We start from the raw sequence: 112,211 nt of genomic DNA, 5'->3' as shown, positions 1-112,211 counted from the left end.
GTACGGGAGCTCCTCCAGGTGGCGCAGGACGGCGCGGGTGCGCGCGGTGGCGCGCTCCTCCGCGTCGATGTGGATGTCGCTGACGTGGGCGATGACGATCACGCGTAGGCCTCCGACGGTCGGGGTGAACGGTGGTTCACCCGACCGACCGTACGGTGATCACGACGGGGACGTAAGGGCCGCTAGGGGTGAGGCGGCCTTTCCGCCTTCCGCTTCCGCCTTCCGCTTCCGCTTTCCGCTCACTCGAAGCGGGTGGGGTCCCCGGCGCCGACGCGGAGGACCTCGGGGTCGCCCTCGGAGAAGTCGACGACGGTGGTGGGGACGGTGCCGCAGTCCCCGGAGTCGAGGACGGCGTCGACCTGGTGGTCGAGCCGCTCCTTGATCTCCCAGCCCTGGGTGAGCGGCTCCTCCTCGTCGGGCAGCAGGAGGGTGCTGGAGAGCAGGGGTTCGCCGAGTGACGCGAGCAGCGCCTGGGTGACGACGTGGTCGGGGATCCGGACGCCGACGGTCTTCTTCTTGGGGTGGAGGAGCTGGCGGGGCACCTCCTTGGTGGCGGGCAGGATGAAGGTGTACGCGCCGGGGACGGCGGACTTGACGGCGCGGAAGACCCGGTTGTCGATGTGCACGAGCTGCCCCAGCTGGGCGAAGTCCGCGCACATGAGGGTGAAGTGGTGCCGGTCGTCGAGGCGGCGGATCTCCCGGATGCGGGTGAGGCCCTCGTGGTTGCCGATCCGGCTGCCGAGGGCGTAGCAGGAGTCGGTGGGGTAGGCGATGAGCCCGCCCTTGCGGATCGAGTCTGCCACGCCGTCGATGATGCGCGGCTGCGGGTTCTGGGGGTGCACGTCGATGTACTTCGCCATGGAGCGAGTCTAGGTTCCCTGGCCGTCGAGGGATCTGAGGTGGCGCCAGACGGCTTTGGCGGCGTTGTGCCCGGACATGCCGTGGACGCCGGGGCCCGGCGGGGTGGCGGCGGAGCAGAGGAAGACCGACGGGTGGGGGGTGCGGTACGGCCACGGGGAGAGGGTGGGGCGCAGCACGAGTTGGAGGCCGCGGGCGGCGCCGCAGGCGATGTCGCCGCCGATGTAGTTGGCGTTGCGCGCGGCGAGTTCGGGCGGTCCGGCGGTGGCGCGGGCGAGGATCCGGTCGCGGAAGCCGGGGGCGAAGCGCTCGATCTGCCGCTCCATGGCGTCGGTGAGGTCGCCGCGCCAGCCGTTGGGCACATGGCCGTACGCCCAGAAGACGTGCTTGCCCTCGGGGGCGCGGGAGGGGTCGACGAGGCTGGGCTGGGCGGTGATGAGGAACGGCGCCTCGGGGGCGGAGCCGGAGGAGGCCTGGCGCAGGGCGGTGTCGATGGCGCGGGCGGTGGGCCCGACCTGGACGGTGCCGGCCCGGCGGGCGGCCTCGGCGGTCCAGGGCACGGGCCCGTCGAGGGCGTAGTCGATCTTGAAGGCAGAGGCACCGTACTTGTAGTGGGCGTAGTGGTGGGCGCCGAAGCCGGTGATGCGGGCGAGGGCGGTGGGCGAGGTGTCGAAGAGGTAGGCGCGGGCGGGCGGCAGGTCGTCGAGGCGCTTGACCTCGTAGCCGGTGTGGACGGTGCCGCCGAGCTCGGCGAGGTACGCGGTGAGGGCGTCCGGGATCGCCTGGGAGCCGCCGCGGGGCACGGGCCAGCCGACGGCGTGCGCGGCGAGCGCGAAGACCAGGCCGACGGCGGAGGTGGCGAAGCCGTCGAGCGGAGCGATGACGTGGCCGACCATCCCGGCGAAGAGGGCGCGGGCCTTCTCGTCGCGGAAGCGGCGCAGCAGCCAGGTGGACGGCGGCAGTCCGGCGAGGCCGAAGCGGGCGAGGCCGGCCGGGTCGCGGGGCAGCGCGGTGAGCGGCAGCTGCATGAAGTCCCGGAAGAGCGTCTCCCACCGGGCGAGGAAGGGGGTGACGAGCCGTCGGTAGGCGCCGGCGTCGCGCGGTCCGAGGGAGGCGGCGGTCTCGGCGACGGAGTGGGAGAGGACGGCGGCGGTGCCGTCGTCCCACGGGTGGGCCATGGGCAGTTCGGGGTGGAGCCACTCCAGGCCGTACCGGTCGAGCGGCATGGTCCGGAAGACGGGCGAGGCGGCACCCAGCGGGTGGACGGCGGAGCAGGGGTCGTGGCGGAAGCCGGGGAGGGTCAGCTCCTCGGTGCGGGCTCCGCCGCCGACGGTCTCCTTCGCCTCGAACACGGCCACGGAGTGGCCGCGGCGGGCCAGCTCCACGGCGGCAGTCAGTCCGTTGGGCCCCGCCCCCACGACGACGGCGTCGAGCAGTGACGTCACCTCGGGCTCCTCACGTCGGCCGGCGCTTCGGCAGGGCCAGGATAGGCCCGCCCGCCCGGGCGGCGCGGCGGCCCCTCGGGACCCATGGGACCGGTGTGGCGCCCCGGGTGCGGGAAGGACCGGTTCCGCAACCGTCCGACGTGGCCCGGGTGCGGGAAGGACCGGTTCCGCGGCCGGCCGAAGCGGCGGCCGGGATTCGGAGACGGCCGGCTCCCCTGCCGGGCGGCCCTCGTGAGCATCCGTCAGTCCTCGGCCGGGGCGCCGGCGAGGAGGACGCGGATCCGCTCGGCGGTGGCGGCGTCCCGTGCGGCCGTGAACGGCAGCGCGTTGCCCCCGGTGATCCGGAACGGCTCGCCGGCGACGGTCGTCTGCGCGCCGCCCGCCTCCGCCACGAGCAGCAGCCCGGCCGCGTGGTCCCAGGCGTACTCCCAGTTGAAGGCGGTGGCGTCGAGCGCGCCCCGGGCGATCGACAGGTACTCCAGGCCGGCCGAGCCGCACGGCCGGGTCCTGACGCCCTCGGCGACGAGCCCGAGGAGGGCCCGCTTCTGCTCGGGCGTGGTGTAGTCGGGGTGCGAGGTGGCCACCTCCAGGACGGCGCCGGGGGCGGGCGAACCGGACCGGATCCGCTCCCCGTTGAGCACCGCTCCGCGCCCCCGCACGGCGACGGCCAGCTCGCCGAGCGCGGGCGCGTAGGTCCAGGAGGCGAGGAGCTCGCCGCGGTGGGCGAGGGCGACCAGGGTGCAGAAGGCCGGGTCGCCCTGGACGAACTGGCGGGTGCCGTCCACCGGGTCGACGATCCAGACCGGCGCGTCGCCGCGCAGCGCGTCGTACAGCCCGGGGTCGGCGTGGACGGCCTCCTCGCCGACCACGGCGGAGCCCGGCAGCAGCGCGGTCAGTGCCTCGGTCAGACGCTCCTCGGCCGCCCGGTCGGCGACCGTCACCAGGTCGTACGGCCCCTTCTTCTCGACGATCTCGTGGTCGGCGAGCTGCCGGAACCGCGGCATGACCTCCGCCGCGACCGCCTTGCGGACCGCCTCCTCCACCTCCGTCGTACCACCGTCGAGGACGTGCTCAAGGAAGGACTCGATCATGCGTCCAGCTAAGCACGCGGGTCCGACAACCGGTACGGGGCCTGCCCCGCAGCCGAGGTTCACGGGGGGACGCGGTGGCGACTCGCGGTCCGGGCCCGTACGGCCGACTGCCGGGCGGTCCTCGCAACCGGGGCAGGTCTCGGCCTCCATGAGGACGACCCACCGACAGGTCGAGTGCGCGCTAGGTTCTCGTCAGGTCGCGGACGAGGCGGGTCAGCCGGGGGGACGGGGCGACCTTCAACTCCGCCTGGAGCAGGCGGCGGTAGTCCTGGTAGCGCTTGACGGCGCAGGCGAGGTTGCCCTCCGCCAGGTGGACCTCGACGGCGATGCGCTGCGGGGTCTCGCGGTACGGGTCGATGGCGGCGGCGGTCAGCGAGGCCTGCAGGGCGGGCAGGTGGCGGCCTTCCGCCTGGAAGTGCTGGGCGAGGGCCTCCAGGGCGTACAGCCGCGACTGGTCCCAGCGTTCGCGTTCGAGGTGGAGCCATTCGTCGTCCCAGCCCGGCAGCAGGACCTGGCCGAGGGCGAGGACGAGCCGGTCGGTGTCGGACGGCGGTTCGCCGCCGGAGACGACCAGACGCGCGGCGTCCCAGGCCTCGTGGAAGTCGACGGCGAGGGAGGGCGCGAGGGCGAGGGTGTGGTCGACGCTGTCGATGGCGGGTGTCGTCGCGAGTCTTCTGCCCTGGCAGAGCGCGGACCGCAGGTTCGCGGCCGCCCGGCAGGGGGTGCAGTCGGGCCACAGCTGTTCGGCCGCGTCGCGCCGGTGGACGCCGTCGCGGTGCAGGGCCAGGAAGGCCAGCAGCCGCTGCGCCGCGGCGGAGACGGTGACGCGCCGCCCCCCGCAGGTGATTTGGAGGGGGCGCAGGAGTTCCAGTCGTGCTCGTTGCGACACGCCTTTCACTGTGCGCGAGGGCCTGGGGGGCTGCAACCGGTGCGCGTGCGGGCCCGTTGCGTCCCACGGTGCGTCCGAACCGGCCCCGTCGGCCGTGCCGAACGGCGCGCTCACGACGCAGAAACGTTTCTCCTACGCGTGGCGCGACACGGGCCGCACGTTGCGGGAACGCTCCGCCGCACGCGCCCCGCCGGAGAGGGCGACGCCGCCGCAACAGGCGTGTGGGACAACGTCCGTTGTGGCACGGAATGCCGCGTACGGCGGTACGGGACGCGTACGGCGCTACGGGAGCGGACCGGGCCACGAGGGAACCATCCCGGCCCCACGCCGGGATGCCCCGGATCGCGGAGGTTCAGGATGGACATCCGGTCGGTGGTACGCGGAGTCGCCGGACGAGGCGAGCTCCTGGGAAGCCCCGAGGTGCGCGTGGCGGTGCTCGACGGTCCCGTGGACCTGGCCCACCCCTGCCTCGCGGGCGCGGACCTGACCCGTCTGCCCACGCTGGTGTCCGAACCGGCCGGGACCGGGCCGATGTCGCTGCACGGCACCCACGTCACGAGCCTGCTCTTCGGGCAGCCGGCCTCGGGCATGACGGGCCTCGTGCCCCGCTGCACCGGGCTGCTGCTGCCGGTCTTCCGGGAGTCCCCGGACGGGCGGGTGACCCGTGTGCCCCAGTTGGACCTGGCCCGGGCCGTCGAGCAGGCCGTGGAGGCCGGAGCCCACGTCGTCAACGTCAGCGGTGGGGAACGGACCCCCGCGGGCACGCCGAACAGCATGCTCGAACGGGCCCTCCGCCTCTGCGCGGACCGAGGCGTCCTGGTGGTCGCCGCCGTCGGGAACGACGGGTGCGACTGCCTGCAGGCGCCCGCCGCCACGCCGTCCGTCCTCGCCGTGGGAGCCGCCGACGCCACCGGCGCGCCGCTCGGCATCAACAACTGGGGCGGCGCCTACCGGCTGAACGGCGTAGTGGCGCCGGGCCGGGACATCCGGGGGGCCGCCCCCGGCGGCGGGTTCGCCTCGCTCACCGGCAGCAGCTTCGCCGCCCCGGCGGTCACCGGAGTCGTGGCCCTGCTGGTGGCGAGGCAGCTGGCCACCGGACACGCGGCCGACCCCATCGCGGCCGGCCGGGCCGTCCTGGAGTCGGCGCTCCGGCCGCCCTGCGACCCCGACGACGCCCCCGAGTGCCGCAGGCTGCTCCGCGGCCTGCTGAACGCCCCCGGCGCCTTCGCCCTGGTCGACGGGGACGGCGCACCCGCCCCGGTCGCCGCCGGGGCCTCCCCCGCCGGACCGAGAGAAAGAGTCATCGTCATGGACACGAACGCCGTACACCCGCAGGTCGCCCAGCCTCCCGACCCCCTGCCCGCGGACGCCCGTACCGCTCCCGCGGCCGTACCCCAGGAGGCGCCCGCCGCACCCGTCGGCGCCGAGGCGGTGGCCGCTCCCTGGGGGGAGGAGCCGGCCGCGGCGTGGCCGGCTCCGGTGTCCCCGGCGCCGGAGGCACCCGCGCCCCCGCCCCCGCCCCCGTCGTACCCGCCGGCCGGGTACGGCCCGCCGCAGGGCGCGTCCCCGGCCGGAGCCGTACCGACCGCCATGCCCGCCGCACCCGTTACACCCGCCGCACCTGTCGCACCTGTCGCACCCGTCGCACCCGCCACGGTCGTCTCTCCTCCCCCCGCCCCGGCCGCCCCGGGCGTGTGCCCGTCGTGCGCCGGATGCGGCGGTACGTGCGGGGGCGCGGGCGGACATCCCAGCGGGAGCGTCGGTCATGCCCCGTCCGCGGTGCCGGCGCCGGGGAAGCCGCTGATCTACGCGATCGGCACCATCGGGTTCGACTTCCAGACCGAGGCCCGCCGCGACAGCTTCCGCCAGCTGATGCCGTACGTCCCCACCGACGCCGCGTCGGGGCAGCCGGAGCGGGAGACGCAGCCGAACATCTACGACCCCCAGCAGCTGCACGCCTACCTGAGCAAGAACCCGTGGGCCTCCGACAAGCTGACCTGGACGCTCAACATGGACGCCACCCCGATCTACGCCCTGGAGGCGGAGATGCCGGTGGGCATGGACTGGACCCGGCCCATCATCTCCGACCCCAAGGCGACCCCCGAGACCGTGGAGAAGCTCGCGGTGGGGGCGGCGCAGCAGAGCGGCGAGAAGAGCGATGACGGCGGCACTCCGGGGCTGCTGGCCCAGATCCTGGAGACGCTCGCCTACCCGCCGGTCTCCCGCGTCTACCGCACCTTCCGTGACGCCCTGCTGGGCCAGGCCAAGAACAAGTCGGACGACGGCTACATCTCGCGGGTCTCGATACCCGGGATCCTCACGGACCGCACCGTCCGGCTGTTCTCGGGCGAGGTGCTGCCCGTGGTGGAGGTCAAGAGCCGCGGACTGTACACCTGGAACGAGACGCTGCTGGTCAACGCGGTATACGCGGCTGTGGTCGCCCGGCGCGTACGGGACGCGCGCCGGCAGGCGGCGGAGGACTCCAAGAAGCAGAACCTGACGCAGGACGCGTCCGATGCGGCCGAGAGGGCGGCCGAGGCGAGGGTCCGCGACGAGTTCGCGGACCGGAAGGGCGAGTGGCTCAAGACCACCATCCGGGCCCTGCTGGACAAGATCTACTGGAAGTTCCGCAACCTCGGGCGCAGTTCCGCCGACCGTGCGCTCAACGCCGCCGGCACCAACGCGTTCATGGTCGGCGCCGAGATCCAGGACGGCATCCTCTCCGCCGGTCAGGTCCCCGGCGTCAGCGACAACTTCTACTCGCTCGACACCGTCAGTGTCGCCCCGAGCCCCTTCTGCCGCACCGGGTCCGACTGCCAGGACGTCGTCCTGACCTTCTTCGACCCCGAGAACGACCGGCGCGCTCCGGTCTCGTACCTGTTCACGTACGACGTGAGCGACGAGGTGCCGGTCAGCCTCGCTCCGGTCCACACCTTCATCGGCGGCATGTGAGCGCCGCCCCCACCGAGGAGCTCCTCATGGACACGACCACCTCCCCCACCCCCTCCCTCCCTCCGCAGGCCCTGCCGGTCGTCCGTGACCCGTGGCGGCAGCCGCGGCAGGGGCCGGACCAGGGCGCCGAGGGCGCCGAGGGCGTTCAGGCGGCCCGCTCGGGCTGCGCGGACCTGTGGGGACCCGCCCGGCAGATGTGCTACGCGCAGCGGTCCTACGCCCTGTGACACGCGCGCGGCGGCACGGACCGGCCGGGCAGCACCAGCCTCCGGCGGCAACCGCTCGCCGGACCGTCACCCGATGAAAGGTGAGAACGATGAACGAGCCGTTCACGCGGTACGAGGAGCGGCCGGCTCCGGCCGGCGCTCCGCAGACGCCGTTCCAGACTCCCGCCATCGACCGCAGCCCCGCCGGCCCGGCGAACGCCGGTGAGGCGGCGGACGGCGTCCAGGCCAACTTCGGCCTGGGCGACATCTGGAACATCGCCAAGAAGGTCCTCTTCTAGAAGGGCCGCTCGCAGCACCCTCCGCGGCAGCGGTGGCCCGCGTCCAGGCGCCCGGCCACCGCTGTGCGGACCTCTTCGAAAGGACACCGGGATGAACAGCGAATTCCCGGACACGGCGGCGCCCCGGCCTCCCCTCCAGACGCCCGCCGTCGACCGGTCCCCCTCGGCACCGGCACGGGCCGGCGCGGGCTCGCAGGGCGCCGAGGCGAACTGGGAGGTGCCCTGGCAGCTGATCGGTCACGGAGCCAAGGGAATGCTGGACGCCTGGCTCTCCCGCCAGGCCTAGCGCCCCACGGCTCCCCGATCCGAGAACACGGACTCACCGGTCCGAGAGCACAGACTCACCGGTCCGAGAGCACGGAAAGGACACGGACATGAACAAGGACTTCCCCGCACGGGCGGCCCCGGCGGCCGTCGTGCGCGCACCGGTCCAGGCACCGGCCGTCGACCGCACCCGGCCGGCCCCCCTCGCCGCCGGCACCGGGCACGGGGGCGGCGTCGAGGCGGACTTCGCCTGGCTGCTGCCCCTGGCGACGAAGGCGATCGGCGCCTTCTTCAAGTGAGGCCGTACGCCGGCCGCACGCGGCGGTGCCGCGGCCCCGGCCGGGCCTGAAAGGACGGCAGCATGAACGACACGCACCAGGCGGTGCCCCCGCCCGCCGGCACCGGGCCGAATCTGCCGGTGCTCGGCGCGGTGGAGCGCCGCTGGGACACGTACCGGCCCTTCCTGAAGGACGTGCGCGTCTACTACTACCGCACCGATGAGGAGGACCCGGACACAGAGGTGGCGGGGTACGTGAGCGAAGAGCCCCCGCCCAAGTCCAACTTCGGCTCCGACGTCAACGACCCGCCCTGGGCGGGCGCGGCGGACCGGGGATGGAACTGCCCCTCGGGTGAAGGGGCCGACGCGTGCACCTGGCTCGGCCCCCTCTAGGAGGAAACCCTGATGCTCCCCGGCCGTCTCCCGACAGGGCGACGGCCGGGGAGACGCGTTCGCCCCGGGACGTCCCTGGCTAGGATCGTCACCACCTGTGGAAAGGGGACGAAACGGTGCACGGTGAGTACAAGGCGCCCGGGGGCAAGCTCGTCGTCGTCGATCTGGACGTCGAGGACGGGGCACTCCGTCGCGTCCGGGTGGCCGGGGACTTCTTCCTCGAACCCGACGAGGCGATCCTCTCCATCGACCGCGCTCTGGAGGGCGCGCCCGCCGACACCGACGCCGCCGGGCTCGCGGCCCGTATCGACGCGGCCCTGCCGCCCGGCACGCAGATGTACGGCCTCACCAGCGAGGGGGTCGGCGTCGCCGTCCGCCGGGCGCTCGCCCACGCCACCGACTGGACCGACTACGACTGGCAGCTGATCCACGAGCCGCCGCAGTCCCCCGCCCTGCACATGGCGCTCGACGAGGTGATCACCGCAGAGGTCGCGGACGGCCGCCGGCCGCCGACCCTGCGGGTCTGGGAGTGGGGCGCGCCCGCCGTCGTCATCGGCAGCTTCCAGTCGCTGCGCAACGAGGTGGACCCGGAGGCCGCCGAGCGGCACGGCATCCGGGTGGTGCGCCGGATCAGCGGCGGCGGCGCCATGTTCATCGAGCCCGGCAACACCATCACGTACTCCCTGTCGGTGCCCGACGCCCTGGTGCAGGGCCTGTCCTTCGCCGACAGCTACGCCTACCTCGACGACTGGGTCCTCGGCGCGCTCGGCGACATGGGCGTGAAGGCCTGGTACCAGCCGCTCAACGACATCGCCACCGAGGCCGGGAAGATCGCGGGCGCGGCGCAGAAGCGGATGGTGACGGGCGCGGGCGCGGTGCTGCACCACGTGACGATGGCGTACGACATCGACGCCGACAAGATGACCGAGGTGCTGCGGATCGGCCGCGAGAAGCTCTCCGACAAGGGCACCAGGAGCGCGAAGAAGCGCGTCGACCCGCTGCGCCGCCAGACGGGTCTGTCGCGCGAGGCGGTGATCGAGAGGATGATCGCCTCCTTCCGGCAGCGCTACGGCCTGACGGAGGGCCGGGTGACGGAGGAGGAGCTGGCCGCCGCCAAGGAGCTGGCGGAGGGCAAGTTCTCGTCCCCGGAGTGGACCGCGCGGGTGCCGTAGCGTCTCTCCCACGCGTGTGGGATCCCCGGTGCGCCCCGGGCTGCGGATGGAGTGCGCCCGACGGGCGGCGGCGAACGCGGCCCGCGCGCTCGCCCGCGAGCCGGCCTCGGTCGCCGACATCGCCGCCCCCGAGCCGCGCCTGGCCCTTCCCGGGCGGTGTCCGGGCCTGGGAGGCGGCGGCCGCCGCGTACCTCCCCGGCCGGCGGCCCGACGCGGAGCGGTGACCTGCCCGTCGTCGGCTCGTTGACGTCATGGACACGCTGGGTCGACGTCATGGAGGGCACCTTGGGACGGGTGAGGACGGTAGCGGCGGCGCTCGCGGGGCTGGTCCTGGGGGTGATGCCGGGCGCGCCTCGCGAGGCGGCGGCCGTGGTCGGCGGGCAGGAGGCGGCCCCGGGGGCGTACCCCTACGTGGCGGCGCTGGTCGACGTGGAGCGGCACCGCCAGTTCTGCGGCGGCGCGCTGATCGGCACCCGGCACGTCCTGACGGCCGCGCACTGCCTGAGCGGCTCGTACGCGGACACCCGCCGGGTCGCGGTGCTCCTCGGCGACCACGACCTGCGCACGGCGACGGAGTCCCGGCACGCGCGCGTGGCCCGTCCCGTCCGCTTCACCGTCCACCCCGGCTACGACTCCCGCACCCAGCACGACGACCTCGCCGTGATCACCCTGTCGGATCCGGTCCGCCCGGACGCCGGCGTGCGCCCGATCGCGCTCCCCACACCTGCCGAAACGTTCGACCACACGCGTCTGGAAGCCGTCGGCTGGGGCGCGACCGCCTTCGGCGAGGGCCCCTCCCCCGTCCTGCGCACGGTCACCCTCGACACCGTCCCCCACGCCGCGTGCGCCCGCCGGGACGTGGGCCCCCTCACCCCGGCCCAGCTCTGCACCTGGACCCCCGGCCGCGACACCTGCGTCTACGACTCCGGCGGCCCCCTGTCGCACCGCACCGGAACGGGCCGCCCCGTCCTGGCTGCTCTCGTCTCCTACGGCCGCGGCTGCGCCACGGACACCCCTGCGGTGAACACCAGGATCACCTCCCACCTGGCGTGGATCGCCCGCACGACGGGCGTCCGCCCGCCGGCGGCCTGAGGACGTCCGGGCGTACGAGAACGAGCCGTGCGGTCCGGTTTCCACCGGCCCGCACGGCTCGTCGTCGATCGTGTCCGAGGGGGGACTTGAACCCCCACGCCCGATAAAGGGCACTAGCACCTCAAGCTAGCGCGTCTGCCATTCCGCCACCCGGACAAGGTGTTGGTCTCCGCTGGTTTCCCTCGCGGCGACGAACATCAATCTACCAGGTGTTCGAGGTGCTTCTCACCCACGTTTCCGGTGGTCAGACCGGTCAGGAGGGTTCGGCGGTGATGTCCACCATCCAGACGACGCCGAACTCGTCGGTGCACATGCCGAAGACGTCGCCCCACATCTGCTTCTCCAGGGGGACGGAGACCGTGCCGCGCGCGGAGAGCTTCTCCCAGTAGCCGCGGAGTTCGGCCTCGTCGTCGCCGCTGACGCTGATGCTGATGGTGGAGCCGGGGGTGTGGTCCATGCCGGGCGGGGTGTCCGAGACCATCAGCGTGAAGCCCGCCGGGGTCTCCAGCATGCCGTGCATGATCTTGTCCGCGAAGCCGGGGGGCGCCTCGCCGAACTGGGAGTAGGTGTTGACGACGGGCTCGCCGCCGAAGACGTCCTGGTAGAAGTCGAGGGCCTGCTTCGCCGAGCCGGTGAAGCTGAGGTAGGGGTTGAGCCGTGAGGCCACGGGGGCTCCTCTCCGAGCCGAGGGGGTCCAGACGTGCGACCGACCCTAGGCAGCCGGCCCCGCCCCGCCGCCCTGCCGCGCCGGGGCGTCACTCCGACGACGGCGTCCCATGAGGCCCGTGCAGAGGAGGAGGGCGGTGCCGGGGACGGCAGGGGCAGCCGCAGCGCCCGTGGGCTGCCGGAGCTCCCGTGGGCTGCTGGGATGATCGGCTCATGACGCTCACCAGCAGACGTACGCTCCTGACCTCCGTCGCCGCGGCGGCGGCCTCCCTGCCCCTGCTCAACGACCTCGCCGGGAACGGCGGCACCGCCGCCGCGGCGACCACCGCGACCGAGTTCCCGACGAACGCGGCGCTGTACAGCAGCACCGAGTACCGGGAGGGCGTCCACTGGATGCGGCGCTTCCGCACCCACGCCCAGGGCCTCCTCCTCGACAACGCGAGCGCGAGCAGCAGCGTCATACGCAGCACGGCGGTCATCGCGCCGCACGGCGGCGGCATCGAGCCGGGTACCAGCGAGCTCTGCCTCACCCTCGCCGGATACTCGCGCGTCGGCGCCGGGACCGACCCGGTGGCGGACAGCGCCGTGCCGCAGCGCGACTACTGGATGTTCGAGGGCATCGCGTCCTCCAGCTCCCTCCACGTCACGTCGACCCACTGCGACGACCCCGCCGCCCTGGCGGTCTGCGCCGCCAACCTGTACGCCGTCTCCCTGCACGGCTTCGCGCCGGACGCGGGCACGCCGGCCAAGCAGATCCTCATCGGCGGCCGGGACACGCGCCTGATGCGGAACCTCGCCGCGGCCTTCGCCGGCCACGGGCTCACCACCGGCAACGCCGACCCGGCGCTCGACGTGACGGTCACCGTCGCGGGTGTGAACAGCCCCCTGAACGGCGACGACCCGGACAACATCGTCAACCGCACCCGCACCGGCGCCGGCGCGCAGCTGGAGATCTCCACCGAGCTCCGCAGGGCGATGTTCGGCGACTTCTCCGGCGCCTCCGGCCGCCGGACGAGCGCCGGCGTGGGCACGGCCCACGAGGCCCACTTCTGGAACGGCTTCGTCGACGCCGTCCGCGAGGCCGTGGACCGCCACGAACGCGGACTCGACTCGCTCTAGTCGCACCAGGCCGCACCTGGCCGCACCTGGTCGCCCCTGGTCGCCTCTGCGTCGATGGTGCCCTCAAGGGTTCCGGCCACTCGGCGGGGGTCCTCCCGACGATCGCCGGATAGCCCGAGAGGTCTCCGGGCTTCCACGCTGGTGGCATCACACGCCGCACACCCGGCAGGAGCGCGCCGCTTCGGCGCGTCCCCTGGCGCAGCGGCGGACCACCGAGGGAAGGAATCCTGTGAACACCGCATCCGCCCCGGAGACGACGGGTGCCGAGTCCCTGCGCGTCCGCGAGACGCTCAAGGCGCTGTACGGGTACGTCCGCCCGCACCGGTGGGCGGTCGTGCTCGGTCTGCTGCTGGCGCTGGTGGGCGCCGCCGGCGGGCTGCTGCAGCCGCTGGCCACGAAGGAGCTGGTCGACCGGCTCTCGTCCGGCGGCACGCTCGCCGCCGTCCTGCTGGCGCTGACCGTACTGGTGCTGCTGAGCACGGTGGCCGAGGCGTTCGGCGCGTATGTGCTGGAGCGGACGGCGGAGTCGGTGGTCCTGGCCGCTCGCCGCAGCCTGATCGGCCGGATGCTGCGGCTGCGGCTCTCGGCGGTGGACCGGACGCAGCCGGGCGACCTGATGGCCCGGGTGACCTCCGACACCACGCTGCTGCGGGCGGTCAGCACCCAGGCGGTGGTCAACGCCGCGACCGGGGCGCTGACGCTGATCGCGGCGGTCGTGGTGATGGCCTTCCTCGACGTCGTCCTGCTCGGCGTCACGCTCGGTGTGGTCGTGGTCGTCGGCGCGGGCGCCGCCCTGGTGATGCCGAGGATCGGGCGGGCCGCCGAGCGCTCCCAGGCCGCCGTCGGGGAGATGTCCACCGGCCTGGAGCGGGTCTTCGGCGCGTTCCGCACGGTGAAGGCGTCCGGTGCCGAGGAGCGGGAGACCGCCCGCGTCGAGGCGTCGGCCCGGCGGGCGTGGCGCCACGGCGTGCGCGGCGCGAAGTGGGAGGCCCTGCTGGGGACGGCGGACAACCTCGCCGTCGAGCTGGCGTTCCTCGCGGTGCTCGCGGTCGGCGGAGCGAGGGTGGCGTCCGGGGACATCCCCGTCTCCACGCTCATCGCCTTCCTGCTGTACCTGTTCTACCTGATGGAGCCGGTGTACAAGCTGGTCGAGGCCGCCTCCGCGTACCAGGAGGGCGCGGCCGCGATCTCCCGGATCAAGGAGGTCGACCGCCTGGCGGCGGAGCCGCCGGCCACGTACGAGCCGGTGCGGACCGAGGCGCGTCCGGCGTCCGTCCGCTTCGAGGACGTGTCCTTCCGGTACGGGCCCGGGCTGCCGTACATCCACCAGCGGGTGGACTTCGAGGTGCCGGGCGCCGGGCTGACCGCCTTCGTCGGGCCTTCGGGCGCGGGCAAGTCGACGGTCTTCTCGCTCATCGAGCGGTTCTACGAGACGACCGGCGGGCGCGTCCTGGTCGACGGTACGGACATCCGGCAGTGGCCGCTGTCCGCGTTGCGGTCCGCCATCGGGTACGTCGAGCAGGACGCACCGGTTCTGGCCGGCACGCTGCGGGAGAACCTGGTCTTCAGCGCGCCCGGCGCGACGGACGACGACATCCGCGCCGTCCTCGCCCGGACCAGGCTCGACACCCTCGTCGAGCGTCTCCCGCACGGCCTGGACACCCCGGTCGGGCACCGCGGCTCGAAGCTGTCCGGCGGCGAGCGCCAGCGCGTCGCGATCGCCCGCGCACTGCTGCGCAAGCCCCGGCTGCTGCTCCTCGACGAGGCGACCTCGCAGCTCGACGCGGTGAACGAGCTGGCGCTGCGGGACGTCATCGGCGAGACGGCGCGCGAGACCACCGTCCTGGTGGTGGCGCACCGCCTGTCCACGGTGACGGACGCCGACCGCATCGTCGTCATGGACGCCGGCACGGTCCGCGCGATCGGCACCCACGAGGAGCTGGTGGCCGAGGACGAGCTGTACGCACAGCTCGCCGCGACCCAGTTCCTGACCCCGGCGGGGCGCCCCGTCGGGTGAGAAGCGTGGCCGCCCACGTGCTCAGCGGACCTTCTCCGGGCCGGCCGGGGAGGCGGGGACGGGGGCGGGAGTGGGGGCGGGGGCAGGGGCGGTGAGCAGGCGGGCGAGGGGCGTCGAGCCGAGGCCATGGAGCAGGGCACTGCCGAGCACGGTGACGGTCATGGCGTACAGGGCGGTGTCCGCGGAGGGGCCGTCGGGGAGGGCGTTGAAGGCGAGCAGGCCGAACACGATCGATGTGGTGCCGCGTGGGCCGAGGGTCCCGATCATGAGCCGTTCACGCCCGGTGAAGGCCGAGCCGAGGAAGGCGAACAGGATCGGACCGACGCGTACGACGGTGAGCGCGGCGAGGCAGAGCAGCACGGTCGGCACGTCGATGCCCTCGCTCAGGGCGAGCACGGTGGCGTTGCCGAAGAAGAACCACATGCACATGGCCATGATCGAGCCGGTGTCCTCGACGAGGCGGAAGTCCGAAGCGTCGGGGACGTAGGACTCGTGTCGCCGGGCCGGGGTCTGCCGGACGTACCGGAAGGCGATGCCGCAGACGAACGCGGCGACGAAGCCGTTGCCGCCGGCCGCCACCGTCACGGTGTGGACGAGCAGCGGTGTGACCAGGACGAGGACGCGGCGGGATTGTCCGGTCATCCACTGCCTGCGGTCGGCCGTGGTCATCAGCCATGCGAGCAGGGAACCGAGGGCGACGCCCACGGCCAGGGCCTTCGCGGCGAACGGAACGGCCGTGGCCAGTGCCTGCACGGGAGTGTGCGCCTGTGAGGTGGAGCCCGCCAGGATGAGTGCGAAGAGGAAGACGGGCGAGATGATGCCGTCGGTGTAGCCGCTCTCCACGTTGAGGACGTCGCGGACGCGCGCCGCGATGCGGGTGTCCCGTACGAGGGTCTCGGCCGGGGCGAAGTCGGTCGGGACGATGATGCCCGCGATGATCAGGAGGATCACCGCGGGCAGGCCGGGGAGCAGCAGCGTGCCGAGCAGGACGACGGCGGCCAGGCTCAGGGGCAGCGCCACGAGCAGGGTGCGGGCGGCCTCGCCGGGGTCGTTGCCGAACAGCCGGCCACCCGGCAGTTCCGTCGCGTCGACGAACAGCAGGACCGCCAGGATGACCTCGGCCACGTGCTGGGCGATCTCGGAGTTGAGCGTGACCGCGATCCGGCTGTGCGTGAACACCCCGGTGACGACGCCCGCGAGGACCAGCACCACGGGGGCTCTGACATGCCCCCGCTCAAGCCTCCGGGCGACGAGCGCCCACCCGGCCGTCACTGCGGTGATCACGATCAGGACGAAGGTCATGTGGATTCCGGTTCCGGAGCGACGACACGTACCTGTCCGAGCCGCTCGGGGCCTGCTTCAGCCGTTCGGGCGGGGTGCCGGACGGACGGTCGATGTGAGCGGGCCGCGAGGGCCGTCGGAGCCGGGGCGGGCCAGGAGAGGCCGCCCGCCCCGGTCCCGTCATCGCACGTACTTCGCCGGCTCGGTGGCGGCGTTGAGCAGCGCCTCCAGCGGTCCGCGGCGGAAGAAGCGGGACCACACCGCGGCGAACACGATCGCGCACAGGATGTACGTGAGCACGGGCACCCAGGACTTCGTGGTGCCGGAGCCGGAAGCGGGCCACGCGGACTGTGCGAGGAAGTGACCGACATAGGCCGTCAGGGACATGGTGCCCACGGCGATGACCGGCTTCGCCAGACGGCGCAGGCGCGCCGCCCGGTCCATCAGCACCGTCGCGCCCACGATCACGAGGATGGCGACGCCCGCGCTGCCGATGATGTCGAACGTGGTGCCGGTGTGCGGGCCGGCACCCAGGAGGTCCGCGGCAGACGACACGAGCTGCTCGCTGGAGCCGCTGCCGCCGGACCCCGACCCGGAACCGCTGAAAGCGGCCCCGGAGCCGCCGGACCAGGACCCGGAGCCGGCGGACGACCCACCGGTTCCCCCGAACACCGCGTCCTTGCCCGCCAGCAGCAGCGACAGACCGTACGCGGCCACGGTCAGGGCGGCGCCGAGGGCGGCCAGGCGCCGCTGGACGGAGACGGCCGACAGGTCGAGGCGGGCCAATGCCATACCGGCGATCACGAACGGCATCCACGTGATCGTCGGATAGAGGCCCGTGAGCAGCAGATCGATCACTCCCACGCCGTTGAGCTTCTCGAGCGGATCGTAGGCGTTGATGCTCTGCTGGACCGATTCGCCCAGCCACGTGCGCAGGACGAACGCCAACTGGGGTGCGACGAGCGCGAGGCCCGCGGCGGTGATCGCCAGTGTCCTGGCGGACAGCCGCAGCAGGGGCAGGGCGAGGAGGAAGTAGACGCCGTAGAAGCCGAGGATGATGACGTCCCCGTATTCGATCGCCAGCACGCTGCCCAGGGCCAGCAGTACCACGGCGCGGATCGCGATCCGGGCCTTCGCCTGCCGGCCGGCCAGGCCGGTCTTCGGCTCACGACGGCCGGCGATCAGCATCAGCGAGAACCCGGCGAGGGTGGCGAACAGGACCGACGAGTGGCCGTCGGCCAGGAACCGCACCCAGGTGCCCACCCCGGTCGTGGCTTCGAGCGGCGGGCCGATGTGCACGACGTACATACCGAACACCGCGAGCGCGCGGGCCAGATCCACCCCGACCAGGCGCCCCATCGAGGGCTTTCCGGCGGACTCGGACGAGGTGGGGAGGCGTGGAGGCGCGTTCTCCTGCGGAGCCGACATCGCCTGCGGCGGCTGTATCTGTGTCATACGAGGAATCTCCCGGTGGGGTAGGGAGGCGGACCATCCGGCAGGCTTCGGTGACACCCCCGCCGACCGGCCGGGACCACCCCGTCGACCGGCGGGCCGGGGCGGACGGATCAGAGGTGGCGGTCGATGGCGGGCAGGAGGTCTTGGAAGGTGGCCCCCGAGGCGGGTTCGCCGATGGCGGCCAGCTGCCACGCCCCGTTGACGCGGGAGATCTTGGCCATGATCTGGGCGGTGTGGGGGCCGCCGCCGGACAGGGTGTAGCGGGCGAGTTCGGCCCCCGTCGAGTCGTCCACCAGGCGGCAGTAGGCGTTCTCGACCTCGCCGAAGGTCGCGCCGGTGAAGGAGTTCACGGTGAAGACGATCTGGTCCACTTCCGCCAGCATTCGCGTGAAGTCGACCGTGATGGCCTCGTCGTCCCCCGGCCCGTCGCCGCCGGTGCGGTTGTCGCCGGAGTGCTTCACGGCACCGAAGATGCCGGTCAGGTGCTGGAAGTAGACGACCTCCACGACCCTCCGGCCCGCGTACAGGACCGCTGAAGCGTCGAGGTCGATCGCCGCGGGGCCCATCAGTCTGCCGAGGAAGCCCGTGCGCGTCCTCGCCTGCCAGCCCAGCCCCATCCGTACGTGGCTGAGGGGGGTCGTGTCGGGCTTGGTCAGGCCGATCCTTTGGCCTTTGGCGAGGTTGATGGACATGAGTACTCCCGGGTGGGTCGAATCGAAGTGTGTGGCCGGGGCCGAACGGCGGCCGGCGGCCGGCGGGGAGGGCTCGCCCCACGCACGCGGAGGGATGTCCACGCGAGGACAGGCGAGGGCAGGCGTGGACAGGCGTGGGCAGGCGTGGGCAGGCGAGGCGGCTGGAGTGGCGTCCGGGGTCAGAGGCTGACGCCGAAGTCCTGGGCGATGCCGGCGAGCCGCCCGGAGGCATGGCCTTGGCCGACGGCCCGGAACTTCCACTCCGCGCCGCTGCGGTAGAGCTCGCCGAAGACCATCGCGGTCTCGGTGGCGGCGTCCTCGCTGAGGTCGTAGCGGGCGATCTCGACCCCGTCGGCCTGGTTCACCACCCGGATGTACGCGTGGCGCACCTGACCGAAGTCCTGGGCGCGGGCCGCGGCATCGTGGAGGGAGACCGAAAAGACGATCTTCGCCACGTCGGCGGGTACGGTGGCGCGGTTCACCTTGATGACCTCGTCGTCGCCGCCGCCTTCCCCGGTGGGGTTGTCGCCGGTGTGCTCGACCGAACCGTCCGGGCTCGTGAGGTTGTCGTAGAAGACGAAGCACGCGTGGGAGGCGACCTTCCCGCTCTCGCTGCACAGCAGCGCGCTCGCGTCCAGGTCGTGGTCGGCGCCCGTGGTGGTGCGTACGTCCCAGCCCAGGCCGACCTGGACCGCGGTGAGGCCCGGGGCCTCCTTGCTCAGCGAGACGTTGCCGCCCTTGGACAGCGAAACACTCATGAGGATTTCTCCTGACTTGGCGCAGGGGGCTAGTTGCCGACGGCCGTGGCCAGAACAGTGATCAGTACGGCGACGACCGCTGCGACGGCACCGGCGAGCAGGGTCCGGCTGGTGGCCGACATGGGGGGCTCCTTGCTTTCTGCTCCTGGCCGACACACGGCCACGGGGAGCGGACACGGCGGGCGGACACGGGATCATCCGTCCGTCGGACAGGGCCGACGCTCACGGCGTCCCGGCTTGCATGTCCCCAACCTCGTCGATGCTTCGGACCGGCGGTATCCGACGGGTGACCGGTCGCCCCCCGCCATACGGCGGGAGGATCATCCGCCGCTCGGCCGCGGTCACAGACCGGGACCGTCGGGTAGCTGTGTGGCATGGCTCTGCTCAATGTGCTGGCGGTGCCGGCGGTTCCCCTGCGCGACAGGGTGCGGGAACACAACGAGGGCGAGCACTTCACCCCGTACCTGCTCACCGCCGGCCTGGTGTCCGCGATCCTCAGCACTGGATGAACTGGGCCTCAGCACTGGATGAACTGGGCCTCCGCCGCGCTCGTCACCCTGGCCGGCGGTATGGTCCTCGGCAGCGCGCTCGGGGTGTCACTGCTGCGGGCGACCGGCAGCGGTGCGGGAGCGGTCCTGTCCGATCGTCTCGGCTACGTCCTGTCCCGCTTCGTCACGCTGGACCCGTCCGAGAAGGCCGCCCGCCTCATCCAGGTGCCCGGCTGGGTCGACGGGACGCTCGACGTGACGGCGGCGCTCGTGTTCCTGAGCGTGCTGTACGTGGCGTTCCGCAGCCCCCGGGACCGGTTGATGCCGACCGAGGACGACGAGGCCCGGCTGCGCACCCTCCTGGACCGGCACGGCGAGCGGGACTCCCTGGGCTACTTCGCCCTGCTCCGCGGCAAGGCGGCCGTGATGGGGGCGTCCGAGGAAGCGCGGGAGTGATCTACGGACGCCACGGGCTGAGCGCCCTCGAACGGGGCGACGAAGCCGTCGTGGAGGTCGCGGACTTCACCCTGGAGGGACGCGCGATGCGCGGGGTCCGACAGGCGCACAACCGGGTCCGGCGCGCCGGCTACCGCGTGCGGGTACACCGCCACGAGGACATACCCGAGCCGGAGACGGCCCGTCTGGTGGCCGACGCCGACCGCCTGCGCGACGGGGCGACCGAACGCGGCTTCTCGAAGGCGCTCGGCAGGCTCGGTTCGCCGGACGACGGGCGCTGCGTGACGGTCGAGTGCCACGACGCCCACGGCGAACTGCGCGCACTGCTCGGCTTCGTTCCCTGGGGGAGCAAGGGGCTCTCGCTCGACCTGATGCGCCGGGACGGCCACATCGACAACGCGGCCTGGTGCAGTTCATGGTGATCGAACTGCTGCGGCGGGCGGACGACGTGGGACTGGCCCGGATCTCGCTGAACTTCGCGATGTTCCGCCCTGGGGTTCCGCTCCCGCTGGTGGCAGATCGAATCGCTGTACCGGGCGAACGCCAAGTACCGACCGGCCTGGGAGCCCCGCTTCGTCCTCTTCCGGAAGAGCGGAGAACTGCTGCGGATCGCCCTGGCCGCCGGCCGGGCGGAGGGCTTCGTCACGACATCGCGCCTGCCCGCCCTCTTCCGGCGGCGATCGCGGTCCGCCTGACGTGCGGTACCTCGCTCACGGACGGACTGACGCAGGTATGCGCCGGGCATGGCGGGACGGTCCTCGAAACGGTACGGACATCGGCTGCGGGCCTCGGACTCGGCGCGGGGCCGCGGACCGGTCCCGCGGTACGAGCACGGCGGGCGCCATCCGCCGGGTCTCGCCCGCCGTCCCGCCGACCCGCCGGCCCGCCGTCCCGCCGACCGGCCGGAGCGCACCCCCCGAACGGCTGGAGCCGACCCGCCGGGTGTCCACCGTCGGCGGGTGATCACGTCACCGCGTACCCTGCCCGGCGTACGGTCGACGTCAGGCGAACCCCTGCGAGCACGCGGGACCCCCGAATGCGCGGGTCGCCGAGCAGCGGGACAGCGCGGACGAGAGTGTGAGGCGGGACGCCGGTGATCCGGGTAGTGGTGGTGGACGACGAGGCCCTGGTGCGGTCCGGTTTCCGGATGATCCTGAACGCGTCCGACGGCATCGAGGTCGTGGCGACCGCGGAAGGGGCGCAGGCTGCCGACGTGGTCCGGCGCGAGCTGCCGGACGTCGTGCTCCTCGACATCCGCATGCCGGACGTGGACGGCCTGACCGTGCTGCGGCAGATCCGGGAACTGCCCGCACCACCGCACGTCGCCATGCTGACCACCTTCGACACCGACGAGTACATCCTGACCGCACTGCGCTCGGGAGCCTCCGGCTTCCTCCTCAAGGACACCGAGCCCGAGCAGCTCGCCCAGCTGGTACGCACCCTGGCCGCGGGCGGCGTCGTCATGTCCCCGAAGGCATCACGCGCGCTGCTCCGCGGCCACCCGGGGGCCGGAGCGCCCCAGGACGCGGACGTCGCACGCGTCGGCCTGCTCAGCGACCGGGAACGCGACGTCCTCGTCCTGGTCGCGGAAGGACTCTCCAACGCCGACATCGGCACCCGCATCCATCTGAGCGCGGGCACCGTCAAGGACCACGTCAGCTCGATCCTGACCAAGCTGCGGGTCTCCAGCCGCGTCCAGGCCGCGCTCCTCGCCGAGCGCGCCGGACTGCTCACCCACAACGACGACGACAACACGGCACGGGACAACGGCCGATGAGCCCGGGCCGGGCACTGTGGCGGCGCGTACCGCCCTGGGCCGTCGACACGGGGCTCGTGGTGCTGGCCGCGCTCGACGCCTGGATCAACCTCCTGGGCGAGGGCACCCCTGTGATGTGGGCCTGCGCCGCCGCGGGCTCCGCCGGCCTGTTCCTGCGCCGGCGCTTCCCGCTGGCCGTCTTCCTGCTGACCCTGCCCATGACCCTGTTCATGGACGTCGCGGTCGCGCCGATCGCCGCCCTGTACACACTCGCCGCGTCCACCCGCAACCGCCCGCTGCTCGCCGGCTGCGCCCTCCTGAACGCCACTGCGGCGACCCTCTTGTGGCCGCTGTCCGACGCGTTCGACGGCGACCGGACCTGGACGCTCGTCCAGTTCGTCTACACGCTGGCCACGGCCTTCGCCCCCGTCCTGTTCGGCCAGCTCGTGCAGGCCAGGCACGAGCTGGCCGGCCGGCTCGAAGAGGTCAAGGAGGCCCGGGAGCACGAACGCGCCCTCTACGCCCAGACCGTCCTCGCCCGGGAACGCGCCCAACTGGCCCGCGAGATGCACGACGTCGTCTCCCACCAGGTCAGCCTCATCGCCGTCCAGGCCGGAGCCCTGCAGATGGCCGCCAAGGACCCCGACGCCCGCGAGGCCGCCCGCACCATCCGCACCCTGAGCGCCGACACCCTCGACGAACTCCGCCACATGGTCACCCTGCTCCGCGCCTCGGGCGGCAGGGCGACCGAACTCACCCCCCAGCCCACCCTCGCCGACCTCCGGCAGCTCATCGCCAACAGCGGCATCGAGACCACCCTGACCGGCGAGCTTCCTCCCGGCATCAGCACCACCGCCCAGCGCACCGTCTACCGCACGGTCCAGGAAGCCCTCACCAACGTGCGCAAGCACGCCCCCGGAGCCCGTGCCGACGTACGCCTCTGGCACGACGCGCACCACTTCGGCGTCACCGTCACCAACACCGCCCCCACCCGCCCGACCGTCGCCCTCCCCAGCGCCCGCCACGGCCTCATCGGCCTGAAGGAACGCGCCGAACTCCTCGACGGCACCCTCACCGCCGGACCCACCCCGGACGGCGGCCACAAGATCGAACTACGAGCTCCCGCCCGGCCCGACTGACCGCTTCGGCGTGCTGTCACCACGATCACGAGGGGACGGCTCCTCGCCGTCCCCGCATGAGTGCGGTGTAGAGCAGCAGGGAGGCGGCAAGGCCGACCGCCCAGCCGTAGTCGGCGAGCGGCCTGAGGAAGGGGATCAGGCCGTCCTCGGGGAAGGGTCCGGTACCGGGTGCCGAGTGGGAGCCGCCGACGGCGAGGACGCCTCCGACGGCGAAGGCGAGGACGGCGACCGGGTTCCAGCCGCCCCGGTACCAGTAGGGGCCGTCGGCGCGGTACAGCCCCGCGAGGTCGAGGACGGTGCGGCGGACGAGCCAGTAGTCGGCGATGAGGATGCCGGCGACGGTGCCGAGCAGTCCGCCGACGAGTCCGAGCCAGGTGAAGATGTACAGCTCGGGGGTCTCGGTCAGCTTCCACGGCATGATCACCACGCCCACGACGCCCGTGATCAGTGCGCCGGTGCGGAAGTCGACGAGCTTGGGCGCGAGGTTGGCGAGGTCGTAGGCGGGCGAGACGACGTTCGCCGCGATGTTCACCGAGATGGTGGCGACGAGCACGGTCACCAGGGCGAAGAGCAGCCCGAAGACGTTGTCCGTCCTCGCGGCCAGCGCGACCGGGTCCCAGACGGGTGCCCCGTACACGGCCTGCGAGCCGGAGGTGACGAGGACCGAGAGCAGCGCGAAGAGCGTCATCGTGGTGGGGAGCCCGAGGGTCTGGCCCCAGACCTGGGCGCGCTGTCCGGCGCCGAAGCGGGTGAAGTCCGGGATGTTGAGGCTGAGCGTCGCCCAGAAGGCGATCATGCCCATGAGGGCGGGGAAGAAGACCGGCCAGAAGTCCGGGCCCCAGCCCAGCCGCGAGGGCTGGTCGAGAAGGGGACCGAAGCCGCCGGCCTTGACCGCGATCCACACCAGCAGGACGAACGCGCCGACGATGACGAAGGGCGCGGCCCAGTTCTCGAAGCGGCGCAGCGTTTCCATCCCCCGGTGGATGATGGCGAGTTCGAGCATCCAGAAGAGGACGAAGCACAGCCAGAGCGTCCACGGCTGACCGCCGACCCTGGCCGCCTCGGCCCAGCCGCCGAAGACCTTGTCGAGCAGGACGAAGATGCCCTGCCCGCCGATCCAGGTCTGGATGCCGAACCAGGCGCAGGCGACCCCGGCCCGGATGAGCGCGGGCAGGTTGGCCCCGCGCAGTCCGAAGGAGGCGCGGGCGAGGACGGGGAACGGGATGCCGTACTTGGGTCCCGCGTGCCCGGTCAGGAGCATCGGCAGGAGCACGATCACGTTGGCCAGCGCGATGGTGAGGACGGCCTGCTTCCAGTCCATGCCGAGGGCGACGAGGCCGGACGCGAGGAGCCAGGAGGGGATGTTGTGGGCCATGCCGACCCAGAGGGCGGCGAAGTTGTACGTGGTCCAGCGGCGTGCGGCGACGGGCACCGGGAGCAGGTCGTCGTTGACGAAGCGCGGGTCGCCGCCGGCCGCGCCGGGCGGGAGCTCGACGCGGCCGGCGGGTATCGCGGGTCTGTCCGAGGGGGTGGTGGCGGTCATGTCTGCGGAACCCTTCGGTCGGGGACGGGTCGGAAGGGCCGTGCGGGAGCGCGGGGGTGCGGGAGTGCCGATCGGGCGTTCAGCGGTTCAGGGCGGGGATGATGTCGGAGCCGTAGGCGTCGATCGTGCCCTCGCGGTTGTCGTGCATGTCGTAGACGGCGAACTGGTCGACGCCCAGCTCCTTGAGGTGGCGGAGCTTCTCGACGTGGGCCTCGGCGGGGCCGAGGAGGCAGAAGCGGTCGACGATCTCGTCGGGGACGAAGGCGGTGTCGGGGTTGTCGGCGCGGCCGTGGTGGGAGTAGTCGTACCCCTGCCGGTCCTTGATGTACGCGGTGAGGGCCTCGGGAACCATGCCGGAGTGTTCGCCGTACTTGGCGACGAGGTCGGCGACGTGGTTGCCGACCATGCCGCCGAACCAGCGGCACTGCTCCCGGGCGTGGGCGAGCGCCTCCGGGGAGTCGTCGGCCGTGACGTACGCGGGGGCGGCGACGCAGATCGTCAGGGCGTCGGGGTCGCGGCCGGCGTCCTGGGCGGCCTTGCGGACCGCCTTGACCATCCACTCGGTCAGGAACGGGTCGGCGAGCTGGAGGATGAAGCCGTCGGCCTTCTGCCCGGCGAGGGCGAGGGCCTTGGGGCCGTACGCCGCCATCCACACCGGCAGCTTGCCGTTCCTGACCCACGGGATGCGGATCGGGTTGCCGTCCACGGTCGCCTCGCGGCCCTCGGCGAGGTCGCGGATGACCTCGATGGCCTCGCCGAGGCGGGCGAGGGTGTTCGGCTTGCGGCCGGCGACGCGCATGGCGGAGTCGCCGCGGCCGATGCCGCAGACGGTGCGGTTGCCGTACATGTCGTTGAGCGTGGCGAAGGTGGAGGCCGTCACCTCCCACGTACGCGTCCCCGGGTTGGTGACCATCGTGCCCACGTGCAGCTTCGTGGTGTTGGCCAGGATCTGGCTGTAGATGACGAAGGGTTCCTGCCACAGCACGGCGGAGTCGAAGGTCCATCCGTAGCGGAAGCCGTTGCGTTCCGCCCGGCGCATGAGGCCGACGACCTGCGAGGCGGGCGGGTCGGTCTGGAGCACGAGTCCGAAGTCCACTTCGGTGGCCTCCTAGTTCAGGTACTGGCAGGTGGATCGGGGGAGGAAGACGCCGTGGCCGGCGCGGCCGACGTAGGTGCGGTCCTCGATGACCGGGACACCCCGCGAGAGGACGGTCTCGACCCGGCCGGTGACGGTCTTCCCCTCGTACGCCGAGTAGTCGACGTTCATGTGGTGGGTCTCGGCCGAGAGGACCTGGGTGGCGTGCGGGTCGTAGATGACGATGTCCGCGTCCGCGCCGGGCGCGATCGTGCCCTTCTGCGGGTAGAGGCCGAACATGCGGGCCGGGGTCGCGCAGGCGATCTCGATCCAGCGGCGCCGCGAGATGTGCCCGTCGACGACGGCCTGGTGGAGGAGGTCCATGCGGTTCTCCACCCCCGGCAGGCCGTTGGGGATCTTCGAGAAGTCACCGCGTCCCAGCTCCTTCTGCCCCACGAAGCAGAACGGGCAGTGGTCCGTCGACACCACCTGGAGGTCGTTCGTCCGCAGCCCCCGCCACAGCGCCGCCTGGTGCTCCTTCGGGCGAAGCGGGGTGCTGCACACGTACTTGGCGCCCTCGAAGTCCGGCTCCGCCAGGTTGTCCGTCGACAGGAACAGGTACTGCGGGCAGGTCTCGCCGAAGACCGGCAGGCCCTTGTCGCGGGCGGCGGCCAGCTCGGCCACCGCCTCCTCCGCCGACACGTGGACGACGTACAGCGGCGAGCCGGCGACCCGGGCCAGCTGGATCGCCCGGTGCGTCGCCTCCGCCTCCAACAGGGCCTTGCGGACCTCGCCGTGGTAGCGGGGGTCCGTCTCGCCCCGGGCCAGGGCCTGCTCCACCAGGACGTCGATCGCGATGCCGTTCTCCGCGTGCATCATGATCAGCCCGCCGGTCTCGCCGGCCACCTGCATGGCCCGCAGGATCTGGCCGTCGTCCGAGTAGAAGACCCCCGGGTAGGCCATGAAGAGCTTGAAGGAGGTCACGCCCTCCTGGATGAGGAGGGACATCTCCTTCAGGGTGGTCGGGGTGACGTCCGACATGATCATGTGGAAGCCGTAGTCGACGGCGCAGTTGCCGTCGGCCTTGGCGTACCAGGTGTCCAGGCCCTCGCGGAGGCTGTGGCCGACGGTCTGGACGGCGAAGTCGACGAGGGTGGTGGTGCCGCCCCAGGCGGCGGCGCGGGTGCCGGTCTCGAAGGTGTCGGAGGCGAAGGTGCCGCCGAAGGGGAGTTCCATGTGGGTGTGGGCGTCGACGCCGCCCGGGACGACGTAGCGGTCGGTGGCGTCGAGGACGCGGTCGGCGGTCAGGCGGGCCGCCGCGTCGGAGCCGTGGGCGGCGAGCACGGCGACGCGGCCGTCCTCGACGAGGACGTCGGCGTGGAGTTCGTCGGAGGCGGTGACGACGAGGCCGCCCCGGATCAGGGTTCGGGTGCTCACGGGAGTACTCCCCTGCCAACTAGAGGGATCGGAGGGCCTGTTCGAGGATGGCGGCGCCCTCTTCGGCCTCGGCGACGGTGAGGGAGAGCGGGGGTGCGACGCGCAGCGCGCTGGTGCCGTGGCCGCCGCCCTTGCCGATGAGGAGGCCGTTCTCGCGGGCCTTCTCCAGGACGGTGGAGGCGGCCTCGGGGGCGGCGGCGCCGGTGACCGGGTCGGCGAGCTCGATGCCGATCATGAGGCCCCGGCCGCGGACCTCGCGGACGAGGTCGACGCCGGCCGCGGCGGCGCGGAGCCGCTCGATGAGGAGGCCGCCGACGCGGCGGGCGTTGCCCTGGAGGTCGTGGTCGAGGAGGTAGCCGAGGTTGGCGAGCCCGGCGGCCATGGTGACGGGTGAACCGCCGAAGGTGGAGATGGAGTTGGCGTCGAGGCAGTTCATGATCTCGGCGCGGCCGACGACCCCGCCGACGGACATGCCGTTGCCGATGCCCTTGGCGAAGGTGAGGAGGTCGGGCGGGCCGGCCTGGCCGTGCGCCTGCCAGCCCCAGAAGTGTTCGCCGGTGCGGCCCCAGCCGGTCTGCACCTCGTCGGAGATCCAGAGGATGCCGTGGCGGTCGAGGACGCGGCGGAAGGCGGCGTACAGGCCGTCGGGCGGGGAGGTGAAGCCGCCGACGCCCTGGATGGGTTCGGCGATGAGGGCGGCGGTGCGGTGGGTCTGGCCGAGGAGGTCTTCGAGGTCGGCGACGGCGGCCTCGGTGAAGCGTTCGTCGCTGAGGCCGGCGAAGGGTCCGCGGCCGCGGACCGCGCCGTGCACGTAGAGGGTCTGGAGCGGGGAGAGGCCGGTGGGCGACCAGGAGCGGTTGCCGGTGACGCCGACGGTGGAGAAGGAGCGGCCGTGGTAGCTGTTGCGCATCGCCAGGATCTGGTTCGAGCCGCGGTACGCGGTGGCGAGGAGCAGGGCCGTGTCGTTGGCCTCGGTGCCGGAGGTGGTGAAGAAGACGCGGGCGTCGGGGATGCCGGAGAGGGTGGCGATCCGTTCGGCCAGCTCCACCATGGGGCGGTTGAGGTAGAGGGTGGAGGAGTGGACGATCCGGCCGGCCTGTTCGGCGACCGCCTTGGTGACCTCGGGGAGGGCGTGGGCGGTCATGGTGGTGAGGATGCCGCCGAAGAAGTCGAGGTAGCGGCGGCCGTCGGCGTCCCAGACGTGGCGGCCCTCGCCGTGGGTGATCTCGATCGGCTCCTCGTAGTAGAGGGCGAGCCAGTCGGGCAGGACGGAACGGTGGCGGGCGTAGAGGCTGTTCACGGCTGGACCAGCCCGTCGTACGCGTCGGGGCGGCGGTCCCGGTAGAAGGCCCACTGCTGCCGGACCTCCTCGATGAGGCCGAAGTCGAGGTCGCGGACGACGAGTTCCTCCTCCTTGTCGGAGGCGACGTCGCCGACGAAGCGGCCGCGCGGGTCGACGAAGTAGCTGGTGCCGTAGAAGTCGTTGTCGCCGTACTCCTCGACGCCGACGCGGTTGATCGCGGCGACGAAGTACTCGTTGGCGACGGCGGCGGCGGGCTGCTCCAGCTGCCACAGGTAGGAGGAGAGGCCGCGGTGGGTGGCCGAGGGGTTGTAGACCAACTGGGCGCCGTTGAGGCCCAGTTGGCGCCAGCCTTCGGGGAAGTGGCGGTCGTAGCAGATGTAGACGCCGACCTTGCCGACGGCGGTGTCGAAGACCGGCCAGCCGGCGTTCCCCGGGCGGAAGTAGTACTTCTCCCAGAACCCCTTGACCTGGGGGATGTGGTGCTTGCGGTACTTGCCGAGGTAGCTGCCGTCCGCGTCGATGACGGCCGCGGTGTTGTAGTAGAAGCCCTCGGCCTCGACCTCGAAGACCGGGACGACGATCACCATGCCGGTCTCGCGCGCGAGCTCCCGCATCCGCGTGACGGTGGGGCCGTCCGGGACGGGCTCGGCCCAGCGGTAGTGCTCGGGTTCCTGGACCTGGCAGAAGTAGGGGGCGTTGAACACCTCCTGGAAGCCGATCACCCGGGCGCCCTGGCGGGCCGCCTCGCGGGCGTGCTCCTCGTGCTTGGCGATCATGGATTCGGTGTCGCCGGTCCAGGTCGCCTGGACGAGTGCGGCGCGTACGACGGTCATGAGCAGCTCCTTCGGCGCGGCGTCAGAGAGCCTCTACGCCCGTAGACGCGGTGCGTAGGAGGAGAACGTAAGCCCCGTCACACCCCGGAGCAAGACCGCCGCCCGGAAGCAGCGCAGTCGATCATGTTTCATACCGGAGTGGTCCACACCGGACACGTACCGACACGTGCCGACTGCTCCCCGCACGTACGCTTCCGGCCTCAGGGGCCGAGCACGCCGCCCACCCGCAGCGCGTGCCGCAGCGCCCGGTCGTCGGCCGCCGACAGGGCGCGGGCCGCCGCACCGAGCCGGGGCATGAGGAGGGCCGGGTCGACGGCGGCGAGCCGGGCCGCCTCCTCAGGGGTACGGACCCGGATGAAGGCGGTGAGCAGGGCGTGGACCTCGCGTTCACGGGCCTCCGCGACCAGGGCGGCGACGGCCCCGGCGAGCTCCTCGACCGGCCGGGCCATGCCCTGGCGCAGCAGCTGTTCGCAGTCGTCGGCGCGGCCCGCGTCGGCGAGCGCCCCGGCGACGGCGGCCAGCCGGGCGGGCGGCAGCGAGGCGGCCTCCCAGAGCAGGGTGCTCCAGTCGGCGCCGAGGCCGGCCCGGTGCAGCTCCGCGGCGAGCGCGGGCAGCCGGGCGGGCGGTCCGGCGAGCGCCTCGAAGAGCAGCACGTGCGCCTCGCCGGTACGGCCCTGGGCCCGCAGCCGCCGGAGCGCGTGGACGGCGTTGGCGGCGGCGCGGGCGGCCTCCCGTGCCTGGTCCGCCCGGTGCGCCGCGTCCGTCTCGTCCGTGGGGACCGCCTCGGGAGTGGAGGCGTCCGACGCGGCGGTACGGGACCCGGTGCGCCCCCGGAACCGGGCGCCGCGCGGCGGCTCGCCCCCACCGGCGGGCGGCTCGGGCACAGCGACGGGCGCGGGCCCCTCGTCGTCGTCCCCCGTCCCCGTCCAGGCGTACCGGGCGCCGCGCGGCCGCCGCCGCTCCGGCGCGGGAGCCTCGCCCGGCACCGCTTCGCCTCCGGCCGGCGCGGGCGCGGCCCGCAGCCGGTCGAGGCGGTCGAGCCGGTCGAGCCGGTCGGTGAGATCGGCGATCCGGGCGGTGGCGCGGGCGTGGTCGTCGCGGGTCCAGGCGAGGTCGTGGACCAGCCGGTTCGCCTCCTCGGGGCCGGGGGCCGGGTGGGCGCCGAGGTGGCGCTCCAGCTCCTCGATCCGGGCCTCGGCGTGCCGGCGTTCGCGCTCCATCGTGTCGCGGCGGGCCACCAGGGCCTCGGCCCCGCCGGGCGTCCGGTCGTGGGCGCCGGCAGCGGCCTCGTACAGCTCCCGTCCCCTGCCCGGGGCCTCCCCCACGTCCCGGAGCAGGGACTCGACGACGTCCCAGGGCAGCAGTTCAGTGCCATCGAGGCAGGCGCGCAGGCCCTCCGGGTCCCGTTCGGCGAAGACGGCCCACCAGCCGCCGACCTGCTCGGCGCGGGCGGCCAGTCCGTTCAGCCAGCGGGCGAACTCGGCCATCCGGGAGGGAATGTGAGTGACCGTCATCTGTATGCACCTGCCCCGCTCTCGGGAGAAGGGGACCTTCCGGTCCACCGCAGGGCATTGCACCGCAGTCGTGTTACGGGACGGCTACGGTCCGTTTTCCTTTCCGTGCCCAGGGGACCACATCGATCTCCTGCCCGGGGTCACAGGGTGACGACGATCCCGGTGTGGGGGCGCTTGCCGAGCCGGGCGATCGTGGCCGGCCAGTCCACCAGCCAGTACTGGTAGGTGTACTTGCGGGAGAGCAGCTTCCGGACGTGCCTCAGCTCCTCCCCGGAGACCAGCCGGGCGGTGCCGGGGACGCGGACGGCGTCCTCGGGGACGTTGCCGCGCACGTCGCAGCGGACCAGCTCGACCCGGGGGTCGTTGCGGAGGCGCTTGACCTTCCAGGAGTCGGTGCGGGTCCACACGTACACCCGCTCGCCCTCGACGGCGTACCAGACCGGGGTGGCGACCCCGGTCCCGTCCTTGCGGAAGGTGGTGAGGCTGAGGTAGCGGGCGCGCCGCAGTTCCTCGGGGATTCGTCGCTCGGTCGTCATGACCGGGGAGCCTATGCCGGGGTGGGGTTGCGGGCGTGCGTCAGGGTCTCCCAGGCGACGAAGAGGTCGTCGGTGCCGCCGGGCCGCTGGCTGGCGGCGAGCCGGGCGGTCTGCGGCAGCCGCATCCCCATGCGGCCTTCGAGGTGGTTGAGGGCGACCTCGACGTCGGGGCCCATGGTGCGCTCGACCTTGCCGCCGCAGAGCCAGCGCGGGGCGGTGGCGCCGAGCTGGTAGCGGGCGTGGAACTCCAGCGCGGCGGCGATCCGCGGGGCCTCCTCGCGGTAGAGGTCGACGCCCTGGTGCCAGGCGGTCTCGGCGATGTGGGCGGTGGCGGCCAGCGAGTAGCCGATGTGCATGAAGTTGCGGCAGGTCTCCTGGCCGAGGCCGTCGCGGTAGGTGCGCTGGCCGAACCAGTAGCCGGCCAGTTCGTCGGGGGTGTCGATGGTGCCGCCGGGCGGCGGCTTGGGCAGGGCGCCGTCGGAGGCGAGGTAGAAGTAGGCGGGCACGCGGGCGCGGTAGCGGCGTACGGACTGCTCGAAGAGCCGGCGGTCCTCCAGGAAGACGGCCATGCCGATGGCGGCGTCGGTCATCACCAGCTCCCAGTTCCCGTTGTAGTCGGGCACCTTGGAGGTGACGGCGGGGAGGTACGCCTTGCGCAGCATCCACTTGAAGCGCTGCACGGCGGCGGCGTCCCAGGCGGGGTAGCCGGCGTGCACGATGTCGGCGGCGCGCGCCCAGGAGGAGCCGGACCAGGCGGTCTGGAGGTCGGCGTCGTCGCGGGTGTGCTCCTTCACGGTCCGCGCCCAGGCGTCCATGATCTCGACCGCCTTGGCGGCGTGCGCCCGCTTCCCCGACACGGACCACATGAGGGCGTGGGTGTACGCGGCGAGGGCGTCCGCGCGTTCGGCGACGCAGGCGTCGGTGCCGGCGTTGGAGGCGCAGGCGACGGTCTCGGCCGGGTGCGGTACGTAGTCGAGGGCGGCGTACGCGGAGGAGCTCATCGCCCGGTAGGCGGAGGTCCACGGTTCGTCGCCGGCCGCCACGTGGCGCCGGACGGCGGCGAGCTGGGCGCCGCCGACGAGGACGCCCGGGTGGCGGAACCGCTCCGGGGCCGCGCCGCTCGGCGGGTCCTGCGTCCGTACGCCCGCGGAGTCGGCGCCGCAGGCCGCCGCGGCGAGGAGCAGCAGCGGGACGAGGGCGGCGGCGAGCGTCCGGAGGCGCCGGGGCGTACGGCGGGGCGGGCGGGTTCGGCGGGGCTGAGGAGGCACGGCACCACGGTGGGGCCCCGTCCGGGCGCCCGCATCCGCTGTTACGCCACCGGGCTGTCCCGCGCGTACACGGCCCGGGCGTACGCGGCCCGGGCGTCGCCGATCTCGGCGCCGTGGGCGCGGGCCCAGGCGCAGGCGGTGTCCAGCGGGCCGAGGAGGGAGCGGCCGAGCGGGGTGAAGGCGTACTCGACGCGCGGCGGGTTCTCCTCGTACGCGCTCCGGGTGAGGAAGCGGCGGGCGGCGCCGTCCTCCAGGCAGCGCAGCACCACGCCGGTCCACTTGTCGCCGACGCGGAAGGGCTGGACGGCCCCGTCGGCGCAGTCGGGGTCGTCGAACCGGACGGGGATCGGGGGCCGTTCGCTCATGGGGCCGACGGTAGCGGCGCCGGTTCCTTTGAAGATCGTCGTGTTCGGCGCGCCGGCGGGCGGATCGGCCGCGCGGCCGTGGCGGAGGCGACGGCCCGGGGGCACCGAGTGACGGCGGTGGTACGCGACCCGGCGCGCCACCCCGGCCTGGAGACGCCGGGAGTGACCGTCGTACGCGGCGACGTGACGGACCCGGAGTCGGTGGCCGCGCTCGCCGCCGGGCACGACGCGGCCCCGCACGCCTCGGTCCGTCTCGACGTGCCGTCGGAGGAGCACTTCACCGCGACGGCGAAGGCGCTGCCCGCCGGGCTCCCGGCGGCGGGGGTGGGCCGGCTCCTCACCCTGGGGATCGCCACCACCCTGGAGGACGCGTCCGGCGTCCGGCCGATGGAAGCGCCGGGCTTCCCGGCGGAGTGGCGGGCCTTCGCCCGGGGGCACGTGGTGGAGTTCGAGCTGCTCACGGCCGGGGCCGGGCCGGAGCTCGACTGGCTGATGGTGGTGCCGCCGCTGAACCTGGACGCGGAGGCGGAGCCCACGGGCGGGTACCGGACGGCGGTCGGCACGGTCGTCGACGGCCCCGGCCGGATCGCCCACGCCGACCTGGCGCTCGCCCTGCTCGACGAGATCGGGACGCCCCGGCACAGCCGCGTCCAGCCGGCGGTCCCGGCGTGAGGACCGGCGGTCCGGGCCGGAGGGGCGGGCCGGAGGGGCGGGCCGGAGGGGCGGGCCGGAGGGGCGGGCCGGAGGGGCGGGCCGGAGGGGCGGGGTCAGGCTCGGCCGCTGAGCCGGCTCAGGCCCTCGGCGAGCTCCTCCGGGTTCATGACCGGCGAGTAGTGGACCTTGGCGCCGAGCCTCATGAAGAACGGCTCGGAGATGGCCGGCAGGTCGGTGAGGTCGGTGAGGTCGAAGAAGAAGTAGCCGGTGCGACAGCCGTGTTCGACCGTAAAGAAGGCGGCCTCGGGGTGGATCCGCGCGATCGTCTCCTGCATGAGCCCCGGGATGCTGCCCTGCCTGATGGCCTCGTTGGAGGCCGCGGTGTCCATCTCGACCTTCAGCAGCATGCGCATGGCACAGCTCCGATCCCGGCCGGGCGGGGGCTCCGTGCGGTACGCCCTCGGTCCACCCGGACGTACTCCCTTCCAGCGTCCTCCCCCGGCGGGAGGGGGGCCACCCGGCGGCGGCCCGAGGGGGAGGCCCAGGCGGGCAAGGCTCAGGCGGGCGGGACTCAGGCGGGGCTCAGGCGGGCAGCGGCGCGCTGCGGACCAGGACGTCGTCCAGTGACAGGTCGAGGACGCCGGCGAGGGCCGCGACGGTGAAGAAGGCCGGGGTGGGGGCGCGGCCGGTCTCGATCTTGCGGAGCGTCTCGGCGGAGAGGCCGGCCGCCGCGGCGATCTCCACCATCGACCGCTCGCCGCGAGCCTCGCGCAGCAGCCGCCCGAGCCGCTCGCCGCGCTCGCGCTCTTCCGGGGTGAGGGGGGTGCGCACCATGCCCCCACCATACCCGCCCGCCCCCATTTTTATACCGGTATAGTAATGGGAATGGTAGAGATCAAGACCGACGAGAACATGGACGCGATGCGCGAGGCGGGCCGCGTGGTGGCCCGCGCCCTGGCGGCCGCGCGGCAGACGGCGGCGCCCGGGGTGCCCGCCACGGAGCTGGACCGGGCGGCCCGGGAGGTCCTCGCGGAGGCCGGTGCCGGCTCGCCCTTCCTGGGCTACCGGCCGGACTGGGCGCCGACGCCCTTCCCGGCCGTCGTCTGCGTCTCCGTCAACGACGCGATCGTGCACGGCGTCCCGGACGGCACCCGGCTCGCCGACGGCGACCTGGTGTCGGTGGACTGCGGGGCGCTGCTGGGCGGCTGGGCGGGGGACGCGGCGGTGAGCTTCACCGTCGGCCGCGCCCGCGCCGAGGACGCCCGGCTGATCGGGGCGGCCGAGGAGGCCTTGGCGGCCGGTGTCGCGGCGGCCGTGGTCGGCAACAGGATCGGGGACGTGGCGCACGCCATCGGCACGGTGTGCCGGAAGGCCGGGTACGGCATCCCGGACGGCTTCGGCGGACACGGCATCGGCCGCGCGATGCACGAGGACCCGGGCGTGCCGAACGAGGGGCGGCCCGGGCGCGGGATGAAGCTGCGCCACGGCATGGTCCTGGCGATCGAGCCGATGCTCATCGGGGGCGGCGGCGACGGGCACTACACGGCGCGGGACGGCTGGACGATCCGTACCCTCGACGGCTCCCGCGCCGCCCACGCCGAGCACACCGTCGCCGTCACGGACGCGGGGCCGCGCGTGCTCACGGCCCTGTAGGCGCCGAGCAGGCGCCCCAGGGCGTTGTCGGAGGCCGTTCGTAGACTCGCCGCATGACGGAGAGAGCGGAGCGGGACACCCTCGGGGCGGAGGCGCTCGCCGCCCTGGGCGAGCGGTTCGGCACGGCCGTGGCCCTGGAAGCGGCGGAGGTTCCGACGTTGGTCTGGACGGACGGGCCGACGGTCGCCGAGGCCGAGGAGGCGGCCCGGGCGGTGGCGCCGGAGGCGGCCGCCCGGGCGGCGTTCCGGCGCGAGCTGTCGGAGACGTCCGTCGCGCTCGGGGCGCTCCGTCTGGCGGTGGCGCCGAGCACACTGCACTGCGGGCTGCCGGTGCCCGTGTCGCCGTCCGCCGTCGCGCGGCTGTGGCGGGACACGCCGCTCCCCGCGCCCGCCACGGCGCGCGAGGAGCGGCTCGTCCACGCCCTCCTGTACGAGGTGCACGACGACCACCGGGCCAACGCCGTCACCCCGCAGCAGATCTGCGACGGCCTCATGGTCCGGGGCGTCGCCGCGCTGGCGCGCCGGATGGGCCTGGAGGCCACGGACGGCGACGCCTGACGCGGCGTCACTTGTCCGGGCGGACCACCATCGCCGAGCCGCCGCCCCTGCGGACGGTCTCCGCGGCGGCGAGCCAGCGTCCGCCGGGGAGGCGCTGGACGCCGGTCGCGGCGCCGATCTCCGGGTTCTGCCGGAAGCCGTGCCCGAGCGCTTCGAGCCGGGACCTCACGGGGCTGTTCCAGAGGGCGGGTTCGAGTTCGGTCGTCGCCTGGTTGCGCTGGCTGGCGCGCGGGGCGGCGATGGCGTCGACGAGCGGCAGGCCCCGGTCGACGACGCCGGTCAGGGTCTGCAGGACGGTGGTGATGATGGTGGCGCCGCCGGGCGAGCCGAGGGCGAGGACCGGGCGGTCGTGCCGGTCGAGGACGATCGTCGGCGAGATCGAGGAGCGGGGGCGCTTGCCGGGGCCGGGCAGGTTGGGGTCGTGCACGGCGGGGTTCGCCGGGACGAAGGAGAAGTCGGTCAGCTCGTTGTTGAGCAGGAAGCCGCGCCCGGGGACGGTGATGCCGCTGCCGCCGGTCGACTCGATGGTGAGGGTGTAGGCGACGACGTTCCCCCACCGGTCGGCGACCGTGAGGTGGGTGGTGTTCTCGCCCTCGTACGTCGTCGGGGCCGCCGTCCCGCCGGGCGCGCACGGCACCGGGTTCCGGGGGTCGCCGGGCGCGAGCGGGCTGGTGAGCGCGGCGTCGTCGCGGATCAGGCAGGCCCGGGAGTCGGCGTACCGCTGCGAGAGCAGGCCCCGGACGGGCACGGACTCGAAGGCCGGGTCGCCGACCCAGCGGCCCCGGTCGGCGAAGGCGATCCGGCTCGCCTCGATGAAGCGGTGGAGGTAGCCCTCCTCGGGGGCGGCGGAGAGGTCCGTGGTCTCCAGGATGTTGAGGGCCTCGCCGACGGTCGTGCCGCCGGACGAGGACGGGGCCATGCCGTAGACGTCGAGGCCCCGGTAGGTGACCTTGGTGGGCGCGCGCCGGACGGTCCGGTAGGCGGCGAGGTCCCGCTCCGTCAGGTCGCCGGAGCGGACCACGCGCGCCGCGCCCTCGCGGACCGGAGGGGTGCGGACGGTCCGCACGATGTCGCGGGCGAGCGGGCCCCGGTACAGGGCGCCGACGCCCTGCTCGGCGAGGGTGGCGTACGTACGGGCCAGGTCGGGGTTCCGGGCGACCGAGCCGACCTCGGGCAGCCGGCCGCCGGGCAGGAAGAGGGCGGCGGAGGCCGGGAAGTCGCGGAAGCGGGCCTCGTTGGCGGCGGTCTGGGCGCGGTAGGTGGCGTCGACCGTGAAGCCCTCGCGGGCCAGCCGCTCGGCGGGGGCGAGGAGTTCGCCCAGCGGCTTGCTGCCCCAGGCGTCGAGGGCGGCCGCCCAGGTGGCGGGGGTGCCGGGGGTGCCGACGGAACGCCCGCTGGTCATCGCCTCGTCGAAGGGCAGCGGGGCGCCGTTCTCGGTGAAGAGGCCGCTGTCGGCGGAGGCCGGCGCGGTCTCGCGGCCGTCGACGGTGGAGACCGTACGGCTCCTGGCGTCGTAGTGGACGAGGAAGCCGCCTCCGCCGATGCCGGCCGAGTAGGGCTCGGTGACGCCCAGGGCGGCGGCGACGGCGACGGCCGCGTCGACGGCGTTGCCGCCCCGGCGGAGGATCTCGATGCCGGCGGCGCTGGCGTCGGCGTCCACACTGGCGACGGCGCCGCCGTGCCCGACGGCCACCGGCACCTTGTCGGGTGCGAGCGGCGCGACGGGGGTGGTCGCCAGGGCCGGTGCGGCCGGTGGGGTCTGTGGGGCGGTACGGGGTGGGGCCGCGGCCCCCACCGAGAGCACCGTCGCGGCAGCCGCCGCGAGCACCCCGTACCGGACCGTGGAGCGACGCATCCTGACCTCCCGTCAATGACCGTCCACGCAGGGTAACTTCTGTCGGCCCGGCCGTCAGGACCGCCTCCCCGCCCCCTCTCGAACGGTCACCCGGCCGCCGCTAGCATGCGCCCCTATGGACGAGGACCTGCGCAACATCGTGCTCGGCGTGCTGGCGACCGGGCTCAGCGCCTCGCTGGGCTGGCTGACCCGGACGTACGTGTGGCGTCGGCGGCTCCGTCGCAAGCAGGCGTTCTTCGGCCTGCCCGGCCACGCGGAGTGTCTGCTCGTGGTGAACCGCGAGGCGGGCGGGGAAGGGGCGGTGCACCGCTTCGACGTCTTCGCGCTGCTCGAACTCGCCGCCCTGGTGAAGGACTGCGGGGCGCAGGCGCAGATCGTCCAGCACGACCGGACACATCTGGGCTTCGGCGACCGCACGGAGTTCTGCGTCGGCGGGCCGGGGTCGAACAGACGCATGCAGGCGCATCTCGGATCCCTGCTGCCCGGGCTGTCCATGAACACCGAGCCGGACCCGGTGGAGGAGCGGGGCGCGATCGAGGTCGGCGGCGAGCGGTACCGGATGGACCCGGGGGCCGTCGAGTACGTCGTGCTGGCCCGGATCACGGCGGGCGAGGGCGGGCGGCCGGTCTTCCTCTTCTGCGGGCAGCGGGCGATCACCAACCAGGCGGCGACCCGCTATCTGGCCCGCCACCACGAACGGCTCGCCCGCACCCATCGCGGCGGCTCCTTCGTCCTGCTGCTGCGGGTGGTCAACTCGCAGGCGTACGGCCCCGATGTGGTCGAGCTGGTGGCCGACGTGACACGGGCGGCGCTCAGGGCACCCGCGGTCGCACCGGCAGCGACTTGATCCCGTTGATGAAGTTCGAGACGAGCCGCCGGGGCGGACCGGCGAGCTCGAAGCCGCCGCAGACTTCCATCGACTCCTCGTAGAAGACCCGGAGTTGAAGTCGGGCGAAGTGCGCGCCGAGGCAGACGTGCGGGCCGTCGCCGAAGGAGACGTGGGGGTTGGGGCGGCGGCCGAGGTCCAGCCGGTGCGGGTCGGGGAAGACGCGTTCGTCGTGGTTGGCGGAGCCGTGGAAGACGACGACCTTGTCGCCCTCGGCGATCCGGACCCCGGCGAGTTCGGTGGTGCGGGCGGCGGTGCGGCGGAAGGAGAGCACCGGCGGGTGGACGCGCAGGAGTTCGTCGACGGCGGTGTCCATGCCGACCTCGCCCCGCCGGAGCCGCCGCTGTTCGCCGGGGTCTCCGGCGAGGGCGAGCACGCCTCCCGGGGCGGCGGACCGCACGGTGTCGTTGCCGGCGACGGTGAGGAGGAAGAAGAACATCTCCAGTTCGGCGTCGTCGAGTTCGGTGGTGGCGAGGGCGGTCATCAGGTCGTCGGCGGGGTGTGCGCGCTTGTGGGCGGCGAGGTCCTGCGCGTACGCGAACATCTCGGCGAGCATGGCCGGTGACCGGGGGTTGACGGGCTTGCCGTCGGCGTCGAGGACGGCGGGCTCGTCGGGGTCCTGGTAGGCGATGACCCGCTCGGTCCAGGCGTGCAGCAGGCCCCGGTCGCTTGCGGGCACGCCGAGCAGGTCGGTGAGGTTGAGCAGCGCGTAGTCGTCGGTGACGGCCCGGACGAGGTCGACCTCGCCGCCCGTCTCCCGGGCCGCCGTCAGCAGCTCCCGGGCCCGGGCGCGGGCGGTCGCCTCGAATCGCGCGATCCGCCCCGGGGTGAAGGCGCGACTGGCGAGCCGCCTCAACCTGCCGTGTTCCGGCGGGTCCTGATTGAGCATCATGCGGCGGATGAACGGCAGATCGGCGGGGTCGGGATCGCGGATCTGGGTGGCGCCGAACCAGGAGGAGTACGTCCCCGCGTCCTTGAGGACCCGGACGACGTCGGCGTGCCGGGTCACCGCCCAGAAGCCGGGCCCGGCCGGCCAGCCGAGCACCGACCGCTCCTCCTGCCAGGCGACCGGCGCCCGGTCGCGCAGCTCGCGGAAGGCGTCGTGCGGGGGCCCGGCGGCGTGGACGCGGGGGTCGAAGACATCGGGGAGGTCCGTCGGCTGCTTCACGGCTCCAGCCTGGAGCAGGGGTGAAGACGTGTCCATCATGACAGGTCAGAGCCGCTTTTCGTAGGACGGAACGCACAGTTCGCGCGCCTTGTCCGGGCTGTCGGCGGACGCCCAGAATCTCCGCCATGACGCATCGGGGTGGAGCGGGGGACGCAGGGGTCGTGGACGCGGACAAGGTGATGAGGGCGCGGGTGTTCCTGCTGGGGTCGGGGCGGCTGGACCAACGTCAGGAACTGGAGGCGTACCGGGTACTGGCCCCGGTCAGCCCGGCCGTCTACGCACCGAAGCTGGTGCGGCGGCTCGACTGGACGCGGGCGACGACGCCGGAGCGGCGCGAGGAACTGGCCGTGGAGGGGGTCGCGGCGGCGCGTCTGCTCGACCCCGCCCATCCGCAGCGGACGGAGGTCCTGTGCCGGGCACTCGGCCGGTACGGCTCGGAACTGCTCCGGCAGGGTCGGCGGGCCGAGGCACTCGCGTTCTGCCGGGAGTCGGCGGCGGTGGGCCGGGAGGGGTACGAGCGGGGCCAGGTGGATCATCCCCGGTACGGGGCGGGCCAGCTGATCACGGTGCTGTCCGAGGAGGGCCGGTACGCGGATGCGCTGGAGGCGTCGAACGAGGAGGCGGAGGACGACTTCTGGGCGGCGGTACGGGGGTCGGCGCTGCGGGAGGCGGCGGGCCGGAGCGCGGAGGCGGTGGCGGCGTTCGGGAGGTTCCTGGCGGAGGAGCGGACGGCGGCGGCCGAGGGGCGCACGGCCCTGGCGATCCTGGTGTGGTCCCTGCTGCGGCAGGCGGAGGTGCTCGACCGGGCGGGGCGGGGCGGCGAGGCCGGGGAGCACCGCCGGGAAGCGGGCGAGGCGCTGGCCCGGCTGGCGGCCGACGGGGAACCCGTCTCCTGGAGCAACATCCAGAACTGGTGGGTGACGCTGTTCCTGCTGTCGGGCCGCCCCGACGAGCCGCCCGCCGCGCCCGGGGCTCTCGGCCCGCCCTTCGGCGAGGACGCGCGGCACTGGTCGCCCGACACCCAGGAGGCGTTCGCGGCGTCGACGGAGTCCTTGGAGGCGGAGAAGGCGGCCCTGACAGCCCGAACGGCGACGGATCCGGCCCGGTGGCTGCCGGAGCTGCTGACCGCACACCGGCGGCTGACGCTCCGCGCGGCCCTGCGCGTCACGCACCGCACCCACCGCATCCTCGACCCGCTGCGCCCGCTCCTCGACGAGGGGGGGGCCCTGGCCCGCCGCCTCTCCCCGACGGCAGAGGCCCGTGCCCTGACCGACCGCTCGACGATGCTCCTCGCAGCACACGCGTACGAAGAGGCACACAAGGACTTCACGACGGCGGAGACCCTACGAGCGGCGACACCCCGGTAGCCGCCCGACCCCCGGCCACGGGCCGACCGGGAGCGGCCCGGCACAGGCCGACCGGGAGCGGCCCGGCACAGGCCGACCGGGAGCGGCCCGGCACAGGCCGACCGGGAGCGGCCCGGCACAGGCCGACCGGGAGCGGCCCGGCACAGGCCGACCGGGAGCGGCCCGTGGCGCCACGGCGCCTCCGGGCCTTGGTGCGCCGGAGCGCGTCCGCTCGTGGCGGGCCCTGGGGGCCTGACGTGGTCGCGCGGTGCGTCGTAGGAGGGCGCGGGGTCGTCGTGCGGCTGGGTCGGAGGCGGGGCCCCGGGGCGTCCGGAGCGGACTCGCTCGGCGGCGGAGGGGGAGCCGGGGTTCGGGGCGTGCGGCAGTGGCGGGGCCTCGGTCCTGAGGCGGGTGTGGGCGTCCCGGTCGCGCCGCCCCGCAATCGTTACCCGCACGTAACTTACCGACCGGTTACCATGGGTAGCACGCTGCGGTTACCGTCGGGCCACCTTGCCGACCACCCATCGGCGACCCCCCATCGAGGAGTGGCCCGTGCGTACACCCCTGGCCCTCGCCGTGTCGGCCGTGATGTTGGCCGGGACGGCCCTGTCGCTCTCCCCCGTCGCGCATGCCGCCGAGTCGTCCGGCGCCGACGGGACGTCGATCCGGTTCGTGGACATCGCCGGGGACGGCGGCACCGTGCTCAAGGCGAACGTGGTCACGCCCGCCGGGGCGGACGGCTCCGCGCGCTTCCCGGTCGTCGTGCTGCCCACCAGCTGGGCCATGCCCCAGGTCGAGTACCTGGCGCAGGCGCAGAAGCTCGCCGACTCCGGTTACGTCGTGGTGAGTTACAACTCCCGCGGCTTCTGGCAGTCCGGCGGGGAGATCGAGACCGCGGGGCCGAAGGACGTCGCCGACGCGTCGAGGGTGATCGACTGGGCGCTCGCCCACACCCCCGCCGATCCCGCCAAGGTCGGTATGGCCGGGGTGAGTTACGGGGCCGGCATCAGCCTCCTCGCCGCCGCGCACGATGCGCGGATCAAGGCCGTCGCCGCGCTCAGCGGGTGGGCCGATCTCATCGAGTCGATCTACAGCGGCCGCACCCAGCACCTCCAGGCCGCCGCCCTGCTCGGCGGGGCCGGGTATCTCACCGGTCGTCCGGGGCCCGAACTGGAGAAGATCCTCGGCGACTTCCTCTCCTCGAACCTGGACCAGGAGGACGAGATGATCGCCTGGGGGCGGCAGCGGTCCGCCGCCACCTACCTGGACCGGATCAACGCCAACGGCGCCGCGATCATGCTCGGCAACGCCTGGGGCGACACAATCTTCCCGCCCAACCAGTACGCGAGCTTCTACGAGAAGCTCCAGGGACCGAAGCGGCTCGAATTCCGGCCCGGGGACCATGCCACCGCCGAGGCCACCGGCATCCTCGGGCTTCCCAACGACACCTGGACCAGCGCCCACCGCTGGTTCGACCGCTACCTCAAGGGCGCCGACAACGGCATCGACCGCGAGCAGCCCGTCCAGCTCAAGCCCCGGTCCGACGGCGGGTACGAGGGGTACGCCGACTGGAAGTCCGTCAACGCGCACCGCGAGCGAATCGCGCTGGACGACTCCGAGCACGTCTGGGCCAACGTGAACTCCGGTGCCGACGGCGGCATCGTGCTGCTCAGCAACCTCCTCGACCAGCTGGCGCAGACCCCGCCCACCGTCTCCGTGCCCCTCCTCCCCCGCTCCTTCGCCGCCGTCTGGCAGTCCGGGCGGTACGGCTCCGGCGCGGCGGTGCGCGGCACGCCGGTGCTGCACACCACGGTCACCCCGACCGCGTCGAGCGGCACCTTCGTCGCGTACCTCTACGACGTGGGCCCGCTGGGCTTCGGGAAGCTGGTGTCCAACGCCCCGTACACCTTCCACGACAGGACGCCGGGCCGGCCGTTCGCCGTGGACCTGGAGCTGTTCTCCACGGCCTACGACGTCCCGGCCGGCCATCGCCTCGCGGTGGTCGTCGACACCGTCGACCCGCTGTACATCGAGCACAACCCGGCCGGCGCGCAGCTGACCTTCTCCTCCCCCGCGTCCGACCCCTCGTATCTGTCGGTGCCGCTGCGGGAGCAGTGATCACGGCTGCTGCCGGGCCGGCTTCAGGCCCCTGCGGGGGCCCGTACGGGGGTCACTCGCGGCCCGGCAGCGTGGTCACCGGTGCGGCGGGAGCGACGTCCACCCCCTTCGTGCGGGGGTCACGGCGCTCCCGTCGCGCGACCCAGGTCGCGAACCAGGAGAGCAGCATGCACATGCCGATGTAGATCGGCGAGATGACGAGGACGACCGGGATGAAGGGCAGGTCGTAGTCGAGGTTGGAGGCGATCAGCTTGCCCGCCTGGAGGAACTCCTCGTAGGTGATGAGATAGCCGAGCGAGGTGTCCTTGAGGGCGACCACCAGCTGGCTGATGATGGCCGGCAGCATCGCCCGGACCGCCTGCGGGACCAGGACCCAGGTCATGACCTGGGTCTTGCGCATGCCGAGCGCGTACGCGGCCTCGCCCTGCCCGCGCGGCACGGCGTGCACGCCGGTGCGGAAGACCTCGGCGAGCACCGAGCCGTTGTAGAGGGTGAGTCCGGCGACGAGCGCGGGCAGCGGCTGCACCTTGAGCGCCACGAAGATGAAGAAGATCATCACGAGGACGGGCATGGCGCGGAAGAACTCCACGAGCAGGGTGGCGATCCAGCGCACCGGCCGGTGGTCGGAGAGCCGCCCGGTGGCGAGGACCGCGCCGAGCGCCAGGGAGAGGGCGGCGGCGAGCGCGAAGGCCTTGAGGGTGTTGCCGAGCCCTTCGAGCAGCAGCTCCTGGATGCCCTCGTAGAGGAAGGGCCGCCACTTCACGGCGGTGAACTGCCCGGTGTCGAAGAGGAGATAGAGGATCCAGGCGGCGAGGCCGAGGATCACGACGGTGGAGGCGAGGCCGTAGAGGAGGTGCCGGCGGCGGGCCTGCGGGCCGGGGAGGTCGTAGAGGGCGCTGGCCTGCTGTGTGCGGCTCATCGGGCCACCCCCCAGCGCTTCTCCATCACGTTGAAGACCGCGCTGATGGAGAGGGTGATGATCAGGTAGCCGACGGCGATCCAGACGAAGGTCCAGATGATGTTGTAGCCGAGTTCGCTCAAGGTCTTGTAGGTGCCCAGGAGTTCGGTGACGCTGAAGGCGCCGGCGATGGCGGAGTTCTTGGCGAGGGCGATCAGGGTGGAGCCGATCGGCGGGATCACCGAGCGGAAGGCCTGCGGCAGGACGACCGCGCCGAGGGTCTGGGTGAAGCTCATGCCGAGGCTGCGGGCCGCCTCGCCCTGCCCGACGGGGACGGTGTTGATGCCGGAGCGCAGCGCCTCGCAGATGAAGGCGGAGGTGTAGCAGCCCAGCGCGAGGACCGCGAACAGCTCGAAGGGCAGGACCAGTCCGAAGCGGGGCAGGCCCAGCATCACCGCGAAGAAGAGCAGGGTGAGCGGGGTGTTGCGCAGGATGGTGACCCAGACGGTGCCGAAGACCCGGAAGGAGCCGACGGGCGCGACCCGGAAGGCCGCCATGACGAAGCCCAGGACGAGGGCGAGCGCCGAGGCGTAGAGGGTGAGTTCGAGGGTGCCGAGGAAACCCTCGCCGTAGAGCGAGAAGTTCTCTGTCAGTACGTCCATGTCTGCACGTCCATGTCAGCGGTGGGGGTCCTCAGTCGGTCGGGTAGCGGTCGATGGGCGGCGGTGTCGGGGCCGGTACGCCGGAGAGGCCGAGGGTCGCGTCGTACGCCTTCCTCCAGTCGCCGTTCTTCTCGTGCGCGGCGATCGCGTCGTCGAGGGCGAAGCGGAGCGCGGTGTCGCCGCGCGGCACCCCGATCCCGTACGGCTCCTTCGAGAACGGCTTTCCGGCGAGCTCGAGTTCGTCGGGGACCTTGGCGGCGTAGCCCATGAGGATGGTGTCGTCGGTGGTGACGGCGTCGACCTGGTAGGTGAGGAGGTTGTCGACGCAGATGGAGTACGTGTCGTAGGCGACGAGTTCGGCCTTCGGGTACTCCCGCTGGATGCGCTGGTAGGGGGTGGAGCCGGCGGCCGAGCAGACGCGCTTGCCGTCGAGGTCCTGCGGTCCGTGGATGTCGTCCTCGTCGGTGCGGACGAGGAGGGACTGGCCGGCCTCGTAGTAGGGGCCGGCGAAGCCGACGAGCTCCTTGCGCTTGTCGTTGATGGTGTAGGTGCCGACGTAGTAGTCGATCTGGCCGTTCTGCAGGGCGGTCTCGCGGTTGGCGGAGGCGATGGTGCGGTACTCGACGCCGGTGGCCGGGTCGAAGCCGAGGGAGGCGGCCATCATCTTGGCGATCTCGATGTCGAAGCCGGAGTAGCGGCCGGTGGCGGGGTCCTTCTCGCCGAGGTACGGCTGGTCCTCCTTGGCGCCGACGATCAGCCGGCCGCGTTTGCGCGCCCGGTTCCAGGTGGAGGATTCCGGCAGCCGGAAGCCGGACTGGACCCGGTAGGAGGGGAGTTGGTCGGGCTGCGGGCCCTTCACGGGCGGGCTGCCGGGCCGGCCGCAGCCGGCCAGCAGGGAGCCCGCGGCGGCGAGCAGCAGGGCGAGGGCGAGGGCGCCCGGGCGTCGGTGCGTACGCGGCATGGTTCCCACCCCGGTCAGTGCGAGAGGATCTTGGAGAGGAAGTCCTTGGCGCGCTCGCTGCGCGGGGCGGTGAAGAACTCCTCGGGGGCGCGGTCCTCCAGGATCCGCCCGTCGGCCATGAAGACGACCCGGTTGGCGGCGGAGCGGGCGAAGCCCATCTCGTGGGTGACGACGACCATGGTCATGCCCTCGTGCGCGAGTTGCCGCATGACTTCGAGGACCTCGTTGATCATCTCCGGGTCGAGGGCGGAGGTCGGCTCGTCGAAGAGGAGCGCCTTGGGGTCCATGGCGAGGGCCCGGGCGATGGCGACGCGCTGCTGCTGGCCGCCGGAGAGCTGGGCCGGGTACTTCTCGGCGTGGGCGGCGAGGCCGACGCGGTCGAGGAGCGCGCGGGAGCGGCGGTCGGCCTCCTCCTTCCTGCGCCGGCGGACCTTGATCTGCGCCAGCGAGACGTTGGCGAGGACGGTCTTGTGGGCGAAGAGGTTGAAGGACTGGAAGACCATGCCGACCTCGGCGCGCAGCCGGGCGAGGTCCTTGCCCTCCTCGGGGAGGGGGCGGCCGTCGATGCGGATCTCGCCGGACTCGACGGTCTCCAGGCGGTTCATCGCCCGGCAGAGGGTGGATTTGCCGGAGCCCGAGGGGCCGATGACGACGACGACCTCGCCGCGGCCGACGGTGAGGTCGATGCCCTGGAGGACGTGCAGCGTGCCGTAGTGCTTGTTGACGCCACGCAGTTCGATCAGCGGATCGACGGTCATGCGCTGCCCTGCCCCATTCCTCAGCGGTGTGCCGACGCGGTGTCCGGTGCCGTGTCCGGTGCGGTGTGCTCGATGCGGTGTGCTCGATGCGGTGGGTCGAGCCAGCGCAAACTATCCGCCGGGAAAAGGGACTTCACGCCCGACACGCCCGAAAGGGGCGAGCCGGGATTAGCCGTATTTACGTCACTGCTCGGAGGCTTCGGCGTACACCTGGGAGAGCTCGGGCGCGCCGGTCATCGCCCACTCCACGCCGTACTCGACGACGGGGATCTCGCGTCCGGACTCCAGGACGACGACCGGACCGCCGTTCGGCCACACCTGCCAGTGGGCCCCCGGCACGGTCCGCACGATGACGGTGCCGAGGTAGAGCCCCGCGTCGTTGCCGAACCACGGCAGTTCCTCGGGGTCGTCGCGCCAGCGCGGCGGGAGCTGGTCCAGCGCCTCCAGCGAGCGCGGACTGTCGTCGAGTGCGACGCCCGCCGCCTCCACCCGGGCGCGGAGCAGCTCGCACTCGGCGAGCAGCTCCGCCACGCCCTCGGGGTCCCGGTCGTACGCCGCGGCCAGCGGGGACGGCTCGGGTTCGTGCCGCTTGCGCCAGTGGTCGAGAAACGGGATGTTCATCGGAACAGCGTCGCACCGTCACCTGCCGGACCACCACCCGGCACGCGAAGACCGTCGGGAGCGACGACCGGCGGGGCGGTCCGGGTCAGAGGTCGAGGTCGACGACGACCGGGGCGTGGTCGGAGGCGCCCTTGCCCTTGCGCTCCTCGCGGTCCACGTAGCTGTCCTTCACGGCCTCGGCGAAGGGCTTGTTGCCGTACACGAGGTCGATGCGCATGCCGTTGTTCTTGGGGAAGGCGAGCTGGCGGTAGTCCCAGTACGTGTACGGGTGGTCGTACTTGAGGGGGCGCGGGACGACGTCGGCGAGGCCGGTCTCGCGCAGGCCGGCGAGGGCGGCGCGCTCGGGCTCGGTGACGTGGGTGGCGCCCTCGAAGAGGGAGATGTCCCAGACGTCGGTGTCGGTCGGCGCGATGTTGTAGTCGCCGAGCACGGCGAAGGGGCGCCCGCCGGCCGCGTCCTCGGCGACGGCCGCCTTCAGCGCCTCCAGCCAGCGCAGCTTGTACGCGTAGTGCTCGTGGGCGACCTCCCGGCCGTTCGGCACGTAGACCGACCAGACGCGGACCGGGCCGCAGGTGGCGGAGATGGCGCGGGGCTCCTGGGCTCCGTCGTACCCGGGGCCGCCGGGCAGGCCGGTGACCACGTCCTCGAAGCCGACGCGGGAGAGCAGGGCCACGCCGTTCCACCGTCCGGTGGCGTTGACCACCGACTCGTAGCCCAGCTCCTTCAGCGCCTCGGCGGGGAACTGCTCGGCGGTGCACTTGGTCTCCTGGATGCACAGCACGTCGGTGCCGCTGCTCTCCAGCCAGGCCAGCAGCCGGGGCAGCCGGGCGGTGATCGAATTGACGTTCCAGGTGGCGATGCGCATGACGCCCACCCTACTGGCGGGCACCGACAACGGCCCGGAGCCGGCTCAGAGCCCGACGGAGGCGCCGGAGGCGAGCCGCTGGTGGTCGGTGCCGGCGAGCGCGCCGATCTGCCGGTCGTAGATCGGCCGGGCCAGGTCGGTGAGGAGCGCGTCGTGGATGTCGTACGCCCGGCGCGGCTTCACCTCGCGGACGTAGTCGATGACCTCGGAGATCTTGTTCCACGGCGCCATCACCGGCAGCAGCAGGGTGTCCACCGGGCGGCCGGGGACGGTGAGGGCGTCGCCGGGGTGGAAGACGGCGCCGTCGACGAGGAAGCCCACGTTGGTGATGCGCGGGATGTCCGGATGGATCACGGCGTGCAGCTCGCCGTGGACCTCGACGTCGAAGCCGGCGGCGGTGAAGGTGTCGCCGTCGCCGACGGTGTGGACCCGGCCGGGATAGGCGGCGGCCAGCCGCTCGGCGACGCTGCGCAGGGTCCAGAGCTCGGTGTCGGGGCGCGCGTCCAGGGCGGCGCGCAGCCGGCCCTCGTCGAAGTGGTCCGGGTGCTCGTGGGTGACGAGGAGGGCGTCCGCGCCGAGCACGGCGTCCTCCTCCGTGAACATCCCGGGGTCGAGGACGAGCGTCCGCCCGTCCTTCTCCAGCCGGACGCAGGCGTGGGACTTCTTCGTCAGCTTCACGGCCACACCCTACGCCGGGCGTGCGGGCCCGGCTCGGGGTGTCGCTACGCGGGCGGCGTGGTCTCCTCGGTGATGACGCGGCCGACGGTGGCGAGGGCGGTCTCGGCGGCGGGGAGGCCGCAGTAGACGGCGGTGTGGAGCACGATCTCGCGGATCTCGGCGGGCGAGAGGCCGTTGCGGAGGGCGGCGCGGGTGTGGTCGGCGAGCGCCTCGCGGTGTCCGCCGGCGACGAGGGCCGTGAGGGTGACGACGCTGCGGGTGCGCCGGTCGAGTCCTTCCCTGGCCCAGACCTCGCCCCAGGCGTAGCGGGTGACGAGCTCCTGGAAGTCGGCGGCGTCCTCGTCGGCGAGCGCCCGGTCGACGTGGGCGTCGCCGAGGATCTCGCGGCGCAGCCCGAGCCCCTTCTCGTACGGGTCGGGCCGGCCGGCCGGGGTCGCCTCGCCGTCCTCGGGGGCCTCCGGGGCGGGCGCGGGCGCGGGCTCGGCGGAGGCGGGGGCGGGGGCCGGGACGGGCGGCGGTACGGCGAGGGTGCCGCTGGTGTCGTGGGGGGTCCCGGCGAAGTGCTCCAGGAGCAGGTCGGTGACGGCGGCCGGCTGTTCGACGGGGGCGAGGTGGGAGGCGCCCGGCACGACGGCGAGCTTGGCGTCGGCGATGCCGGCGACGAGGGTGCGGGCCTCGGCGGGGCCGGTGACCCGGTCCTCGGAGCCGACGAGGACGAGCGCGGGCACCCCGATGGAGCCGAGGGCGGCGCGGACGTCGAAGACGGCGAGGGCCTCGCAGGCGGCGACGTAGCAGGCGGCGTCGGTGGTCCGCACCATCTGGACGGCCCAGTCGACGATGGCGGGCTGGTTGGCGGCGAAGTGCGGGGTGAACCACTGCTCGGGCGCGGTGCGGGCCATCGGCTCCAGGCCGTTCGTGCGGACCACGACCCCGCGCTGGCGGAACTCGTCGGCGGTGCCGAAGCGGGGCGCGGTGGCGACCAGGGCCAGCGAGGCGACCCGGTGCGGGGCGCGCAGGGCGAGGTCGAGTCCGACGGCGCCGCCGAGGGAGCAGCCGGCGTAGCCGAAGCGCTGGATCCCGAGGGTGTCGAGGGTGGCGAGGACACGGTCGCCGAGCTCCGCGACGGAGGTGAAGGGCAGGGCGGGCGCGCCGCCGTGTCCGGGGAGGTCGAATCGGACCACCCGGCGGTCCCGGATCAGCTCCGGGATCTGGCGGTCCCACATGTGGAAGGTGGTGCCCAACGAGGGGCCCAGGACCAGGACGGGCGCGTCCTCGGGCCCGTCGACTCGGTATTGCAGGGACTGCGGTGGTGTCTCGCTCACCCGTCAGACCCTCTCATCCGTCATGGGACGACACATCGCCGGGGTGAGCGCCGCGGGCCTTCTGCCGCCCGTGGGCCCGGCGGCGGGGGCCCCGCGCCGCCGGGTCGTGTCCCTCCGTGGCCGCCGTCCACGGAGGGCGCTCTGCCGGACGTGCCGGGCGGCGACGCGTACTGTCCGCGGGTGCGGCGGCCGGCCGCGGCCAGGGGCGGAACCCCGGCCCCGGCCCGAAGCCGTCCTCCGCGCCTCCTCGGCCGGCGAGCGGACGCCGGTACGGGCCGCGGCCCTGCATCGCCCTCGCCCGAACGGCCCCTCGCCACAGCACCGAAGCCGCGGCCCGGAAGCGACGCGTGTATCAGCGGTTCCCTCGCCCGGCGCGTTCGTGCTCGCGCAGCAGCGGCAGGACGCGGGTGTAGAAGATCCGCATCTCGTCACGGGTCGGCCAGCCGGAGAAGATGAACTCGCTGATCCCGGCCGCCTTGTACTCGTACAGATACGCCGCGACTTCCTCGTAGCTGCCCACCACGCAGAGGGCCGGCCCCCCGCGATAGGCCACGGCGCCGGAGAACAGCATGGGTGAGATCCAGTCGGCTTCCGCGGTCTCGGCCAGCCGGAAGGAGGTCTTCACCGCCACGGAATCGGAGGAGGACACCGCGGCCGCGATCATTTCCCGCTGCTTCTCGTCGGGCTCGCCCATCAGTGCGGCGAGATCCGCCAGCGCTTCGGCGCGGGTCTCTCTCGCCAGCACGTGCATACGGGTCCCCACACGGCCGCCCTGCGCCAGGACGGGCTTCGCCGCCGCGGCCATTCCTTCGGGGGTGTCGCCGTACCGGAGCCAGCAGTCGCCGTGTTCCACGGCGGTCTGCTGTGCCACGTCGGACGCCCCGCTGATGTAGATCTCCGGGCGGCTTCCGCCCTTGTACCCCAGGCCGATCTGCGCGTCCTCGATGCGGTAGTGCTCGCCCTTGTAGGACAGTGGCTTCTCGCCGCGCCAGAATCGGTGAAGGATGTCGAGGAACTCGTTGGAGCGCGCGTAGCGGTCGTCGTGCGCGAGGAAGTCTCCGTAATACGCCTGTTCGGCCGGGGAGGTGCCGGCGACCAGGTTCAGGGATATCCGCCCGTCCGACATCCACGAGACCGTGTTGATCACCTGGGTGAAGAGCGTCGGTGAGATCAGTCCGGGACGATAGGCGAGGAGGAACTTGACGCGCCGGGTCTCGCGGACCAGAGCGCCGAGCACCGGAAGCGGATCAGGCATGTGGGACCCGATCCCCATGAGGAGCGAGTCGACACCCAGGGAGTCCGCCTCCTGCGCGAAGTCGACGACCGCGTCGAAGTCGAACTGGCCGGTCTGGTACTTCCCGGACGCCTTCTGCTGCCCGCTGAGCGGTGAGTTCCAGTGCACTCTCAGCTCGTTCGAGTCCGGCTGCTGTTGGCTTGACAAGCTGGTGTCGACCACGTTCTCACTTTCCGATCACTCGACGTCTGAATGGTCTTGCTCCGTCAGGACCCGCGCGGACGGCGGTCCGGTGGATGCCCCGGCCGGTCAGGAATGCGGCGAGACAGGCCGTGCCGGCACCACCGTGCCGGGCCGCGAGGAGAGCGAGGGCGCGATCGTGCCGGGACCGCGGGCGGGGAGTTCCCCGCCCGCGCCACCCCGCGGGCACGCCCGGACGACCGTCGCGTCCGGGCGTGCTCACGAAGCGGTCGCTTGACCGCCGTCCAATGTGGCGTACCCGGTGGCCGGCGTGCCGACCTGAGCGCCTTCCTGGAGCTGGAAGAGCGAACCGAAGGGGCGCTCGGCCAGCGGAAGGCGCCACGCCCCGGCCTCCACGCGTGCCGTGTCCGACACGTTGCCACGCAGCAGCTTCACTCCGGCCTCGTTGTGGCCGGCGTGCGCGCCGAAGTGGATCGGGTAGGCGTCGGCAGCCCGGTAGGCCGGCAGGAAGGCCCGGCGGTACCGGTCGGAGCGGTTCGGGGAGGAGTAGTGCAGGAGCAGGGGGTGGATGAAGACCACGCTGCCGGCCGGCGCCTCGATGGCCACGGCGAGCGACGGGTCCGGGGCGTCGGCGCCCGTCACCTTGCCCCGGAAGAAGCCGTCGACGTAGTGGTCGGCGAGGCCGCGCAGGTGGGAGCCCGGGACAGCCTGGAGGGCGGAGTTCTCCACCGTGGTGTCGTCCAGGTAGACGAGGGCCGTCACCAGGTCGGTGTTGGTGTGGGGGTAGTAGGCGAAGTCCTGGTGCCACTCCACGACACTGCCCACCTTCGGGGCCTTGAGGTGGAGCTTGCTGTAGTGGAACAGGATGTCGGGGCCGATGAGCGCCTCGACGTGGTCGAGCAGGATCGGGTGGGCGGCGGCCCGCTCGAACGCGCCGTGCTGCTTGGTGGGCGACCAGATCCGGCGGGCCAGACCGTTGTCGCCCGGCTCCACCTCGGCGACGGAGCCGACGTCCGAGACGTTCAGGATCTCGGTGATGGCGGTGTTGAGCTCGGCGACCTCACTCGGGCCGAAAAGCTGCTCGGCGACCGCGAAGCCGTTCTCGCGGTACTCCTTGACGAAGGCGGCCGTGTCGGGTGCGGACATTCACGGATTCCTCTCTGCTGGACGTCGGAGGTGTGCTGGAGGTGCGGTCGGCGCCGGGTCCACCGGCCGAGAACGGCCCGGTGGACCAGCGGCGGCTTCGGGCGGGCACCGATCGCCCCCGTGGCGGTCCCGACCGGTTCACTCCTCGGGCTCACGAGATCCCCGTGTGCTCGCCCTGTCACACCGGTGTGGGTCCGGGACCCGAGGGTCAGACCCCGGCGGGCTGCGCGTGCTTGGCGACGGTGTCCTCGTAGATCTCCCGGAAGAACATCGCGAGGATCTCCTGGACGTCGTCGATGTACTTGAACACCCGCTGGAAGTCCTCCTCGCTGAAGATCAGCTGGCGGAGGATGTCCCACATCTCCTGGGAGTGGTCCTCGGTGGAGTCGACGTGGAGGTGGGCGGCCTGCCCCTTGACGCTCTCCTTGCCGAGCTGCTCCTGGAGGTTCTCGACGATGGCGGGCTGGAGCTTGACCTGGGTGTACTCCACGAGGTAGTTGGAGACGACCGGGGCGAGGGCCGACTCGTGCTCCAGGGCGTAGTAGAAGAAGCCCTCGAAGAGGCGGGTCGAGAGGTAGGGCTCGGTCGCCAGGATCTCTTCCTCCGTGACGCCGGCGGCCTCGGCGTCGCTGATGTACAGCTTGTCGTGCAGCATCTCGTCGGCCTGGTACTGCGCGTAGTCGCGGGCGGCCCTGGGCGAGACCTGAGCGATCTTGTAGATGGCCTTGCTCTGGCTGACCCGGGAGAGGCGGATCCGCCACACGTGCTCGATGAGGGTGCGGCGGTAGTACGCCTCGTGGAGCTCGGGCTGCGACAGGTGGGACGCGAAGGGGACGGTGGCCTTCCACTCGGCCATCTTCTTGTCCAGGTAGCGGTCGAGCTCGGCCTTCTTCAGGCGGCTCTGCTCCTCGTTGAAGAGCGGTTTCGGGTGGTTGATCCCGGTGTTCTGCACGCGGTTCATCGCGTTCTCCTTCACAAGAGGGTTCGCAGAGGGACGTTCACGGACGGGTCGGGTCGGGTCGGTGTACGGCAGGGCACGGGTGCGGCCGGCTCTCGGGCGGTCCGCGTGACGGCCCTGGGCGACCGGGGTCGGGCCGCCGGGGTCAGCGGTAGCGCACGTGGAAGTGCTCCGCCGCGTGCCGGTCGAGGAAGTCGATCTCGGCCTGCAGGTCGTCGGCCGCGACGTCCCACAGGGCGTCCATCAGACAGATCCCCCGGTCGGACGCGTCGAGTTCGGTTCCTTCCGCCACGTGGAGGCGCAGGATCCGGGGCCGCCGGGTGGGCGGTTCGAAGCGGATCTCGTCGACGGTCCGCCCCTTCTCCCCGTACGTGCTGAGGAAGACGGTCGCCCGGGTGGGCGCTCCGGTGCGCAGGGCCTCCACCTGGGACACCCCGGTGAGCCGGTCGCAGAAGGCGTCCCGCTCGCTGTCGGGCAGCAGCAGGGACTCGGTCCACAGGTCGAGGAGGGAGCACCCGGTGACGGTCTGGGTGCTGGGATTGATGAGACTGCCGCCCATCCGGGGGTTGATCTCGATGATCTCCCAGCGCTTCCTCGACTCCCAGTACTTGACCTCGATGTGGAAGACGCCGGCGGTCAGCCCGAGGCCCTGCAGCGCGGCGAGGCAGCGGGTGACGTGGTCGGCCCCCTCCAGGACGAGCTCCCGGTCGACGCTCGCGGGCGGGCTGACCGACATCCCCTCCAGGGTGGTCCGCTCCAGGCGTTCCACACGGGCCTTCTCGTGGACGCACAGGTGATGGACCCGTCCGTCGAGGACGACGGTCTCGAAGCTGAACTCCGGCCCCTCCACGTACTCTTCGACGAGGAAGTCGTACCGGTCCATGAAGATCGCCTTCATGCGCCGGTCGGCACGCATCTGCTGCTGGAGCGCGGGCAGGTCGGCGAGGTCGGCCACGTCGTCCAGGACGAAGGTCGCGAACGACGAGGCGCCGCGCACCGGCTTGACGAACCAGCGTGTGGAGGGGTCGAGTTCGGGTATCGCGCCGGGCGCGATCCGGTCGACCCGGACCTCGCTCAGCCCCTCGGCGAGGAGGTGGCGGCGCAATTCGTACTTGTCGAGGCAGAGGCGCAGGGCGGCCTCGGTGGAGTCGCGCGCGCCGAGCCTCTCGTTGAACTCGGCCATGAGGAGCCGGTAGCCCTCGAAGCTGGCCAGGACGGCCTCGACCCGATAGCCCCGGTCGGCGAGTTCACGGGTGGCCTTCTCGACGTCGCCGGAGCTCAGTTCGGCTTCCTCGGTGACCAGGCAGTCCGCCAGGTGGCGGCGTGCCTCGTCGACGACCTCCGGCGTCTCCGGCCGGGAGCTGAGGCCGACCAGGGCGAGGTCGAGCCCCGCGGCGGCCGCGGCGATCTCCTCGGTGTACGACTTGCCCATGTGCAGGAGGAGCAGGATCGCCCTCTTCATCTGTGCGTCTCCTTGAAGTTCCGGATCCACCCTCACCGCAGACGGGTCGCCCGCCGGTCGGCGGTCTCGCGCTGATGGGCACGCAGGATGTCCACGAGCTGGGCGGCACCGCCCTCACGGAGCGGGTCGACGACGGGCAGCCCGGTGTCGGCCTCCAGCTTCTCGGCCTCGCGGCGGTAGTCCTCCTCGGTGAAGCCGAAGCTGTTGACGCTGACGGCGGCGACCTTGGCGGGACGTTCGAAGACGGTGAGCTCCTCGTTCATGCGGATGAGCTCGGGAATGGGGATGATGGGCGTCTCCCAGACCTTGGTGCGCTCGGCGCCGAGGCGGTGGCAGAAGACCAGGGCGTTCGGCAGGGAACCGTGGAGAATGGCGAGGGCGACGCTGCTGAACCCTATGTGGTTGAGGGAACCCTGCCCCTCAACGACCACCCACTCCTTGCCGGCCGCCGCCTCCAGGACGACCTGCTCGACGGCGCCGCCCATGAAGTCGCCGGGCACACCGTCGACCGCCACACCGTGGCCCGAGATCAGCATGCCGCTCTGGCCGGTGGCCGCGAAGCCGGTGGGGATGCCGCGGCGGTTGGCCTCGTTCCAGATCTCCAGGGCGGCGGTCTTCTTGCCGATGTTGGAGTCGCTGCCGCAGGTGTGGATCACCCAGGTGTCCAGGTCCAGGACGCGGGCCCGGTTGAGCGGGACGGGCGGGGCGTCCTTGGTCTCCCAGACGGTGACGCCCTTCTCACGGACGGCACGGGCGATGTCCGGGTCGTCGTTGAGGCGGTAGTGGATCGAATTGACCAGGTGAAGGCCGTTCTGGACGGCCGCGAGGATGTGGTGCCTCCAGGCGGAGGGGAGTTCGGCCGAATGCAGGCCCTTGCCGATGATCATGACCTCGGGGCTCAGGTTCAGCGCCTGGTCGACGTGGGAGACGATCGGGATCGGGCCACCGTATCCGAGGACTTCCTGAACGGTGCGACCGGCCTTGCGGCTGTCGATCACGGCCACGCAGCGGTCCCCGTTGTAGCGGATCAGCGAGGCCGCGATCTTGCTCGTGAAGACCCCGAAGCAGCCTTCGGCGAACAGCACGAATTTCTTCTCGACCAGCTCCGCATGGCTCAGCTGACCCACGTGTTCCTCCACGGACTCGATGGTTCGGTTGTCGACGGCACGAGATGCTCGGGTGTTCTAGGAGATCGGCTCGGTCGCCAGGCGGTACCGTGCACGCGCCTGGCGCACGGCGGCCTCGATCTCCTCCTGGGTGCCGCCCCGGAAGAGGAACCGACCGCCCTGGAGCGTGGCGTACGAGCCGGGTCGGGACACCAGGACCTCACCCGGCCTTGGCACCAACTCCCGGTATATGAAGGGCACTTCACCGAGCAGGGGGGTCGCGGCGGTCACCTTCTGGGGCAGCGGCCTGGGGCCCGGGATGATCAGCCACCCGCCGCTCAGCCCCGGGTCGGGGACCGGCAGGTCCGGCGACCGGCCAAGCAGCACATCGGTCCACAGCCGGAACAGGTTGACACCGTGCACGTCGTCGATGACATAGGACACGTCGGCGCCCGGCACCCGGGCTCCCACCTCAAGGAACACCAACTCGTCGCCGGTGTCGAAGAGTTCCAGGTGGAAGGCGGAGCTGCGCAGACCGAGCGCGGTCAGGCAGCGCACGGCGAAGTCCTCGCAGCGGCCGCGCACCGCGGCGTCCGTCTGGAAGACGGAGCCGAGCGGTTCCCCCAGACGCTCGAAGTCCAGGCAGGTGGAGGTGTAGCGCGAGGTGCACAGGAAGAGAGGCTTGCCCTCCGCGTCCAGCACTCCGTCGACGTGCAGGACCTCCCCCTGGACGAACTCCTCGATCTCCAGGCCGCTCAGGTCCTGTCCGGCGCAGAGCGCCCGCAGCTCCTCGGCCGAGGCGATCTCGCGCACCCCCTGACTGGACGCTCCTCGCACCGGCTTGACGATCACCGGGTAGCCGAACTCCTCGGCGACCGTCAGGACCTGCTCCTCGGTGCGGCAGGACGCCCAACGCGGCACCCGCAGGCCGGCCCGGGACAGCGTCTCCTTCATGACGGTCTTGTCCCGGAACCTGGAGGTCTCCTCCACGCCGGCGCCCGGGATGCCGTACCGCTCACGCAGGGCCGCCGCGAGGTCGAGGAGCATTTCGGAGAAGCCGATGACGTGGTCGAACGGGCCCTCGTCCCGGACGACGGCGTCGACGACCTCCAGCACGGCGTCCAGATCGTCGAAGTCCGTCACGACGTGGACCCGTTCGGCGCCGTCGGGCACCCCGCTGCGACCGCCCTCGTCACACACGTACGTGACCCGGTCGGTCTCCGGGTCGAAGACGACGGCGGGAGCGGCGAGGCGATTCTCCCAACGGCGCTCGTCCTCGTACAGGGGCCATCGAGTAAGGAACAGGATTGCTTCGGACATGAAGGTCGTCCTTACGTTGCACAGGTTTCATGGCTGTGGCCGATCGGGCGACCGGTCGACGACAACGGCGGGCCTTTCGAAACCGAAGAAAGAATCCAGAACTCGAATTCCGGATAGGGCCCCCACACGCTTTTACGCTGCCACAGCCTCGCACGAGCGCAGCCTGGCCAGAATAGGACCAAAGTCCCAGCCTCCGACGCCTCGGACGCATGGGCGCACGGCCGGCCCGACGGAGAAGTCGCCGCCCCGGACGAGCGGCGGGGAGGACGGCACGGCCGACCGCCGGGAGCACGCGGTCGACCGGCCCTCGGCCGACGTGCGCGCGCAGGATGTCGAGACCGGCGCCGGTCCGGGGACCGGCCGAGCGCACGGGCAGAGCCGCCGGGACGGATCCGAGGACGCAGTCGGCCGGAAACACCATGGGCAGATGGACCTATTGCCCACACGCCGCACAAGGCACAGGATCCTCAAGTACCCAACCCGCCGGACGAAGGCAGTCGCCGCACGCACAGGAGGTACTCGCCCACTTGCGTCCCGACACCCGAGCACCATGCGATGGAATACCGTTCTCGCCTTGCGGACATCGTCGGCGCCGCACGCCGCGGGGATACGGCCCCACGGCCGGGCCGCAGGACCGTACCGCGACCCGCGGGACAGGATGGGGGCTGCCGTGACAGCGGAGACTGTACGGCAGGCGAGCTCCGAGGATTTCCGGAGGGCCATGGCCCGGTTCGCGGCCGGAGTCGTGGTGGTGACGACCCTGGGCGGCAGCGGACGGCCGCGCGGCTTCACGGCGAGTTCGTTCTGCTCGGTGTCCCTGGACCCGCCGCTGATCCTGGTCTGCCTGGCCAACACAGCCGACTCCTTCGAGGCGTTCGACTCCTGCCGGCACTTCGCCGTGAGCGTACTGCGCCCCGAACACAAGCCGCTGGCAGAGCAGTTCGCGGCCAAGGGCACCGACAAGTTCGCATCCAGCGGCCTGTCCCGCACCCCTGACGGGCTGCCGACGGTCGCGGGCGCGCTCGTCGAGCTGGACTGCGAGGTGTTCGCCCGGCATCCGGCCGGGGACCACACGATCCTGATCGGCCGGGTGTCGGACGCACGCCTGGGCGAGGCCACGGCGACCCCCATGGTCTATTACGAGAAAGACTTCCGGTCCTTGGCCTGAGCAGGCCGGACGCCTTTCGGAAGGTCCTCCCGAGAACGTCATGGGAAGATCGACCTATTGCCCGGAGGGCACGCGAGGCACAGAATTCCTATCGCGCTCCCGCTACCAAAGGAGCGGCTGTCGTTGCACGCCAGGAGGGATTTTATGCCTGACGTCCCGACATCTGAGCGGCAGGCGGTGGATTGGCGTCTCCTCTATCCGCGGATATCGCCGGCCCTGACGTCAAAATAACATCGCCCGCAGAGGCACCAGGCGGCGAATGATGGGAAATGGGAGATACGAGGATGCTACTGAAGGTCGATCCGGTCGATTCCTTTTCCGGGACATTCCGCGTCCCGTCTTCGAAACCGGAGACGCAACGGGCGATTCTGGTCGGCACACTGGCCGACGGCACATCGCGGGTATACAACGATCTCCGGTGCGACGAGACGGAGACGATGAAGAACGCGTGCCGCGCCATGGGCGCCAAGATATCCGAGCACGACGGCTTCCTGGAGATCCAGGGCATCGGGCAGTCGTCCCCGCGCGTCCAGCGCGTCATCCAGTCCCGTGGCTCGGGGCTGGTCTTCCGCGTCATGACGGCACTGGCCTCCGTCCAGCCGTCGCCGGTCGTCATCACGGGTGACGCGACCCTGCGCAGGCGCGTGATGGAGCCTCTGCTGCAGGCGCTGCGCGAACTCGGCGCGGACATCGAGTCGATCGCCGACAAGGACCAGGCCCCGGTCGTCAACTGGGGGCACACCCTCAAGGGCGGCACCTGCCGGCTGCCGGGTGACATCAGCTCCCAGTTCATCACCGCCATCCTGTTCGCCGCGCCGCTGGCCGACGAGCCGGTGGAGATCGAGGTGACGGGCGAGGTCTTCTCCCAGTCGTACATCCGCCAGACGCTGGCGAGCCTCACCGACGCGGGCATCAAGGTCTCCGCGTCGGAGGACATGCGTCACTTCCAGGTGGAGCCCTCCCCCTACCAGCCCCAGGACGTCACCGTACGGGAGGACTACACCTCGGCCTCGTACCTGCTGGCCGCCGCCGCGCTCTTCCCCGGCCGGACCGTCCTGACCAACGTGTACGGCGACAGCCTTCAGGGCGAGTTCGCGATCGTCCCGATCCTGGAGCAGCTCGGGGTGAAGGTCACCTTCGACCGGTCCACCTCGTCGCTGACCGTCGACAACCCGCCCGGAAGCATGTCCGGCGACTTCGAGGTGGACGCGCGGGACTGCCCCAACATCGTGCCCACGCTCGCCGCGCTCGGGGCGTACGTGCAGGGCAGCCTCCGGGTGACCGGGGGGCGTCTCACCCGCTTCCACAAGGCGTCGCGCATCGAGGCCATGGCCGCGGAACTGACCCGCGCGGGTGTGGACATCGAGGTCCTCTACGAGGACGGGGTCTGCGACGGCTTCCTGGTCCGCGGCGCGCGGACGTACCCCGGCGGAGTGACGCTGTCCAGTTGGGGCGACCACCGCATCTTCATGTCGCTGTTCGTGGCAGGCCTGCGGATGCAGTCCGCCAACCGGTTCTCGGGCTTCGAGGACGTCCGGCTGTCCTTCCCCACGTTCCTGGAGGAGTTCGCCCAGGCGGGCGTACGGACCGCGTCCGTCGAGGAGGAGAAGGCGCCTGCCGGAGTCGTCGCCTGACTCCGCCCTCGGCAGGTCCGGTGGCACGCCGCGGCGCGGGGTGCCACCGGACCCAAGAGGTACACGACACGCGCAGTCGAACCCGCCGGAGCCGTCGGCATACGGGCCGATCCGACGCGCACACGCCTCCATCGCCTCGCGGGGCCCATCGGGCCCCGGTGAACGGCACCCGCACGCCCGTCCGCCCTCGTTCAGGAAGTTCCACCGCATGCCCCCCACACCTGCGCCCCGACTGCGCGCCGACGTCTCCGAGCTTCCTCCCTACGTCCCCGGTCGGGCCGCTCCCGACGACCGGGTGGACAAGTTGTCGTCGAACGAGAACCCCTATCCCCCGCTGCCGTCCGTCGTCGACGTGATGCGCGAGGAGCTGGGGCGCGTCAACCGCTACCCCGATCCCGCCAACCGCGCGCTGGTCACGAAACTGTCCGAGGTGCTCGCGGTGCCCCCGGAGCACCTCGTACCCGGCACCGGATCCCTCGGAGTGACCAGGGATCTGCTGCGCGCCGCGGCCGGCGAAGGAGACGAAGTACTGTTCGCCTGGCGCTCGTTCGAGGCGTATCCCCAGCTCACCTGGGCCAACGGGGCGACGGCGGTGCGGATTCCGCTGCGTGACGGCCGGCACGATCTGGACGCCATGGCCGACGCGGTGACGAGCCGCACCCGTGTGGTCATCGTGTGCAACCCGAACAACCCGACCGGCACGGCCGTACGCCGCGGCGAGCTCGAACGCTTCCTCGACCGGGTGCCCGGCCACGTGCTGGTGGTGCTCGACGAGGCGTACCGGGAGTTCGTCGACGACCCCGACGTCCCCGACGGCATCGAGCTGTACCGCGAGCGTCCCAACGTCGCCGTTCTGCGCACCTTCTCCAAGGCGTACGGCCTGGCTCAACTGCGCGTCGGCTACGCGATCGCGCATCCGCCGGTCGCGGCCGCGCTGCGGGCCTGCGCCGTGCCGTTCGGCGTCAGCGGACTCGCCGGGGCCGCCGCTCGGGCCTCGTTGGACGCGGGACCCGAACTGCTGGAACGGATTCGAACCCTGGTGGCCGAGCGCGCCCGGGTCACCCGCACGCTCCGGTCCGCGGGCTGGCAGGTGCCCGAGAGCCAGGCCAACTTCGTCTGGCTGCCCATCGGTTCGCGTACCCGCGCGTTCACCGACTCGTGCGAGGCCGCGGGGGTCATGGTGCGCCCCTTCGGCGACGAGGGCGTACGAGTGACCATCGGTACCCCCGAGGCGAACGACCGCCTGCTGAAGATCGCCGCGGCCTGGCACGTCTGAGTCGGCCCGCCGCAGCGGCCACGGGAACGCCGGCCGGGCACCCGTGCCGCTGCTCCGTCGTCGACGCCTCACGAGGTCGCCGTTCTCATCTCGCGAACGACATGGCACATTCACACGGGGGGATTCCATTGCCGTCATCCACGCGCGCCTTCACCATCGAACCGCCGGATTCGGAGGCGCGCAGAACGGCCACCAGAACGGAAGGCTCCGCTCCGGAGGGGGCTCACCACAGCCACCGGCCCACACGCCGGCGCCTCGCCTCTCCCCTCGCGGCGGCCTCCGCCATGGGCACCTCGCCGGGTCGCCCACACGACTCCAGCGCCCGCCCCGGGCCCTGGAGTCGCGTCATGTCCGGCCGGCTCCCCTCCGCTCCCCCTCCCACGGCCACACCCACGGCCACACACCCACGTCCAGCGTCCCCGAGCCGGCGCCACGTCGCCGAGCGCTCCGCCGGGCCACCCCGCGGGCACACCACCCATGAGCCGGGACGCCGCACGAACGAAGTCCCTGGACGTTTTTCCTCATACCCATCGGAAGACGAAAGGAGAGGCAGGCCGTGAAAGCAGCGCCGATCGTAGGGCTCACCTGTCGAGAGTTGGACGTGCTCCGCTTACTGTCCAAGGGGTTGAGCAACCGGCTCATCTCCCGGAACCTCGGCATATCCGAGAAGACCGTGAAGAACCACCTCAACAGCATCTACTCGAAGATCGGCGCCACCCACCGCACCCAGGCCGCCCTCTACGCCCGGGACACCGGCCTGTCCGACCCCGGAGCCGCCACTCGGCCCGCCCCGGCGTCCACCCTCGTCCTCGAAAGAGAGGCGCCGTCCGTCGGCCCCGCCCTCACCGCACGTGAGGAGGGCGTACTGCGCCTGCTGTCCGAGGGGTTGAGCAACCGGCTCATCTCCCGGAACCTCGGCATATCCGAGAAGACCGTGAAGAACCACCTCAACAGCATCTACTCGAAGATCGGCGCCACCCACCGTACCCAGGCCGCCCTCTACGCCCTGCACTCGGGCCTGTGAACCGGACCGCGGCCGGACCGCTTCCTCCGCAGGTGGCCAGCGCGCCCGCCGCTCCTCCCTGACGAGGAGTCCCCGCACCGCCCCGCCCGCCCCGTCCCGGCACTCCTCGAAGCAGGGGTGCCGGGCGCCCGGGGACCGCGAGCGACGTCAGGCCGGCCGGTCGTCAGCCCTCGACAAGACTCATGCCGACGGTCGTGCCACGGGGGGAGGGACCCGGCTGCCGGGCCCGGGCCATCTCGATGTCCGGGACGTGCTCCTCGGCCCAGAGCCGCACGGCGCGCAACGGGACGAGCAGGGAGCGGCCCAGCGGTGTCAGGGCGTACTCGACGCGGGGCGGGTTCTCGTCGTACTCGCGGCGGCTGATCAGGCCGTCGGCCTCCAGGGAGCGCAGGGTCTCGGTGAGGGCCTTCGAGGTGATGCCCCGGATATGCCCCTTCAGTTCGCCGAAGCGGCGGGGCCCGTCCTCAAGGGCGTTGACGACGAACACGGTCCAGCGGGCGCCGATGCGCTGCAGCACCGTGCGGCTCGGGCAGGTCGCCGCCATCACGTTGTACGCCTTGCCCATGGCCACTCCCGGTTTCGTTGAAGATACCGGTTTCAAATCTATACCGTTGGTCGCGATCTTACGAGAGGGGCGTGTGGCGCATGGAACGGGTCCTGGCAGGCGGTGGCGCACGGGTACTCGGCGCAGCCGTCGCGAGACGCGCGGCGAAGGACGGGTACGACGTCGTCGACACCGTGACACGGCCCCCGGGATCCTCGCTCCCGCCTGAGGGCGAGCACCGGCACCGTCCGTGAGCCGGCCCAGCCACCAGCCCTCCCCCGACGCCCCGACGCCCCGTCACCCCGTCACCCCGTCACCCCGTCACCCCAAGGAGACAGCCCATGTCCGAGCACATCCTGGTCGTAGGCCCCGGTCGCGACTTCCCTCCTCGCATCCGCCGCTTCGCGCCCGGGGCCCGGACCACGGTCATCTGCGACATCACCTACATCGGCCGGATCCGCGAGCCCGGTGGGAACACCCGGGTCGTCTGCCTCCGCAGGGACGCCCCCGAGCAGGAGTGGATCGACCTGGCCATGTCCGTGCACAAGTTCGATCCGTTCACCCGTGTCGCCTCGTTCGGCGAGTCGGACCAGGTCCCCTACGCGGCGATCGCCCAGGCGCTGGGAATGACCGCCCACAGCCCGGAAACGGTGAAGCTGGCCCACGACAAGGCCGCGATGCGCGCCTGGCTGCGTGAGAAGGGGGTCGACACCACGGCCTCGGCGCGCGTCGGTGACCTCGACGAGCTGCGCGCCTTCGTCCGGCGGCACGGCCTGCCGTGCATCGTCAAGCCGGTGTCCAGCGCGGGCAGTGCCGGAGTCAGCAGAGTCACGTCCGAGAGCACGCTGGAGCGCGCCTGGGAGCGGGCCCTCGGGGGCGGGCACGACCCGGCCGACACGGGCGTGCTGGTCGAGGAGTTCCTCGACGGTCCGCAGTTCAGCGTCGAGGCGTTCTCCGAGTCCGGCGAGCACGAGGTGGTCGGGGTCACCCGCAAGTACTCCGACCCCGTGAGCTTCGTCGAACTCGGACACGTGTCGCCCGCCCCCCTCCCCGACGCGGAGAGGCGGAACATCGAGACGTACGTGAAGCGGATACTCGAGGCCATCGGCGTGCGCGACGGACCCACGCACACCGAGGTCGTCCTCACCGGCCGAGGCCCGCGGCTGATCGAGACACACGTCCGTATGGGCGGCGACAGGATCCCGGACCTGACCCTCGACGCCACCGGTGTCGACATCGACGACTGCGCGGTCCGCCAGGCGCTCGGCGAGCGGGTGCTGCCGGGCATCCGGGCGGCCCTCGGCGCCGCCGACCGGCCGACACACGCCTCGTCGATCTGGTTCGGCTCGGTCGACACGGCCGGCGTCCTCGAAGCGGTCACCGGAACGGACGAGGCGGCGGCCGTGCCGGGGGTCACCGAGGTCTCGGTGCTCGCCAAGCCAGGCGCCACGATCGCCGGTCTCGTCGACTCCGACTCGCGGCTGGCGGCCGTCCGGGCTCGGGCGGACACCGCCGACGCCGCGCTGAAGGCGGCACAGGAGGCCGTCTCCCACCTGGAGTTCCGGCTCAGGGCGCGCCCGTGGGGCGGCGAGGTGGTCTGAACCCGCGCACGGGGTCGCCGCACCGGTGACGTCCCTCACCGTCCGGTCCCCCCGCGCACGCCCCACGCCGGCGGAAACACCGGCTCGTCGGACCTTCTCGGGTCCCCCAACGAAGAGGGAGACGAATCCCGCCATGGCGACCAGCCCCCAGACCACCGCGCCGCACAGCGGCGCCTCCTCGGGCTCAGGATTCTGGTACTTCTGGGCCGCCTCGGGCATCAGCAGCCTGGGATCCGGCATCACCGCCATCGCCCTGCCGCTGACCGCCCTCGTCGTTCTGGACGCGTCGGCCTTCGAGGTCGGCATCATCACGGCCGCCAGCTACGCGGGGGCGGTCCTCATCGGCCTTCCGGCCGGTGTGATCGTGCAGCGCTTCCCGATGCGGGGGCTGCAGGTGGCGATGGACCTGATCAGGGCCGCCCTGATCGCCTCGGTCCCCGTCGCCGCGTGGCTGCACATGCTGACGCTCACCCAGCTCGTGCTGGTCGGGCTCTTCATCAGCCTCGCCAACATCCTCTTCGACGTGGCCAACACCTCCTTCCTGCCCGCCCTGGTCAGCAAGGAGGAGCTGACGGCCCGCAACAGTCTCCTCTCCGGGACCCTGGCGACGACCCAGCTGGCCGGCCCGTCCCTGGGCGGCCTTCTGGTCCAGATGCTGGGCGCGGCCACCAGCCTCCTCACCGACGCGGTCAGCTACCTGCTGTCTGCGGTCTTCCTCTGGCGCATCCCCGGCAAGGGGTCCCGCCTCCCCGCGCGCAGTCACGAACCCTTCACGGAGCAGATCAAGGCGGGTGTGAGGTTCGTGCTGCGCCACCCGGTCATACGCCCCTGCGTACTGGCCTCCACCGCCTTCAACCTGTCCTCCGGCGCGCTCCTGGCCATCGCACCGGTCTTCCTCGTCCGCACGGCCGGCCTGTCGGCGGGGACGGTCGGACTCGTACTCGCCTGCGACGGGGTGGGCGCCCTGGCGGGTGCCGCGGTCACCACTCGCCTCGCGGCCACGATCGGATCAGCACGCGCCTCGTTGGCGGCGACCGCCGTGGGAGCGGTCATCACGCTCTGCATGCCGCTCGCTCACTCGAGCTGGACGGCTGTGTGCTTCGGCCTGGGCCAGGCCGGCTTCGCCGCCGGCATCACCGCCTTCAGCATCCTCACCCGCACCCACCGCCAGAGCGTCACCCCACCGGACCTGCTGCCACGCGTCGTGGCCTCCGTCCGCTTCTTCACCTGGGGAGCGATTCCCATCGGCGCGCTGCTGGGCGGTAGTTCCGCCGAGGCCTTCGGAGCGCGGAACGCCCTGTTCGCCGGCTGCGCGGTCGCCTTCCTGGCACCGCTGGCGCTCTTCCTCAGCAAGGTGCGCCACACCAGGGACCTCACCGACTGACCTCACCGACTGACCGCTTTCCGGCGGGACGGAAGTCGTGTGTGACGCGGCTTCCGCCCGGGACGGGGTCAGCGGCCGCGGCGGACGCGGGCGGCCCTGCGGGCCTCGGCGAGCTTGCGCTCCTCGGCCGAGCGGCGGGATTCGTTCTTGGCGCGGCCGGGCTTGCCGGGGGTGGTGCCCATGCCCCGGAACTGGGCGCCGCCGCGCTTGGGACGCTCGGCGCTGGGGGCGGCGCCGTCGACGGGGACGCCGGTGGGGGCCTTGGCTCCGGTGAGGCGGCTGAGCCGGGCCTCGCCGGAGCGGACCTGGGTGACCTCGGGCCGCAGTCCGGCGTCGGCCATGAGGCGCAGGACGTCCTTGCGCTGGTCGGGCAGGACGAGGGTGACGACGGTGCCGGAGCCGCCGGCGCGGGCGGTGCGGCCGCCGCGGTGGAGGTAGTCCTTGTGGTCGGCGGGCGGGTCGACGTTCACGACGAGGTCGATCTCGTCGACGTGGATGCCGCGCGCGGCGACGTTGGTGGCGACGAGGACGGTGACCTCGCCGGTGCGGAACCGCTCCAGGGTGCGGGTGCGCAGCGGCTGCGACTTGTCGCCGTGCAGGGCGGCGGCCCGGACGCCGCTGCCGCGCAGGTGGGCGGTGAAGCGGTCGACGGACGCCTTGGTGGCGAGGAACATGATCGTGCGGCCGTCGCGGGCGGCGATCTCGGTGGCGGTGGCGAACTTGTCGGGGCCGTGCACCTGGAGGACGTGGTGGTCCATGCCGTCGACGGTGGCGGCCGAGGGGTCGGCCGCGTGGACGACCGGGTCGTTCAGGTAGCGGTCGACGAGGAGGTCGACGTTCCGGTCGAGGGTGGCGGAGAACAGCAGCCGCTGGCCGCCTTCGCGCACCAGGTCGAGGAGGGCGGTGACCTGGTCGGTGAAGCCCAGGTCGGCCATCTGGTCGGCCTCGTCGAGGACGGTGATCTCGACCCGGTCGAGCCGGGCGTCCTTGCGTTCGACGAGGTCGAGGAGGCGGCCGGGGGTGGCGATCACGACCTCGGCGCCGTCGCGCAGCGCGGTCGCCTGCCGTCCGATGGACATGCCGCCGACGACGGTGGCGAGGCGCAGCCCCAGCGCCGCCGCGAACGGGGCGAGCGCGTCGGTGACCTGCTGGGCCAGCTCGCGGGTGGGCACGAGGACCAGCGCCCGGGGCTTGCGGGCCTCGGCCCGGCGTCCGGCGAGGCGCACGAGGAGCGGGAGCCCGAAGGCGAGGGTCTTGCCGGAGCCGGTCCTGCCGCGGCCGAGGACGTCGCGCCCGGCGAGGGCGTTCGGCAGCGTCGCGGCCTGGATCGGGAAGGGGGTGACGACGCCCTGGGCGGTGAGCAGCTCCCGTACCGCGGCGGGCAGCCCGAGCGCGTCGAAGGAGTCGACGGCGGGGAGCGCCGGGGTGGCGCCGGCGTGCTGCGTGAAGTCGTCGGCGGCGGTGGGACGGGGGGAGCTGTTCATGGGGTCCATTGTGACCCGTCGCGGGGGCGGCGCCGGTCAGGGGCTGGTGGTGGAGACGGCGAAGACGCGGGGGAAGGCCGGGTCCGTGAGGTCGACGGTGAGGTCGGTGGACGGGCGGGGGTCCTCGCGGTCGACGGTGGTGCCCGACCAGCTCAGGCCGTCGGGGAAGCTCCAGCCGACGATGTCGGCGTCCCGGTCGGAGACGGTGATCCGGCCCGGGGTGAGCACGGAGCGGCCGGTTCCGGACTCGGCGAGGAAGGTGTCGAGGCCGGTCGCCGTGGTGGTGAACTGCACGTACAGCCGGCTGGTCTTCCAGTTGCTGGTCTCGTAGTAGGCGACGCCGGAGGCGCCGGCCGGGACGGGCACCTCGAAGACGCGGCGCTTCATCAGCGAGGGCCAGTTGTCCTGGAGGCCGACGACGGAGGACTCGCGTTCCTTGTCGATGCCGCTCTCCCGGCTCTGCCCGGCGGAGATCAGCAGATAGCCGGCGGGGATGCCGACGAGCAGCACGATGATGACCGCCGTCAGCCAGCGGCGGCGCAGCATCCGCCCCCGCTCCTCCGGCAGTCGCGGCCGGTCCTGGCGCTCCTCCGGGAGCCGCTCCTCGGGCGGGCTCGGCGGCTGGGGGTGCACGGTCATGAGCCGGGGTCCTCGGGGGTGCGGGGGGTGCCGCGTCCGTGGGTGCCGGCGCGGAAGGCCTGCGCGTAGCGCTCGTACCGCTCGTAGCGCTCCACCCGGCGCCGGTTGGCGCGGCGGAAGCGGCGGGCGACGAGCCGGGAGAGGTCGGCGGCGCCGACCATGCCGGCCTCGGGGCCGAGCTGGGCGCGGGTGATCCGGGCCTCGGGGCGGTAGCCGCGGCCGGTGAGGTGGCGGCGGAAGGCCTCCCGGGCGGGGCCGATGAGCAGGTCGTCGGCGGCGGAGACGCCGCCGCCGATGACGAAGCAGGAGGGGTCGAGGGCGGCGGCGAGGTTGGCGATGCCGACGCCGAGCCACTGCCCGATGTCCTGGAACAGCTCGACGCACATGGCGTCGCCCTCGCGGGCCAGCTCGGTGATGAGGGGGCCGGTGATGTCGGGGACGCTGCCCTTGACCCGCTCGATGATGTTGTACGCCACCGGGGAGTCGGCGGCGGCCAGCTCGCGGGCCTCGCGGACCAGGGCGTTGCCGGAGCTGTACTGCTCCCAGCAGCCGCGGTTCCCGCAGGGGCAGCGGTGGCCGCCGGGCACGACCTGCATGTGGCCGAACTCGCCGGCGACGCCGAACTTGCCCCGCTTGACCTTGCCGTCCTCCAGGATGGCGCCGCCGATCCCCGTACCGAGGGTGATCATGACGAGGTGGTCCTCGCCGCGTCCGGCGCCGAAGCGCCATTCGGCCCAGGCGGCGGTGTTGGCGTCGTTGTCCACCATGACGGGGACGGCGAGCCGGTCCTGGAGGGCGTCGCGGAGGGGTTCGTTGCGCCAGGCGAGGTGGGGGGCGAAGAGGACGCGGGCCCGGTCGGCGTCGACCCAGCCGGCCGCGCCGATGCCGACGGCGTGCACGTCGTGCCGGTCGGAGAGGTCCAGGACCAGCTCGACGATGGTGTCCTCGACGACCTTGGGGCTCTTGGACTTGTCGGGGGTCTCGGTGCGGATCTTCTCCAGGATGGTGCCGTCGGCGTCGACGACGCCCGCCATCACCTTGGTCCCGCCGATGTCGATGCCCACCGTCGGCACCCGGGGCGCCGACAGGTGGGAGCGCCGCTCGCGGGTCCCGACGGTCCGCAGGACACCGCTCCGGGCGGCGGGGTCACGGTAGGTACTCATCGGGGTCGATTCTGCCAGGAGGGACGTCGGGTCCGCGTGATGAAGCCCGGGGCGGGTCACGGTCCGGCGGGCCGCTCCAGCTCGTGGCGGAGGTCGTCGAGCTCGCTGCCGCCCGCCATCTGGCGGGTCAACTCGTCGAGCGTCACCGAGTCCTTGGTGTGGCTCGCGGCCATCACACCGCGCTTGAGCAGCACGAAGCGGTCGCCGACGAGGTAGGCGTGGTGGGGGTTGTGGGTGATGAGGACCACGCCGAGGCCCTGGTCGCGGGCGGCGGCCACGTACTTCAGGACGACGCCGGACTGCTTGACGCCGAGGGCGGCGGTCGGCTCGTCGAGGACGAGGACCTTGGCGCCGAAGTGGACCGCGCGGGCGATGGCCACGCACTGGCGTTCGCCGCCGGAGAGGGTGCCGATGGGCTGGTCGACGTCGCGCAGGTCGATGCCCATGCGGAGCAGCGCCTCGCGGGTGGTGGTCCGCATCCGTTCGACGTCGAGCCGTTTGAAGGGGCCCTTGCCCTTCGTGGGCTCGGAGCCGAGGAAGAAGTTCCGCCAGACGGGCATGAGCGGGACGACGGCGAGGTCCTGGTAGACGGTGGCGATGCCCCGGTCGAGGGCGTCGCGCGGGTTGGCGAGGGTGACCTCCTCGCCCTCGACGCGGAAGGTGCCGGCGTCGTGCCGGTGGAGCCCGGCGACGATCTTGATGAGGGTGGACTTGCCGGCGCCGTTGTCGCCGAGGACGCAGGTGATCTCGCCGGCCGCGACCTCCAGGGAGACCCCTTCGAGGGCGCGGATGTTGCCGTAGTACTTGGAGACGTCGTCGAGCTCCACCAGCGGGGTCGTCGTCGGTGCCGTCACTTGGTGGCCTCCACGCGCTTGCGGATCCAGGCGTTCAGGAGCGTCGCGAGGAGCAGCATCGCGCCCAGGAAGAACTTGAACCAGTCGGGGTTCCACTCGGCGTAGACGATGCCCTTGCTGGTCATGCCGAAGATGAGGGCGCCGACGGCGGAGCCGATGGCCGAGCCGTAGCCGCCGGTGATCAGGCAGCCGCCGATGACGGCCGCGATGATGTAGATCAGCTCGTTGCCGACTCCTTCGCCGGACTGGACGACGTCGAAGGAGAAGAGCAGGTGCTGGCCGGCGATCCAGGCGCTGAAGGCGACGCCCAGGTAGAGGCCGATCTTGGTCCGGTAGACCGGGACGCCGACCGCGCGGGCCGCGTCGGCGCCGCCGCCGACCGCGAAGATCCAGTTGCCGAAGCGGGTGCGGAGCAGGATCCAGGTGGCGACCGCCACCAGGCCGAGCCACCACAGGATGGTGACCTTCAGCTCCACGCCGCCGACGGTGAGGGTCGAGGCGAAGACGGAGTGGGCGGAGGGGAAGCCCTCCATGTCGGCGATCGACTTGGTGGAGACGGTGCCGGTGATCAGCTTGGTGAGGCCGAGGTTCAGGCCCGTGAGCATGAGGAAGGTGCCGAGCGTGATGATGAAGCTGGGCAGTTTCGTACGGGTCAGCATGAAGCCGTTGAAGGCGCCGATGGCCAGGGTGACGAGCAGCGAGACGCCGACGCCGACCCAGACGTTCGCCGTCATCTGGTAGCTGAACATCGAGGAGACCAGCGCGGAGCTGGTGACCAGGACGCCGGCGGAGAGGTCGAACTCGCCGCCGATCATCAGCAGCGCGACCGGCACGGCCATGATGCCGAGGGTGGAGGCCGCGTACAGGACGGTGCCGAGGCCGGCGGGGCGCAGGAAGCCGTCGGCGGCGACCGCGAAGAAGACGAAGACGGCGAGCGCGCCGACGACCGAGCCCAGCTCGGGGCGGCCGAGGAGCTTCTTCAGCGGGGTGGTGCGCAGGAGGCGTTCGTCGACGTGGTCGAGGCCGTCGCCCGGCGCGGACGGGGGCGCGGTGGCGCTCATCGGGTCCCCCGCTCCGCGTACTGCTTCAGTTTCCCGGCCTGGTCCCGGGTGATGATCTGCGGTCCGGTGAGGACGGGCTTGCCGCCGCCGAGGACGTCGGCGTTGTAGCGGTGGAGCCAGAGCAGGTCGACGGCCTCGTACCCCTGGAGGTAGGGCTGCTGGTCGACGGCGAAGCCGAGGGTGCCGGCCTCCAGGGCGGCGGCGACCTTGGCGTTGAGGTCGAAGGTGTCGATCTCGGCCTCGCTGACGGCGCTCTTCGCGGCCTGGGCGGCGGCGTCGGCGAAGGGGGCGCCGAGGGTGACGACGGCGTCGACGTCCTGGTCGGACTGGAGCTTGGCCTCGATGGAGGCCTTCACGTCGGGCATGTTGGTGCCGTCGACGTAGAGGCTGACCAGCTCGCCGTCGAAGGTCTCCTTCGTGCCGGCGCAGCGCTGCTCGTGGCCGACGTTGCCCTGCTCGTGCAGGACGCAGAGGGCCTTCTTCTTCCCGCGCCGGGTGAGCTCCTCGCCGACGGCCTGGCCCGCGACGGTCTCGTCCTGGCCGATGTGGGTGAGGGCGCCGAAGGCCTTGGACTGCTCGGCGCCGGAGTTCACGGTGATCACCGGGATGCCGGCCTTGACGGCCTTCTCCACGGAGGCCTTCATGGCGTCGGGCTTGGCGAGGGTGACGATCAGCCCGTCGACGCCCTTGGCGACGTACGAGTCGATCAGCTGCGCCTGCTGCTGCGCCTCGTCGTCGTGGGCGTACAGGAAGTTGATGTTGTCCTTGGCGGCGGCCTGCTCGGCGCCGTTCTGGACGATGTCCCAGAAGGTGTCCCCGTCGCCCGAGTGGGTCACCATCGCGAAGGTCCAGCGGGGGGTGTCCACGGCCGCCCGGCCCTGGGCCGCGGCCGCCTTGCGGGCGTCCTCGGCCCGCTTGCCGCCCGTGCTGCTGCACCCGGCGAGCGCTCCCGTGAGCGCGAGTGCGAGCACGGCGCCGATCGCGGCGCGTACCCCTCCTGTCCGAAGCCTGGTCACGAGGCCGTGCCCTCCTTTGTGTCCTTCTGCGTGCATTGCAGTATCGGTCATGCGGGTACCGCGGCTCGCCAGGGGGCCTACCCCGCTCCGCCAGGACCTACGTACGGACCAGCGGCGGGACCGCCTTGACACCGCCCGGCGGGGCGGCCCACGGTGGGGCCATGCGCATCGGACTGATCGGTACGGGCCGGATCGGGAGCTTCCACGCGGGGGCGCTCGCCCGGCACCCGGGGGTCGGCTCGCTGGTCGTCGCCGACGCCGAGGCGGCGCGGGCCCGGGCGGTGGCCGCGGCCGTGGACGCCGAGGCCGTGCCCGACGCGGCGGCGCTGCTCGGCGCCGGCGTGGACGCGGTGGTGATCGCCTCGGCGACGGCCGCGCACGCGGAGCTGATCGCCCGGGCCGCGCGGGCGGGCCTGCCGGTCTTCTGCGAGAAGCCGATCGCCCTGGACGTGCCGGGCACCCTGGCCGCGCTCGCGGCGGTCGCGGAGGCGGGCACCGAGCTCCAGCTGGGCTTCATGCGCCGCTTCGACGCGGGCTACCGGGCCGCGCGGGAGGCCGTCCGCACGGGGCGGCTCGGGCGGCTGCACACGGTGCGGACGGTCAGCTCGGACCCGGAGCCGCCGCCCGCCGCGTATCTGCCGCTCTCCGGCGGCCTCTTCCGGGACTGCATGATCCACGACATCGACATGGTGCGCTGGGTGACCGGCCGGGAGGTCGTGGAGGTGTACGCGCGCGGCGGGGACGCGGGCCCCGCGATGTTCCGCGAGGCCGGTGACGTGGACACGGCCGCCGCGCTGTTCACCCTGGACGACGGCACCCTGGTGACGGCGACGGCGACCCGCTGCAACGGCGCCGGGTACGACGTGCGGATGGAGCTGGCGGGCGATCTCGACCAGCTGGCGGTCGGCCTGGACGAGCGGACCCCGCTCACCTCGCTCGAACCCCACTCCCCCGCGCCCCCGCCCAAGCCGTGGCCCGGTTTCCTGGAGCGCTTCGCCCCGGCGTACGAGGCGGAGCTGGACGCCTTCGTGCGCCTGGTGCGCGGCGAGGCCCCGAACCCGTGCGACGGGCACGAGGCGCTGGCCGCGCTGCGGGTCGCGGAGGCCTGCGAGCGGTCCCGTCGGGAGAACCGGCCGGCGGCGGTGTCGGCGGAGGGCTAGCCGACCGTGCGGACGGTGCCCTGGGCGAGGGCGCACAGGGTCTCGTCGCCCTCTTCGTCGACGGCGAGGAGTTCGCAGCGGACGACGGCCTGGCGGCGGCCGGAGTGGAGGACCTCGGCACGGGCGCGCAGGGTGACGCCGGTGGCGGGGCGGACGTAGTCGATGGAGTAGCCGGCGGTGAGGACGGACGCGCCGAGGACGGTGCCGGCGGCGAAGGTGATCGCGTTGTCGGCGGCGTAGGAGAGGACTCCGCCGTGGACGTAGCCGTTCTGCTGGCGCAGGTCCTCGCGGATCGGCAGTTCGAGGGTGGCGCCGCCGTCGCCGAAGGCGCGGACGTCGGCGCCGACGAGGCGGCTGAAGGGCTGGGCCCGCAGGATGTCCCGGGCCAGGGCGAGGGTGGCGATGTCGGTCACCCGCGCCACCCTACTCGCCGGTACTCTCCGGCGGGTCGTGATCGAGGAGACCGGCGTCGTGGACCAACAGGGCGATCTGGACCCGGTTGTTGAGGCCGAGTCTGGCGAGCAGCCGGGAGACGTACGTCTTCACCGTGGGGACGCTCATGTACAGCCGGTCCGCGATCTCCGCGTTGGAGGCGCCGCGTCCGACGGCGACGGCGACCTCCCGCTCGCGGTCGGCGAGCCCGGCGAGCCGCTCGGCGGCGATGTCGCGCCGGGGCCGGGCCTCGGGCGCGCCGGCGACGTGGCTCATGAGCTGGCGGGTGACGGCCGGGGAGAGGACGGGGTCCCCTGCGGCGACCCGCAGGACGGCGCCGGCGATCTCGGCGGGCGCGGTGTCCTTGAGGACGAAGCCGGCGGCGCCGGCCCGCAGGGCGCGCAGCACCTGCTCGTCGGCGTGGAAGGTGGTCAGGACGATCACCTCGGGGGCGCCGGGGCGGGCGCGGAGCCGTTCGGTGGCGGTGAGCCCGTCGACGTGCGGCATGCGGATGTCCATGAGGACGACGTCGGGGGCGAGCCGGGCGACGAGGTCGGGGACCTCGCTCCCGTCGGAGCCCTCGCCGACGATCTCGATGCCCTGGGCGCCGCCGAGCATCAGGGTGAGGCCCGCGCGGACCAGGGGGTCGTCGTCGACGACGAGGAGCCGGATGGTCATGGGGGCCACGGTAGCCAGGCGGTGAGGGCGAAGCCGCCACCGGGGGTGGGGCCGTGGTCGAAGCGGCCGCCGGCCAGGGCGGCCCGCTCGGAGAGGCCGATGAGGCCCTGGCCGGAGCCGGGGACGTGCGGGACGGCGCCGGCGGGGGCGGGGTTGCGGACCTCGACGGTGAGCCCGGCGCCGGGCCGGCCGCTGAGGGTGACGGTGACCTCGGTACCGGGGGCGTGCTTGCGGGCGTTGGTGAGCCCTTCCTGGGCGATGCGGTAGACGGTGCGGCCGGTGGCGGAGGGCACGGCGCCGGGGTCGTCGACGGAGGAGTCGAGGACGACCCGCATCCCGGCCGCGCGGGACTCGTCGACGAGCTCGCCGAGGGTGGCGAGGGTGGGCTGCGGCCGGTCGCCGCCGCCGTCCTCGCCGGGGGCGCGCAGGACGCCGATGATCTCGCGCAGGTCCTGGAGGGCGTCGTGGGCGCTGTCGCGGATGACGCCGGCGGCGCGGGCGATCTGCTCGGGCGGGGCGTCGGGGCGGAACTCCAGGGCGCCGGCGTGGACGCTGAGCAGGGTGAGCCGGTGGGCGAGGACGTCGTGCATCTCGCGGGCGATGGCCTCGCGGGCGAGCCGCTGGGCCTGCGCGGCCCGCAGCTCGGCCTCGGACTCGGCGCGCTCGGCGCGCTCGCGCAGCGCCTCGACGAGCTGGCGGCGGGCCCGCACGAGCATGCCCCAGGCGATGGCGAGGAGGGTGAGGGCGACGCCGAGGACGATCCCGAGGAGCCTGCCGGTCTCGGGGTCGGGCCGGACGAAGACGGTGGCGACGGCCCCCGCGAGGGCGAGCGCGACGATCCAGGAGAGGTCACGGAAGGGGCGGCGGACGGCGACGCTGAAGAGGCTCGCGAGCATGGCCCCGGCGGCGGCCGGGACGAGCGCGCCGACGACCGCGAGGACGGCGGCGAGCCCCACCGGCCACCGGCGGCGCAGCCAGAGCGCGCAGCAGGCGAGGGCGCCGACGATCTGGTCCGTCAGGTTGACGGGGTCGCTGTTGTAGCGGGCGCTGGTGTCGATGGCGACGAGGCCGAAGAGGGCGGCGAGCAGGAAGACCAGGGTGTCGACGACCCAGTCGCGGACGGTACGGCGCGGCCGGGCGCCCCCGGTCCCGGCCGGTGCGACCAGGTGGGAGGGGAGCAGCCAGCGCTGCCGGTCCGTTCGCGTCATATCCGCAATGTACGCAGCCGGGGCCCGCCGCACCGGGCCGCGGCGCCCGGCCGCTACCGAAGTCGCGCGGATCGATACTTCGGTCGCACGGCGGTGGACCGGTGGCCGACGCGGCGGGCCGCCGGGCGCGCCCATGATCGCCGTATGAAGCGATTCCTTGAGGTGGCCGGTTTCCTGCTCACGGTGTTCGGGGTCTGCGGGGTGGTGCGCGAGCTGACGGACGGCTGGTTCTCGTTGATGGGCGCGACCCGCTTCCTCACCGAGAACGTGTGGTTCCTGGAGGGCCGGGAGGTCTTCACCAACCTGGTGATCGCCGCGCTCGGCCTGGTCGTGATGGTCGTCTCGGACCGGGTGGAGCGGAAGGGCTGATTCAGCCGCGGGGCGCGGCGTCCAGGTGCTCGGCGACGCGACGCTCGGCGCTCGCGCCAGCGTAGACGGCGGCGCCGAGGGCGGCGAAGGGCACGGAGCCGCCCAGGAGCAGGGTCATGAAGGGCCAGTCGCGGCTCTCGACGCACTCGTCGTCGTGCACGTACTCGCTGGCGACCGGGGCGGGGCACTCGCCGTCGTCGCCGTACGGCGTGACGAGCAGGACGGCGAACCAGCCCCAGAGCAGCCCGGCCACGGCGAGCATGAGCAGACCGCGGCCCTGGGAGCGGCGGGCGCGGACGAGGAGCGGGGACTCGGGGCGGGCACCGGTGCCGGAGGTTGACATGATCACAACCTACTGGGCGGCGGGGACGGCGCTCCGGCGCCCCCAGGCGGTGCCCGCGAGCACCAGGACCGCGCCGGCCAGGCCGAGGGCGCCCGGCCGGTCGCCGGCCAGGGCGATGCCGGCGAGGGCGGCCCACAGCGGCTCGGTGCCGAGCAGCAGGCTGACCCGGGACGCCGAGGTGCGGCGGACCGCCCACATCTGCACGAAGAAGGCGAAGAGCGTGCAGAAGACGGAGAGGAAGACCAGGCCGGCCCACTCGCGGGGCCCGAAGTCCAGCGCCGCCGCCCAGGGGGTCGTACCGCCTCCGGCGGCGGAGAGCGCGGCGAAGACGAGCACGGCGGTGCCGAGCTGCACGGTGGTCAGGGAGAGCGAGTCCGCCGACCGCACGGCCGTCGTCCTGGCCATGGCGAGGACGTGCACGGTCCGGGCGAGGGCCGCCAGGAGGATCAGCAGGTCGCCGAGGGACGGCGCGGTGAACCCGGCGCCCTGGGTGAGCAGCACGACGCCGGCGACGGAGAGCGCGGCGGCACCGAGGAAGCCCCGCGAGGGCGCCGTCCGGGTCACGGCGGCCTCGGCGAGCGGGGTGAAGATCATGGTGAGGCTGATGATCAGGCCCGCGTTGGTGGCGGAGGTGTGGACGACGCCGTACGTCTCCAGGAGGAAGATCCCGGCGAGGATCAGCCCGAGGAGTCCGGCGCCCCGCCACTGCGCGCCGGTGAGCCGGCGCAGCCCCTTCCACCCGGCGGCGACGAGGACGGGCACGACGAGCGCGAAGCGCAGCACGAGGACGGCGACGACGGTGTGGCTCGTGGTGATGCCCTTGGCCGCGAGGTAGCTGCCGCCCCAGAAGACGGCGACGAGCAGCAGCGGCAGGTCGGTGAGCCAGGCGCGGCGGGCACCGAAGGGGGCGGTGACGGCGGGCGCCGGGGCGGACGGAGCGGCCATGTCGGTCCGGGTCTCCCACTCGTGAGAAGGGGTGGAGACGTCGGCGGCTCGCACGCGGGAGGCTCACCGTACCGGGCCCGGCCCATGGTGGCTACACCTTTCTTCTCCCGCCTCCCTCAGGCGTAACTGCCGTACGTGGGACGGCCGGCGCGCTCGTACGTGTGGAGGGCGACGCCCGTGCCGGTGACGGCCGACTCGGTGAGCCGGAACGCGGTCGGCCGGGCGCCTTCGGCGAAGAGCCGGAAGCCGGTGCCGAGGACCACGGGGAAGACGTGCAGGTGGAGGGTGTCGATGAGGTCGTGGGCGAGGAGGGTGCGGGCGAGGCCCCCGCTGCCGTGCATCTGGATCTCGCCGTCGAGGCGCTCCTTGAGCGCGGTCACCTCCTGGACGGCGTCCCCGCGCAGCAGGGTCGTGCCGTTCCAGCCGGCGGAGTCGAGGGTGGTGGTGACGACGTACTTGGGCAGGGCGTTGAGCTTGCTCGCGACGGGGTCGGCGGGGTCGTCGTGCCGCGGCCAGTACCCGGCGAAGATGTCGTAGGTGCGGCGGCCGAGGAGGAAGGCGGTGGGCCGGGCGAAGATCTCCTCGACGTGGCGCAGGAAGGTCTCGTCGCCGAAGGGCACGGACCAGCCGCCGTGCGCGAAGCCGCCGCTGCGGTCCTCGTCGGGGCCGCCGGGGGCCTGGTACACGCCGTCGAGGGTGAGGAACTGGGTCAGGCTGAGAGTGGCCATGGCGGTCGCCTTTCGGGAGTGCGGGGACGTCGTGTCCCATCCGTATCGACCCGGCGCGCATCCGAAACTCATCGGCCCGCGCGCGGGCGAGGACGGCGTCCGATGCCCGCCAGCGCGGCCGCCCCGCCCCGGGTTTCCTTGAATCCGCAACCAGTTGTGACGGATCAAGGAGGCGGAAGCGATGTCCACGACGAGGATGGCCGGGACGGCGGCACTGGTGACGGGCGGCAGCCGTGGGATCGGCGCGGCGACGGCGGTCCGGCTCGCCCGGGAGGGGGCGGACGTGGCCTTCACCTACGTACGGGACGAGGCGGCGGCGAAGGAGGTCGCGGCCCGCATCGAGGCGACCGGCCGCCGCGCCCTGCCGCTGCGGGCCGACGCGGCGGACGCGGGGGACGCGGCGGGGGCGGTGCACCGGGCGGCGGACGACCTCGGCCGCCTCGACGTCCTGGTCAACAACGTCGGCGTCGGCGTCCTCGGCCCGCTGGCCGAGCTGACGCTCGCGGACGTGGACCGGGTGCTCGCGGTGAACGTCCGCGCGACCTTCCTCGCCTCCCAGGCGGCGGCGGAACGCCTGCCGGACGGCGGCCGCATCATCACGATCGGCACCTGCATGACCCAGCGGGTCGCGGGCCCCGGCGGCACGCTGTACACCCTCAGCAAGTCGGCCCTGGTGGGCCTGAACCGCGCCCTGGCCCGGGAACTGGGCCCCCGCGGCATCACCGCGAACCTCGTCCACCCGGGCCCGGTCGACACGGACCTCAACCCGGCGGACGGCCCGTACGCGGCGGGCCAGGCGTCCCTGACGGCCCTGGGCCGCTTCGGCACCCCGGACGAGATCGCCGCCGCCGTCGCCTACCTGGCGGGCCCGGAGACCCGCTACGTCACCGGCGCCGAACTCTCGGTGGACGGCGGCCACGCGGCCTGACGCGGAACGCTCCCCCGGCTGCAGCGCCCCGGAGGCGAACCGAACCCAAAAAAAGGGGGCGGAGGGCGCACCGGTGCTGTCGGGTCGGTGCGCCCTCGCGGGCCGGGCGGGGTGTCGTGCCCGCCCGGTCGTCGCCGGGGCCGGTCGGTGTCGGCCGGCCGGCCCCGGGGTCGTACGGGCTGTGTCAGCCGCCGAGTTCCTGGTGGCGGGCGGTGAGGCGGGCGGCGCCCGCCTCGGTCAGGGAGCCGAAGAGGCGGAGGCGGGAGATGCCGCCGTCCGGGTAGATGTCGATGCGGACGCGGGAGCCGACCGCCGGGGTGTCGAGGACGAACCGGTGGTTGGTGTCGGGCTGGAGGCGGGTCCGGGGCAGGATCTCGGTCCAGTCGTCCGAACCCTCCGCGGCGACGGAGAGCGCGGCCCAGCCGGCGCTGTTGCCCTTGAGGTACGCGGTGTCGATCTCGACGGCGCGGATCGCGGACTCGGCGACGAGGGAGTAGCGGATCCAGTCGTTGCCCTTGTCGCGGCGGCGGCGGGTCTCCCAGCCGTCGTCCATCTTGCGGGAGCGGCCGGGCTGGATGGTGTTGGTGGCCGGCGAGTAGAAGCGGTCGGAGGCGTCCTCGACCCGGCCGCCGTTCTCCAGCGCGGCCAGGTCGAAGGTGCCGAGGACGTTCAGCCACGCCGGGTCGGGGGCGACCTCGCCGTACACGCGGAGGCGGGCGATGCCGCCGTCGGGGTGCTGGTTGACGCGGAGGTGGGTGAAGCGCTGTTCGACGTCGACGGCGAAGCCGTTGGCCGCGTGGCCGCCGATGGCGGTGCGCGGGACGAGCGTCGTCCACTTCACGTCGTCGGCGAGGAGGTCCTCGGGCGAGGGCGAGCCGGGCACGGAGGCGGCCTCGACGGAGACGGCCTGCGGGTAGTTGCCGCGGAAGTGGGCGGTGTCGACGACGATGCCGCGGATGACGCCGGGGGCGCCGAGCCGGACGAGGGCCCAGTCGTGGTCCTCGGCGGTGGGGTGCGGTTCGGCGGCGGAGACGCCGCGCCGGCGGCGGGTCTCCCAGCCGTCCATGATCTTGCCCTTGTGGCCGAAGTGCTCGGGGTCGAACTCGGCGGCCTCGGGCTTGAGGAGGTTCTCGCGCTCGGCGAAGAACTCGTCGTTGGCGGCGATGACTCCGGCGCCGAGGCGGCGGTCGGCGAGGTCCGCGTACTGGGTGAAGGGGAACTCGGCCGTGCGGTAGTCGGCGTACGGGTCACCGCCGCCGTAGGGGCTGGCGTCGCCGGTGAAGGAGGCCAGAGGAGATGTATGCAGCCCGGTCACGGGTCAGTTGTTCCTTTCGAGGAGGCGGCCGGAGGGCTCGGCCAGGGTCCCGCCGTCGTTGATCTTGCGGCCGTGGAGCCAGGTGGACCTGACGACGCCGTGGAGGGTCTTGCCGGCGTAGGCGGTGATGCGGTTGCGGTGCTGGAGCTCGGCCGGGTCGACGGTGAAGGTGGCGTCGGGGTCGAGGACGGCGAAGTCGGCGTCGCGCCCGGGCTCGATGGCGCCCTTGCGGTCGAGGCCGGCGAGGCGGGCGGGGCCCTCGGACATCCAGCGGACGACGTCGGTGAGGTCGAAGCCGCGGCGGCGGGCCTCGGTCCAGATGGCGGGCAGGCCGAGCTGGAGGGAGGAGATGCCGCCCCAGGCGGAGGAGAAGTCCGGCGTCTTGAGGTCGGCGGTGGACGGCGAGTGGTCGGAGACGATGCAGTCGATGACGCCGTCGGCGAGCCCCTGCCACAGCGCGTCCTGGTTGACGGCCTCGCGGATGGGCGGGCAGCACTTGAACTCGGTGGCCCCGTCCGGGATCTCCTCGGCGGTGAGGGTGAGGAAGTGCGGGCAGGACTCGACGCTCACCTTGACGCCCTCGGCCTTGGCGGCGGCGATGAGCGGCAGCGCGTCGGAGGAGGAGAGGTGGAGGACGTGGACGCGGGCGCCGAGCCGGCGGGCCTGGTCGATGAGGTTCGCGATCGCGGTGTTCTCGGCGTCGCGGGGCCGGGAGGCGAGGAAGTCGGCGTACTGGGACGAGGACTTCTGCGGGGCGGCGGCGAGGTGGTGGGGGTCCTCGGCGTGGACGATCATCAGCCCGTCGAAGCCGGCGATCTCGGCGAGGGAGCGGGCCAGCTGCTCCTGGTCGAGCTCGGGGAACTCCTCGACGCCGGAGGGCGACAGGAAGCACTTGAAGCCGTGGACGCCGGCGTCGTGCAGGGGGCGGAGGTCCTTGACGTTGTCCGGCAGGGCGCCGCCCCAGAAGCCGACGTCGACGTGCGCCTTGGCGCGGGCGACGTCCTGCTTGACGCGCAGGTTCTCCACCGTGGTGGTCGGCGGGAGGGAGTTGAGCGGCATGTCGACGATGGTGGTGATGCCGCCGGAGGCCGCCGCGCGGGTGGCGGTCCAGAAGCCTTCCCACTCGGTGCGGCCGGGGTCGTTCACGTGGACGTGCGAGTCGACGAGGCCGGGGAGGACGACGTCGTCGCCGACGTCCTCCAGGACCGCTCCGGCGGGCACCTCGGCGTCGTACGGCAGGACCGCCGCGATCGTTCCGTCCGAGACGGCGATGGCCGCCGGCCGTGTGCCCTCCGGGGTGATCACCCGAGTCGAGCGCAGTACCAGGTTGACGTCCACCATGCCCCTTTCCGTTCCGCTTCCGGTCGCAGTTCCGGGAAAGCAGAAATTCAACGAACTGTTGAAGGAGTCTGCGGCCGGGGCGGCACGCCGTCAAGAGCGGGCCCCCACGGGCGGCACCCGACCGGACCCGCTTGGATCTTTCCACAAAGTGGAATCGATATTTCGTACAGTAGAAGGTAGCTCCGTACAGGCGGGGTGGTCCAGACCCGCGCCGAGCAGCCGTCGACAACGGACAAACACCCCGCTGACCGGCCGGTTCGCCGGGCCCCGCACACTGTGCCCGGCCCGGCGGCCCGGTAGGCTGCTGCCTTGCCCGCCTGCCCCGAAAGGACCGTTGACGTGCCGACGTCCAGCGCCAGCACCACCGACGCCGCCAAGCCCGCCGCAAGCGGGGGCGTCCAGTCCCTTGAGCGCGCCTTCGACCTTCTGGAACGGATGGCCGACGCGGGGGGCGAGGTCGGGCTCAGCGAGCTGTCCGCCAGCAGCGGGCTGCCGCTGCCGACCATCCACCGCCTGATGCGCACGCTCGTCGCCTGCGGATACGTCCGCCAGCAGCCGAACCGGCGGTACGCGCTCGGCCCCCGGCTCATCCGCCTCGGCGAGTCCGCCTCCCGCCTCCTCGGCACCTGGGCCCGGCCCTACCTGGCACGGCTCGTCGAGGAGACCGGCGAGACGGCGAACATGGCGCTCCTCGACGGCGACGAGATCGTGTACGTCGCGCAGGTGCCGTCCAAGCACTCCATGCGGATGTTCACCGAGGTCGGGCGGCGGGTGCTGCCGCACTCCACGGGCGTCGGCAAGGCGCTCCTCGCGCACACGCCGGACGAGGAGGTACGGGCGCTGCTCGCCCGCACCGGCATGCCGGCGGCGACGGACAAGACCATCACCACGGCGGACGGGTTCCTCGCGGCGCTCGCCGACGTGCGGGAGACGGGGTACGCCGTCGACGACAACGAGCAGGAGATAGGAGTCCGCTGCCTCGCGGTCTCCGTCCCCGACTCGCCCACGGCGGCGGCGATCTCCATCTCGGGCCCGGCGGGCCGGGTCACCGAGGCGGCGACGGAGAAGATCGTCCCCATCCTCCAGCAGGTGGCCCGCGAACTCTCCGCGGCCCTCGCCAACACCACAGGCAACGGCCAGCCGTAACCCCCGCCGCGCCGGTTGCGGGGCCGGGCCGCCGTTTCGTTGTGGGCATACGTTCCGCTAGGGCGGAACGGGTGGGCACAACGGAACGGCACCGTTAGCGGGTGCCTCCGCTCCTGCGCCTGAACCCGCACCGGTACGGCGTCGCACAAGGGGTGCGGGTTCAGGCGCGGAAAGCCTGGGCGCGGCTGGGCGCGCCGTCCCGTGTGCCCACCCGTCCCGCCCTAGCGGGACGTATGCCCACACGGGCGGGGGCGTCACGCGCGGGTCGTGAGGCTCAGGCGGCCGTCCTGGACCGTCGTCACCTCGTCGGCGGCCGACAGGTGGGTCCGGTCGTGGGTCACGAGGACCGTCGCCGTGCCACGGGACCGGGTCAGATCCGCGAGCAGCGCCACGACCGCCGCGCCCCGCTCGTGGTCCAGCGCGCTCGTGGGCTCGTCGACCAGCAGGACCGACGGCTCGTTCATCAGGGCGCGCGCGATGTTGACCCGCTGGCGCTGACCGCCGGACAGCTGGTGGGGGCGGCGCGCGGCGCGGTCCGCGAGGCCGACCGCGTCGAGGAGCTCCATGGCCCGGGCGCGTACCGAGGCCGGTGGACGTCCGGACAGGTGCGCCATGACCTGGAGCTGTTCGACCGCCATCAGCGAGGGCAGCAGGTTCGGCTGCTGGAAGACGATCCCGATCGAGGTGCGGCGGAGCTCCGCCCGCCCGGCCGCGTCGAGGCCCGCCGTGTCCGTGCCCGCGACGACGACCCGCCCCCGGTCGGGCGTGACGAGGGTCGCGGCGACGGCGAGCAGGCTGGACTTGCCGGAGCCGGAGGGGCCGACGACGGCGGTGAGGCGCCCGGCCGGGACGGTGAGGGAGACCTCGTCGAGGGCGGTGAGCCGCCCGTCGCCGTCGGGGTAGGTCAGGGTCACGGCATCGAGGACGAGGCTCATCGGACGCTCCCGAGCGCGGTGAGGGGGTCGACGGCGGTGATCCGCCGGATGGACAGGGCGGAGCCGATCGCGCCGAGCACGATGATCACGCCGGCCGGCCCGAGGACGGTCAGCGGCGAGAGGACGAAGGGGACGTCCCCGCCGGAGACCAGCGCCCCGATGCCGAGGGCGAGGGCGGTGCCGAGCAGCGTGCCCGCCACCAGCATCAGCACCGCCTGGCCGAGCGCGTCGCGCAGCAGGTACGGGGTGGAGGCGCCGAGCGCCTTCAGGACGGCGACGTCGCCGCTGCGCTGGATCGTCCACACCGTGAAGAACGCCCCTATGACCAGCGCGGAGATCACGAAGAGGAAACCGCGCATGAGCTGCAGGGAGCCGTTCTCCGCCTGGTACGACCCGATGGCGGTGAGCGCGCCCTCGACGGTCCGCGCCTCCGTGCCGGCCGCCGCGTCACCACCCGCCCAGTCGGCGCCGTCGCCGCGCAGCACGATCACCGTCGCCCGCTCCCCCGCCGCCGCGCCGCCGCTCTGCCCGAGCCGCTGCCAGTCGCCGAGGGCGGTCCACACGACGGGCGTGTGGCTGTACGAGGCGTCCCCGGCGACCGCCGAGACGCGGGCCTCCAGCGGGCCGAGCCGGACCGTGTCGCCGACGCGTGCGTCGAGTTCCTTCGCGGCCGACGCGGAGAGGACGGCCTCGCCGGGCGCCACCGCGCCGGGCGCGAGCCCGTCGCCGGGCCGCGTGCCGAAGGCGGAGACGGCGGCGGTCCGCTCGCCCGCCACCGCGTTGAGGGTGCGGATGCCGAGCGGTGCCGCCGCGGTCACGCCGGGCCGCTCCGCCCACCCGGTCCACTGCTCCTCCGTCACCGTCGAGTTGGTGAAGGAGACCGACTGCCCGGCGGGCGGGGCGGCGAAGGCGACGCGGTCGGCGGGCAGGCCGGTGATCGCGGAGACGTTCTCCCGCGCGAGTCCGGCCGTCAGCCCGGAAAGGAGCCCCACGAGCAGGGTGATCAGCACGATCACCGTGCCCATGAGGGCGAACCGTCCCCTGGCGAATCTCAGGTCTCTCCATGCCACGAACATGGGACCAAGCCTGGTGCCCGCGCCCGGCCGCGGGCATCGCGCCACGGATGGCTCCCCCTTCAAACTTTTGGTTGACCCGGCCGGACCGGGCCTCTGTCTACCCTGGTGGGGTCATGGAGCTCCTTTTCTCCCTCCCGCCCACCCGGCGAAGCCTCACCCCCGTCCTCCGCGCCCTCCGCCTCTGTCTGCACCTCCTGATGGCGGGACTCCTGGTCCTGGCGGCGGTGCGCGCCCGCTCCACGGCAGGCACGGTCCTCGCGGCCGTCATGGGCGCCGTGTACGCGGCCGGGGCCTGGCTCCCCTCCGTACGGCGCTCGCAGCGGGCGGCGGCCGGCTGGCTGGCGGTGCTCGCGCTGTCCTGGCTGGCGCTGCTGTGGGCGACGCCGGAGGCGCTGTGGCTGGCGTTCCCGCTGTACTTCCTGCAGCTGCACCTGCTGCCGGCGCGCTGGTCGCTGCCGTCGGTGGCGCTGACGGCGGGCGCGGCGATCCTCTCGTACGTCGGCCATGGCGCCGCCCTCAACCCGGGGGTCTTCATCGGGCCGCTGCTCGGCGCCGCGGTGGCGGTGGCGACGGTCCTCGGCTATCAGGCGCTGTACCGGGAGAGCGAGCGGCGGCAGCGGCTCATCGAGGAGCTGATCACGACCCGGGCGGAGCTGGCGGCGGCGGAGCGGCACGCGGGGACGCTGGCCGAGCGGGAGCGGCTGGCCCGGGAGATCCACGACACGCTGGCGCAGGGGCTGTCGTCGATCCAGCTGCTGCTGCGGGCGGCGGAGCGGGCGCTGCCGGAGGGTTCGCCGGCGGCGGGGCACATCGACCGGGCGCGGCGGGCGGCGCAGGAGAACCTCGCGGAGGCGCGTCGTTTCGTGCGGGCGCTGACACCGCCGGATCTGGAGCGGGGTTCGCTGGCGGCGGCCCTGGAGCGGCTGTGCGAGCCGGGCGCGGGGCCGCGGGTGCGGTTCTCGGTGAGCGGGACGCCGGTGGAGCTGCCGACGCCGTACGAGGTGGCGCTGCTGCGGATCGCGCAGTCGGCGCTGGGGAACACGGTGCGGCACGCCTCGGCCTCGCGGGCGGAGATCACCCTGTCGTTCATGGACGCGTCGGTGACCCTGGACGTCGTGGACGACGGCCGGGGCTTCGACCCGGCTTCGGTGCGCCCGTCCTCGGACGGCGGTTTCGGGCTTCCGGCGATGCGCTCGCGGGCGGAGTCGCTGGGCGGCTCGTTCACCGTCGAGTCGGCGCCGGGCCAGGGCACCGCCGTCGCCGTCTCCCTCCCGCTCCCCCTCCCCCATCCCGCAGGAGCCGCCTCATGACCGTCCGACTTCTCCTCGCCGACGACCATCCGGTGGTCCGGGCGGGGCTGCGCGCGGTGCTCGACACCGAGCCGGGCTTCACGGTGGTCGCCGAGGCGGCGACGGCGGAGCGGGCGGTGGAGCTCGCGGCGGCCGGGGGCGTGGACGTGGTCCTGATGGACCTCCAGTTCGGCGCGGGGATGCACGGTTCGGAGGCGACGGCGGCGATCACGGCCGTGCCGGGCGGGCCGCGGGTGCTGGTGCTGACGACGTACGACACCGACGCCGACATCCTGGCGGCGGTGGAGGCCGGGGCCTCGGGCTATCTGCTGAAGGACGCGCCGCCGGAGGAGCTGGCGGCGGCGGTGCGGACGGCGGCGGCCGGCCAGTCGGCGCTGGCCCCGGCGGTGGCGCACCGGCTGATGGACCGGATGCGGACGCCTGCGGAGGCGCTGACGAAGCGGGAGCTGGAGGTGCTCCAGCTGGTCGGCGAGGGGCTGTCGAACCAGCAGATCAGCAAGGTGCTGTTCCTCAGCCAGGCGACGGTGAAGTCGCATCTGGTGCACGTCTTCGCGAAGCTGGGCGTGGACTCGCGGACGGCGGCGGTGGCGGCGGCCCGTGAGCGGCGGCTGATCCGGCGGTAGCGCGTGCCCCCGCCGCGGTGCGCCGGTCAGCGGGGGGACGGCGGGCCGGGCGGGCCGAAGAGCTCGACGGCGTGGCGCACGCCGGTGAGGGCGTCGGAGAGGGCGCTGACGGAGCCGAGGGAGCCGGCGACGAGGAGCAGGCTGCGGCGCAGCCGCCACACCTCGGGGGCGCCGCTGACGGCCATCGCGTCGAGCGCGGCGAGTTCGTCCTCGGCGATCTCGCGGTCGGCGAAGTCCACCCGGTGTCCGGCCAGTTCCCGCCGGAGCCGGGACACGGCGGACCGCAGTCCGGCCACTCTCGGGTCCACTGCCTCGCCGGTCACTCGCCTCTGCCCCACGCTCCGCAACACGGTCTCCCCCCACGCCGAGACGTCCGTCCAGGTGCCCCGGGACGGCGGTCTGGCCCCCGGAGTGCGGACAGTTAACTCCCCGGCCGCCCGGCGGGGAAGAGGGGGTGCCGCGCATTCATGCGACCGTGTCATTCCGTGTCATGCGGTATGCAGTCCTCCATGACTCCCCTGAATCCCATGACTCCCGAGACCCACGGAACGCCTCTCGTCGCCGGGCTGCTGCTCGCGGCCGGAGGGGGCCGCCGGCTCGGCGGGCGGCCGAAGGCGCTGCTGCCGTACCGGGGCCGGCCACTGGTCGAGAACGCGGTGCGGGTGCTGCGCGAGGGCGGCTGCCCGGTGGTGCACGTGGTGCTCGGCGCCGCGGCGGAGCTCGTACGGGAGCGGGCGGAGCTGCCGGGCTGCGTGGTGGTGGAGAACCCGGAGTGGGCCGAGGGGATGGGGTCCTCGCTGCGGGTGGGGCTGGCCTCGCTGGCGGCGGATCCGCGCGGGGTGGACGCGGCGCTGGTGTCGCTGGTGGACCAGCCGGGGATCGGCGCGGCGGCGGTGGCGCGGGTGCGGGGGGCGTACGGGGCGCGGGACGCGCTGGCGGCGGCCGCGTACGACGGGAGGCGGGGGCATCCGGTGCTGTTCGGGGCGGACCGGTGGGCCGGGATCGCGGCGGGCGCGGAGGGCGACCGGGGCGCGCGGGAGTATCTGGCGGCGCACCGGGAGGCGCTCGCGCTGGTGGAGTGCGGGGATGTGGCGGAGCCCTTCGACATCGACACGGAGGCGGATCTGTACCGGCTCGACGGGTGAGGAGGGCCGTGGGCGGGCACCTGGAGTGAAGGGGCTGGCACCGGGAGCCATGATCTGTCGACCCGAAGAATCTCGACATCAACAAACGATTGAACTTCCACCATGAGGAAACTAATATCCACTGCTTAGAAGCGCCTCATCCCTTGTGAGGGCGCTCGCGGCCGTATCTCGGCATCGCGGCACTCCGTGCCGTCCCTGACGCCCGGCGGCCGCCAGGCACCGCCCGTAGTCCGCTGAAGGAAGTGACAGTTCATGTCCGCACCAGCGCCGTCCCCCCTGGTCGTCGTCGACGCCGAGCCCCTGCCGCGCCAGGAGGAGGTGCTGACGGAGGCCGCCCTCGCCTTCGTCGCCGAGCTCCACCGCCGTTTCACCCCGCGCCGGGACGAGCTGCTCGCCCGCCGCGCCGAGCGCCGCGCCGAGATCGCCCGCACCTCCACCCTCGACTTCCTGCCGGAGACCGCGGCGATCCGCGCCGACGACTCCTGGAAGGTCGCGCCGGCCCCGGCGGCCCTGAACGACCGCCGCGTCGAGATCACCGGTCCGACCGACCGCAAGATGACGATCAACGCGCTCAACTCCGGCGCGAAGGTGTGGCTCGCGGACTTCGAGGACGCCTCTGCCCCCACCTGGGAGAACGTGGTCCTCGGCCAGGTCAACCTGATCGACGCCTACACCCGGAACATCGACTTCACCGACGCCCGCACCGGCAAGTCGTACGCCCTGGGGCCCGCCGAGGAGCTCGCCACGGTCGTCATGCGGCCGCGCGGCTGGCACCTGGAGGAGCGTCACCTCACGTTCGAGGGACGCCCGGTGCCCGGCGCGCTCGTCGACTTCGGCCTGTACTTCTTCCACAACGCGCAGCGCCTGATCGACCTCGGCAAGGGCCCGTACTTCTACCTGCCGAAGACCGAGTCGCACCTGGAGGCCCGCCTCTGGAACGACGTCTTCGTCTTCGCCCAGGACTACGTCGGCATCCCGCAGGGCACCGTCCGCGCCACCGTCCTCATCGAGACGATCACGGCCGCGTACGAGATGGAGGAGATCCTCTACGAGCTCCGCGACCACGCCGCCGGCCTCAACGCGGGCCGCTGGGACTACCTCTTCTCCATCGTCAAGAACTTCCGCGACGGCGGGCAGAAGTTCGTCCTCCCGGACCGCAACGCGGTCACGATGACGGCCCCGTTCATGCGCGCGTACACCGAACTCCTCGTCCGCACCTGCCACAAGCGCGGCGCGCACGCCATCGGCGGCATGGCGGCCTTCATCCCGTCCCGCAAGGACGCCGAGGTCAACAAGGTCGCCTTCGAGAAGGTCAAGGCCGACAAGGACCGCGAGGCCGGCGACGGCTTCGACGGCTCCTGGGTCGCCCACCCCGACCTCGTCCCGATCGCCATGGCCTCCTTCGACGCCGTCCTCGGCGACAGGCCCAACCAGAAGGACCGCCTCCGCGAGGACGTCTCCGTGGCGCCCGGCGACCTCATCGCCATCGACTCGCTCGACGCCAAGCCCACCTACGACGGCCTGCGCAACGCCGTCCAGGTCGGCATCCGCTACATCGAGGCGTGGCTGCGCGGCCTCGGCGCCGTCGCCATCTTCAACCTGATGGAGGACGCGGCCACCGCCGAGATCTCCCGCTCGCAGATCTGGCAGTGGATCAACGCCGGCGTGGTCTTCGAGAACGGCGAGACCGCCACCCCTGAGCTGGCCCGCAAGGTCGCCGCCGAGGAGCTCGCCGCCCTCCGCGCCGAGATCGGCGAGGAGGCCTTCGCGGCCGGCAAGTGGCAGCAGGCGCACGACCTCCTCCTCCACGTCTCCCTCGACGCGGACTACGCGGACTTCCTCACCCTCCCCGCGTACGAGCAGCTCGTCGGCTGATCTCCGACGCACCCCCGCACAGGGCCCGGCCCCCGGCGAACGCACAGCTCCGGGGCCCGGGCCCTGTCGTGTCACAGGGGACGTGACGCAACCGAGATATGCAGCTACCTAGCGGTAATAAGTCAGCGCGTGCGAGATTCCGCCATGCCACCGGCCGGCGGCTGTCCCCCACGTCACTGCGTACCGCAGGAGCACACAGCCATGCCCTCGACCCCCCGCCGCGCGCTGCGCGCACTCCTGGCCCTGTGTACCGCCGCCGGACTGGCCACCGCCGCCGCCCCGGCCGCCGAGGCCTCCCCCGGCACCGGCCCCACCGCCGTCGTCGCCATGGGCGACAGCTACATCTCCGGCGAGGCCGGCCGCTGGCTCGGCAACAGCCTCACGAACTCCGGCGGCCGCGACGGCACCGACCGCGCCTGGACGGGCAGCGGCTACGACCCCTCCCGGGTGTACGGCTCCACCGCCGGCGGCTGCCACCGCTCGGACGTCTCCGAGGTCAGGAGCGCCGGCCCCCTCGCGAGCAACCTGATCAACCTGGCCTGCTCCGGGGCGACCACCGAGAACGTCTTCCGCGCCTCGCAGGGCGGCCGGGCGTACAAGGGCGAGGCCCCGCAGGCCGACCGGCTGGCCGCCGTCGCCGCCGCGAACGACGTGAAGCTGATCGCGCTGTCGATCGGCGGCAACGACCTCGGCTTCGCCGACATCATCACCACCTGCGCCACCGACTACATCGTCTGGTACTCCTACTGCCACGACGACCAGCAGGCCGAGGTCGACGCCCGCATCGACGCGGCGATGGCCTCCGTCGGCAAGGCGGTCGACGAGATCCGCGCGGTGATGACCGGCGCGGGCTACGCCTCCTCCGACTACCGGATCGTGCTCCAGTCCTACCCCTCCCCCATCCCCCGCGCCGCCGAGAACCGCTACTCCGAGAGCGGCTGGTCGCGGACGAACACCGGCGGCTGCCCGTTCTGGAACAAGGACTCCGACTGGGCGCGGGACTCCCTCGTCCCGCAGCTCTCCGGGCGGCTGCGGCAGGTCGCGGTGGCGAAGGGCGCGCAGTTCCTCGACCTGCGGGACGCGCTCCAGGGGCGCGAGGTGTGCGCGAAGGCGAGCCGCCAGGTGACGGCCTCCCTGCCGCCGTCGGGGGCGTCCAGCGAGTGGGCGCGGTGGATCGACAGCCGGTCCACGCAGGGCCTCGTCCAGGAGTCGATGCACCCCAACGCGTACGGTCAGCAGGCCCTCGGGCGCTGCCTGGCGCTGATCCACGCCGTCCCCTCGGGCCACCGCGCCTGCCGCAACACGGCGGGCACGGGCCCCTCGGGGATGTACCTCACGGCAGGCTGATGCCCAGCGGGCCGAGGACCCTCCGCGCGCCGTGCGGATCGGCCTCGGCCATCGCCTTGACGAGGGCGGCCGAGCCGCCCGGCCAGTCGGCGGCGGCCGCGTCGAAGGCGGCCCGCCGGGACTCCAGCGGCCCCTTCTTGCCGGGCAGCCGGTCCAGGAGGTCCAGGGCGCGGGCGGAGACCGGCACCTGGACCGGGTCGGCGTCCTCGCCGCGGGCGCGCAGCGCGTACAGCGCGGAGGCGCCGATCACCGGGTCCCGGAGCGCGCCGCGCAGGGCGCCGGGCGGGGCGGTGGCGGTGTCGAGGAGCCCGAACAGGGCACGTACGTCGGCTCCTTCGGCGGCGTGCGCGTGAGCGGGCGCGAAGGCGGCGAGCAGCTCCGCCCAGGCGTCGGCGGTGTCCCCGCGCGCGTGCAGCCAGTCGGCGAGCACGCGCGCGGCGGGCGTGTGCGGCCACTGCGCGGCGGCGGCCACCAGTTCCGCGGCCGGCCAGGCGACCGCCTCGGCGGCGGTGGGCGCGGCGACCCGGCGGACCCGGAGGAGGTAGCGGACGGTGGCGGCGCCGCGCGGGGTGAGTCCGAAGGCGTCGCCGGCGCGCAGTACGAGGCCGGTGGCGGCCAGCCGGTCGGCGACGGCGGCGAGTTCGCGGGCGGGGCCCTCCAGGCGGGCCCGGTCGTCCTCGCCGAGCCCGGCCGAACCGAGCAGCCGGACGAGCTCGGGCACGGGCGGGGTGACATACTCGCCCGTCACCCCCTCCGGCACGGCGACGGGCACGTCCTCCAGGGCCGGGTCGACGCTCCAGTCCTCGTACTCGGCGGCGCGCCGGGCGATCGAGTCGGCGGCGCAGCCGCGCTGGTAGAGCGCGTACAGCAGGTGCGGGGCCTCGCCGCCGTAGGGCTCGTACTCCTCCTCGGCCAGCTCCTCGACGGCGGCGAGCAGGGCGTCGGCGTCCCGCTCGGCGTCCCCGGCCTCCTCCTCACCGGGCGGCGGCACGGCGATCGAGGTGTCCCCGTAGTAGTCCATGTGCTCGTCGAGGAGGGCGTCGGCGAGGACGAGGTGGGGGAAGTCGTCGGGGCCGGGGGCGAAGCGGGCGTAGGCGCCGGTGAGCTGGTCGGCGAGGCCGGCGGCGGTCCACCGGTCGAGGAGCGCGGCGGCGACCCGGCCGACGCCGGCGGCGACGGCGTGGTCGCTGAGCAGCGGCCCGACGGCGGGCGGTTCCTCGGCGTCCCGTACGTAGGCGCGGGCGACGGCCTCGGCGAGCACGGTGTCGGCGAGCGCGGTACGCCCCATGAGATCGGCGCGCAGCACCCCGTCGGGCAGCGGCGCCCCGTCCAGGGCGCCGATCCGCCGCCGCACGTCCTCGGCGTCGCCGAGGTCGGTGCCGACGGTCCGCAGCAGCGAGGCGTACCACCGGTACCAGGTGAGGTTCCCGGGGTCGGCCATGGCCCGCTCGAAGTCCCCGGCGCTCTCGTCGACGACGGCGGCGATCCGCTCCCGGAGCCCCCCGTCGAACCGCCCGGCGAGCTCGCCGACGACCGCCCGGTAGCCGGACAGCTCGCCGGGCGGCACGTACACGAAGGCGGGCAGATCCTCGACGAGCAGCCGCCGCACCAGCTCCGGCGTGGGCTCCGGCACCCCGCTGCCCCGGTCGGCGCCACGCAGCGCGAGCAGCCCGAGGACGACCTCGGCGGCCCGCCGGAACGCGGGATCACGGTGCTCCGGCCTGCCGTCGAGCAGCTCCAGGAACCTGTCCAGCCCGGTATTGGTGAGAACGGTCTCGGCCACGGTTCCAGGGTAGTTCGGGGTCGCCGCGAACGGCCTGAGGGACACCCCCGGGTGCCGCTCAGCGCACGGTGACCGTGTGGGGGGCGGAGAAGTCGCCCCAGGTGCCGTCGGGGAGGCGGGCGCGGAGGGTGAGGGTGTAGGTGGTGCCGGGTTTCGCCTGGGCGGGGAAAGTGTAGGTGGCGCGGCCGGGAGGTGGGGCGGCACCCCAGGCGATGGTGGTGGCGAAGCGGCCGTCGATGTGGAGTTCGTGGTGGGTGACGGGCGCTCCGGTCTCGGGCGGGGTCCAGGTGAGGGTGATCTCGCCGTCGGCGGAGGTGGCGGTGAGGGCGCGCGGGGAGGTGTTGGGGGGCGCGCCGGGGGCGGGGGCGGTGGTGAGCTCGGCCGGGGGGCTGTCCGGGGAGGAGTTCTCGGCGGCGTCGCGGGCGCGGAGGGTGAGGGAGTAGGCGGTGCCGGGGCGCAGGCCGGTGAGGCGGGCGGTGGTGGCGGTGCCGGGCGCGGTGTGGATGCGGACGCCGGCCTGGTGGACGTCGTAGGCGGTGACGCGGGTGTCGTCGCGGGCCGGGGTCCAGGTGAGGACGGCGGCGGTGGAGCCGTCGGGGGTGGCGTGGAGGGTGCCGGGGGCGGTGGGGGGTTCGCGGTCGTCGGCGGTGGCGCGCAGGGTGGTGGCGGTGACGGCGGGGGTGGCGGGCGAGGTGTTGCCGGCGGCGTCGCGGGCGGTGACGGCGTAGGTGTGGCGGCTGCCGGGGGCGAGGCCGGTGACGTCGGTCATGACGGTGGTGGCGGGGAGGTCCTTGACGGGGCGGCCGTCCTGGAGGACCTGGTAGCCGGTGACGGCCCGGTCGTCGGTGGCGGCCTCCCACATGACGTGGACGGTGGTGGAGCTGCCGGAGGCGGCGGTGAGGCCGGTGGGGGCGGTCGGCGGGGTGGAGTCCGGTGGTTCGGCACGGGCACAGGCGCCGAGCACGAGCATGACCAACAGGCTTGTGGTGAGCGGGCGTTGAGGGCATCGCACGGGCCGGCCTCCGTCTCCGTCGGAATGGTCCAGACCTATATGGCATGCGGGTCGGGCGGTTGGCAAGGGGGCGTTGTCGGTGGGGTGCGCTTCACTGGAATCGTTACTCTCCGTAGTCGATTCTTGGGGGGATCATGACGGACCGTTGGCTTTACGTGTCGCCGGCCGGGGTGCGGCGGCGCGGCTGGAGCGACGCGATGATCCGGGAGCTGCTCGGGCTTCCGGACGTGCAGGGGCGCGATCCGCGGCGGTACGCGCTCCGGCCGCTGCGGCTGTACCTGCTCGCGCGGGTCGAGGCGGTGGAGCGGACGCCCGAGTTCGCGGCGGCCTCCTCGTCCCTGGCCGTGCGGGGGCGCGGCAGCGCCGTCGGGGTGCTGGCCGAGGGGCGGCGGGCGGCCGTGCTCGCGGCGATCCGGGCCGAGCCGCTCCTGGTGCCGAGGCTGCCGGCGGCCGAGCTGGAGCGGCGGGCGGCGCGCCACCGGCGGCTGATGACGGCGGGCGGGGCGGGCGGAGCGGGCGGCGGCGAGGGCGGCGGGTTCTCGCCCGGTGCGCCGGCGCGGTGGCAGGTGGGCTATCTGCGGCAGACGCTGGCGCGGTACGAGACGCTGCTCGACGGGCTGTACGGCGACACGGGCCGCCGCGAGGCCGAGCGGCTGCTGCGGCGCAGGCAGTACGAGGCGATCGCCGCCGCGTATCCGGCGCTGGCCCCCGAGTGTGCCCGGCGCATCGCCCTGGAGTCGCGGTGAGGGCGCCGGACCGCACGCCGCCGCCCCGGGCCCCGCGTGGTGCGCGGGGCCCGGGGCGGGCGGGACGGGTCGTCCGGAGGCTTCGGGCCCTAGTGGACGTGGACCGCCTTCGCGGTGCGGGTCTCCGAGATCTCGTCGCCCGGTTCCATCGGCGCGGTCACCTCGTCGTCGTCCGTACGGCGGCCGAAGTGGTTGAAGACCACGTTGAGCAGGACGGCGGCGACGCAGCCGGTGGAGATGCCGGAGTCCAGGATGATCTGCGCGGTCTGCGGGAAGGCGTGGTAGAAGCCCGGACTTGTGATCGGGATGATGCCGACGGCCAGCGAGACGGCGACGATGAGGACGTTGTTGTCCTTCTCCAGGCCGGCCTTGACCAGGGTCTGGATGCCGCTGGCCGCGACGGAGCCGAAGAGGACGACGCCGGCGCCGCCGAGGACCGGGCGGGGCACCACCGAGATCAGCGAGGCCATCACCGGCGAGAGGCCCATCAGGACCAGCAGGCCGCCGCCGCAGGCGACGACGAAGCGGCTGCGGATCCTGGTCATGGCGACCAGGCCGACGTTCTGCGCGAAGGCGCTGCACATGAAGCCGTTGAAGAGCGGGCTGATCGCCGAGCCGAGGGTGTCGGCGCGCAGACCGGCCGCGATGGTCTTCTCGTCGGCGGGCCGCTCGACGATCTCGCCGAGCGCCAGCATGTCGGCGGTGGACTCGGTCATCGAGACCAGCATGACGACGCACATGGAGATGATCGCGGCGAGCGCGAACTGCGGGGCGCCGAAGTGGAAGGGGCTCGGGAAGCCGACGAGGTCGACCTCGGTCACCGGGGAGAAGTCGGTGGCGCCGAAGGGTATGGCGATCAGCGTGCCGAGGACCAGGCCGACGAGGACCGCGATCTGCTTGAGGAAGCCGCGGGTGAAGCGGCGCAGCAGCAGGACGATCGCCAGGGTGACGGCGGCCAGGGCGAGGAACCTGCTCGAACCGTAGTCGTCCGCAGCGGGGTTGGGGCCCTGCGCCCAGCCGAAGGCGACCGGCAGCAGCGAGATGCCGATGAGGGTGATGACGGTGCCGGTGACCACCGGCGGGAAGAAGCGCACGAGCCGGGAGAACCACGGCGCGGCGAGGAAGCCGAGCAGGCCGGCGACGATGATCGCGCCGAAGATGACGGGGAGCGCGTCCGCCTTGTCCTTCGTGGTGTCGATGATGGCGAGCATCGGGGCCACGCCCGCGAAGGTGACGCCGTTGACGAAGGGCAGCTTGGCGCCGATCTTCCAGACTCCGAGGGTCTGGAGGAAGGTGGCGAGGCCGGCGGTGAAGAGGCTGGCGCCGGTCAGGAAGGTGAGCTCGGTGCCGGAGAGGCCGACGGCCGCTCCGACGATCAGCGGCGGGGCCACCACGCCCGCGTACATGGCGGCCACGTGCTGGAGGCCGCTGGTGAACATCTTCAGTGGGGGCAGGGTCTCGTCGACCGGATGTCTGGTCCGGTCTCCGGGGGCGGTGCCTGCGTCTTGTGCATTGCGAACCTGGGGCTCGTCGGCCACGGCGGTTCCTCCGGTCGGGTACACGTCGGCGGTGACGCGGGTGTCAGGGAGGTGGTGCGATGCGGTGCGAAGTGCAGGAGGTGCGGCTCGGTGCGGGGTGGTGCGGTGCGCCGGAGGAAGGGGTGCGGCGCGGGGACGGGGGGCCCGGTGGGGGTGCGGGCGGGTGTGGCCGTCCCGGGCGGCGCCGTACGACGGGTGCGTACGGCGCCGCCCGGTCGGGCTGCCGCGGAGCCCGCTGGGGTCCGCGGCGACCGGTCGGGGGCCGTCCCCCCCGACCGGATTCCGGGGGGAGGGTCAGCCCTGGGCCGCGATGCGGGCCAGGCGCTGGGCCTCCGTGCGCGCGTCGCGCGCGATGGTGTCCTCGTCGACGGTGAGCAGCCGGTTGTTCTCGACGATCTGCTTGCCGTTGACGAAGGAGGCGGTGACCGGGGCCGCCGCGCCGAAGACGATGGCGGTGACCGGGTCGGCGATGGAGGAGTGGCCGAGGCCGTCGATCTTCCAGAGGACGAAGTCGGCGAGCTTGCCGGCCTCCAGGGAGCCGATGTTGTCGGCGCGGCCGAGGACCTGCGCGCCGCCGTAGGTGCCGAGGCGCAGCGCCTGGCGGGCGTTGAGCGCGGACTCGCGGTGGGCGCCGAGGCGGTTGATGAGGAGGGCGTTGCGCAGTTCGGTGTGGAGCTCGCCGGACTCGTTGGAGGCGGTGCCGTCGACGCCGAGGCCGACCGGGACGCCCGCCTTCAGCATGTCGGGGACGCGGGCGATGCCGGCGGCGAGGCGCGCGTTCGACGACGGGCAGTGGGCGACGCCGGTCCTGGTGCGGGCGAAGGCGGCGATGTCGGAGTCGTTCATGTGGACGCAGTGCGCCATCCACACGTCCTCGCCGAGGAAGCCGGTCGACTCGAAGTAGTCGGTCGGGCCCATGCCGAAGAGCTCGTGGCAGAACTTCTCCTCCTCCACGGTCTCCGAGCCGTGGGTGTGCATGCGCACGCCGAGGCGGCGGCCGAGGGCGGCGCCCTCGCGGAGCAGCTCGGTGGAGATGGAGAAGGGCGAGCAGGGGGCGACGGCGACCTGGGTCATCGAGTCGAAGGAGGCGTCGTGGAACTTCTTGACGGTCTCCTCGGTCGCGGCGAGCGCGCCCTCGGTGGTCTCGACGGCGAAGTCCGGCGGCAGGCCGCCGTCCTTCTCGCTGCGGTCCATGGAGCCGCGGGCCAGGGTGAAGCGCACGCCCATCTCGGAGGCGGCGCCGATGATGGCGCCGGAGAGGTCGCCGGAGCCCTGCGGGAAGACGTAGTGGTGGTCCATGGCGGTGGTGACGCCGCCGCGGGCCATCATGGCGAGCGAGCCCTGGGCGGCGACGCGCACCATCTGCTCGTCGATGCGGGCCCAGGTCGGGTAGAGCGCGACCAGCCAGTTGAAGAGGTTGTGGTCGGTGGCGAGGCCCCGGGTGATCCACTGGTAGAAGTGGTGGTGGGTGTTGACCAGGCCGGGGGTGACCAGGTGGCCGGTGGCGTCGATCCGCCGGACCACGTTCTCCAGGTTCTCGGGGGCCTTGCCGGGGCCGAGGGACTCGATCCTGTTGTCGGCGACGACGAGGTACCCGGAGGCGTACTCGGTGTCGTTCGCGTCGACGGTGGCGATCGCCGCGTTCTCGATGACGATGCGCTGGGCTGCCGAAGGTGCTGCCATGGCGGTGCTTCCTTCATTCCTCATGGGTGGGGTGGGCACGGCAGGACCCTAGGAGGATTTGAGTGCCGGGACCGTCTGACGGCTCCGGGTGCCGAGATGATGGAAGAACAGGTTCAGCAGGACGGCGACGAGCGCGCCCGCGCTGATGCCGGAGCCGAGCACGGTCTGTGCCCAGGCGGGGAAGCCGGCGTAGAAGGTGGGCGCGGCGAGCGGGATGATGCCCGCGCCGAGCGCGACGGCCACCAGGATGATGTTGGAGCTGTCGTCGAGTCCGGCCTCGGAGAGGGTCCGGATGCCGCTGACCGCGATGGAGCCGAAGAGGACGATGCCGGCGCCGCCGAGGACGGGCATCGGGACCATGGAGACGACCGCGCCGAGGACCGGGAAGGCGCCGAGCACCAGGAGGGCGCCGCCTGCGACGGCGACCACGTAGCGGGAGCGGACCCGGGTGAGCGAGACGACGCCGACGTTCTGCGCGAAGGCGGAGGTCGGGAAGCCGCCGAAGACGGGGCCGAGCAGGGTGGCGATGCCGTCGGTGCGCAGGCCCCGGGTGATGGTCCGCCCGTCGCTGGGGCGTTCGCAGATCTCGCCGAGGGCGAGCATGCCGGCGCTGGACTCGGTCATGAGGACCAGCATCACGATGCACAGGGAGAGGATCGCGGCGGGCTGGAACTCGGGGGCGCCGAAGGCGAAGGGGGCGGGCAGGGCGGCGACGGGCGCCTCGCGCAGGGCGCTGAAGTCGGCCATGCCGAAGGGGATCGCGGCGAGGGTGCCGATGAGCAGGCCGAGGAGCAGGGCGATCTGCTTGACGAAGCCGCGGCCGAAGCGCTGGAAGAGCAGGACGACGACCAGGGTGAAGCCTGCGAGGGCGAGGTACTTCATGGCGCCGAAGTCGGCGGCGGTCTTGTCGCCGCCCTGGGCCCAGCTGACGGGCACGGGCATCAGGGTGACGCCGATCAGGGTGATGACGACACCGGTGACCAGTGGCGGGAAGAAGCGGAGGAGCCGGCCGAAGAAGGGGCCGACGGCGAGGCAGAAGACACCGGCGACCATGACCGCGCCGTAGATGGCGGGGAGCTGGTGTCCGGGGGCGCTCGTCTCGGCGATGGCCAGCATGGGGGCGATGCCCGCGGAGGAGGCCGCGTTGACGAACGGGAGCCGGTTGCCGGCGAGGTTCCGGATGCCGAGGGTCTGCAGGATGGTGGCGAGACCGGCGATCAGGAGGCTGGCGGCGATGAGCCGGGTCATCCCGGCCGCGTCCAGGCCGACGGCCTGGCCGATGATGAGCGGAGGGGTGACGACGCCGGCGTACATGGCGGCGATGTGCTGGAGTGCCGCGGGGACGAGCCGCGAGGCGGGGAGTTTCTCGTCGACCGGATGGCCGGCGGCCTGGGCGGGGGCCTCGGTGGTCGACGGGGTGGAACACGGGCCTTCGGCGGACGCCGGCCCCTTTGCGGGCAGTGCCATGCTGGGTTCCCTCCGGTCTGGTGCCGGTCCCCGCCCGACTGCGGGCGGGCGGGGACCGGGTCACTCAGTGCCGCTCAGAGATGTGGTGCCACTCAGAGATTGGTCATGTCGACCGGGATCAGCGCCTCGGCGCCGTCGCGCAGGACCGTGGCCTCGATGAGGCCGTACATGCGGTCCGCGGCGTAGTAGACCTCGTTGTCGTTCTTGAGCCCGAAGGGCTCCAGGTCCACCAGGAAGTGGTGCTTGTTGGGGAGCGAGAAGCGCACCTCGTCGATCTCCGCGCGGTGGTTGATGATCCGCGTGGCCATCTGGTACAGCGTCTGCTGGAGGGAGTACGAGTAGGTCTCCGCGAAGGCTTCGAGCATGTGGCGCCTGGTCTGCTCGTAGGACCGCTCCCAGTTGGGCATGCGCTGGTCGTCGTCGGTCCAGTTGAACCGCCAGCGGCCGGACACCTGGGTGGCCAGGATGCGGTCGTACGCCTCCTGGAGGGTGGTGTACTGGTCCTTGATGTAGCCCCAGAACTCCGAGTTGGTGGAGTTCATGACGACGAGGTCCTTGAGGCCGGAGATGACCTCCCACTTCTCGCCGTCGTAGGTGATCTGGGTGACGCGGGTCTCCTGGCCCTTGCGGGCGAAGGAGTGGTTGACCTCGTCGGCGCCGATGAACTTGGAGTTGGCGTCCGAGGAGGCGATGCGCTCCCAGGCGTACTCCTCGATCCGGATCCGGGCCCGCTTGATCGGCTCCTGGCTCGTCACGAAGTGGCGGGCGAGGTGGATGCCGAACTGCTCGGCGGACTCGATGCCGTACTCCTTGGCGAACGCGAAGACGGTGTTCTTCGTCGTGTCGGTGGGGAGGCAGTGGGCGTTGGAGCCGGTGAGGTGGACGTCGCTGAGGTCGCCGGAGAGGGCGACGGAGACGTTCAGGTCCTTGATGTGGTGGGTGGCGCCGTCCCGCGTGATCTTGACGACGCGGTTCTCTGCTTTGCCGTACTGGTTCTGGCCGAGAATCGTGGGCATGTCTGCTAGCTCCCTCGGTAAACGGAGTAGCCGAACGGGTTGAGCAGCAGCGGTACGTGGTAGTGCTCGCCCGGCGTGACGGCGAACGTGATCGCCACCTCCGGGAAGAAAGCACCGGCCGGACCGCTGTCCCGATTCGCGGGGGCGTCCTGCTGCGCCTCGGCTTGCTGGTTCTGCTTGCTCAGGAAGTACGCCTCGGTCTCGAAGTCGAGGCGTACGTGGGTGGTGCCGACCGGCAGGGCCGGAAGGTCCTTGCACCGTCCGTCGGCGTCGGTGGCCGAGCCGCCGAGCGCGACCCAGGCGGCATCGGAGCCGGCGCGGGCGGCGAGGGTGATCGCCACGCCCTCCGCGGGGCGTCCGATGCTGGTGTCCAGGATGTGGGTGGACACCGAGGCCGTGGTGTCGGTGCTCATGCGGCGCTCTCTTCCTCTACGAGACGGGTGAGCCGGATGCGGTTGATCTTGCCCAGTTCGGCGCGGACGATCTCGCGCTCGCGCTCGGGCGAGTTGCCGATCCGGTCCTTGACCGCGTCGCGCATCTGCTCGCCGGTCCTGCCGGTGGCGCAGATGAGGAAGACGTGGCCGAAGCGTTCCTGGTAGGCCAGGTTCAGTTCGAGCATCTCGGCCTTGAGCTCGGCGGAGGAGCCGGCCATCCCGCTCTGCTCGCGGGTGGAGGTGGCATCCCCTTCCTTCGGACGACCGATCGGCGGGTGGCCCGCCATCGCCTCGGCCAGGTCCTCGGCGGTCAGCTCGGCCATGGCGGCGTCGCTGGCGAGGAAGAGGGCTTCGGCGGTGGTGTACGGGCGCTGGGCGAGGATCTTGCTCCCCCACGCCGAACTGGAGCACACCTCGTGGAGCGCGGCGAGAGCCTCGCTGTCCGCCGAGGTGTTGAACCGGGTGAGGCCCGGTGTCGTACCTGAAGTCACGGGAAGCCTCCGTGGCTGTTTTTCGCTGTGCGTCGGACGGGCTGCGGATAGCTAACGCCCTCGGCAACAGGACGTCAACACTTTGTTGAAAACTCGGGGACACAAAAGCCGTCGTCCCGGCATGCGGACGACGGCTTGTGGCCATTCTTGATCAACTAGGCGTTCTTGGAGGCGTTTTCCCTGTTCAGGTAGTTGTAGACGGTGAAGCGGCTGACGCCGAGCGCACCGGCCACCGTCTCCACTCCGTGACGCACGGAGAAGGCGCCGCGCGCCTCCAGGAGCCGTACGACCTCCTGCTTGGTCTTGCGGTCCAGCTCGGCCAGCGGCATCCCGTGCCGGCGCTCCATCGCCGCGAGAATGCGGTCCAGGGAGTCCGACAGCTGCGGCAGCCGTACGGCGAGGACGTCCTCGCCCTCCCAGGACAGGACGATGTCGTCGGCCGCGGCCTGCGCCGGTTCCAGCACTTCCGCGCCCATCGCGTCGACCAGCGGCTTCACCGCCGCCGCCAAGGGATGCTCGGTCACTTCGCGTCCTCCCCGCCCTCACCGATCACGTTGACCTGGAGCGAGACCCGGGTGGCACCGGCACCGAGCGCCTTGCGCAGCAGCTCGTCGACGGCGGTGAGCACGGCGTCGGCGCCGCCTTCCGCGGTGTTGCCGAAGGGGCCGACATCGACGGCGTCCAGTTCGGCCGACTGGATGACCTCACGAGCCACGACCGCGTGGGCCGGCGCCTCGTCGAGGTCGAACGGCTCGGTCGTGAACTCCACTCTCAAACGCACCATGCCCCCACGCTACGGGCCGTTCGAGCCACTGGGGAGCCCCGGACCTGCGGGGACCTCTTGACAAGTCGGACGCTCGCCCGGCAACCTTCCGTCAGACAGAAAACGACTTCCGCAATACGGAAGGAGCGCCGCCCCTCATGGCCCGCTTCTCAGTAGGCGCCGGCACGGACCAGCGCTTCGATGTGAACCTGTCGATCCTCTTCACGGAACTCCCGCTCCTGGAGCGCCCCGCGGCCGCCGCCGCGGCCGGCTTCACCGCGGTCGAGCTGTGGTGGCCCTGGATCGACACCGCCACCCCCGAGCAGAGCGAGCTCGACGCCCTCAAGAAGGCCCTTGAGGACGCCGGCACCCAGCTGGTGGGCCTGAACTTCTACGCCGGACAGCTCCCCGGCCCGGACCGCGGCGCGGTCTCGGTCCCGGGCGAGGAGTCCGACCGGTTCAAGGCCAACATCGACATCGCCGCGGACTTCGCCGCCTCGGTCGGCTGCAAGGCGCTCAACGCGCTCTACGGCAACCGCGTGGAGGGCGTCGACCCGGAGGCCCAGGACGCCCTCGCCCTGGAGAACCTGGTCCTGGCCGCCCGCGCCGCCGACCGCGTCGGCGCGATCCTGCTGATCGAGACCCTGAACAAGCCGGAGTCGCCGCTCTACCCGCTGGTGAGCGCCCCCTCCGCGATCGAGGTCGTCGACAAGGTGAACGAGGCCACCGGGCTCGGCAACGCCAAGTTCCTCCTCGACATCTACCACCTGGCCATGAACGGCGAGGACGTCAGCGCCGTCATCGCCGAGTACGCGGCGAAGACCGGCCACGTCCAGATCGCGGACATGCCGGGCCGCGGCGCCCCGGGCACCGGCGAGCTCCCCCTGGAGCAGCTCCTCGACGAGCTGAAGAAGGCCGGCTACGACGGCTTCGTGGGCCTGGAGTACAAGGCCGCCGACGCCGCCGCGTCCTTCGAGTGGCTGCCCGCCGAGGCCCGCCCGGCCCGCTGACGCAGGCCCCCTCCCCGTATCACCCTGTTTTGAGAGGCACCCTCACCATGAGCACCAACCTCCCCAGCTCCTCCCAGCCCACCCGCCCGGCGATCGCGTGGATCGGCCTCGGCATCATGGGCTCCCCCATGTCCGAGAACCTGATCAAGGCCGGCTACTCGGTCACCGGCTTCACCCTGGAGCAGGACAAGCTGGACCGCCTGGCCGCCGCCGGCGGCACCGTGGCCGGCTCGATCGCCGAGGCCGTCAAGGACGCCGACGTGGTCATCACGATGGTGCCCGCCTCCCCGCAGGTCGAGGCGATCTCCTACGGCCCCGAGGGCATCCTGGAGAACGCCAAGCGGGGCGCCCTGATCATCGACATGTCGTCGATCACCCCGCAGACCTCGGTCGACCTGGCCAAGAACGCCAAGGAGAAGGGCATCCGCGTCATCGACGCCCCCGTCTCCGGCGGCGAGGCCGGCGCCATCGAGGCCGTGCTCTCCATCATGGTCGGCGGCGAGCAGGCCGACTTCGACGAGGCCCTCCCGATCCTGGAGGCCCTCGGCAAGGTCATCGTGCTCTGCGGCCCGCACGGCTCCGGCCAGACGGTCAAGGCGGCCAACCAGCTCATCGTCGCCGTCAACATCCAGGCGTGCGCCGAGGCCGTGGTCTTCCTGGAGAAGTCCGGCGTGGACCTCAACGCCGCCCTCGACGTCCTCAACGGCGGTCTGGCCGGCTCGACCGTGCTGACCCGCAAGAAGGACAACTTCCTGAACCGGGACTTCAAGCCCGGCTTCCGGATCGACCTGCACCACAAGGACATGGGCATCGTGACCGACGCCGCCCGCAACGTCGGCGCGGCCCTCCCGGTCGGCGCCGTGGTCGCCCAGCTCGTCGCCTCGCTGCGCGCGCAGGGTGACGGCGGCCTGGACCACTCGGCCCTGCTCCGCGCCGTCGAGCGTCTCTCCGGCGCCCAGGTCTGATCCGACGCCCCGCCTCGGCGGGGCCCCAGATTTCCGGTCGGCGGCGGCGCTGACACCTGTCCTGTCGCGCCCAAGGCGCCGCCGCCGACCGGAACACCACACTTCAATTTCAACAAACTGTTGACGCCCTGTTCCGAGCGAACTTACGCTCCACGGCAGTCATGCAGGATCCGTACGGAAAGGCCGCCCCGACAAATGACGCAGCGCGTGCTTACGACCGAGTCCGGCGCCCCCGTCGCCGACAACCAGAACTCCGCCACCGCCGGCGTGGGCGGCCCTCTCCTCCTCCAGGACCAGCACCTGCTGGAGAAGCTCGCGCGCTTCAACCGTGAGCGGATCCCGGAGCGCGTGGTGCACGCCCGCGGCTCCGGCGCGTACGGCTACTTCGAGGTGACCGACGACGTCACCGGCTTCACCAAGGCCGACTTCCTCTCCGAGGTGGGCAAGAAGACCGAGCTCTTCATCCGCTTCTCCACCGTGGCCGACTCGCTCGGCGGCGCGGACGCGGTCCGCGACCCGCGCGGCTTCGCGGTGAAGTTCTACACCGCCGAGGGCAACTACGACCTCGTCGGCAACAACACCCCGGTGTTCTTCATCAAGGACCCGATCAAGTTCCCCGACTTCATCCACTCCCAGAAGCGCGACCCCTTCACGGGCAAGCAGGAGCCGGACAACGTCTGGGACTTCTGGGCGCACGCCCCCGAGGCCACCCACCAGATCACCTGGCTCATGGGCGACCGCGGCATCCCGGCCTCGTACCGTCACATGAACGGCTACGGCTCGCACACCTACCAGTGGACCAACGAGGCGGGCGAGGCCTTCTTCGTCAAGTACCACTTCAAGACGAACCAGGGCGTCCGCTCCCTCTCCGCCGACCAGGCCGCCGAGCTCGTCGGCAAGGACGCCAACTCGCACCAGACGGACCTGCTCCAGGCCATCGAACGCGGCGTGAACCCGTCCTGGACGCTGTACGTGCAGGTCATGCCGGCCGCCGAGGCCGCCGAGTACCGCTTCAACCCGTTCGACCTCACCAAGGTGTGGCCGCACAGCGACTACCCCCTCCAGCGCGTGGGCCGGATGGTCCTCGACCGCAACCCGGACAACGTCTTCGCCGAGGTCGAGCAGGCCGCGTTCTCCCCGAACAACTTCGTGCCGGGCATCGGTCCTTCGCCCGACAAGATGCTCCAGGGCCGTCTCTTCGCCTACGCGGACGCCCACCGCTACCGCCTCGGCGTGAACCACACCCAGCTCCCGGTGAACGCCCCCAAGGCGACGGTCGCCGAGAACTACGGCCGCGACGGCGCCATGGCCACCCGCAACGGCTCGCGGTACGACAAGAACTACGAGCCCAACTCCTACCAGGGTCCGGCCCAGACCGACACGCCGCTCTCCGCGCCGCTCGCGATCCACGGCTGGACCGGCACCCACGCCGCCCCGCAGCACACCAAGGACGACGACTTCTTCCAGGCCGGCGAGCTGTACCGGCTGATGTCGGAGGACGAGAAGTCCCGTCTGATCGCCAACATCGCCGGCGGTCTCTCCCAGGTGTCCCGCGAGGACGTCATCGAGAAGAACCTCGCCCACTTCGCCGCCGCCGACGCCGAGTACGGCAAGCGCGTCGAGGAGGCCGTCCGCGCCCTGCGCGAGGACTGATCATCTCGAATTCCCAGACCGCGTACGGCATCTGACGGGAGGTCAATGCCGTACGCCGTCCGGAACACCGGCCCGGATGAGGGGTGGTCGGTGTTCATGGACAGCGTGAGGACCGCGGCGGCTGCGAGCCAGTGCGGTGGCCAGGACGCCCGGCCCCCCTTCCAGACCTGAAGGAAGGGACCGGCCGGAGCGCCCGCCGGAGCCGCCGCGGTCCCAACGCCCTCCCCCACGAGGGAGCCCACGGGCTCCGCCCGGCGGCGCGAACATCCCGTCGCGCCGGCCTCGCACCGCCGGGCGGTCATCGACGAGAGCGCGGAACCAGGTTTACGGTCCCTGGTTCCGCGCTCTTCTCCATGCCCGGATCTCCATACCCGGATCTCCATGCGCCCCGATCTCCATGCCCCGATCTCCATCCCCCCCGATACGACACGGCTGCACAGCGCATCGTTTCTGCGGTGAAGATCCGCACCCGCTCGGGGGAGCGCACCGCGATTCGCCGCCCGCGCGCCCCGGCCACGGCACTATCCAGCCGTACGTGATCAAGAACCTGATGCGCGGCCTCGTCCCGCTCGCCCTCGTCCTGTCCCCGCTCGCCGCCCCCGCGCCCACCGCCTCCGCGGGCGTCCAGCTCTTCCCCGACGCGCTCGCCGAACTCTCCGAGGCCACCGAGGACCCCGCCGGGTACGAGGAGTCGGCCTTCCCGCACTGGGACGAGGGCCTCGACGCCGCCGACGGCTGCGACACCCGCGCCGAGGTGCTCCTCGCGGAGGCTGTCGAGGCGCCCGCGACCGGGGCCGGCTGCGCGCTCACGGGCGGCCGGTGGACCTCGTACTACGACGGGCAGAGCGTCACCGACCCGGCCCTGCTGCGCGTCGACCACCTCGTGCCGCTGGAGGAGGCGTGGTCCTCGGGGGCGTCCGGCTGGACGGCGGCGCGGCGGGCGGAGTACGCCAACGACCAGGGGGCGGCGGCGACGCTGGTCGCCGTCACCGCCCGCAGCCAGAAGGCCAAGGGGACCCAGGACCCGGCCGCGTGGGTGCCGGACGGGAACGCCGCGTACTGCCGCTACGTCGGCGAGTGGGTCGGCACCAAGCTGCGCTGGGGGCTCTCCGTCGACAAGGACGAGATGGAGGCGCTCAAGCTGTTCGCCGACGGGCCGTGCGAGGAGACGGTCGTGCAGCGCTCGACCGCCCCGCGGTGAGCGCTGCGGTGAGCGCGGCGGTGACGGCGAGCGAGGCCGCCGCGAGGAGGGCCATCGCCGTCGCCGGGGAGGTCAGCTGCGCGAGGCCGCCCGCCAGGGCGGCGGCGAGGCCCTGGCAGGCGAGCATCCCGGAGCCGTGCAGGCCGAGCGCGTGGCCGCGCGCCTCCTCGGGGACGAGCGGCAGCAGCCGCTCCTGATACAGCAGGCTCGCGCCGTAGCCGGCCGCGGAGACGGCGACGGCCGCGGCCGCCAGGATCGGCGGCAGCCCCGTGCCGAGCGCGAAGAGCAGGTACGGGGCGGCCAGCAGGGCCTGGAGGGGCGCGGCGAGCCGTCCGCGCAGCCGCGCCGGCACGAACCGCCCGACGACCGTGTCCCCGGCGAGCATGCCGACGGCGGCGCAGGCGAAGAGCAGACCGGCGCGGTCGGGGTCGTACGACACGAAGAGCGCCTCGCAGCCGACGATCAGCCCGTTGGGCACCCAAAGCGCGAGGTAGAGCAGACGGCGGTTGCGGTCGGCGAGCAGCCGGCCGTTGGCTCGCCAGGTCTCGGCGGCCGAGGCGCGTCCTGAGGCGCGGGGCGGGCGGGCGGTGAGCCCGAAGCGGTAGAGGAGCGCGGCGAGGAGGTAGAGGGCGGCGCCGGTGAGGAGCGTGCCGCGCGGGGAGAGCACGACGAGGAGCACGCCGCCGGTGGCGAAGCCCGCGATCTGGCAGACGCCGACGGCCATGTTCATCACGGCCCGGCCGAGCAGGAAGCGCTCGGGCGGCAGGATCTCGCCGAGCAGCCCGAGCCGCACGCCGCCGCCGAGCGACCCGACGACCCCGAGCACGGCGAGCAGCCCGAAGGCGGCGGCGAGCGGCACCCCGGGCGCGGCCTGGACCGCCGTCCCCGCCGCGAACACGACGGCGACGACGGCCAGCGCGGTACGCGGCGGCAGCCGGTCGGCGGCGGAGAGCAGCGTGGTGGCCCCGAGGAGCTGGGCGAGCGAGGGCCCGAACATCGCGAGCGCGCTCAGCAGCGGCGAACCGGTCGCGTCGAACACGAGCGTGGCGAGCCCGAGCCCCGCCACCGTCTGGGCGGCGGTCTGCGCGGAGCCGGCGAGGAAGAGGGGCGTGAACTCGGGGGTACGGAGCAGGTCGCGGTAGCCCGGACGTACGGGCGCCTCGGGGATGGAGATCGGCATGCCGGGGATTGTGGGGAGGGCCGTACGGCCACCGGTATTGTTTCGCGCCCCCGCGAAACAATGGGCGGCGGGCGGGGCACGGAGGCACGCTCGGCGGAGCGCGAGACGGAGCGGGGCGGAGCGAGGCGCCGGGGCGAGGCGCCGGGGCGGGCACGGGCCGCGCACCGGGCCGGGATCCGCACCGGGCACCGGGCCGGGGATCCGGACCGGGGATCCGGGCCGGGGGGATCCGGACCGGGGGGATCCGGACCGGGGGGATCCGGACCGGGCATCCGGACCGGGCATCCGGACCGGGCATCCGGACCGGGCATCCGGACCGGGGATCCGGAGGGCAGGACGAGGGAGGGGCGGGGTATGGGGTGGTGGCGGTTGGGGGCGGACACGCTGGCCGGGGGGCGGTTTCTGATCTCGCCGCTCGCCGAGACCGTCGCGGCGCTGCAGACGCTGCACGCGGGCCGGGCGGGGCATCCGGGCGAGCGTCGGTGGCTCGCGGAACGGCTGCCCGCGTACCGGGCGCGGCTGGCCGCCGAGCCGCTGGACGCGCTGCTCGTGCGGGCGGCGATCAGCCCGACCTGGAACGCGGACTTCCTGACCCCGACCCCGTACGGCGACGGCGAGCGGTGCTTCGAGGAGGAGGTGGAGGCGGTCCGGGCGGTCGGGCAGGCCGCCGCACTCGCCGACCTGGCGGTCTCGACGGGTGGTGCCGTGCCCGAGCCGCTCGCGGCCTCGCGCGACCTGCCGGGGCGGCTCGCGGAGCTCCTCGCCTGGGTGTGGCGGGAGACGGTGCTGCCGGAGTGGCCGCGACGGCGGAGGGTGCTGGAGGCCGATGTGGCGGCCAGGACGGCGCGCCTCGCGCGGGACGGCTGGGCGGCGGCGCTCGACGAGCTGTGCCCGGGGCGGATGCGCTGGCTCGGCGACGGCAGGCTACAGGTCAACGCCCGTGACTATCCGCCGCGTTCGGTGACCGGAGGGCGGCTGATCCTCGTGCCGGTGACGCCGGTGACGGGCTGGGTGTCGTGGGAGGCGCCCGGGGAGACGGTCGAACGCAGCGCGATCGTCTACGCCTGCGCGGGAGTTCTCGCCGACGGGGCGGGCCCGGCGGTGCCGGAGGCGCTGGGCGCGCTGCTCGGACCGGCCCGCGCGGGCGTCCTGCTGCGCCTCGAAGCCCCGCTCTCCACCAGCCAGTTGGTGGCGCTGACGGGCCAGGGCCTCGGCTCGGTGGGGCGCCATCTGAAGGTGCTGCACGAAGCCGGGCTTGTGCGCCGCAGGAGGGCGGGCCGGTCGGTGCTGTACGACTGGACGGAGGCCGGCGCCGTACTCGTACGGGCGCAGCGGCCCGCCCCCTAGAAACCGGCGGCTAGAACCCGGCCCAGGCGCGCAGGCGTTCGCCGAGGACGACGTCGTGCGCGAGGCCCGCGAGGGCGGTGGGGTCGGCGTGCACGCCCTGGCGGGCGAGGATGCCGGCGAGGGCGGCCCAGTGGCCGGCGGCGGCCTGTTCCTGCGTCTCGTCGCCGTAGGGCTCGTCGGGGCCTACGACCGTGCGGGCGTCGTCCTCGACGGATGCGCGGGTGAGGAGGGTCCGGATGTCGGCGTCGCCGAGCACGCTCTCGCTCCAGCCGCGGTCGTCGAGGAGGACCAGGGCGCGCCCGTCGGAGAGTTCGGCCTCCAGGCGGGCGGAGACCGACAGCCGCCGGTCGTCGGTGCGGGCCTCGTCGAGCTCGACGTGGGTGACGAGGCGGGTGGGGGCGGGGGGCGTCATGGTGTCCACCGTAGACGCCGCGTGCCCGGCCGGATGGAGCCGGCCGGGCACGTTCGGGCGGGGACGGGAGCGTCCCGGGTGGGCCCGCCCGCCCCCGTCACGTGGACGACGGGCTCGGGCGGGAGCCGGGGGCGGGGCCGGGACGGCCCCGGCGGCCGGACCTGCGGGCCGGGGGCCTGCGGTCCGGTGGTCAGACCGACGGACCGGGGCCCCGTGGTCCGGTGGCCGGACCGGCGGGCCGGGGGGGCCGGCGGGCCGGGGGGGGCCGGCGGGTCGGTGGTCAGACCCACGGACCAGGGCCCTGCGGTCCGGTGGCCAGACCGACGGACCGGGGCCCCGTGGTCCGGTGGCCGGACCGGCGGGCCGGGGCCTGCGGTCCGGTGGCCCGACCGGCGGGCCAGGTCCGGTGGCCCCGTGGCCCTGTGGTCAGACCGCGAGCGGCTTGATCGCCGTCGGGGCGTGGCCGGGCTCGGTGGCCAGCTCCTCGAACTCGGTGACGTCGCTCATGTCGACGGTCTTGCTCATCGCGATGTTGGTGATGCGCTCCAGGATCGCCTCGACGACGACCGGGACCCGGTACTCGACGGCCATCTTCTTGGCCTGCTCCAGCGCCTCGCCCAGCTTCGCCGGGTCCTCGACGCGGATCGCCTTGACGCCGAGGCCCTCGGCGACCTTGACGTGGTCGACGCCGTAGACGCCGATCTCCGGGGTGTTGATGTTCTCGAACTCCAGGTTGACCTCGAAGTTGATGCCGAGGCCGCCCTGCGCCTGCCGGATGAGGCCGAGGTAGGCGTTGTTCACGAGGACGTGGACGTAGGGGACCTTGTGCTGGGCGGCGACCGCCAGCTCCTCGATCATGAACTGGAAGTCGTAGTCGCCGGAGAGCGCGACGACCGGGGTCTCCGGGTCGGCGGTGGCGGCGCCGATGGCGGCGGGGATGGTCCAGCCGAGCGGGCCGGCCTGGCCGCAGTTGATCCAGTGGCGCGGCTTGTAGACGTGGAGGAACTGCGCGGCGGCGATCTGGGAGAGGCCGATGGTGGTGACGTACCGGGTCTCCGGGCCGAAGGCCTTGTTCATCTCCTCGTAGACGCGCTGCGGCTTGATCGGCACGTTGTCGAAGTGCGTGCGGCGCTGGAGGGTGGCCTTGCGGTCCTGCGCGGAGGCGGCCCAGGCGGTGAAGTCGGGGAGCTTGCCCTCGGCCTTCCACTCCTTGGCGATGGCGACGAAGAGCTCCAGGGCGGCCTTGGCGTCGGAGGCGATGCCGTAGTCCGGGGCGAAGATCTTGCCGAGCTGGGTGGGCTCGATGTCGACGTGGACGAACTTCCGGCCGGCCGTGTACGCGTCGAGGTTGTAGCCGGTGTGGCGGTTGGCCCAGCGGTTGCCGATGCCGATGACGGTGTCGGACTCCAGGAAGGTCGCGTTGCCGTAGCGGTGCGCGGTCTGGACGCCGACCATGCCGGCGGCGAGCTCGTGGTCGTCCGGGATGGTGCCCCAGCCCATGAGGGTGGAGATGACCGGGATGTTCGTCAGCTCGGCGAACTCGACGAGGAGGTCGGAGGCGTCGGCGTTGATGATGCCGCCGCCGGCGACGATCAGCGGGCGCTCGGCCTCCAGGAGGAAGGAGAGCGCCTTCTCGGCCTGGGCGCGGGTGGCCGTCGGCTTGTAGACGGGCAGCGGCTCGTAGGTCTCGGGGTCGAACTCGATCTCGGTGAGCTGGACGTCGATCGGCAGGTCGATGAGGACGGGGCCGGGACGGCCGGAGCGCATCAGGTGGAAGGCCTGCTGGAACACGCCGGGGACCTGCGCGGCCTCCAGGACGGTGGTGGCCGCCTTGGTGACGGGCTTGGCGATCGAGGCGATGTCGACGGCCTGGAAGTCCTCCTTGTGGAGCTTCGAGACCGGGGCCTGGCCGGTGATGCACAGGATCGGGATGGAGTCGGCGATCGCCGAGTACAGGCCGGTGATCATGTCGGTGCCGGCGGGTCCCGAGGTGCCGATGCAGACACCGATGTTGCCGGCCTTGGCGCGGGTGTAGCCCTCCGCCATGTGGGAGGCGCCCTCGACGTGGCGGGCCAGCGTGTGGCTGATGCCGCCGACGTTCTTGAGCTCGCGGTAGAAGGGGTTGATCGCCGCGCCGGGCACGCCGAAGGCGTTGGTGACGCCTTCGCGCTTGAGGATCTCAACGGCCGCTGCGGCGGCGGTCATACGAGGCATGGGAGTGCTCCTGCTCGGCCGGTCGGTCGCAGGGTCCGGGCGGGCCGCCCGGTCCTGTTTCCGTAATGCGGAAGAACTGTTCTGCTATACGGAAGCAATGTAGGTGGGGCTCGGGAAGCCGTCAAGGGAGCGCCCGCCAGGCGGGCACCGCGAAACCCCCGGAACGGCTCCGGACGAGCACCGGCAGAGCACCGGAAGAGCACCGGAAGGCGGCTTCGATGGCCGAAGTCGCACCCCCGCGCGGCCGGATTGGTGGACGATGGGCGCACGGGAAGAGGGGGTTCGGTGTGGGTGAGTCGGTGTCGGTGCGCTGCCCTGAGTGCCTGCGGAGCCATACGTACGCGGCGCCCGTCTTCCCCTGCGCCTGCGGGACCCCCGTCGCCCCGCCCGTGGTCCCGGACGCGACCGCCGAACCGGTCCGGCACCGCACCTGGCAGGACGAGTGGGTGACCGTCCGCTGCGGCGCCTGCGGCCGC

The 112,211-nt window shown here is 72.9% G+C and carries 108 protein-coding genes, 1 tRNA gene and 1 pseudogene (2 of these 110 only partly in view); 41 read left to right on the top strand and 69 right to left on the bottom strand.

Translation table 11 applies throughout. The annotated features are described in order from the left end of the window. The 5 genes from HHL19_RS15055 to HHL19_RS15035 form a co-directional block, all read right to left on the bottom strand. Positions 1-102 carry the 5' portion of a metallophosphoesterase gene (locus tag HHL19_RS15055; protein WP_169089662.1) on the bottom strand. The gene continues 696 nt to the left of window position 1, outside the view, so 102 of the gene's 798 nt are visible here — the first part of the coding sequence; the start codon lies at positions 100-102; its stop codon lies off the left edge, out of view. A 137-nt stretch (positions 103-239) separates the two neighbouring features. Beyond that, the gene (locus HHL19_RS15050; RefSeq protein ID WP_169089660.1) at positions 240-860 is read right to left on the bottom strand and encodes an L-threonylcarbamoyladenylate synthase; all 621 of its coding nucleotides are present in this window, start codon (positions 858-860) and stop codon (positions 240-242) included. 9 nt (positions 861-869) lie between these two features. Continuing rightward, the gene (locus HHL19_RS15045; RefSeq protein WP_169089658.1) at positions 870-2,303 is read right to left on the bottom strand and encodes an NAD(P)/FAD-dependent oxidoreductase; all 1,434 of its coding nucleotides are present in this window, start codon (positions 2,301-2,303) and stop codon (positions 870-872) included. A 242-nt stretch (positions 2,304-2,545) separates the two neighbouring features. After that, the gene (locus HHL19_RS15040; protein WP_169089656.1) at positions 2,546-3,394 is read right to left on the bottom strand and encodes an inositol monophosphatase family protein; all 849 of its coding nucleotides are present in this window, start codon (positions 3,392-3,394) and stop codon (positions 2,546-2,548) included. A 181-nt stretch (positions 3,395-3,575) separates the two neighbouring features. Continuing rightward, positions 3,576-4,283, bottom strand: a complete 708-nt coding sequence (locus HHL19_RS15035) for a BTAD domain-containing putative transcriptional regulator (protein WP_169089654.1) — start codon at positions 4,281-4,283, stop codon at positions 3,576-3,578. A gap of 357 nt (positions 4,284-4,640) precedes the next feature. On the opposite strand from HHL19_RS15035, the gene HHL19_RS15030 reads away from it, so the two are divergent. From HHL19_RS15030 to HHL19_RS14995, 8 genes are all read left to right on the top strand, one after another. Next, on the top strand, positions 4,641-7,235 hold the full coding sequence (locus tag HHL19_RS15030) for a S8 family serine peptidase (protein ID WP_169089652.1): 2,595 nt from the start codon (positions 4,641-4,643) through the stop codon (positions 7,233-7,235). Positions 7,236-7,261: 26 nt separating this feature from the next. Next, entirely contained in the window at positions 7,262-7,462 is a 201-nt protein-coding gene (locus tag HHL19_RS15025; RefSeq protein WP_169089650.1) for a hypothetical protein, read from the top strand. An 89-nt stretch (positions 7,463-7,551) separates the two neighbouring features. Beyond that, complete coding sequence (locus HHL19_RS15020; protein ID WP_169089648.1) at positions 7,552-7,740, top strand: hypothetical protein; 189 nt, start codon at positions 7,552-7,554, stop codon at positions 7,738-7,740. 91 nt (positions 7,741-7,831) lie between these two features. Further along, positions 7,832-8,026, top strand: coding sequence for a hypothetical protein (locus HHL19_RS15015; RefSeq protein ID WP_169089646.1), 195 nt, complete (start codon positions 7,832-7,834; stop codon positions 8,024-8,026). Positions 8,027-8,114: 88 nt separating this feature from the next. Next, on the top strand, positions 8,115-8,303 hold the full coding sequence (locus tag HHL19_RS15010; RefSeq protein WP_169089644.1) for a hypothetical protein: 189 nt from the start codon (positions 8,115-8,117) through the stop codon (positions 8,301-8,303). A gap of 62 nt (positions 8,304-8,365) precedes the next feature. Continuing rightward, the gene (locus HHL19_RS15005; protein WP_169089642.1) at positions 8,366-8,674 is read left to right on the top strand and encodes a hypothetical protein; all 309 of its coding nucleotides are present in this window, start codon (positions 8,366-8,368) and stop codon (positions 8,672-8,674) included. 116 nt (positions 8,675-8,790) lie between these two features. Continuing rightward, positions 8,791-9,846, top strand: a complete 1,056-nt coding sequence (locus HHL19_RS15000; RefSeq protein ID WP_169089640.1) for a biotin/lipoate A/B protein ligase family protein — start codon at positions 8,791-8,793, stop codon at positions 9,844-9,846. 294 nt (positions 9,847-10,140) lie between these two features. Then, positions 10,141-10,938, top strand: a complete 798-nt coding sequence (locus HHL19_RS14995) for a serine protease (protein ID WP_346768349.1) — start codon at positions 10,141-10,143, stop codon at positions 10,936-10,938. A 71-nt stretch (positions 10,939-11,009) separates the two neighbouring features. Here HHL19_RS14995 and HHL19_RS14990 read toward each other — a convergent pair. Continuing rightward, positions 11,010-11,094: transfer RNA gene (locus tag HHL19_RS14990), tRNA-Leu, on the bottom strand. Between the two features lie 97 nt (positions 11,095-11,191). Further along, positions 11,192-11,605 carry a VOC family protein gene (locus HHL19_RS14985; RefSeq protein ID WP_169089636.1) on the bottom strand — a complete coding sequence of 138 codons (414 nt, stop codon included), beginning with the start codon at positions 11,603-11,605 and terminating at the stop codon, positions 11,192-11,194. Positions 11,606-11,817: 212 nt separating this feature from the next. On the opposite strand from HHL19_RS14985, the gene HHL19_RS14980 reads away from it, so the two are divergent. After that, positions 11,818-12,723: a poly-gamma-glutamate hydrolase family protein gene (locus HHL19_RS14980; protein WP_169089634.1), complete on the top strand. Its 906-nt coding sequence runs from the start codon at positions 11,818-11,820 to the stop codon at positions 12,721-12,723. Positions 12,724-12,952: 229 nt separating this feature from the next. Next, positions 12,953-14,740, top strand: coding sequence for an ABC transporter ATP-binding protein (locus HHL19_RS14975; RefSeq protein WP_169089632.1), 1,788 nt, complete (start codon positions 12,953-12,955; stop codon positions 14,738-14,740). A 21-nt stretch (positions 14,741-14,761) separates the two neighbouring features. On the opposite strand, the gene HHL19_RS14970 is transcribed toward HHL19_RS14975, so the two are convergent. From HHL19_RS14970 to HHL19_RS14955, 4 genes are all read right to left on the bottom strand, one after another. Beyond that, a complete protein-coding gene (locus tag HHL19_RS14970) occupies positions 14,762-16,042 on the bottom strand; it encodes a cation:proton antiporter (protein ID WP_169089630.1) in 1,281 nt (426 codons plus the stop codon). Positions 16,043-16,201: 159 nt separating this feature from the next. Further along, positions 16,202-17,380, bottom strand: coding sequence for a DUF418 domain-containing protein (locus HHL19_RS14965; protein WP_169089628.1), 1,179 nt, complete (start codon positions 17,378-17,380; stop codon positions 16,202-16,204). 206 nt (positions 17,381-17,586) lie between these two features. Beyond that, positions 17,587-18,168, bottom strand: a complete 582-nt coding sequence (locus HHL19_RS14960; protein ID WP_169089626.1) for a TerD family protein — start codon at positions 18,166-18,168, stop codon at positions 17,587-17,589. A 179-nt stretch (positions 18,169-18,347) separates the two neighbouring features. Then, entirely contained in the window at positions 18,348-18,926 is a 579-nt protein-coding gene (locus HHL19_RS14955; protein WP_169089624.1) for a TerD family protein, read from the bottom strand. Between the two features lie 425 nt (positions 18,927-19,351). Between HHL19_RS14955 and HHL19_RS14950 the strand changes: the two are divergent. From HHL19_RS14950 to HHL19_RS14940, 3 genes and pseudogenes are all read left to right on the top strand, one after another. Then, positions 19,352-20,565, top strand: a pseudogene (locus tag HHL19_RS14950) (phosphatidylglycerol lysyltransferase domain-containing protein); the annotation flags it as partial. Positions 20,566-20,963: 398 nt separating this feature from the next. Continuing rightward, positions 20,964-21,647 (top strand): response regulator transcription factor, encoded by a 684-nt coding sequence (locus HHL19_RS14945; RefSeq protein WP_346768348.1) that lies wholly within the window; start codon positions 20,964-20,966, stop codon positions 21,645-21,647. Then, positions 21,644-22,765 (top strand): histidine kinase, encoded by a 1,122-nt coding sequence (locus HHL19_RS14940; RefSeq protein WP_169089622.1) that lies wholly within the window; start codon positions 21,644-21,646, stop codon positions 22,763-22,765. Before HHL19_RS14945 ends, HHL19_RS14940 begins: the two co-directional genes overlap by 4 nt. A 25-nt stretch (positions 22,766-22,790) precedes the next feature. Here HHL19_RS14940 and HHL19_RS14935 read toward each other — a convergent pair whose 3' ends face one another. From HHL19_RS14935 to HHL19_RS14895, 9 genes are all read right to left on the bottom strand, one after another. Further along, on the bottom strand, positions 22,791-24,308 hold the full coding sequence (locus HHL19_RS14935) for an NCS1 family nucleobase:cation symporter-1 (RefSeq protein WP_169089620.1): 1,518 nt from the start codon (positions 24,306-24,308) through the stop codon (positions 22,791-22,793). 79 nt (positions 24,309-24,387) lie between these two features. Next, positions 24,388-25,404 (bottom strand): TIGR03842 family LLM class F420-dependent oxidoreductase, encoded by a 1,017-nt coding sequence (locus tag HHL19_RS14930; protein ID WP_169089618.1) that lies wholly within the window; start codon positions 25,402-25,404, stop codon positions 24,388-24,390. 12 nt (positions 25,405-25,416) lie between these two features. Next, positions 25,417-26,820 (bottom strand): dihydropyrimidinase, encoded by a 1,404-nt coding sequence (gene hydA / locus HHL19_RS14925; RefSeq protein ID WP_169089616.1) that lies wholly within the window; start codon positions 26,818-26,820, stop codon positions 25,417-25,419. 19 nt (positions 26,821-26,839) lie between these two features. After that, entirely contained in the window at positions 26,840-28,120 is a 1,281-nt protein-coding gene (locus HHL19_RS14920) for an aspartate aminotransferase family protein (protein ID WP_169089614.1), read from the bottom strand. Then, positions 28,117-28,956 carry a nitrilase-related carbon-nitrogen hydrolase gene (locus HHL19_RS14915; protein WP_169089612.1) on the bottom strand — a complete coding sequence of 280 codons (840 nt, stop codon included), beginning with the start codon at positions 28,954-28,956 and terminating at the stop codon, positions 28,117-28,119. The genes HHL19_RS14920 and HHL19_RS14915 overlap by 4 nt, the downstream gene beginning before the upstream one ends. Positions 28,957-29,156: 200 nt before the next feature. Then, positions 29,157-30,470: a UL36 very large tegument protein gene (locus tag HHL19_RS14910; protein ID WP_169089610.1), complete on the bottom strand. Its 1,314-nt coding sequence runs from the start codon at positions 30,468-30,470 to the stop codon at positions 29,157-29,159. Between the two features lie 140 nt (positions 30,471-30,610). Further along, on the bottom strand, positions 30,611-31,006 hold the full coding sequence (locus HHL19_RS14905) for a PPOX class F420-dependent oxidoreductase (RefSeq protein WP_169089608.1): 396 nt from the start codon (positions 31,004-31,006) through the stop codon (positions 30,611-30,613). Between the two features lie 11 nt (positions 31,007-31,017). After that, on the bottom strand, positions 31,018-32,274 hold the full coding sequence (locus HHL19_RS14900) for an alginate lyase family protein (protein ID WP_169089606.1): 1,257 nt from the start codon (positions 32,272-32,274) through the stop codon (positions 31,018-31,020). 41 nt (positions 32,275-32,315) lie between these two features. Beyond that, entirely contained in the window at positions 32,316-32,639 is a 324-nt protein-coding gene (locus HHL19_RS14895) for a helix-turn-helix domain-containing protein (RefSeq protein ID WP_169090071.1), read from the bottom strand. Between the two features lie 108 nt (positions 32,640-32,747). On the opposite strand from HHL19_RS14895, the gene HHL19_RS14890 reads away from it, so the two are divergent. Further along, a complete protein-coding gene (locus HHL19_RS14890; protein ID WP_346768347.1) occupies positions 32,748-33,311 on the top strand; it encodes an NAD(P)H-binding protein in 564 nt (187 codons plus the stop codon). Positions 33,312-33,406: 95 nt separating this feature from the next. Here the strand turns inward: HHL19_RS14890 and HHL19_RS14885 are convergent, their stop codons facing one another. Continuing rightward, positions 33,407-33,706: a hypothetical protein gene (locus HHL19_RS14885; RefSeq protein WP_169089604.1), complete on the bottom strand. Its 300-nt coding sequence runs from the start codon at positions 33,704-33,706 to the stop codon at positions 33,407-33,409. A gap of 169 nt (positions 33,707-33,875) precedes the next feature. Next, positions 33,876-34,127 carry a helix-turn-helix transcriptional regulator gene (locus HHL19_RS14880; RefSeq protein ID WP_169089603.1) on the bottom strand — a complete coding sequence of 84 codons (252 nt, stop codon included), beginning with the start codon at positions 34,125-34,127 and terminating at the stop codon, positions 33,876-33,878. A 51-nt stretch (positions 34,128-34,178) separates the two neighbouring features. Here HHL19_RS14880 and map point away from each other — a divergent pair, with 51 nt between their 5' ends. Together map and HHL19_RS14870 are read left to right on the top strand one after the other, a co-directional pair. Further along, positions 34,179-34,946 (top strand): type I methionyl aminopeptidase, encoded by a 768-nt coding sequence (gene map / locus HHL19_RS14875; protein ID WP_169089601.1) that lies wholly within the window; start codon positions 34,179-34,181, stop codon positions 34,944-34,946. Between the two features lie 53 nt (positions 34,947-34,999). Next, positions 35,000-35,503: a hypothetical protein gene (locus HHL19_RS14870; RefSeq protein WP_169089599.1), complete on the top strand. Its 504-nt coding sequence runs from the start codon at positions 35,000-35,002 to the stop codon at positions 35,501-35,503. Between the two features lie 7 nt (positions 35,504-35,510). Here HHL19_RS14870 and ggt read toward each other — a convergent pair whose 3' ends face one another. Next, a complete protein-coding gene (gene ggt / locus HHL19_RS14865; RefSeq protein ID WP_169089597.1) occupies positions 35,511-37,358 on the bottom strand; it encodes a gamma-glutamyltransferase in 1,848 nt (615 codons plus the stop codon). 115 nt (positions 37,359-37,473) lie between these two features. On the opposite strand from ggt, the gene HHL19_RS14860 reads away from it, so the two are divergent. Next, complete coding sequence (locus tag HHL19_RS14860; RefSeq protein WP_169089595.1) at positions 37,474-38,205, top strand: hypothetical protein; 732 nt, start codon at positions 37,474-37,476, stop codon at positions 38,203-38,205. On the opposite strand, the gene HHL19_RS14855 is transcribed toward HHL19_RS14860, so the two are convergent. Then, complete coding sequence (locus HHL19_RS14855; RefSeq protein ID WP_346768345.1) at positions 38,171-39,412, bottom strand: cytochrome P450; 1,242 nt, start codon at positions 39,410-39,412, stop codon at positions 38,171-38,173. The genes HHL19_RS14860 and HHL19_RS14855 overlap by 35 nt on opposite strands. A 125-nt stretch (positions 39,413-39,537) precedes the next feature. Here HHL19_RS14855 and HHL19_RS14850 point away from each other — a divergent pair, with 125 nt between their 5' ends. Then, positions 39,538-40,779 carry a hypothetical protein gene (locus HHL19_RS14850; protein WP_169089591.1) on the top strand — a complete coding sequence of 414 codons (1,242 nt, stop codon included), beginning with the start codon at positions 39,538-39,540 and terminating at the stop codon, positions 40,777-40,779. Between the two features lie 567 nt (positions 40,780-41,346). Further along, positions 41,347-42,876 carry an alpha/beta fold hydrolase gene (locus HHL19_RS14845; protein WP_169090068.1) on the top strand — a complete coding sequence of 510 codons (1,530 nt, stop codon included), beginning with the start codon at positions 41,347-41,349 and terminating at the stop codon, positions 42,874-42,876. 52 nt (positions 42,877-42,928) lie between these two features. Here the strand turns inward: HHL19_RS14845 and HHL19_RS14840 are convergent, their stop codons facing one another. From HHL19_RS14840 to HHL19_RS14775, 14 genes are all read right to left on the bottom strand, one after another. Beyond that, positions 42,929-43,795: an amino acid ABC transporter permease gene (locus HHL19_RS14840; protein WP_169089589.1), complete on the bottom strand. Its 867-nt coding sequence runs from the start codon at positions 43,793-43,795 to the stop codon at positions 42,929-42,931. Next, on the bottom strand, positions 43,792-44,436 hold the full coding sequence (locus HHL19_RS14835) for an amino acid ABC transporter permease (RefSeq protein ID WP_169089587.1): 645 nt from the start codon (positions 44,434-44,436) through the stop codon (positions 43,792-43,794). Before HHL19_RS14835 ends, HHL19_RS14840 begins: the two co-directional genes overlap by 4 nt. A gap of 31 nt (positions 44,437-44,467) precedes the next feature. Then, positions 44,468-45,397 carry a glutamate ABC transporter substrate-binding protein gene (locus HHL19_RS14830; RefSeq protein WP_169089585.1) on the bottom strand — a complete coding sequence of 310 codons (930 nt, stop codon included), beginning with the start codon at positions 45,395-45,397 and terminating at the stop codon, positions 44,468-44,470. Between the two features lie 14 nt (positions 45,398-45,411). Continuing rightward, complete coding sequence (locus HHL19_RS14825; protein WP_169089583.1) at positions 45,412-46,155, bottom strand: amino acid ABC transporter ATP-binding protein; 744 nt, start codon at positions 46,153-46,155, stop codon at positions 45,412-45,414. Between the two features lie 183 nt (positions 46,156-46,338). Next, positions 46,339-46,776: a DUF6278 family protein gene (locus HHL19_RS14820; RefSeq protein WP_169089581.1), complete on the bottom strand. Its 438-nt coding sequence runs from the start codon at positions 46,774-46,776 to the stop codon at positions 46,339-46,341. A gap of 85 nt (positions 46,777-46,861) precedes the next feature. Beyond that, on the bottom strand, positions 46,862-47,641 hold the full coding sequence (locus HHL19_RS14815; protein WP_169089579.1) for an exodeoxyribonuclease III: 780 nt from the start codon (positions 47,639-47,641) through the stop codon (positions 46,862-46,864). Between the two features lie 45 nt (positions 47,642-47,686). After that, positions 47,687-48,319 (bottom strand): MBL fold metallo-hydrolase, encoded by a 633-nt coding sequence (locus tag HHL19_RS14810; protein ID WP_169089577.1) that lies wholly within the window; start codon positions 48,317-48,319, stop codon positions 47,687-47,689. 44 nt (positions 48,320-48,363) lie between these two features. Continuing rightward, a complete protein-coding gene (locus HHL19_RS14805) occupies positions 48,364-49,641 on the bottom strand; it encodes an alpha/beta fold hydrolase (RefSeq protein ID WP_169089575.1) in 1,278 nt (425 codons plus the stop codon). A gap of 352 nt (positions 49,642-49,993) precedes the next feature. After that, the gene (locus tag HHL19_RS14800; protein WP_346768344.1) at positions 49,994-51,043 is read right to left on the bottom strand and encodes an LLM class flavin-dependent oxidoreductase; all 1,050 of its coding nucleotides are present in this window, start codon (positions 51,041-51,043) and stop codon (positions 49,994-49,996) included. A 291-nt stretch (positions 51,044-51,334) separates the two neighbouring features. Continuing rightward, a complete protein-coding gene (locus HHL19_RS14795; protein WP_169089573.1) occupies positions 51,335-52,222 on the bottom strand; it encodes a phytanoyl-CoA dioxygenase family protein in 888 nt (295 codons plus the stop codon). 208 nt (positions 52,223-52,430) lie between these two features. Then, on the bottom strand, positions 52,431-53,183 hold the full coding sequence (locus HHL19_RS14790) for an iron-containing redox enzyme family protein (protein ID WP_169089571.1): 753 nt from the start codon (positions 53,181-53,183) through the stop codon (positions 52,431-52,433). Positions 53,184-53,325: 142 nt separating this feature from the next. Then, the gene (locus HHL19_RS14785) at positions 53,326-54,642 is read right to left on the bottom strand and encodes an ATP-grasp domain-containing protein (RefSeq protein WP_169089569.1); all 1,317 of its coding nucleotides are present in this window, start codon (positions 54,640-54,642) and stop codon (positions 53,326-53,328) included. A gap of 32 nt (positions 54,643-54,674) precedes the next feature. After that, a complete protein-coding gene (locus HHL19_RS14780) occupies positions 54,675-55,781 on the bottom strand; it encodes a DUF1611 domain-containing protein (RefSeq protein WP_206324994.1) in 1,107 nt (368 codons plus the stop codon). 45 nt (positions 55,782-55,826) lie between these two features. After that, positions 55,827-57,068 (bottom strand): ATP-grasp domain-containing protein, encoded by a 1,242-nt coding sequence (locus tag HHL19_RS14775; RefSeq protein ID WP_169089567.1) that lies wholly within the window; start codon positions 57,066-57,068, stop codon positions 55,827-55,829. A 721-nt stretch (positions 57,069-57,789) separates the two neighbouring features. Here HHL19_RS14775 and HHL19_RS14770 point away from each other — a divergent pair. The 4 genes from HHL19_RS14770 to HHL19_RS38505 all read left to right on the top strand — a co-directional run bounded on the left by HHL19_RS14770 (position 57,790) and on the right by HHL19_RS38505 (position 62,170). Beyond that, on the top strand, positions 57,790-58,236 hold the full coding sequence (locus HHL19_RS14770) for a flavin reductase family protein (protein WP_240981600.1): 447 nt from the start codon (positions 57,790-57,792) through the stop codon (positions 58,234-58,236). 269 nt (positions 58,237-58,505) lie between these two features. After that, the gene (gene aroA / locus HHL19_RS14765) at positions 58,506-59,870 is read left to right on the top strand and encodes a 3-phosphoshikimate 1-carboxyvinyltransferase (protein WP_346768343.1); all 1,365 of its coding nucleotides are present in this window, start codon (positions 58,506-58,508) and stop codon (positions 59,868-59,870) included. A gap of 208 nt (positions 59,871-60,078) precedes the next feature. After that, positions 60,079-61,146 (top strand): histidinol-phosphate transaminase, encoded by a 1,068-nt coding sequence (gene hisC / locus HHL19_RS14760; RefSeq protein ID WP_169089561.1) that lies wholly within the window; start codon positions 60,079-60,081, stop codon positions 61,144-61,146. A 556-nt stretch (positions 61,147-61,702) separates the two neighbouring features. Continuing rightward, on the top strand, positions 61,703-62,170 hold the full coding sequence (locus HHL19_RS38505; RefSeq protein WP_346768342.1) for a LuxR C-terminal-related transcriptional regulator: 468 nt from the start codon (positions 61,703-61,705) through the stop codon (positions 62,168-62,170). Between the two features lie 163 nt (positions 62,171-62,333). On the opposite strand, the gene HHL19_RS14750 is transcribed toward HHL19_RS38505, so the two are convergent. Beyond that, a complete protein-coding gene (locus tag HHL19_RS14750) occupies positions 62,334-62,735 on the bottom strand; it encodes a helix-turn-helix domain-containing protein (RefSeq protein WP_169089559.1) in 402 nt (133 codons plus the stop codon). Between the two features lie 320 nt (positions 62,736-63,055). Here HHL19_RS14750 and HHL19_RS14745 point away from each other — a divergent pair, with 320 nt between their 5' ends. Together HHL19_RS14745 and HHL19_RS14740 are read left to right on the top strand one after the other, a co-directional pair. Then, the gene (locus HHL19_RS14745; RefSeq protein ID WP_169089558.1) at positions 63,056-64,315 is read left to right on the top strand and encodes an ATP-grasp domain-containing protein; all 1,260 of its coding nucleotides are present in this window, start codon (positions 63,056-63,058) and stop codon (positions 64,313-64,315) included. Between the two features lie 133 nt (positions 64,316-64,448). Next, on the top strand, positions 64,449-65,699 hold the full coding sequence (locus HHL19_RS14740; protein WP_169089556.1) for an MFS transporter: 1,251 nt from the start codon (positions 64,449-64,451) through the stop codon (positions 65,697-65,699). A gap of 68 nt (positions 65,700-65,767) precedes the next feature. Here the strand turns inward: HHL19_RS14740 and HHL19_RS14735 are convergent, their stop codons facing one another. From HHL19_RS14735 to HHL19_RS14710, 6 genes are read right to left on the bottom strand one after another with little or no spacing between them, the layout of a single operon-like run. After that, the gene (locus HHL19_RS14735; RefSeq protein ID WP_169089554.1) at positions 65,768-67,183 is read right to left on the bottom strand and encodes a DEAD/DEAH box helicase; all 1,416 of its coding nucleotides are present in this window, start codon (positions 67,181-67,183) and stop codon (positions 65,768-65,770) included. A 36-nt stretch (positions 67,184-67,219) separates the two neighbouring features. Next, positions 67,220-67,822 (bottom strand): hypothetical protein, encoded by a 603-nt coding sequence (locus tag HHL19_RS14730; RefSeq protein ID WP_169089552.1) that lies wholly within the window; start codon positions 67,820-67,822, stop codon positions 67,220-67,222. Next, the gene (locus tag HHL19_RS14725) at positions 67,819-68,985 is read right to left on the bottom strand and encodes an ROK family glucokinase (protein WP_169089550.1); all 1,167 of its coding nucleotides are present in this window, start codon (positions 68,983-68,985) and stop codon (positions 67,819-67,821) included. Before HHL19_RS14725 ends, HHL19_RS14730 begins: the two co-directional genes overlap by 4 nt. Before the next feature lie 56 nt (positions 68,986-69,041). After that, a complete protein-coding gene (locus HHL19_RS14720) occupies positions 69,042-69,839 on the bottom strand; it encodes an ATP-binding cassette domain-containing protein (RefSeq protein ID WP_169089549.1) in 798 nt (265 codons plus the stop codon). Beyond that, the gene (locus HHL19_RS14715; protein ID WP_169089547.1) at positions 69,836-70,900 is read right to left on the bottom strand and encodes an ABC transporter permease; all 1,065 of its coding nucleotides are present in this window, start codon (positions 70,898-70,900) and stop codon (positions 69,836-69,838) included. The genes HHL19_RS14720 and HHL19_RS14715 overlap by 4 nt, the downstream gene beginning before the upstream one ends. Next, on the bottom strand, positions 70,897-71,916 hold the full coding sequence (locus tag HHL19_RS14710) for a sugar ABC transporter substrate-binding protein (RefSeq protein WP_169089545.1): 1,020 nt from the start codon (positions 71,914-71,916) through the stop codon (positions 70,897-70,899). The genes HHL19_RS14715 and HHL19_RS14710 overlap by 4 nt, the downstream gene beginning before the upstream one ends. A 161-nt stretch (positions 71,917-72,077) precedes the next feature. On the opposite strand from HHL19_RS14710, the gene HHL19_RS14705 reads away from it, so the two are divergent. After that, positions 72,078-73,076 carry a Gfo/Idh/MocA family oxidoreductase gene (locus HHL19_RS14705; protein WP_169089543.1) on the top strand — a complete coding sequence of 333 codons (999 nt, stop codon included), beginning with the start codon at positions 72,078-72,080 and terminating at the stop codon, positions 73,074-73,076. Here the strand turns inward: HHL19_RS14705 and HHL19_RS14700 are convergent. From HHL19_RS14700 to HHL19_RS14690, 3 genes are read right to left on the bottom strand one after another with little or no spacing between them, the layout of a single operon-like run. After that, complete coding sequence (locus HHL19_RS14700) at positions 73,073-73,489, bottom strand: PaaI family thioesterase (protein WP_169089541.1); 417 nt, start codon at positions 73,487-73,489, stop codon at positions 73,073-73,075. The genes HHL19_RS14705 and HHL19_RS14700 overlap by 4 nt on opposite strands. 10 nt (positions 73,490-73,499) lie before the next feature. Beyond that, the gene (locus HHL19_RS14695) at positions 73,500-74,186 is read right to left on the bottom strand and encodes a response regulator transcription factor (protein WP_169089538.1); all 687 of its coding nucleotides are present in this window, start codon (positions 74,184-74,186) and stop codon (positions 73,500-73,502) included. Continuing rightward, complete coding sequence (locus tag HHL19_RS14690; protein ID WP_169089536.1) at positions 74,183-75,394, bottom strand: histidine kinase; 1,212 nt, start codon at positions 75,392-75,394, stop codon at positions 74,183-74,185. Before HHL19_RS14690 ends, HHL19_RS14695 begins: the two co-directional genes overlap by 4 nt. Before the next feature lie 144 nt (positions 75,395-75,538). Between HHL19_RS14690 and HHL19_RS14685 the strand changes: the two genes are divergently transcribed. Beyond that, complete coding sequence (locus HHL19_RS14685) at positions 75,539-75,763, top strand: hypothetical protein (protein ID WP_169089534.1); 225 nt, start codon at positions 75,539-75,541, stop codon at positions 75,761-75,763. A 1-nt stretch (position 75,764) separates the two neighbouring features. On the opposite strand, the gene HHL19_RS14680 is transcribed toward HHL19_RS14685, so the two are convergent. The 3 genes from HHL19_RS14680 to HHL19_RS14670 all read right to left on the bottom strand — a co-directional run bounded on the left by HHL19_RS14680 (position 75,765) and on the right by HHL19_RS14670 (position 77,779). Continuing rightward, positions 75,765-76,106 carry a hypothetical protein gene (locus HHL19_RS14680; RefSeq protein ID WP_169089532.1) on the bottom strand — a complete coding sequence of 114 codons (342 nt, stop codon included), beginning with the start codon at positions 76,104-76,106 and terminating at the stop codon, positions 75,765-75,767. Positions 76,107-76,115: 9 nt separating this feature from the next. Next, entirely contained in the window at positions 76,116-77,051 is a 936-nt protein-coding gene (locus HHL19_RS14675; RefSeq protein WP_169090060.1) for a DMT family transporter, read from the bottom strand. A 116-nt stretch (positions 77,052-77,167) separates the two neighbouring features. Continuing rightward, positions 77,168-77,779 carry a dihydrofolate reductase family protein gene (locus HHL19_RS14670; RefSeq protein WP_169089529.1) on the bottom strand — a complete coding sequence of 204 codons (612 nt, stop codon included), beginning with the start codon at positions 77,777-77,779 and terminating at the stop codon, positions 77,168-77,170. A gap of 181 nt (positions 77,780-77,960) precedes the next feature. Here HHL19_RS14670 and HHL19_RS14665 point away from each other — a divergent pair, with 181 nt between their 5' ends. Next, positions 77,961-78,707 carry an SDR family oxidoreductase gene (locus HHL19_RS14665; protein ID WP_169089528.1) on the top strand — a complete coding sequence of 249 codons (747 nt, stop codon included), beginning with the start codon at positions 77,961-77,963 and terminating at the stop codon, positions 78,705-78,707. Positions 78,708-78,891: 184 nt separating this feature from the next. On the opposite strand, the gene alc is transcribed toward HHL19_RS14665, so the two are convergent. Both alc and allB read right to left on the bottom strand, forming a co-directional pair. After that, a complete protein-coding gene (gene alc, locus HHL19_RS14660) occupies positions 78,892-80,013 on the bottom strand; it encodes an allantoicase (protein WP_169090058.1) in 1,122 nt (373 codons plus the stop codon). A gap of 12 nt (positions 80,014-80,025) precedes the next feature. Next, positions 80,026-81,363: an allantoinase AllB gene (allB, locus tag HHL19_RS14655; RefSeq protein ID WP_169089526.1), complete on the bottom strand. Its 1,338-nt coding sequence runs from the start codon at positions 81,361-81,363 to the stop codon at positions 80,026-80,028. Between the two features lie 339 nt (positions 81,364-81,702). On the opposite strand from allB, the gene HHL19_RS14650 reads away from it, so the two are divergent. Continuing rightward, the gene (locus HHL19_RS14650; protein ID WP_169089525.1) at positions 81,703-82,509 is read left to right on the top strand and encodes an IclR family transcriptional regulator; all 807 of its coding nucleotides are present in this window, start codon (positions 81,703-81,705) and stop codon (positions 82,507-82,509) included. A gap of 254 nt (positions 82,510-82,763) precedes the next feature. Here HHL19_RS14650 and HHL19_RS14645 read toward each other — a convergent pair whose 3' ends face one another. Together HHL19_RS14645 and HHL19_RS14640 are read right to left on the bottom strand one after the other, a co-directional pair. Next, positions 82,764-83,444, bottom strand: a complete 681-nt coding sequence (locus tag HHL19_RS14645; protein ID WP_169089524.1) for an ABC transporter ATP-binding protein — start codon at positions 83,442-83,444, stop codon at positions 82,764-82,766. Then, a complete protein-coding gene (locus tag HHL19_RS14640) occupies positions 83,441-84,520 on the bottom strand; it encodes an ABC transporter permease (protein ID WP_169089523.1) in 1,080 nt (359 codons plus the stop codon). Before HHL19_RS14640 ends, HHL19_RS14645 begins: the two co-directional genes overlap by 4 nt. A gap of 113 nt (positions 84,521-84,633) precedes the next feature. Between HHL19_RS14640 and HHL19_RS14635 the strand changes: the two genes are divergently transcribed. Then, positions 84,634-85,830 (top strand): sensor histidine kinase, encoded by a 1,197-nt coding sequence (locus HHL19_RS14635; protein ID WP_169089522.1) that lies wholly within the window; start codon positions 84,634-84,636, stop codon positions 85,828-85,830. Continuing rightward, positions 85,827-86,453 (top strand): response regulator transcription factor, encoded by a 627-nt coding sequence (locus HHL19_RS14630; protein ID WP_169089521.1) that lies wholly within the window; start codon positions 85,827-85,829, stop codon positions 86,451-86,453. Before HHL19_RS14635 ends, HHL19_RS14630 begins: the two co-directional genes overlap by 4 nt. A gap of 26 nt (positions 86,454-86,479) precedes the next feature. Here the strand turns inward: HHL19_RS14630 and HHL19_RS14625 are convergent, their stop codons facing one another. Then, on the bottom strand, positions 86,480-86,791 hold the full coding sequence (locus HHL19_RS14625) for a DUF5955 family protein (protein WP_169089520.1): 312 nt from the start codon (positions 86,789-86,791) through the stop codon (positions 86,480-86,482). Between the two features lie 189 nt (positions 86,792-86,980). Between HHL19_RS14625 and HHL19_RS14620 the strand changes: the two genes are divergently transcribed. From HHL19_RS14620 to HHL19_RS14610, 3 genes are all read left to right on the top strand, one after another. Then, positions 86,981-87,598 carry a nucleotidyltransferase family protein gene (locus HHL19_RS14620; protein ID WP_169089519.1) on the top strand — a complete coding sequence of 206 codons (618 nt, stop codon included), beginning with the start codon at positions 86,981-86,983 and terminating at the stop codon, positions 87,596-87,598. Positions 87,599-87,850: 252 nt separating this feature from the next. Further along, positions 87,851-89,473 (top strand): malate synthase A, encoded by a 1,623-nt coding sequence (aceB, locus tag HHL19_RS14615; RefSeq protein ID WP_169089518.1) that lies wholly within the window; start codon positions 87,851-87,853, stop codon positions 89,471-89,473. A 201-nt stretch (positions 89,474-89,674) separates the two neighbouring features. Then, on the top strand, positions 89,675-90,820 hold the full coding sequence (locus HHL19_RS14610; protein ID WP_169089517.1) for a GDSL-type esterase/lipase family protein: 1,146 nt from the start codon (positions 89,675-89,677) through the stop codon (positions 90,818-90,820). Here the strand turns inward: HHL19_RS14610 and HHL19_RS14605 are convergent. Continuing rightward, positions 90,807-92,603 carry a hypothetical protein gene (locus HHL19_RS14605; protein WP_169089515.1) on the bottom strand — a complete coding sequence of 599 codons (1,797 nt, stop codon included), beginning with the start codon at positions 92,601-92,603 and terminating at the stop codon, positions 90,807-90,809. The genes HHL19_RS14610 and HHL19_RS14605 overlap by 14 nt on opposite strands. A gap of 58 nt (positions 92,604-92,661) precedes the next feature. Beyond that, complete coding sequence (locus HHL19_RS14600) at positions 92,662-93,573, bottom strand: fibronectin type III domain-containing protein (RefSeq protein ID WP_169089513.1); 912 nt, start codon at positions 93,571-93,573, stop codon at positions 92,662-92,664. Between the two features lie 176 nt (positions 93,574-93,749). Here HHL19_RS14600 and HHL19_RS14595 point away from each other — a divergent pair, with 176 nt between their 5' ends. Then, positions 93,750-94,361 carry a hypothetical protein gene (locus tag HHL19_RS14595; protein WP_169089512.1) on the top strand — a complete coding sequence of 204 codons (612 nt, stop codon included), beginning with the start codon at positions 93,750-93,752 and terminating at the stop codon, positions 94,359-94,361. An 89-nt stretch (positions 94,362-94,450) separates the two neighbouring features. On the opposite strand, the gene HHL19_RS14590 is transcribed toward HHL19_RS14595, so the two are convergent. The 8 genes from HHL19_RS14590 to HHL19_RS14555 form a co-directional block, all read right to left on the bottom strand. Further along, positions 94,451-95,800, bottom strand: coding sequence for a nucleobase:cation symporter-2 family protein (locus tag HHL19_RS14590; protein ID WP_240981623.1), 1,350 nt, complete (start codon positions 95,798-95,800; stop codon positions 94,451-94,453). A 393-nt stretch (positions 95,801-96,193) separates the two neighbouring features. Then, positions 96,194-97,582: an 8-oxoguanine deaminase gene (locus HHL19_RS14585; protein WP_169089508.1), complete on the bottom strand. Its 1,389-nt coding sequence runs from the start codon at positions 97,580-97,582 to the stop codon at positions 96,194-96,196. Between the two features lie 48 nt (positions 97,583-97,630). Then, positions 97,631-99,049: a nucleobase:cation symporter-2 family protein gene (locus HHL19_RS14580; RefSeq protein WP_169089506.1), complete on the bottom strand. Its 1,419-nt coding sequence runs from the start codon at positions 99,047-99,049 to the stop codon at positions 97,631-97,633. A gap of 92 nt (positions 99,050-99,141) precedes the next feature. After that, positions 99,142-100,065, bottom strand: coding sequence for a factor-independent urate hydroxylase (pucL, locus tag HHL19_RS14575; RefSeq protein ID WP_169089504.1), 924 nt, complete (start codon positions 100,063-100,065; stop codon positions 99,142-99,144). 5 nt (positions 100,066-100,070) lie between these two features. Further along, a complete protein-coding gene (uraH, locus tag HHL19_RS14570; RefSeq protein ID WP_169089502.1) occupies positions 100,071-100,478 on the bottom strand; it encodes a hydroxyisourate hydrolase in 408 nt (135 codons plus the stop codon). Further along, positions 100,475-100,990: a 2-oxo-4-hydroxy-4-carboxy-5-ureidoimidazoline decarboxylase gene (gene uraD, locus HHL19_RS14565; RefSeq protein ID WP_169089500.1), complete on the bottom strand. Its 516-nt coding sequence runs from the start codon at positions 100,988-100,990 to the stop codon at positions 100,475-100,477. The genes uraH and uraD overlap by 4 nt, the downstream gene beginning before the upstream one ends. Before the next feature lie 155 nt (positions 100,991-101,145). Next, the gene (locus tag HHL19_RS14560) at positions 101,146-101,466 is read right to left on the bottom strand and encodes a helix-turn-helix domain-containing protein (RefSeq protein ID WP_169090056.1); all 321 of its coding nucleotides are present in this window, start codon (positions 101,464-101,466) and stop codon (positions 101,146-101,148) included. A gap of 44 nt (positions 101,467-101,510) precedes the next feature. Then, the gene (locus HHL19_RS14555) at positions 101,511-101,771 is read right to left on the bottom strand and encodes a hypothetical protein (protein ID WP_037881565.1); all 261 of its coding nucleotides are present in this window, start codon (positions 101,769-101,771) and stop codon (positions 101,511-101,513) included. A 140-nt stretch (positions 101,772-101,911) separates the two neighbouring features. Here HHL19_RS14555 and HHL19_RS14550 point away from each other — a divergent pair, with 140 nt between their 5' ends. The 4 genes from HHL19_RS14550 (at position 101,912) to HHL19_RS14535 (ending at position 106,582) form a co-directional block, all read left to right on the top strand. Then, positions 101,912-102,763, top strand: a complete 852-nt coding sequence (locus tag HHL19_RS14550) for a TIM barrel protein (RefSeq protein ID WP_169089498.1) — start codon at positions 101,912-101,914, stop codon at positions 102,761-102,763. Positions 102,764-102,810: 47 nt separating this feature from the next. Next, positions 102,811-103,728: a 2-hydroxy-3-oxopropionate reductase gene (locus HHL19_RS14545; RefSeq protein ID WP_169089496.1), complete on the top strand. Its 918-nt coding sequence runs from the start codon at positions 102,811-102,813 to the stop codon at positions 103,726-103,728. A 195-nt stretch (positions 103,729-103,923) separates the two neighbouring features. Then, the gene (locus HHL19_RS14540) at positions 103,924-105,381 is read left to right on the top strand and encodes a catalase (protein WP_169089495.1); all 1,458 of its coding nucleotides are present in this window, start codon (positions 103,924-103,926) and stop codon (positions 105,379-105,381) included. 535 nt (positions 105,382-105,916) lie between these two features. Beyond that, the gene (locus HHL19_RS14535; RefSeq protein ID WP_169089493.1) at positions 105,917-106,582 is read left to right on the top strand and encodes an HNH endonuclease; all 666 of its coding nucleotides are present in this window, start codon (positions 105,917-105,919) and stop codon (positions 106,580-106,582) included. Here the strand turns inward: HHL19_RS14535 and HHL19_RS14530 are convergent. After that, positions 106,518-107,762 carry an MFS transporter gene (locus tag HHL19_RS14530; RefSeq protein WP_169089491.1) on the bottom strand — a complete coding sequence of 415 codons (1,245 nt, stop codon included), beginning with the start codon at positions 107,760-107,762 and terminating at the stop codon, positions 106,518-106,520. The two genes, HHL19_RS14535 and HHL19_RS14530, sit on opposite strands and share 65 nt — an antisense overlap. A 354-nt stretch (positions 107,763-108,116) precedes the next feature. Between HHL19_RS14530 and HHL19_RS14525 the strand changes: the two genes are divergently transcribed. Beyond that, positions 108,117-109,109, top strand: coding sequence for an ArsR family transcriptional regulator (locus HHL19_RS14525; RefSeq protein WP_169089489.1), 993 nt, complete (start codon positions 108,117-108,119; stop codon positions 109,107-109,109). 10 nt (positions 109,110-109,119) lie between these two features. Here the strand turns inward: HHL19_RS14525 and HHL19_RS14520 are convergent, their stop codons facing one another. Further along, the gene (locus HHL19_RS14520) at positions 109,120-109,521 is read right to left on the bottom strand and encodes a hypothetical protein (RefSeq protein ID WP_169089487.1); all 402 of its coding nucleotides are present in this window, start codon (positions 109,519-109,521) and stop codon (positions 109,120-109,122) included. Positions 109,522-109,947: 426 nt separating this feature from the next. After that, positions 109,948-111,735, bottom strand: coding sequence for a glyoxylate carboligase (gcl, locus tag HHL19_RS14515; RefSeq protein ID WP_169089485.1), 1,788 nt, complete (start codon positions 111,733-111,735; stop codon positions 109,948-109,950). 287 nt (positions 111,736-112,022) lie between these two features. Here gcl and HHL19_RS14510 point away from each other — a divergent pair, with 287 nt between their 5' ends. Further along, on the top strand, positions 112,023-112,211 hold the 5' portion of the coding sequence (locus HHL19_RS14510; protein WP_169089483.1) for a hypothetical protein. It continues 732 nt past the right edge of the window; only the first 189 of its 921 coding nucleotides appear in the window; its start codon is at positions 112,023-112,025; its stop codon lies off the right edge, out of view.

This window comes from Streptomyces sp. R302, assembly GCF_012927245.1.
GTDB lineage: Bacteria > Actinomycetota > Actinomycetes > Streptomycetales > Streptomycetaceae > Streptomyces.
The sequence above is the reverse complement of the archived record's forward strand: the minus strand, read 5'-3'. Positions and strand labels throughout refer to the sequence as shown.

Coding starts and splice junctions, on each gene's coding strand:
- ggt (WP_169089597.1), bottom strand. CDS start 37,358: ATGCGTCGCTCCACGGTCCGGTACGGGGTGCTCGCGGCGGCTGCCGCG.
- HHL19_RS14585 (WP_169089508.1), bottom strand. CDS start 97,582: ATGGCAGCACCTTCGGCAGCCCAGCGCATCGTCATCGAGAACGCGGCG.
- HHL19_RS14860 (WP_169089595.1), top strand. CDS start 37,474: ATGGACGAGGACCTGCGCAACATCGTGCTCGGCGTGCTGGCGACCGGG.
- HHL19_RS14935 (WP_169089620.1), bottom strand. CDS start 24,308: ATGACCGCCACCACCCCCTCGGACAGACCCGCGATACCCGCCGGCCGC.
- HHL19_RS14620 (WP_169089519.1), top strand. CDS start 86,981: ATGACTCCCGAGACCCACGGAACGCCTCTCGTCGCCGGGCTGCTGCTC.
- HHL19_RS14870 (WP_169089599.1), top strand. CDS start 35,000: ATGACGGAGAGAGCGGAGCGGGACACCCTCGGGGCGGAGGCGCTCGCC.
- HHL19_RS14895 (WP_169090071.1), bottom strand. CDS start 32,639: ATGAGCGAACGGCCCCCGATCCCCGTCCGGTTCGACGACCCCGACTGC.
- HHL19_RS14745 (WP_169089558.1), top strand. CDS start 63,056: ATGTCCGAGCACATCCTGGTCGTAGGCCCCGGTCGCGACTTCCCTCCT.
- HHL19_RS14680 (WP_169089532.1), bottom strand. CDS start 76,106: ATGTCAACCTCCGGCACCGGTGCCCGCCCCGAGTCCCCGCTCCTCGTC.
- HHL19_RS14795 (WP_169089573.1), bottom strand. CDS start 52,222: ATGTCCGCACCCGACACGGCCGCCTTCGTCAAGGAGTACCGCGAGAAC.
- HHL19_RS14845 (WP_169090068.1), top strand. CDS start 41,347: ATGTTGGCCGGGACGGCCCTGTCGCTCTCCCCCGTCGCGCATGCCGCC.
- HHL19_RS14840 (WP_169089589.1), bottom strand. CDS start 43,795: ATGAGCCGCACACAGCAGGCCAGCGCCCTCTACGACCTCCCCGGCCCG.
- HHL19_RS14530 (WP_169089491.1), bottom strand. CDS start 107,762: ATGCCGATCTCCATCCCCGAGGCGCCCGTACGTCCGGGCTACCGCGAC.
- HHL19_RS15020 (WP_169089648.1), top strand. CDS start 7,552: ATGAACGAGCCGTTCACGCGGTACGAGGAGCGGCCGGCTCCGGCCGGC.
- HHL19_RS14580 (WP_169089506.1), bottom strand. CDS start 99,049: ATGGCACTGCCCGCAAAGGGGCCGGCGTCCGCCGAAGGCCCGTGTTCC.
- HHL19_RS14750 (WP_169089559.1), bottom strand. CDS start 62,735: ATGGGCAAGGCGTACAACGTGATGGCGGCGACCTGCCCGAGCCGCACG.
- HHL19_RS14735 (WP_169089554.1), bottom strand. CDS start 67,183: ATGAACAGCTCCCCCCGTCCCACCGCCGCCGACGACTTCACGCAGCAC.
- HHL19_RS14835 (WP_169089587.1), bottom strand. CDS start 44,436: ATGGACGTACTGACAGAGAACTTCTCGCTCTACGGCGAGGGTTTCCTC.
- HHL19_RS14790 (WP_169089571.1), bottom strand. CDS start 53,183: ATGAACCGCGTGCAGAACACCGGGATCAACCACCCGAAACCGCTCTTC.
- HHL19_RS14880 (WP_169089603.1), bottom strand. CDS start 34,127: ATGGTGCGCACCCCCCTCACCCCGGAAGAGCGCGAGCGCGGCGAGCGG.
- HHL19_RS14830 (WP_169089585.1), bottom strand. CDS start 45,397: ATGCCGCGTACGCACCGACGCCCGGGCGCCCTCGCCCTCGCCCTGCTG.
- HHL19_RS14590 (WP_240981623.1), bottom strand. CDS start 95,800: ATGTTCACCAGCGGCCTCCAGCACGTGGCCGCCATGTACGCGGGCGTG.
- HHL19_RS14815 (WP_169089579.1), bottom strand. CDS start 47,641: ATGCGCATCGCCACCTGGAACGTCAATTCGATCACCGCCCGGCTGCCC.
- HHL19_RS14630 (WP_169089521.1), top strand. CDS start 85,827: ATGACCGTCCGACTTCTCCTCGCCGACGACCATCCGGTGGTCCGGGCG.
- HHL19_RS14825 (WP_169089583.1), bottom strand. CDS start 46,155: ATGACCGTCGATCCGCTGATCGAACTGCGTGGCGTCAACAAGCACTAC.
- HHL19_RS14915 (WP_169089612.1), bottom strand. CDS start 28,956: ATGACCGTCGTACGCGCCGCACTCGTCCAGGCGACCTGGACCGGCGAC.
- HHL19_RS15015 (WP_169089646.1), top strand. CDS start 7,832: ATGAACAGCGAATTCCCGGACACGGCGGCGCCCCGGCCTCCCCTCCAG.
- HHL19_RS14595 (WP_169089512.1), top strand. CDS start 93,750: ATGACGGACCGTTGGCTTTACGTGTCGCCGGCCGGGGTGCGGCGGCGC.
- HHL19_RS14885 (WP_169089604.1), bottom strand. CDS start 33,706: ATGCGCATGCTGCTGAAGGTCGAGATGGACACCGCGGCCTCCAACGAG.
- HHL19_RS14525 (WP_169089489.1), top strand. CDS start 108,117: ATGGGGTGGTGGCGGTTGGGGGCGGACACGCTGGCCGGGGGGCGGTTT.
- HHL19_RS14785 (WP_169089569.1), bottom strand. CDS start 54,642: ATGAAGAGGGCGATCCTGCTCCTCCTGCACATGGGCAAGTCGTACACC.
- HHL19_RS14940 (WP_169089622.1), top strand. CDS start 21,644: ATGAGCCCGGGCCGGGCACTGTGGCGGCGCGTACCGCCCTGGGCCGTC.
- aroA (WP_346768343.1), top strand. CDS start 58,506: ATGGGAGATACGAGGATGCTACTGAAGGTCGATCCGGTCGATTCCTTT.
- HHL19_RS14520 (WP_169089487.1), bottom strand. CDS start 109,521: ATGACGCCCCCCGCCCCCACCCGCCTCGTCACCCACGTCGAGCTCGAC.
- HHL19_RS14725 (WP_169089550.1), bottom strand. CDS start 68,985: ATGAGTACCTACCGTGACCCCGCCGCCCGGAGCGGTGTCCTGCGGACC.
- HHL19_RS14770 (WP_240981600.1), top strand. CDS start 57,790: ATGGCCCGGTTCGCGGCCGGAGTCGTGGTGGTGACGACCCTGGGCGGC.
- HHL19_RS15010 (WP_169089644.1), top strand. CDS start 8,115: ATGAACAAGGACTTCCCCGCACGGGCGGCCCCGGCGGCCGTCGTGCGC.
- HHL19_RS14955 (WP_169089624.1), bottom strand. CDS start 18,926: ATGAGTGTTTCGCTGTCCAAGGGCGGCAACGTCTCGCTGAGCAAGGAG.
- HHL19_RS14670 (WP_169089529.1), bottom strand. CDS start 77,779: ATGGCCACTCTCAGCCTGACCCAGTTCCTCACCCTCGACGGCGTGTAC.
- HHL19_RS14820 (WP_169089581.1), bottom strand. CDS start 46,776: ATGAACATCCCGTTTCTCGACCACTGGCGCAAGCGGCACGAACCCGAG.
- HHL19_RS14960 (WP_169089626.1), bottom strand. CDS start 18,168: ATGTCCATCAACCTCGCCAAAGGCCAAAGGATCGGCCTGACCAAGCCC.
- HHL19_RS14970 (WP_169089630.1), bottom strand. CDS start 16,042: ATGACCTTCGTCCTGATCGTGATCACCGCAGTGACGGCCGGGTGGGCG.
- pucL (WP_169089504.1), bottom strand. CDS start 100,065: ATGCCCACGATTCTCGGCCAGAACCAGTACGGCAAAGCAGAGAACCGC.
- allB (WP_169089526.1), bottom strand. CDS start 81,363: ATGGTGGACGTCAACCTGGTACTGCGCTCGACTCGGGTGATCACCCCG.
- HHL19_RS14850 (WP_169089591.1), top strand. CDS start 39,538: ATGACGCATCGGGGTGGAGCGGGGGACGCAGGGGTCGTGGACGCGGAC.
- HHL19_RS14775 (WP_169089567.1), bottom strand. CDS start 57,068: ATGTCCGAAGCAATCCTGTTCCTTACTCGATGGCCCCTGTACGAGGAC.
- HHL19_RS14730 (WP_169089552.1), bottom strand. CDS start 67,822: ATGACCGTGCACCCCCAGCCGCCGAGCCCGCCCGAGGAGCGGCTCCCG.
- HHL19_RS14665 (WP_169089528.1), top strand. CDS start 77,961: ATGTCCACGACGAGGATGGCCGGGACGGCGGCACTGGTGACGGGCGGC.
- hisC (WP_169089561.1), top strand. CDS start 60,079: ATGCCCCCCACACCTGCGCCCCGACTGCGCGCCGACGTCTCCGAGCTT.
- HHL19_RS14560 (WP_169090056.1), bottom strand. CDS start 101,466: ATGGGCGCGGAAGTGCTGGAACCGGCGCAGGCCGCGGCCGACGACATC.
- HHL19_RS14540 (WP_169089495.1), top strand. CDS start 103,924: ATGACGCAGCGCGTGCTTACGACCGAGTCCGGCGCCCCCGTCGCCGAC.
- HHL19_RS14715 (WP_169089547.1), bottom strand. CDS start 70,900: ATGAGCGCCACCGCGCCCCCGTCCGCGCCGGGCGACGGCCTCGACCAC.
- HHL19_RS14545 (WP_169089496.1), top strand. CDS start 102,811: ATGAGCACCAACCTCCCCAGCTCCTCCCAGCCCACCCGCCCGGCGATC.
- HHL19_RS14705 (WP_169089543.1), top strand. CDS start 72,078: ATGCGCATCGGACTGATCGGTACGGGCCGGATCGGGAGCTTCCACGCG.
- HHL19_RS14910 (WP_169089610.1), bottom strand. CDS start 30,470: ATGACGGTCACTCACATTCCCTCCCGGATGGCCGAGTTCGCCCGCTGG.
- HHL19_RS14645 (WP_169089524.1), bottom strand. CDS start 83,444: ATGAGCCTCGTCCTCGATGCCGTGACCCTGACCTACCCCGACGGCGAC.
- aceB (WP_169089518.1), top strand. CDS start 87,851: ATGTCCGCACCAGCGCCGTCCCCCCTGGTCGTCGTCGACGCCGAGCCC.
- map (WP_169089601.1), top strand. CDS start 34,179: ATGGTAGAGATCAAGACCGACGAGAACATGGACGCGATGCGCGAGGCG.
- HHL19_RS15030 (WP_169089652.1), top strand. CDS start 4,641: ATGGACATCCGGTCGGTGGTACGCGGAGTCGCCGGACGAGGCGAGCTC.
- HHL19_RS14600 (WP_169089513.1), bottom strand. CDS start 93,573: ATGCTCGTGCTCGGCGCCTGTGCCCGTGCCGAACCACCGGACTCCACC.
- HHL19_RS14635 (WP_169089522.1), top strand. CDS start 84,634: ATGGAGCTCCTTTTCTCCCTCCCGCCCACCCGGCGAAGCCTCACCCCC.
- gcl (WP_169089485.1), bottom strand. CDS start 111,735: ATGCCTCGTATGACCGCCGCCGCAGCGGCCGTTGAGATCCTCAAGCGC.
- HHL19_RS14610 (WP_169089517.1), top strand. CDS start 89,675: ATGCCCTCGACCCCCCGCCGCGCGCTGCGCGCACTCCTGGCCCTGTGT.
- HHL19_RS15040 (WP_169089656.1), bottom strand. CDS start 3,394: ATGATCGAGTCCTTCCTTGAGCACGTCCTCGACGGTGGTACGACGGAG.
- HHL19_RS14690 (WP_169089536.1), bottom strand. CDS start 75,394: ATGACGCGAACGGACCGGCAGCGCTGGCTGCTCCCCTCCCACCTGGTC.
- HHL19_RS14965 (WP_169089628.1), bottom strand. CDS start 17,380: ATGGGGCGCCTGGTCGGGGTGGATCTGGCCCGCGCGCTCGCGGTGTTC.
- HHL19_RS14905 (WP_169089608.1), bottom strand. CDS start 31,006: ATGACGACCGAGCGACGAATCCCCGAGGAACTGCGGCGCGCCCGCTAC.
- HHL19_RS14550 (WP_169089498.1), top strand. CDS start 101,912: ATGGCCCGCTTCTCAGTAGGCGCCGGCACGGACCAGCGCTTCGATGTG.
- HHL19_RS15005 (WP_169089642.1), top strand. CDS start 8,366: ATGAACGACACGCACCAGGCGGTGCCCCCGCCCGCCGGCACCGGGCCG.
- HHL19_RS14740 (WP_169089556.1), top strand. CDS start 64,449: ATGGCGACCAGCCCCCAGACCACCGCGCCGCACAGCGGCGCCTCCTCG.
- HHL19_RS14640 (WP_169089523.1), bottom strand. CDS start 84,520: ATGTTCGTGGCATGGAGAGACCTGAGATTCGCCAGGGGACGGTTCGCC.
- HHL19_RS14695 (WP_169089538.1), bottom strand. CDS start 74,186: ATGACCATCCGGCTCCTCGTCGTCGACGACGACCCCCTGGTCCGCGCG.
- HHL19_RS15025 (WP_169089650.1), top strand. CDS start 7,262: ATGGACACGACCACCTCCCCCACCCCCTCCCTCCCTCCGCAGGCCCTG.
- HHL19_RS14980 (WP_169089634.1), top strand. CDS start 11,818: ATGACGCTCACCAGCAGACGTACGCTCCTGACCTCCGTCGCCGCGGCG.
- uraH (WP_169089502.1), bottom strand. CDS start 100,478: ATGAGCACCGACACCACGGCCTCGGTGTCCACCCACATCCTGGACACC.
- HHL19_RS15050 (WP_169089660.1), bottom strand. CDS start 860: ATGGCGAAGTACATCGACGTGCACCCCCAGAACCCGCAGCCGCGCATC.
- HHL19_RS14675 (WP_169090060.1), bottom strand. CDS start 77,051: ATGGCCGCTCCGTCCGCCCCGGCGCCCGCCGTCACCGCCCCCTTCGGT.
- HHL19_RS14685 (WP_169089534.1), top strand. CDS start 75,539: ATGAAGCGATTCCTTGAGGTGGCCGGTTTCCTGCTCACGGTGTTCGGG.